Genomic DNA, 115343 nt, shown 5'->3' with positions numbered 1-115343 from the left:
AAATCGCAGCGGGTCTGAACTACACCTATGGCGGCTGGGCGGATGGCAATAGTCCATCCGACATTGAAAACAGTAAGCTGGTGGTGTTGTTTGGTAATAACCCTGGCGAAACCCGCATGAGCGGGGGCGGTGTAACGTATTATCTTGAACAGGCGCGGCAGAAATCAAACGCGCGGATGATCATTATCGATCCTCGTTACACCGACACCGGCGCCGGTCGCGAAGATGAGTGGATTCCGATTCGTCCAGGTACCGATGCGGCGCTGGTCAATGGTCTGGCATATGTCTTAATCACCGAGAACATGGTCGATCAGCCGTTCCTGGATAAATATTGCGTCGGTTATGACGAAAAAACCTTGCCTGCCAGCGCGCCGAAAAACGGTCACTACAAAGCCTATATTCTGGGCCAGGGTAAAGACGGTATCGCGAAGACGCCGGAGTGGGCGGCGCAAATTACCGGTATCCCGGCGGATCGCATTATTAAGCTGGCGCGAGAAATCGGCAGCGCTAAACCCGCCTATATTTGCCAGGGGTGGGGACCGCAACGTCATGCTAATGGAGAAATCGCCACGCGCGCCATCTCGATGCTGGCGATCCTGACGGGTAATGTTGGGATTAACGGCGGTAACAGCGGCGCGCGCGAAGGGTCTTATGCCCTGCCATTTGAACGTATGCCCACGTTGGAAAATCCGGTTGAAACCAGCATCTCCATGTTTATGTGGACCGATGCCATTGAACGCGGCCCGGAAATGACGGCGCTGCGTGATGGCGTGCGGGGTAAAGATAAGCTGGACGTGCCGATCAAAATGATCTGGAACTATGCTGGCAACTGTTTGATTAACCAGCACTCTGAGATTAACCGCACCCACGAAATCCTGCAGGATGACAAGAAATGCGAAATGATCGTCGTTATCGACTGTCATATGACCTCGTCGGCAAAATACGCCGATATTCTGTTGCCTGATTGCACTGCTTCTGAGCAGATGGACTTTGCGCTGGATGCCTCCTGCGGAAACATGTCTTACGTTATCTTCACTGACCAGGCGATTAAACCGCGCTTCGAGTGTAAGACGATTTATGAGATGACCAGCGAACTGGCGAAACGTCTTGGCGTGGAACAACAGTTTACCGAAGGACGGACGCAAGAAGAGTGGATGCGTCATCTGTACGAACAGTCGCGTAAATCCATTCCGAATCTGCCCACCTTTGAGGAGTTCCGTAAGCAAGGCATCTTCAAACAGCGCGACCCCGAAGGCCACCATGTCGCCTATAAAGACTTCCGCGAAGATCCGCAAGCGAATCCACTTACAACGCCATCGGGCAAGATTGAAATCTATTCACAGGCGTTGGCGGATATCGCCGCCACCTGGGAGCTGCCGGAAGGCGACGTTATCGATCCATTACCGATCTACACGCCAGGTTTTGAAAACTATAACGATCCGCTAACGGATAAATTCCCGCTGCAGTTGACGGGTTTCCACTATAAAGCGCGTGTGCATTCCACTTATGGCAACGTAGACGTACTGAAAGCCGCCTGTCGCCAGGAAATGTGGATTAACCCAATGGATGCGCAGAAACGCGGTATCAACAATGGCGATAAAGTCCGCATCTTCAACGATCGCGGCGAAGTACATATTGAGGCTAAAGTGACGCCGCGCATGATGCCGGGCGTGGTCGCCCTGGGAGAAGGCGCATGGTATGACCCGGATGCAAAACGCGTGGATCAGGGCGGATGTATTAACGTACTGACGACCCAACGTCCTTCTCCGCTGGCGAAGGGGAACCCGTCACATACGAACCTCGTTCAGGTTGAAAAGGCGTAAGGAGTAACCGATGACAACCCAGTATGGATTTTTTATTGATTCCAGCCGTTGCACCGGTTGCAAAACCTGCGAACTGGCCTGCAAGGACTACAAAGATTTGACCCCGGATGTCAGCTTCCGCCGCATTTATGAGTATGCAGGCGGCGACTGGCAGGAAGATAACGGCGTCTGGCACCAGAACGTCTTTGCCTATTATCTCTCCATTTCATGCAACCACTGCGAAGACCCGGCCTGTACCAAAGTCTGCCCGAGCGGCGCGATGCACAAGCGCGATGACGGTTTTGTGGTAGTGAATGAAGAGGTCTGTATCGGCTGCCGCTATTGCCACATGGCCTGCCCGTACGGCGCGCCGCAGTACAACGCGGCCAAAGGTCATATGACCAAGTGCGACGGCTGTTATGACCGGGTGGCGGAAGGTAAGAAACCGATCTGCGTCGAATCCTGCCCGCTGCGGGCGCTGGATTTTGGCCCGATAGACGAACTGCGTAAAAAACACGGTGAGCTGGCTGCCGTCGCGCCGTTGCCGCGCGCGCATTTCACGAAGCCGAATATTGTGATTAAACCCAACGCCAACAGCCGCCCGACCGGGGACACTACCGGTTATCTGGCCAATCCGAAGGAGGTATAAGATGGGAAGTGGATGGCATGAATGGCCGTTGATGATCTTCACGGTCTTTGGTCAGTGCGTGGCCGGTGGTTTTATTGTTCTGGCTCTGGCGCTGATGAAGGGCGACCTGCGCGCGGAAACGCAGCAGCGGGTGATCGCCTGTATGTTTGGTCTGTGGGTGCTGATGGGGATTGGCTTTATCGCCTCGATGCTGCATCTGGGCTCGCCGATGCGCGCGTTTAACTCGCTTAACCGCGTGGGTGCTTCCGCACTGAGCAATGAAATTGCCAGCGGCTCGGTGTTTTTTGCGGTCGGCGGGATTGGCTGGCTGCTGGCGGTACTGAAAAAGCTGCCGCCGGCACTGCGCACACTCTGGCTGATTATCACGATGGTACTGGGCGTCGTCTTCGTCTGGATGATGGTACGCGTCTATAACAGCATCGATACAGTACCGACCTGGTATAGCGTCTGGACGCCGCTGGGCTTCTTCCTGACGCTCTTTATGGGTGGCCCGCTACTGGGTTATCTGCTGCTGCGCATCGCAGGCGTGAACGGTTGGGCGATGCGTTTGTTGCCTGCGGTGTCGGTGCTGGCGCTGGTGGTTATTGCCATTATGGTGGCCATGCAGGGCGCGGAACTGGCGACGATTCACAGTTCCATTCAGCAGGCGTCTGCTCTGGTGCCGGATTATGGCTCGCTGATGGCCTGGCGTATGGTGCTGCTTGCGGCGGCGTTGTGCTGCTGGATTGTGCCACAGTTAAAAGGGTATCAACCTGCGGTACCGTTGCTCTCTGTCGCCTTCATTCTGATGCTGGCGGGGGAATTGATTGGCCGCGGCGTATTCTATGGGCTGCATATGACCGTGGGCATGGCGGTAGCCAGCTAACGCGTTGACGCGCATTCGGCCTGCAGAACGTGCAGGCCGAATGCGCCTTTAGCCGCCATCAATTTAAGGAATATAACCGGGGCGGAGAAGGCGCATATAAATCCATAGAGAAGAAAACGAAGCTAAAGGAACCATGAAATTTTTCGACTGAACAAAACGCCGATTTTGCGGGTTAGATCAATAAAAACAAGGGGATGAATTTTTAGCCTTTCAATATATTCACGAACAGAATAAGTAAATCAAATCGATAGTCTCAAAACTTGCGGATCGCCCATGCGGAGCCGATTGACAATGTTTTTGGCGATGGCATGATGCGCATGAAATTTGAACTTCCTCACGGTTTTTATTCATGTCCACCTATACCCGTCCCGTCATGCTTTTGCTGTGCGGGCTACTTTTGTTGACCCTGGCCATTGCGGTACTGAATACGCTTGTGCCGCTGTGGCTTGCTCAGGCAAACCTTCCGACCTGGCAGGTGGGAATGGTCAGCTCGTCTTATTTTACCGGCAATCTGGTCGGGACGTTATTTACCGGGTATTTAATTAAACGCATTGGGTTTAACCGTAGCTATTATCTTGCCTCGCTGATCTTCGCCGCGGGTTGTGTCGGATTGGGGGTGATGGTGGGGTTCTGGAGCTGGATGAGCTGGCGTTTTATTGCTGGTATCGGCTGCGCTATGATTTGGGTGGTTGTCGAAAGCGCGTTGATGTGCAGCGGAACCTCGCATAATCGCGGGCGCCTGCTGGCTGCCTATATGATGGTCTATTACATGGGGACCTTCCTTGGACAATTATTGGTCAGTAAAGTATCTGGTGAATTGCTGCACGTCCTTCCCTGGGTGACCGGAATGATTCTGGCGGGAATTCTGCCGCTACTCTTTACCCGAATTGTAAATCAGCAAACGCAGACACGTCATTCCTCTTCTATTAGCGCCATGCTGAAGCTACGCCAGGCGCGTCTTGGCGTGAATGGTTGTATTATTTCCGGCATTGTTCTTGGTTCATTATATGGTCTGATGCCGTTATATCTGAAGCATCAGGGGATGGCTAACGCCAGCATCGGTTTCTGGATGGCGGTGCTGGTGAGCGCCGGTATTTTGGGGCAATGGCCAATGGGACGTCTGGCGGACAAATTTGGTCGCTTGCTGGTATTACGCGTACAGGTATTCGTTGTCATACTCGGTAGTATTGCCATGTTAACTCAGGCGGCGATGGCGCCAGCTCTGTTTATTCTGGGGGCGGCGGGTTTTACGCTTTATCCCGTTGCAATGGCCTGGGCCTGTGAAAAAGTCGAACACCACCAGCTTGTGGCAATGAACCAGGCGCTGTTGTTAAGTTATACGGTAGGGAGCCTGTTGGGGCCGTCTTTTGCTGCGATGTTAATGCAGAATTATTCAGATAATCTGCTGTTTATTATGATCGCCAGCGTATCGTTTATTTATCTGCTGATGCTGTTACGTAACGCCGGTCAGACGCCCAATCCTGTCGCCCACATCTGACTATTCTCTGAATCGTATGCAGGACGTGAGTCTTGCATACTCTTTGTTTATGTTTTACGTAAAATAATTGACCTGCATAATTTCTTGCTTTGCTGAAAAATAAAATGTGCCGAAGGTTATAATTTTGCGCTCCTCTATTTTCTCTCTTCGTCTTTACCGCGCATAATCCCCCGCTTCATTTATAGTAATAGCATTGTGTTCACGAAGGATCGCGTTATGCCGAATGTGCAGGAAAAACAGTTGCGATGGTACAACATCGCCCTGATGTCGTTTATTACCGTTTGGGGATTCGGCAATGTTGTCAATAACTATGCTAACCAGGGGTTAGTGGTTGTCTTCTCCTGGGTGTTTATTTTTGCGCTCTATTTTATTCCTTATGCTTTAATCGTGGGGCAACTGGGCTCAACCTTCAAAGAGGGAAAAGGGGGCGTCAGTACCTGGATTAAGCATACGATGGGGCCGGGGTTGGCTTACCTTGCGGCATGGACCTATTGGGTCGTGCATATTCCCTACCTGGCGCAAAAGCCGCAGGCGATACTCATTGCATTGGGATGGGCTTTAAAAGGCGACGGCTCGTTGATAAAAGAATATACCGTCGTTGCCTTGCAGGGGCTGACGCTGGCATTGTTTGTTTTCTTTATGTGGGTTGCTTCCAGGGGGATGAAATCGCTAAAGGTTGTTGGGTCTGTGGCCGGGATTGCCATGTTTATCATGTCAATTTTATATGTTGTGATGGCAGTGACCGCGCCAGCAATTACAAACGTTGAAATTGCGACCACTAACATCACCTGGCAGTCATTTATTCCTCATATCGATTTTACCTATATCACCACCATCTCTATGTTGGTCTTTGCGGTTGGTGGGGCAGAGAAGATCTCGCCTTATGTCAACCAGACGCGGAATCCAGGAAAAGAATTTCCGAAGGGGATGCTCTTTTTAGCCGTCATGGTTGCGGTCTGCGCTATCCTCGGTTCGTTGGCGATGGGAATGATGTTTGATTCCCGGCATATACCTGACGATTTAATGACCAATGGGCAATATTATGCATTCCAGAAATTGGGTGAGTATTACCATATGGGTAATTCATTAATGGTGATTTATGCCATTGCCAATACTCTTGGGCAAATCGCCGCGCTGGTGTTTTCTATTGATGCGCCACTGAAAGTCTTACTGGGTGATGCAGACAGTAAATATATCCCGCAGCGCTTATGTCGTACTAACGCTTCAGGTACACCAGTTAACGGTTATTTGCTGACATTAGTGTTGGTCGCTATCTTGATTATGTTGCCAACGCTTGGCATCGGCGATATGAACAACCTGTACAAATGGCTGCTTAATCTCAACTCAGTTGTTATGCCGCTGCGCTATCTGTGGGTATTTGTCGCCTTTATTGCCGTCATTCGACTGGCGCAAAAGTACAAACCCGAATATGTGTTTATTCGCAACCGGGCGTTGGCGTTAACTGTGGGGATATGGTGTTTTGCCTTCACCGCGTTTGCCTGCCTTACCGGTATTTTCCCCAAAATGGAGGCGTTCACACCGGAGTGGACATTCCAGCTGACGTTGAACATCGTGACGCCTTTTGTCCTGGTCGGGTTGGGATTAATTTTCCCACTGCTGGCGCGTAGAAACACATAACGACGCTCTTTTCCACGGCGCTCCTGTCAGGCGAGCGCCTTTTAAAGTTACAGGTGCCTGGGTTCCAGGCGGAGACCACGGTGTTAACAGGCGCCGGGGGCAGCAATAGTTGTCAGACCTTCAACCCAGCAGCAGATAAGCGACTCTGTATTTAATACCTGGTAAGCGCAATATTGTTAACCAGGCCTGTCTGATGGCGGGGTGGGGTATTTTAGCGGTAAGAGCGTTATCCAGACAGCAAAACGGCTACCGTCATGGGTAGCCGTTTAAAAGCGGGTAAGATAGCAGGCGATTAATACATTACTTTATGACCATACTGCTCAAGAATACCCTTTACACGCTCCATGGTCTCTTTTTTAGGCGGCTTCACGCCATCCAGTTTATATTCTTCGCCCATTGCCACCCATTTATGTTTGCCCAGCTCATGATAGGGCAGCAGTTCGATTTTTTCGACATTACCCATATCGCGGGTAAACTCACCCAGGCGATGCGCGGAATCATCGTCGTCAGACCAGCCGGGAACGACAACGTAACGGATCCAGACCTTCACATTTTTCTTTGATAAATACTGCGCAAATTCCAGCGTTCGGTGATTAGATACACCGACCAGATTCTGGTGGATCTCATCATTCATCTGCTTGAGATCGAGCATCACCAGATCGGTAACGTCCAGCAGTTCATCAATCACCGGGTCATAACGGCGCACAAAGCCGTTGGTGTCGAGACAGGTGTGGATACCTTCTTTTTTACAGGCGCGAAACCAGTCGCGTACAAATTCTGCCTGCAAAATGGCCTCGCCGCCGGATGCCGTCACGCCGCCGCCAGAAGCATTCATAAAATGCCGATAGGTCACCACCTCTTTCATTAAGTCTTCAACGGTGATTTCTTTACCGCCATGCGTATCCCATGTGTCGCGGTTATGGCAATACAGGCAGCGCATCAGGCAGCCCTGGAAAAAGGTAATAAAGCGGATGCCTGGGCCATCAACGGTGCCACAGGATTCAAAGGAGTGAATGCGACCAATAACCGGCTTTTTATCAGCAGTTACTGCAACACTTTCATTTGTAATACAATCGGTTAAGTTACTCATATCGCTTCGGCTAGCTCTAAATAACATGGGGTTTATGGACACATTCCGGGCATGTTGAGCACCCTGGTAAGGGGGTTGCATCCTGTAAAAAAGCGGTACTGCGAGCGTAAATTTTGGACTACAGAATGTGTGGCTGTTCCAGAATGTGCTGCAATGGAGCTATTTTACCTCTATTCAGTATAAAATATACGGCAAATCTATGCTGCATAACTTGCACCGCCAGAAATTCTGGCTCATTCATCAGCTCGTAACGCCTCAACCGCAATACATACTGTAAGTGTATCATCCATAGCGTCCTGGTTTTGCTGTTTATGATCCGCCTCTTTTTTCGAATGGTTGGCGCCGTTTTTGTGTGGTCAGAACGAAAATAATTCTCAACATAATTCAGATGCGTCCAAAGAACGTTATGCCTGCCCAGCGCCTGGCGTCGCATTCAACGTGCAATCAGGTCTAAATCTGATGTTATTTCTAAAGCCGGAATGATTCAATCTCTTAAAATAGAGTGTGGCTTTAATCAAAAAATGAGAGCAACGGATTGAATTTTGCTTTTGCGGTAAATAATCAAGGGGGTTATTATGCCAGTTACGTTAAGTTTTGGTAATCGTCATAACTATGAAGTTAATGCTTCACGGCTAGCCCGTTTGATGAGTCCTGATAAAGAAGAAGCGCTATACATGGGGTTATGGGATAGATTTAAGGACTACTTCAGGACACACAAAAAAAGAGAGGTGCTGGAGGTATTATATACACTCATCCATGGATGTGAACGTGAAAATCAAGCTGAACTTAATGTTGATATAACCGGCATGGAGAAGATACATGCCTTTACACAATTAAAACAATATGCTAATCCATCTCAACAAGAGCGCTTTATTATGCGTTTTGATATGAATCAGACACAAGTTTTATTTGAGATTGATGGCCAGGTTATTGATAAATGTAATTTGCATCGTCTCCTCAACGTTTCAGAAAACTGTATTTTTAAAGTGATGGAAGACGATGAAGTAGAGTTGTTTTTTAAAGTATGTATTAAGTATGGAGAAAAAATTGCTCGCTATCCAGAATTATTAGAAGGCTTTGCTAATCAACTTAAAGATGCAGTTAATGAGGATGATGACATTAAGGATGAAGTTTATAAGTTTATGCGATCTGGAGAAGATCGAAAAAGGGCATGTGTTGAATGGAATGGTACGCTTACTGAAGAGGAGATGAATAAACTACGTTGTCTTCAAATGGGGTCTTTTGATATTCATACCCAATTTTGTAACATAGGTTACTGGGAATTAGAGGGAGAAGTCCTGTTTGATATGGTTCATCCAACACTTATCTATCTGCTACACGCATATAAACCGTCATTGTTATCTGATTTAATAGAAGCTAACACCATGCTGTTTTCTGAAGTATTAAATAAGGATTTTGATGAGTATCAAAATAATAAAAGAGAAATTGATTCTATTCTGAGAAGAATATATAGATCACATGATAACACTTTATTTATAAGTAAAAATTCTACTTGTCGCAATATGCTTATATAAAAAATTAAAAAGGCCCCACTGACATGGAGCCTTTTTTGTACGCTTTTTATGGCGTAATTTCAGTCAAACCCATTACATGGTCTGCGTGAAGGTACGAGTAATAACGTCCTGCTGCTGTTCTTTCGTCAGGGAGTTAAAACGTACTGCGTAACCAGATACACGGATGGTCAGCTGCGGATATTTTTCCGGATGTTCCATCGCGTCCAGCAGCATTTCACGGTTCATGACGTTGACGTTCAGGTGCTGACCGCCTTCGATGGACGCTTCGTGGTGGAAGTAACCATCCATCAGACCTGCCAGGTTAGTCTTACGAACTTCGTCGTCTTTACCCAGTGCGTTCGGAACGATAGAGAAGGTATAAGAAATACCATCTTTCGCGTAAGCAAACGGCAGTTTAGCAACGGAGGTCAGAGAAGCGACAGCGCCTTTCTGGTCACGACCGTGCATCGGGTTAGCACCTGGTCCGAACGGCGCGCCAGCGCGACGACCATCCGGGGTGTTACCGGTTTTCTTACCATACACAACGTTAGAAGTGATGGTCAGAACAGACTGCGTCGGGATAGCGCCACGGTAGGTGGTCAGTTTCTGAATTTTCTTCATGAAACGTTCTACCAGGTCAACCGCCATGTCATCTACACGAGCGTCGTTGTTACCAAACTGCGGGTATTCGCCTTCGATTTCGAAGTCGATAGCCAGACCATCTTCGTCACGAATCGGTTTAACTTTCGCATATTTGATGGCAGACAGGGAGTCAGCAGCAACGGACAGACCTGCGATACCACACGCCATGGTGCGGATAACGTCACGGTCGTGCAACGCCATCAGAGAGGCTTCGTAGCTGTACTTGTCGTGCATGTAGTGGATAACGTTCAGCGCGGTGACATACTGTTTAGCCAGCCAGTCCATGAAGTGATCCATGCGATCCATCACTTCGTCGAAGTTCAGAACATCGCCTTTGATCGGTTCGGATTTCGGACCAACCTGCATTTTCAGTTTTTCATCAACGCCGCCGTTGATTGCGTACAGCATGGTTTTCGCCAGGTTTGCACGCGCGCCGAAGAACTGCATTTGTTTACCAACGATCATCGGGCTTACGCAGCATGCGATAGCGTAGTCATCGTTGTTGAAGTCCGGACGCATCAGGTCATCGTTCTCGTACTGCAGAGAAGAAGTGTCGATGGAGACTTTAGCGGCGAATTTCTTGAAGTTCAGCGGCAGTTTTTCAGACCACAGAACGGTGATGTTCGGCTCCGGAGACGGCCCCATGGTGTATAGGGTGTTCAGGAAACGGAAGCTGTTTTTGGTGACCAGAGTACGGCCATCAACGCCCATACCGCCGATAGATTCGGTTGCCCAAATCGGGTCGCCGGAGAACAGTTCATCATATTCCGGAGTACGCAGGAAGCGAACCATACGCAGTTTCATGACCAGGTGGTCAATCATTTCCTGTGCGTCTTGCTCGGTGATTTTGCCTGCTTTCAGGTCACGTTCGATGTACGCATCCAGGAAGGTGGATACACGACCGAAGGACATTGCTGCGCCGTTCTGAGATTTAACCGCAGCCAGGTAACCGAAGTAAGTCCACTGGATTGCTTCCTGAGCGTTAGTCGCCGGACCAGAGATATCGCAGCCGTATTTAGCTGCCATTTCTTTGATCTGACCCAGAGCGCGGTGCTGTTCAGCGATTTCTTCACGCAGACGGATAGTCGCTTCCAGATTTACGCCGTTTTCCAGATCGGATTGCAGAGACGTAAACTGTGCGAATTTGTCTTTCATCAGGTAGTCGATACCGTACAGCGCTACGCGACGGTAGTCACCGATGATACGGCCACGGCCATACGCATCCGGCAGACCGGTCAGAACGCCGGATTTACGGCAACGCAGGATGTCCGGAGTATAAACGTCGAACACGCCCTGGTTGTGAGTCTTACGGTATTCGGTGAAGATTTTTTTGATCATTGGGTCCAGCTCGCGATTGTACGCTTTGCAGGAACCTTCAACCATTTTGATGCCGCCGAACGGGATAATCGCACGCTTCAGCGGAGCTTCAGTCTGCAGACCAACAATTTTCTCAAGCGCTTTGTTGATGTAGCCAGCGTCGTGAGAAGTGATGGTGGAAGCAACGGAGGTGTCAAAGTCAACAGGCGCGTGAGTGCGGTTTTCCTGTTTAACGCCTTCCATTACGCTGTCCCACAGCTTGGTGGTCGCGTCAGTAGCGCCAGCCAGGAAGGACTCGTCACCCTCATACGGAGTGTAGTTTTTCTGAATGAAGTCACGGACGTTTACTTCATTCTGCCAGTCACCTTTGGTAAAACCTTCCCAGGCTGTGGCTAACTTTTCATTAAGCTCGGACATGTAACACCTACCTTCTTAAGTGGATTTTTTATTTACTGCGTGTAATGGGCATCAACAGATTAATGATGCTCGTTACCACGCAGGTAAATGACCCAGTATGTCAACCCGACCAACAAACCGCCGCCGATAATATTACCGATCGTGACCGGAATCAGGTTATCAGTGATGAAGCTCATCACGGTCAGGTGAGAAAAACTTTCCGGAGACGAACCAACCGCGGTCCAAAACTCCGGTGTAGCGAAATCGCGTATTACAATACCCATAGGAATCATAAACATGTTTGCGATACTGTGCTCAAAACCGCTGGCGACAAACATGGCGACGGGCAGTACCATGATGAACGCTTTGTCCATCAGGCTACGACCTGAGTAGCTCATCCACACGGCCAGACAAACCATCAGGTTCGCCAGAATACCGAGGCAGACAGCTTCAATAAAAGTGTGGTGCATTTTGTGGTCGGCGGTTTGCAGGACGTTAAGTCCCCATTGACCGTTGGCAGTCATATACTCGCCGGAAAGCCACATCAGTAACACGAAAAGCAGAGCGCCAATCAGGTTACCAAAATAGACGTTTAACCAGTTTTTAGCCAGTTGCCCCCAGGTGATGCGACCGCTAGCTTTAGCTACAACGATCAGAACAGTAGAGGTGAAGAGATCAGCGCCGCAAATAACACAGAGAATCAGTCCCAAAGAGAAACAGATACCCCCGATAAGTTTCGCCATGCCATAAGGCATCGCGCCAGTACCGGTTGTCGCAGTAATATAAAAAACAAAGGCAATTGAAATGAATACGCCGGCGGTAATCGCCAGATAGAAAGTCTTAAGCGGATGTTTCGTTGCTTTATAGACGCCTGCTTCTTCAGCCACTTTGGCCATTGCTGCAGGGAGTAAAAGGTCAAAAGGGTTGTCAGCTTTCACACTAACTCTCTCTTTATTAAGTCGGCGACGAGATACTAACAAAGCATTATAGATGAGAATTTGATATAGATCATATCTCGCCTGGCTTATAGGCCCGTAAGTCGCATGGCTTTTATGCAATTACGGTGTAACTTTTTGATTATCCTAATAAAAATAAATTTTAAAAATTATAAATAGAGTTGAATTTTTTCCTGACTCCTCCTGCTGCACGGTTAATTAATATGGAGTAATCAACAAATAAAGTAACATCACTATGTCAATTAATTTAATATCAACAACCAATATTTAACCTTGTTATTACATTTTTCGCCGTTTAGCGAAAATAAATAAAACGGGGCCGCAAAGGCGCCCCGTAATATAACGCAGCCGAGAGGGTAAACCTACCCTAAGTCACTCATATGGCCTTATTTTGACCAGTATGCCGCTTTCGCGCGCTGTAATTTATCATACGCTTTTAACAAGGACTGATGCGCCGGGAACGCTTGTAGATCGTGGTCGACAGCCGGTAGTCCATAAAAAGCCGCTTCACCGCTAAGCGCGGCGCTGGCGGCCTCTACAGCCTCTGCGCCATACATTTTTATAAAAGCATTGAGATATTGCAGTGGCTGACGCGCATCTTCTTGCGACAGGAGCAGCAGAGTTTGCAGGCAACGGTAATAGTTTGCGCGTGCCGGACTAAAGACCGACGAATTGAACTCCATCGTCCATTCTGTCCAGATTAGCGCCTGCTCCAAATCGCCGCCCGCTAACGCTAACATTGCTTTTAATTCGCCGACGCGCAGTGTATACCAACCATTGTCCGCTCCGGTCGCCAGACCCAACAGTTCACGCACGCGGGTGAAATCGTCAAAACCTTCTTCATCCAATTGTTCAATCAGATTGAGATAATCTTCTTTATTCCAGGCGCTACCGGGCAGCGAAAGCAGAGTCTCACGAAGATGGCTACCCATATTGTTGTTGGCCAGCCACAGATCTTCGGCAGGATAAATATCAGACATTCCCGGTACGATAATACGACAGGCGTATACGCCGAGATGCTCGTAATCGGCAATGTAAACTTCTTTATCTTCAGCAGCAAAGATGGCCATCAGCGTGGCGAATTCTTCTTCGGTAGTGCCGGAAAAACTCCAGTCCGTGAACGGATAATCGGCGTCCTGTTTGAACAGATCCCAGGAAATCAGGCCGCTGGAGTCGATGAAGTGGGTCTCCAGATTAGTGTGCTCCGCGACTTCTTCATCATCGAACGTTGGTGGCGTGAAGACATCAAGATCTTTCAGACCGCGTCCCTGGAGTAGCTCGGTCACTGTACGCTCCAGCGCAACGCCAAAGTCAGGATGGGCGCCAAAAGAAGCAAAGCAGGTACCGTTAGCCGGGTTGAACAGCACGACGCAGATAACCGGATACTTACCGCCCAGCGAGCCGTCATAGGCGAAAATCGGGAAACCCTCGGCTTCCAGCGTGGCGATTGACTCCATTACCGCCGGATAACGCGCCATCACCTCTGCGGGAATCTCCGGCAGACTGATACTTTCCGCAATGATGCGATTTTTCACATAACGCTCGAAGACTTCCGACAGTCCCTGAACGCGGGCTTCATTACGCGTATTGCCGGCGGACATTCCGTTAGAGACGTACAGGTTGCCGATGATATTCATCGGAATATACACGGTCTGGTTATCGGACTGACGGGTAAATGGCAGACCACAGATGCCGCGAGCTTCATTGCCGGACTGAAGATCAATTAACTGGCTTCCGGTGAGTTCATTTTCCGGATCGTAAAACGCGCGCAGACGGGCATCAAGCAAGCCTTCCGGTACGTCGTCATTTTCAGTCAGCGGAAACCACTTTTCGTTCGGATAATGCACGAATGGCCCGTTGGCGACCGTTTCGCCAAGCCAGAAATCAGCAAAGAAGTAGTTGGTTGACAGACGCTCGAAGTATTCGCCCAGCGCCGAGGCCAGCGCCGCTTTTTTGGTCGCGCCTTTTCCGTTGGTAAAGCATAACGCGCACTCTTTATCGCGAATATGCACTGACCAGACGTTTGGCACCGGGTTCAGCCAGGAGGCCTCTTCGATGTGAAAGCCGAGGTCGAGTAACTTTTGCTGGAAGCGGGCGATGGAGTCTTCCAGCGCGGCGTCTTTGCCGGGAATAAATGTTTGCGTCATGAAAATCACTTTTGTCGTACGGAAAGCGCGCAATGATACGGGTTTTATGTGACGGGCGCTATCTCGCCGGGACATCGGCGGAAATAAAAGTATTGGCTATGCTTTTACACTGGCATTCACAGGAAGAGCATAAAAAATGAAAGCATTTGATTTGCAACGAATGGCGCTGGATAACGTGCCGGTAGCGTTTTTGGGGGAAGTGGCGCTGCGTAGCTTTTACACCTTTGTTCTGGTGTTTCTTTTCTTAAAGGTGACAGGACGACGCGGCGTACGGCAAATGTCGCTTTTTGAAGTGCTGATCATTTTGACATTGGGGTCGGCGGCAGGCGACGTCGCGTTTTATGATGACGTTCCGATGCTCCCTGTTCTGGTGGTATTCATCACCCTGGCGCTGCTCTATCGCCTGGTTATGTGGCTGATGGCGCATAGTGAAAAGTTGGAAGATCTGCTGGAAGGCAAGTCGGTGGTCATTGTTGAAGACGGCGAACTGGCGTGGGAAAAACTGCAGCGCTCGAACATGACGGAGTTTGAGTTTTTTATGGAGCTTCGCTTGAATGGCGTTGAGCAACTGGGGCAGGTCAGACTGGCCATCCTGGAGACAAACGGACAAATCAGCGTCTATTTCTTTGAAAATAAAGACGTTAAGCCGGGGTTAAGCATTCTTCCTGAGCACTGTACGCCACGCTTTATCGTGGCGCCGGAGGCTGGCGACTATGCCTGCGTACGTTGCAGTGAAGTGATACGCATGAACGCCGGGGAAAAGCAATTATGTCCGCGCTGCGCAAATCCAGAATGGACGAAGGCAAGCCGGGCTAAACGCGTTGTTTAACAGCGAAAATATCGGATTTATACGGTTAATCCGGAAGATTCTGTTGTGTGACGCATGCCGCATTTTCTCCTCGCATTGTTTTACCCATTGCGGCGCGTGTCACTGAATGATAAAACCGATATTCACATGAATAACGTTTGCCTGATGTCTGTCAGGCAGGAAACAATGCAGCGTGGTGAGGGGAAATGGCTCAGGTCTTTAATTTTAGTTCAGGTCCGGCGATGCTACCGGCGGAAGTACTTAAACTGGCGCAACAGGAACTGTGTGACTGGCACGGTCTTGGTACGTCGGTAATGGAAATTAGCCATCGAGGCAAAGAGTTTATCCAGGTCGCTGAAGAGGCGGAGCAGGATTTTCGCGATCTCCTTAATATCCCCTCCAACTATAAAGTCTTATTTTGTCACGGCGGCGGTCGCGGGCAGTTTGCTGGCGTGCCGCTCAATCTGCTGGGCGATAAAACCACGGCGGATTATGTCGATGCTGGTTACTGGGCGGCGAGCGCCATCAAAGAAGCCAAAAAATACTGTGCGCCGCAGATTATCGACGCCAAAATCACCGTGGACGGCAAACGTGCCGTAAAACCGATGCGCGAGTGGCAGCTTTCCGATAATGCCGCTTATTTGCACTATTGCCCGAATGAGACCATTGACGGCATCGCCATCGATGAAACGCCGGATTTTGGCCCGGAGGTGGTCGTCACGGCGGACTTTTCTTCTACCATCCTGTCTGCGCCGCTGGACGTCTCTCGCTATGGCGTAATTTATGCTGGCGCGCAGAAGAATATCGGTCCGGCAGGACTGACGCTGGTTATCGTCCGGGAGGATCTGTTAGGCAAGGCGCATGAGAGCTGCCCGTCCATCCTCGACTACACCGTCCTGAATGATAACGACTCGATGTTTAATACGCCGCCGACTTTCGCCTGGTATCTTTCCGGTCTGGTGTTCAAATGGTTGAAAGCGCAGGGCGGCGTGGCGGCGATGCACAAAATCAATCAGCAAAAAGCGGAGTTGCTGTACGGTGTGATTGATAACAGCGATTTCTACCGTAACGATGTCGCACAGGCCAACCGTTCGCGGATGAATGTTCCGTTCCAGTTAGCGGACAATACGCTGGACAAGGTCTTTCTGGAAGAGTCTTTCGCCGCCGGTCTGCACGCCTTAAAAGGGCACCGTGTTGTTGGCGGTATGCGCGCCTCTATCTATAACGCCATGCCGATTGAAGGGGTAAAAGCGCTGACCGATTTCATGATCGATTTTGAGCGTCGCCACGGCTAATACGTTTCTTTTTTCATCCCCACGGCCAGTCTGTGGGGTTTTTATTTCTGTTTTTTGAGAGTTGAGTTTCATGGAATCCCTGACGTTACAACCCATCGCGCGGGTCGATGGCGCCATTAATTTACCTGGCTCCAAAAGTGTTTCAAACCGTGCTTTGCTCCTGGCGGCTTTAGCTTGTGGTAAAACCGTTCTGACGAATCTGCTGGATAGCGATGACGTCCGCCATATGCTCAATGCCCTGAGCGCGTTGGGGATCAATTACACCCTTTCTGCCGATCGCACCCGCTGTGATATCACGGGTAATGGCGGCGCATTACGTGCGCCAGGCGCTCTGGAACTGTTTCTCGGTAATGCCGGAACCGCGATGCGTCCGTTAGCGGCAGCGCTATGTCTGGGGCAAAATGAGATAGTGTTAACCGGCGAACCGCGTATGAAAGAGCGTCCGATAGGCCATCTGGTTGATTCGCTGCGTCAGGGCGGGGCGAATATTGATTACCTGGAGCAGGAAAATTATCCGCCCCTGCGTCTGCGCGGCGGTTTTATCGGCGGCGACATTGAGGTTGATGGTAGCGTTTCCAGCCAGTTCCTGACCGCTCTGCTGATGACGGCGCCGCTGGCCCCTAAAGACACAATTATTCGCGTTAAAGGCGAACTGGTATCAAAACCTTACATCGATATCACGCTAAATTTAATGAAAACCTTTGGCGTGGAGATAGCGAACCACCACTACCAACAATTTGTCGTGAAGGGAGGTCAACAGTATCACTCTCCAGGTCGCTATCTGGTCGAGGGCGATGCCTCGTCAGCGTCCTATTTTCTCGCCGCCGGGGCGATAAAAGGCGGCACGGTAAAAGTGACCGGAATTGGCCGTAAAAGTATGCAGGGCGATATTCGTTTTGCCGATGTGCTGGAGAAAATGGGCGCGACCATTACCTGGGGCGATGATTTTATTGCCTGCACGCGCGGTGAATTGCACGCCATAGATATGGATATGAACCATATTCCGGATGCGGCGATGACGATTGCCACCACGGCGCTGTTTGCGAAAGGAACCACGACGTTGCGCAATATTTATAACTGGCGAGTGAAAGAAACCGATCGCCTGTTCGCGATGGCGACCGAGCTACGTAAAGTGGGCGCTGAAGTCGAAGAAGGGCACGACTATATTCGTATCACGCCGCCGGCGAAGCTCCAACACGCGGATATTGGCACGTACAACGACCACCGTATGGCGATGTGCTTCTCACTGGTCGCACTGTCCGATACGCCAGTTACGATCCTGGACCCTAAATGTACCGCAAAAACGTTCCCTGATTATTTCGAACAACTGGCGCGAATGAGTACGCCTGCCTAAGTCTTCTGTTGCGCCAGTCGACGGGCTGGCGCGCCGAGTCCGTATTCGCACTATTTTTATAATTATGACTAATGCTAATTTGTTGATGATTTAACACATTGATTTATGTGTTTTTTATAATAGTTATCAACGGAAGATTAGTATGAAAAATAAATCATTACTACTGGCGGTGGCGATTTCCGCCACGCTACTGGCAGGATGTAAAAATGGCGTGAATGGCAATTTAATCGCCAGTTCAGGCATGTCAGCCTACAAAGCCGCCACACTGTCCGATGCGGATGTTAAGGCATTATCTAATAATGCCTGTAAACAAATGGACAGCGAGAATCAACTGGCAGGTTCGAAAAGCAAATACACCAAACGTCTGAGCAAAATCGCCAAAGCGCTGGGTAACAACATTGACGGTACGCCGGTTAGCTATAAAGTCTATATGACCAGCGATATCAACGCATGGGCGATGGCGAACGGTTGCGTTCGCGTATACTCCGGCCTGATGGATCTGATGACCGATAATGAAATTGAAGGCGTACTGGGCCATGAACTGGGCCATGTCTCTTTAGGGCACTCTCGCAAGGCAATGCAGACCGCTTATGCCACGCTGGCGGCTCGCGATGCGATTTCCGCCACCAGCGGCGTCGCAGCGCAGCTTTCCCAGTCTCAATTGGGCGATCTGGCGGAAGGCGTCATCAATTCGGCGTTTTCTCGCAGTCAGGAGTCGGATGCGGATGACTTCTCTTACGATCTGCTGAAAAAACGCGGGATTAACACCCAGGGCTTAGTCACGGCATTCGATAAATTCGCCACAATGGACGCAGGTCATGCAAAATCATTGATGGACTCCCACCCGGCTTCAGCCGATCGCGCGCAGCATATGCGCGACAGAATTGCCGAAGATAAAAAGTAAATCATTGTCATCTTTCGGGCTGGTTTCTCGCCGGCCCGCTATAATTGCGCAATTATTCCGCATCTGATTACAGACAAAACTGGTTTTTGCACGCAACGTTAACGGTCGCGAGCGTTGGCGCGTATAATGCGCGGCGTTTACGTTAACGGTACGCCTGTTTAAGGAGATAAAGATGACGGCAATTGCCCCGGTAATAACCATTGATGGCCCAAGCGGTGCAGGTAAAGGCACCTTGTGCAAAGCAATGGCGGAAGCATTGCAATGGCATCTGCTGGATTCCGGCGCGATATACCGCGTACTGGCGCTGGCGGCATTGCATCACCATGTCGATCTCGCCTCTGAAGATGCGCTGGTGCCGCTGGCGTCCCATCTGGACGTGCGTTTCGTCTCAACGGACGGCAACCTGGAAGTTATCCTGGAAGGCGAGGACGTTAGCGGCGAAATTCGTACGCAGGAAGTCGCGAACGCGGCATCCCAGGTGGCGGCATTCCCACGCGTGCGTGAAGCGCTTCTTCGCCGCCAACGTGCATTCCGCGAAGCGCCTGGTTTAATCGCCGATGGACGCGATATGGGGACCGTGGTCTTCCCGGATGCGCCGGTAAAAATTTTCCTTGACGCCTCCTCGGAGGAACGTGCGCATCGACGTATGCTACAGTTGCAGGAGAATGGCTTTAGTGTTAACTTTGAACGCCTTTTGGCCGAGATCAAGGAACGCGACGATCGCGATCGTAATCGCGCTGTAGCGCCGTTAGTTCCTGCTGCTGATGCATTAGTTTTGGATTCTACCCGATTAAGCATTGAGCAAGTGATTGAAAAAGCGTTACAATATGCGCGCCAAAAATTGGCTCTCGCTTAAATGCGACCGAATTTGTAGTACCCCCGTTGCAAAGGATTGACAGCGGGTATGTTAAACAACCCCATCCGGCACGGAGCCAGGTGGACGTTAAATATGAAACCTGAAGATTAAACATGACTGAATCTTTTGCTCAACTCTTTGAAGAATCCTTAAAAGAAATCGAAACCCGCCCGGGTTCCATCGTTCGTGGTGTTGTTGTTGCTATCGACAAAGACGTAGTACTGGTTGACGCCGGTCTGAAATCTGAGTCTGCCATTCCGGCTGAGCAGTTCAAAAACGCCCAGGGCGAACTGGAAATCCAGGTTGGTGACGAAGTTGACGTTGCTCTGGATGCAGTAGAAGACGGCTTCGGTGAAACTCTGCTCTCTCGTGAGAAAGCTAAACGTCACGAAGCATGGATCACGCTGGAAAAAGCTTACGAAGATGCTGAAACTGTTACCGGTGTTATCAACGGCAAAGTTAAGGGTGGCTTCACTGTTGAGCTGAACGGTATTCGCGCGTTCCTGCCAGGTTCTCTGGTAGACGTTCGTCCGGTGCGTGACACTCTGCACCTGGAAGGCAAAGAGCTTGAATTCAAAGTAATCAAGCTGGACCAGAAACGTAACAACGTTGTGGTTTCTCGTCGTGCCGTTATCGAATCCGAAAACAGCGCAGAACGCGATCAGCTGCTGGAAAACCTGCAGGAAGGCATGGAAGTTAAAGGTATCGTTAAGAACCTCACTGACTACGGTGCATTCGTTGATCTGGGCGGCGTTGACGGCCTGCTGCACATCACTGATATGGCATGGAAACGCGTTAAGCATCCGAGCGAAATCGTGAACGTTGGCGACGAAATCAACGTGAAAGTGCTGAAATTCGACCGCGAGCGTACCCGTGTATCCCTGGGCCTGAAACAGCTGGGCGAAGATCCGTGGGTTGCTATCGCTAAACGTTATCCGGAAGGTACCAAACTGACCGGTCGCGTGACCAACCTGACCGACTACGGCTGCTTCGTTGAAATCGAAGAAGGCGTTGAAGGCCTGGTTCACGTTTCCGAAATGGACTGGACCAACAAAAACATCCACCCGTCCAAAGTGGTTAACGTTGGCGACGTAGTGGAAGTGATGGTTCTGGATATCGACGAAGAACGTCGTCGTATCTCCCTGGGTCTGAAGCAGTGCAAATCTAACCCGTGGCAGCAGTTCGCAGAAACCCACAACAAGGGCGACCGCGTTGAAGGTAAAATCAAGTCTATCACTGACTTCGGTATCTTCATCGGCCTGGACGGCGGCATCGACGGCCTGGTTCACCTGTCTGACATCTCCTGGAACGTTGCAGGCGAAGAAGCAGTTCGTGAATACAAAAAAGGCGACGAAATCGCTGCAGTTGTTCTGCAGGTTGACGCAGAACGTGAACGTATCTCCCTGGGCGTTAAACAGCTCGCAGAAGATCCGTTCAACAACTGGGTTGCTCTGAACAAGAAAGGCGCTATCGTAACCGGTAAAGTCACTGCAGTTGACGCGAAAGGCGCAACCGTAGAACTGGCTGACGGCGTTGAAGGTTACCTGCGTGCTTCTGAAGCATCCCGTGACCGCGTTGAAGATGCGACTCTGGTTCTGAGCGTTGGCGACGACGTTGAAGCTAAATTCACAGGCGTTGATCGTAAAAACCGCGCAATCAGCCTGTCTGTTCGTGCGAAAGACGAAGCTGACGAGAAAGATGCCATCGCAACTGTTAACAAACAGGAAGATGCAAACTTCTCTAACAACGCAATGGCTGAAGCATTCAAAGCAGCTAAAGGCGAGTAATCCTCTGAAACTTCGGGTCTTTTAGTCCGAAGTATAACGAGATTACTTGACAGATTGCAGGTTTCGGCCTGTAATCAAGCACTAAGGGCGGCTACGGCCGCCCTTAATCAATCTCACGGCTGCAGCCAATTTGCCTTTAAGGAACCGGAGGAATTATGACCAAGTCAGAATTGATTGAAAGACTTGCAACCCAGCAATCTCACATTCCCGCTAAGGCGGTTGAAGACGCGGTAAAAGAGATGCTGGAGCATATGGCCTCGACTCTTGCGCAGGGCGAGCGTATTGAAATCCGCGGTTTCGGCAGTTTTTCTTTGCATTACCGCGCGCCTCGTACCGGACGTAACCCCAAGACCGGCGATAAAGTGGAACTGGAAGGAAAATACGTTCCTCACTTTAAACCGGGTAAAGAACTGCGCGATCGCGCCAATATTTACGGTTAAGTTTTAACGCAAAACTTGAACCCGAAAAAAGCACCGTCAGGGTGCTTTTTTCATTTATACGCCGTCAGGCGCAAACGCTATTCGACCGAAAACTGGAAAACGTTTCGCATTTTTTGCTGCGTCTTACATTTATCAGGTAAAAAACCTGGAATCCGCGCCGTATAGCACAAAATCCCCTCCAGACAATGGCGTCCTGAACCTGCACACTTTCCCGCACAGGGAGGTGTCTATGAAGATAACGACGGTCAGCGTATGCGTAGTATGCGGCATACTTCCACTCATGATATTGCCAGTATTACCTGATACGTGGATTCTCGCGGTGCTGTTTTGTCTGGCATGTTTGCTTTGCCTCATACCCCATCACTATGCGCGCTACGCGGCATTAACCTTGCTCTTTTTCATGTGGGGGATATTTGCCGCCAGGCAGGCCATCTGGGCGGGAAACGTCCTGCCCGCCGCGACGCAGGAGGCGACAGTCGTCATTACTGCCACCGATCATATGACCACTCATTATGGGCGAATCACCCATTTGCGCGGAAAGCCGCTCTTTCCTGCTGTAGGGATTGTCCTGCATGGCCAGTACTTACCCACGGAAGTGTGTGCCGGGCAACAGTGGGCGATGACGCTGAAGGTCAGAGCGGTACACGGACAGCTTAACGAAGGCGGTTTTGATAGCCAGCGTTACGCGCTAGAGCAGCACCAACCGTTGACCGGGCGTTTTCTACAGGCTAAAGCGATTAACCCTGAGTGTAGCTTGCGTGGGCGCTATCTTGCTTCGCTTCGCGCTACGCTTGCGCCTTATCCGTGGCAGCAGGTTATTCTGGCGTTGGGAATGGGGGAGCGGGGAGCGGTGTCGCAGGAGGTGAAGGCCGTTATGCGCGATACGGGGACTGCCCATTTGATGGCGATTTCCGGCCTGCATATCGCTTTTGCCGCGTTATTGGCTGCCGGATTAATCCGTGGCGGACAATTCTTTTTGCCGGTCAGATGGATTCGTTGGCAGACGCCATTGCTGGGCGGCATTCTTTGCGCGATATGTTATGCCTGGCTTACCGGCTTACAACCGCCTGCGCTGCGCACGGTGGCGGCGCTGAGCGTCTGGGGAGGATTAAAATTAAGCGGACGACAGTGGAGCGGCTGGCAAGTCTGGTGCTGCTGTCTGGCCGCGATTATTTTCGCCGATCCTGTGGCGGTTATATCACAAAGTCTTTGGCTGTCAGCATTTGCGGTTGCCGGCCTGTTATTCTGGTATCAGTGGTTTCCTGCGCCAAACGGAAATTTTCCACGGGGCTTACGTTGGTTGCTTAACCTGCTTCACCTACAGGCAGGCATTACACTTCTGCTTTTGCCTCTCCAGGTGGCGCTTTTTCATGGCATAAGCGTTACCGCAATGCTGGCGAATCTTTTTGCCGTACCCTGGGTCACATTTGTGACGGTTCCACTCATCCTGGCGGGAATGATTCTGCATTTAACCGGGCCGTTTTTTCTTGAAGAGTGGGTATGGTACCTGACCGATCGCGCGTTAGCCGCGCTATTTTACCTGTTGAATGCTTTACCGCAGGGCTGGGTGAATATTGATAACCGTTGGCAGTGGCTGACGTTTTTGCCCTGGCTAATGCTTATCGCGTGGCGATTAAACGTCTGGCGTACCTGGCCGGCGGTCTGTTTATGCGGGTTATTGTTGATGAGCTGGCCACTCTGGCGGCCGATAAACGCCAGCGGATGGCAGGTGCATATGCTGGATGTCGGTCAGGGGCTGGCGATAGCGATCGTCAGGGGCGATAAAGTAATACTCTACGATACCGGTCGGGCATGGCCGGAGGGCGACAGCGGGCAACAGGTTATTATTCCCTGGTTGCGCTGGCATAATCTGACGCCGGAGGGCGTTATTTTGAGTCATGAGCATCTGGATCATCGGGGCGGGCTGCGTTCGCTACAGCAGGTCTGGCCGTCAATGTGGATTCGCAGCCCGTTAGGCTGGCAGGGACATTTGCCCTGTTTTCGTGGCGAGCAGTGGCAATGGCAGGGGCTAACGTTTCAGGCGCACTGGCCGTTACGCGAAAGTGCCGATCGAGGAAATAACCGTTCTTGTGTGGTCAAAGTGGATGACGGTGTACATAGCATCCTGCTCACGGGCGATATCGAAGCGGGCGCTGAACAAAAAATGCTAAGTCGTTACTGGCGACATCTTGCGGCGACGTTTATCCAGGTGCCGCATCATGGTAGTAATACGTCGTCGTCGCTACCATTTATTCAGCGCGTACATGGTGAAGCGGCGCTGGCGTCCGCATCGCGCTATAACGCATGGCGGCTGCCGTCCCGCAAGGTAAAACAGCGCTACCGACAGCAGGCGTATCAGTGGTTTGATACACCCCACCAGGGGCAAATTTCGCTGCTGTTTTCTCCGCAGGGCTGGCGCATACAAGGCTTACGGGATCAAATTTTACCTCGCTGGTATCATCAGTGGTTTGGCGTGTCCGAGGATAACGGGTAGAATATGCGGCTATTTCAACAAATGCTGGTTTTTTGAATGCATAACGATAAAGATCTCTCTACGTGGCAGACCTTCCGCCGACTGTGGCCAACCATAGCGCCTTTTAAAGCAGGTCTGATCGTGGCGGGCATAGCGTTAATTCTCAACGCAGCCAGCGATACCTTCATGCTATCGCTCCTCAAGCCATTACTGGATGATGGTTTCGGTAAAACGGATCGCTCAGTGTTGCTGTGGATGCCGCTGGTGGTTATTGGGCTGATGATATTACGAGGCATCACTAGCTATATCTCCAGCTACTGTATTTCATGGGTGTCAGGCAAGGTGGTAATGACCATGCGCCGTCGCCTGTTTGGCCATATGATGGGAATGCCCGTCGCCTTCTTTGATAAACAATCTACCGGTACGCTGCTGTCGCGTATTACTTACGATTCAGAACAGGTTGCCTCTTCTTCATCTGGCGCACTGATTACCGTGGTGCGTGAAGGGGCATCGATCATCGGATTGTTCATCATGATGTTCTATTACAGCTGGCAGTTGTCGATCATCCTGGTTGTTTTAGCGCCGATTGTGTCGATTGCGATTCGCGTTGTCTCAAAGCGGTTCCGCAGCATCAGTAAAAATATGCAGAACACGATGGGACAAGTGACTACCAGCGCTGAACAAATGCTGAAAGGACACAAAGAGGTACTGATTTTCGGCGGTCAGGAAGTCGAAACTAAACGCTTTGATAAAGTCAGCAATAAGATGCGACTGCAAGGCATGAAAATGGTCTCTGCCTCGTCAATTTCCGATCCTATCATTCAGCTCATTGCCTCGCTGGCGCTGGCGTTTGTCCTCTATGCTGCGAGCTTCCCAAGCGTAATGGATAGCCTGACGGCAGGGACCATCACCGTGGTGTTCTCCTCCATGATCGCGCTGATGCGTCCATTAAAATCGCTGACAAACGTTAACGCGCAGTTCCAGCGTGGGATGGCGGCTTGTCAAACGTTGTTTGCGATTCTGGACAGCGAACAGGAGAAAGATGAAGGTAAACGTGTCATTGACCGCGCGACCGGCGATCTCGAATTCCGCAATGTGACGTTTACTTACCCGGGCCGTGAAGTGCCGGCATTGCGTAACATCAATTTGAAAATTCCTGCCGGGAAAACCGTGGCGCTGGTGGGGCGTTCCGGATCGGGTAAATCAACTATCGCCAGTCTGATCACCCGTTTCTACGATATTGATGAAGGGCACATCCTGATGGATGGTCACGATCTACGCGAATACACTCTGGCCTCTCTACGTAATCAGGTGGCGCTGGTTTCGCAAAACGTGCATCTGTTTAACGACACGGTCGCCAATAACATTGCTTATGCCCGGACGGAAGAATACAGCCGCGAGCAGATTGAAGAGGCGGCGCGCATGGCCTATGCCATGGACTTTATCAATAAGATGGATAATGGCCTGGATACCATCATCGGCGAAAACGGCGTACTGCTTTCCGGCGGTCAGCGCCAGCGTATCGCGATCGCCCGCGCCTTACTGCGCGACAGCCCGATTCTGATCCTTGATGAAGCTACGTCCGCGCTGGATACCGAATCTGAACGTGCGATTCAGGCAGCGTTGGATGAGCTGCAGAAAAACCGTACCTCTCTGGTGATTGCGCACCGTCTCTCCACCATCGAACAGGCGGATGAGATCGTTGTAGTCGAAGACGGTATTATCGTTGAGCGCGGCACTCATAGCGAACTGCTGGCGCAACACGGCGTTTACGCCCAGCTACATAAGATGCAATTTGGCCAATGATTGCGCGTATCTGGTCGGGTGAATCCCCGCTATGGCGGTTACTGCTGCCGCTCTCCTGGCTGTATGGCCTGGTGAGCGGGGCGATTCGTCTGAGCTATAAGCTTGGTTTTAAACGCGCCTGGCGAGCGCCGGTACCGGTGGTTGTGGTAGGGAATCTTACGGCTGGCGGTAACGGTAAAACCCCCGTAGTCATTTGGCTGGTGGAAAAGCTGCAACAGCGTGGCGTGCGCGTGGGGGTCGTTTCCCGCGGCTACGGCGGGAAAGCTGCCGCTTATCCGCTGCTCCTGACGCCTGAGACGACAACCGCAGAAGCGGGAGATGAACCGGTATTGATTTATCAGCGGACCGGCGCGCCTGTCGCGGTGGCGCCTGAACGCGCCGCGGCGGTGAAAGCGATTCTGGCGGCGCATAATGTGCAGATTATTATCACCGACGATGGGTTGCAGCATTATCGGCTAGCGAGAGATATTGAAATTGTGGTGATTGACGGCGTGCGCCGTTTTGGCAACGGCTGGTGGCTTCCTGCCGGTCCTATGCGCGAACGCGCCAGTCGCCTGAAAACCGTGGACGCCGCTATCGTCAATGGCGGCGTCGCCCGGGCGGGCGAAATCCCCATGCAGCTAGCGCCTGGACTGGCGGTGAACTTACGTACGGGAGCGCGTTGCGATGTGGCGCAACTGAGCAATATTGTGGCGATGGCGGGCATCGGTCATCCGCCGCGCTTTTTCGCCACGCTGGAAGCCTGTGGCGCGCATCCGCAAAAGTGCGTCCCGCTGGCCGATCATCAAACGCTCGCCCCTGCTGACGTTCAGGCGTTGGTCGGTGAAGGGCAGACCCTGGTAATGACGGAAAAAGACGCGGTGAAATGCCGTGCTTTTGCCGAAGATAACTGGTGGTTCTTACCGGTTGATGCGCGTTTGTCCGGTGAGCAGCCTGATAAGTTGCTTGAACATATCACCTCGCTGGTTCGCTAGCGTCCCCCAATGCAGCGGCAGTGATGAATTTATGGAGTCATGAATGTCATTGCCGTACCTTTCTCTTTCCCAGGCCCGTTGTCTTCACCTTGCTGCGCAGGGGCTATTGAAAAAGCCGCGCCGTAACGCGCTGCCTGGCGATGTTCTTGCCGCCATCTCACGCATGGCGTTGCTGCAAATTGATACCATCAATGTTGTCGCACGTAGCCCCTATCTGGTGCTGTTTAGCCGTCTCGGTTCGTACCCGCAGGCCTGGCTGGATGAGGCGCTGCGACGCGGCGAGTTAATGGAATACTGGGCGCATGAGGCCTGTTTCTTACCACGCCGCGACTTTAAACTTATCCGCCATCGTATGCTGTCGCCGGAAAAGATGGGCTGGAAATATCGCGCGGCATGGATGCATGAGCACGCGGAAGAAATAGAACAGCTAGTGCGGCATATTCAGGAGCACGGTCCAGTGCGTTCTGCCGATTTTGAACATGCGCAGAAAGGCGTCAGCGGCTGGTGGGAATGGAAACCACATAAACGCCACCTTGAGGGTTTATTTACCGCCGGAAAAGTCATGGTTGTTGAGCGGCGTAATTTTCAACGTGTATATGATTTAACGCCCCGTGTGATGCCGCACTGGGATGATGGACGCGATGGACTGTCACAGTCGCAGGCGGAAAGCCTGATGCTGGATAATAGCGCGCGCAGTCTGGGGATTTTCCGTGAACAGTGGCTGGCGGATTACTACCGCCTGAAACGTCCTGACCTGAAGGGATGGCGGGAGAGCCGGGCGGAACAGCAGCAGATTATTCCGGTCGAGGTGGAAACGTTGGGGCGGATGTGGCTTCATGCCGATCTTCTTTCGCAGCTGGAACCGGCGCTGAATAACGCCTTAAAGGCGACCCATAGCGCAGTACTGTCGCCTTTCGATCCTGTGGTATGGGATCGCAAGCGGGCAACGCAGCTTTTCGGATTTAACTATCGGCTGGAATGTTATACGCCTGCGGCGAAGCGCCAGTACGGTTATTTTGTGCTGCCGCTATTATACCAGGGCCGTTTAGTCGGGCGAATGGATGCCAAAATGCACCGTAAAACGGGGGTGCTTGAGGTTATCTCGCTGTATCTGGAGGACGATATTCGCCCTGGCGTTAGTCTGCAAAAAGGAATCTGGCAGGCGATTAGCGCGTTTGCTGCCTGGCAACGGGCATCGCGCGTGACGCTGGGACAATGTCCGCCAGGCCTGTTTAGCACCATGCGTCATGGCTGGGAAATAGACCCTGCACCCTAACCGATTATGTTAATATTGAAGGATTCACAATCCGGTCCATCTGGAGGAACTATGGATCATCGTCTGCTTGAAATCATCGCCTGCCCGGTATGTAACGGCAAACTCTGGTATAACCAGGAACAGCAAGAATTAATTTGCAAACTGGACAATCTCGCTTTCCCGTTACGCGACGGCATTCCTGTATTGCTGGAAAATGAAGCTCGCGCCCTGACATCTGATGAGAGTAAATCATGAGTTTCGTCGTCATCATTCCGGCCCGTTTTTCATCTACCCGACTGCCAGGCAAACCATTAGTGGATATTAATGGTAAGCCCATGATTGTTCATGTCCTGGAGCGGGCGCGCGAATCTGGCGCGGAACGCATTATTGTCGCGACCGATCATGAAGACGTGGCTCGTGCGGTAGAAGCGGCTGGCGGCGAAGTGTGCATGACGCGCGCCGATCACCAGTCCGGCACCGAACGGTTGGCGGAAGTGGTAGAGAAGTGCGGATTCAGCGACGATACCGTTATTGTGAACGTTCAGGGCGATGAGCCGATGATCCCGGCGGTTATTATTCGCCAGGTCGCGGAAAATCTGGCACAGCGCCAGGTTGGCATGGCGACGCTGGCGGTGCCGATTCACAGCGCCGAAGAAGCGTTTAACCCGAATGCGGTAAAAGTCGTGCTGGATGCTGAAGGCTATGCGCTTTACTTTTCCCGGGCGACGATTCCCTGGGATCGCGATCGCTTTGCAAAAAGTCTGGAAACGGTAGGGGATACTTGCCTTCGTCACCTGGGCATTTATGGCTATCGCGCGGGATTTATCCGCCGTTACGTGAGCTGGCAACCCAGCCCGCTGGAACATATTGAAATGCTGGAGCAACTCCGTGTGCTGTGGTACGGCGAAAAAATTCATGTCGCTGTCGCCAAAGCGGTGCCCGGCACGGGCGTAGACACCGCCGACGACCTGGAGCGCGTGCGCGCTGAAATGCGTTAACATGATCCTGTTCATGATCGTCTTAGACGGTCATGAACAGCGCGGTATGATAGCGCAAAGATGAATACTCACGTCTGCTCATCAGTGACGGCTTTCTCGTACCGTTACGATTTTCCTCATTTTTCTTTTCTTCCCTTGATCTGATACGGGTGACATCTGTCCATACGACGCTCATTATTAAAGCAGTAGCACTAATGGGGGTAATCTGGAATGGAACAGTTGCGGGCCGAACTCAGTCATTTGTTGGGTGAAAAACTTAGCCGTATAGAGTGCGTGAATGAGAAAGCGGATTCCGCATTGTGGTCATTATATGACAGCCAGGGCATTCCGATGCCGCTGATGGCGCGAAGTTTTACCACTCCCGGCGTTGCGCAGCAACTGGCATGGAAAACCTCAATGCTGGCGCGTAGCGGTACGGTGAGGATGCCGGTAATCTATGGCGTATTGACGCATGAAGAGCATCCTGGTCCGGATGTGCTGCTACTGGAACGACTGCGCGGTGTGCCGGTCGAGGCGCCGGCGCGCACTCCGGAACGCTGGGAACAGCTAAAAGATCAGATTGTCGAAGGATTGTTAGCCTGGCATCGGCAGGATAGCCGCGGTTGCGTGGGCGCTGTAGACCATACTCAGGAGAATATCTGGCCTTCCTGGTATCGTCAGCGGGTGGAGGTGCTGTGGACGACGCTAAATCAGTTCAGCAATACCGGCCTGACGATGCAGGACAGACGCATTCTGTTTCGTACCAGAGAATGTCTTCCTTCGTTATTTGAAGGGTTTAACGATAACTGCGTACTGGTGCATGGCAACTTCTGCCTGCGCAGTATGCTTAAAGACGCCCGTAGCGATCAGCTTCTGGCAATGGTCGGCCCCGGGCTGATGCTGTGGGCGCCGAGAGAGTTCGAACTGTTTCGCCTGATGGATAATCCATTGGCGGAGGGATTGCTTTGGCATTATCTGCAACGCGCGCCAGTGGCGGAGTCCTTCATCTGGCGGCGTTGGCTCTATGTGCTGTGGGACGAGGTTGCGCAATTGGTCAATACCGGACGTTTTAACCGTACCAATTTTGATCTGGCGGCGAAATCATTACTCCCCTGGCTTGCCTGATATGCCTTTCAGCCATTGCCAAAGTCGCCCTAATGTTTCATACCCAGCGCGATCGCTGTGCATCAGCCAGACCGGGGACGGAATTGCCCGCTCCCAGGGATTGAGCGGCGAATCGATCGCCAACTGATTCGCCGGTGCGGGAAGCGGATTCAGCCCTGCATGCTGAAAGAAAATCATCGCACGCGGCAAATGCGAGGCGGAGGTTACCAACAGGAAAGGGGCGTCGCCGATGGCCTGCTTAACGGCGGCGGCTTCTTCTTCCGTATCTTTTGGCTTATCCAGCGTAATAATATCGCTACGCGGTACGCCCAGCGACTGCGCCACCCGCGCACCGACTTCCGCTGTGCTTACCGTATTGGTTTTTGCTATGCCGCCGGTAAAAATCAGCCTGGCTCCCGGATTCGCGCGCCACAGCCGAATGCCTTCCGCCAGCCGCGGCAAGCTGTTGTTAATTAAATTAGAGCTCGGCGCCCACTGCGGGTTCCAGGTATAGCCGCCGCCGAGAACCACAATATATTCCACCTTTTGCGGACCCTGCCAGGTAGGGTAGCGGTTTTCTATCGGACGCAGCAGATGGTCAGAAACGGGTTGCAGGCTTAATAGCAATAGCGCCAGCCAACCTACGCTGATAAATACTTTTCCGGTTTTCTGAAAGCGGCTAAACCAGAGCAGCGCCAGGCCGACGCCAATGATCAGCAACATCAGCGGAAGCGGCAATAACATACCGCCAATCACTTTCTTTAGTGTAAAAAGCATCCTTTTTGGTTCCTTTTTTAACCATATAGCGGAGGATTAACGGTGATATTACACCAGACAGGTTCATTCTCGCCGCGGCTGTGACAAAATAGCGGTTTTATCAGATAACGCCTGAGCCAGCCTGTGGAGAGTCCGATGCAGGATCGCAATTTTGATGACATCGCTGAAAAGTTTTCCCGTAACATTTACGGCACGACCAAAGGACAACTGCGGCAAGCCATTCTGTGGCAAGACCTGGACCGCGTGCTGGAGGAGATTGGCGGGCGAAAACTGCGGGTACTGGATGCCGGCGGCGGCGAAGGGCAAACGGCGATTAAGATGGCGGAACGCGGCCATCAGGTGACGTTATGCGATCTGTCTGGCGAAATGATCGCCCGCGCGCGGCAGGCGGCCGAGGCAAAAGGTGTGAGCAAAGACATGCATTTTATACAATGCCCGGCTCAGGACGTCGCTTCGCATTTGGAAAGCCCGGTTGATCTGATATTGTTTCATGCTGTGCTGGAGTGGGTAGCCGATCCTGTCGGCGTATTAGAAACGCTCTGGTCAGTATTGCGCCCTGGCGGCGCGCTGTCGTTGATGTTCTATAACGCTAACGGTTTGCTGATGCACAATATGGTGGCGGGTAATTTTGACTACGTGCAGGCGGGGATGCCTAAACGCAAGAAGCGCACGCTGTCGCCTGACTACCCGCGCGACCCCGCGCAGGTGTACCAGTGGCTGGAGGCGATTGGCTGGCAGATTACCGGTAAAACCGGCGTGCGTGTGTTTCATGATTATCTGCGTGAAAAACACCAGCAGCGTGACTGTTATGAGACCCTGGTCGAACTGGAAACGCGTTATTGCCGCCAGGAGCCGTATATTAGCCTTGGGCGCTACATTCATGTCACCGCGATTAAAAGCCCGGCGCTAGCCGCAGATGCAAGGATAACCTATGAGTGAATTTTCCCAGACAGTCCCCGAACTGGTTGCCTGGGCCAGAAAAAACGACTTTTCCATCTCGCTGCCGGTAGACAGACTTTCCTTTCTGCTGGCGGTCGCCACGTTGAACGGCGAACGCCTTGACGGCGAGATGAGTGAAGGCGAGCTGGTGGATGCATTCCGCCATGTGAGTGATGCGTTTGAGCAAACCAGCGAAACCATCGGCGTGCGCGCTAATAACGCGATTAACGATATGGTGCGTCAACGTCTGCTGAACCGCTTTACCAGCGAGCAGGCGGAAGGCAATGCGATTTACCGATTAACCCCGCTCGGGATTGGCATCACCGATTACTACATTCGTCAACGCGAATTCTCTACGCTGCGTCTTTCTATGCAGTTGTCGATTGTGGCCGGCGAATTGAAGCGCGCGGCGGATGCGGCAGCGGAGGGTGGCGATGAGTTCCACTGGCATCGCAACGTTTACGCGCCATTGAAATATTCGGTGGCGGAGATTTTCGACAGTATCGATCTCACCCAGCGCATCATGGATGAACAGCAGCAGCAGGTGAAAGACGATATCGCACAACTGCTGAACAAAGACTGGCGGGCGGCGATTTCCAGCTGTGAACTGCTGCTTTCCGAAACGTCCGGTACGCTGCGCGAATTGCAGGATACGCTGGAGGCGGCGGGCGATAAGCTGCAGGCTAACCTGCTGCGCATTCAGGATGCCACGATGACGCACGACGATCTGCATTTTGTCGACAGGCTGGTGTTTGACTTACAAAGTAAACTTGACCGCATTATCAGTTGGGGTCAACAGTCTATTGATTTATGGATCGGCTACGATCGTCACGTGCATAAATTTATCCGTACCGCGATCGATATGGATAAAAACCGTGTCTTCGCCCAGCGGTTGCGCCAGTCCGTACAGACTTATTTTGACGATCCGTGGGCGCTAACCTACGCGAATGCCGATCGTCTGCTGGATATGCGCGATGAAGAGATGGCGTTGCGTGACGATGAAGTCACCGGGGAGTTGCCGCCGGATCTGGAATATGAAGAGTTTAACGAGATCCGCGAGCAGTTAGCGGCGATCATTGAAGAACAGCTGGCTATCTACAAAACCAGACAAACGCCACTGGATCTTGGGCTGGTGGTGCGCGAGTATCTGGCGCAATACCCGCGCGCGCGTCATTTCGACGTGGCGCGTATTGTTATCGATCAAGCGGTACGTCTTGGCGTAGCGCAAGCAGATTTCACCGGACTGCCAGTCAAATGGCAGCCGATTAATGATTACGGAGCCAAGGTACAGGCGCATGTCATTGACAAATATTGAACAAGTGATGCCGGTTAAGCTGGCGCAGGCGCTGGCGAATCCGTTATTTCCGGCGCTGGATAGCGCATTACGTTCGGGCCGCCACATTGGGCTGGACGAACTGGATAATCATGCCTTTCTGATGGATTTTCAGGAATACCTGGAAGAGTTTTACGCGCGTTATAACGTGGAGTTGATTCGCGCGCCGGAGGGGTTCTTCTACCTGCGTCCGCGTTCTACCACGCTTATCCCGCGCTCGGTGTTATCCGAACTGGATATGATGGTCGGTAAAATTCTCTGCTACCTCTATCTTAGCCCGGAGCGTCTGGCCAACGAAGGGATCTTTACTCAGCAAGAGTTGTACGACGAGCTGCTTACCCTTGCGGACGAAGCCAAACTGCTAAAGCTGGTGAATAACCGCTCGACGGGATCTGACGTTGATCGTCAGAAACTGCAGGAAAAGGTGCGTTCTTCTTTAAACCGCCTGCGTCGTTTGGGCATGGTATGGTTTATGGGCCACGACAGCAGCAAATTCCGCATTACCGAATCGGTCTTCCGCTTTGGCGCGGATGTCCGCGCCGGCGACGATCCTCGCGAGGCGCAGCGTCGTCTCATCCGCGACGGGGAAGCGATGCCCATTGAAAACCATCTGCAACTTAATGATGAGACCGAAGAGAGTCAGCCGGACAGTGGAGAGGAAGAATAATGATTGAACGCGGTAAATTTCGCTCGCTAACGCTGATTAACTGGAACGGTTTTTTTGCCCGCACTTTTGACCTGGATGAACTGGTCACGACGTTATCCGGGGGCAACGGCGCCGGGAAATCCACGACGATGGCGGCGTTCGTCACGGCGCTGATCCCGGATCTCACATTACTGCACTTTCGTAACACCACGGAAGCCGGCGCCACCAGCGGTTCGCGCGATAAAGGTCTGCACGGTAAGCTGAAGGCGGGCGTCTGTTACTCCATGCTCGACACCATTAATTCCCGCCATCAGCGGGTGGTGGTCGGCGTGCGTCTGCAGCAGGTCGCTGGGCGCGATCGCAAAGTGGACATCAAACCGTTCGCTATCCAGGGGCTGCCGATGTCGGTACAGCCGACACAACTGGTGACGGAGACATTAAACGAACGTCAGGCGCGCGTACTGTCGCTTGCTGAGCTGAAAGACAAGCTTGACGAGATGGAAGGCGTGCAGTTTAAGCAGTTTAACTCCATCACCGATTATCACTCGCTGATGTTTGACTTAGGGATTATCGCCCGTCGTCTGCGCTCCGCTTCCGATCGTAGTAAATTCTATCGTTTGATAGAGGCCTCGCTGTACGGCGGGATCTCCAGCGCCATTACCCGATCGCTACGCGATTATTTATTGCCGGAAAACAGCGGCGTGCGCAAGGCATTCCAGGATATGGAAGCGGCGCTGCGCGAGAACCGACTCACGCTGGAAGCGATTCGTGTTACCCAATCCGATCGCGATCTGTTTAAGCATTTGATCAGCGAAGCCACCGATTATGTGGCGGCGGATTATATGCGTCACGCTAATGAGCGTCGGGTTCACCTTGATCAGGCGTTGGCGTTTCGACGCGAACTGTACACATCGCGCAAGCAGCTGGCTGCGGAGCAGTACAAGCACGTCGATATGGCCCGTGAGTTGGGCGAACATAACGGCGCCGAAGGTTCTCTTGAAGCGGATTACCAGGCGGCGAGCGATCACCTGAATCTGGTGCAAACCGCGCTGCGTCAGCAGGAAAAAATTGAACGCTACGAAGCGGATCTTGAAGAGCTGCAGATTCGACTCGAAGAGCAAAACGAAGTGGTGGCGGAAGCCGCCGAAATGCAGGACGAAAATGAAGCGCGTGCCGAAGCCGCCGAGCTGGAAGTCGATGAACTCAAAAGCCAGCTTGCGGATTACCAGCAGGCGCTGGATGTACAGCAAACGCGCGCGATTCAGTATAACCAGGCGATATCAGCGCTCGCCCGCGCTAAAGAACTTTGCCATCTGCCGGATCTAACGCCGGAAAGCGCCGCCGAATGGCTGGATACTTTCCAGGCAAAAGAGCAGGAAGCTACGGAAAAACTGCTGTCGTTGGAACAAAAAATGAGCGTGGCGCAAACCGCGCACAGCCAGTTTGAGCAGGCTTACCAGCTAGTAGCGGCGATCAACGGCCCGCTGGCGCGTAGCGAAGCCTGGGACGTGGCGCGCCAGCTGTTACGGGACGGCGTGAACCAGCGTCATCTGGCGGAACAGGTACAGCCGCTGCGGATGCGCCTGAGCGAACTGGAACAGCGGCTGCGCGAGCAGCAAGAGGCGGAACGTCTGCTGGCGGAGTTCTGTAAGCGACAGGGCAAAAATTTTGATATTGACGAACTGGAAGCGCTGCATCAGGAGCTGGAAGCCCGCATCGCGTCCTTGTCTGATAGCGTGTCGTCAGCCAGCGAACAGCGTATGGCCTTGCGTCAGGAACAGGAACAGCTTCAGTCGCGTATTCAACATCTGATGCGGCGTGCGCCCGTCTGGCTGGCGGCGCAAAACAGCCTGAACCAGCTTAGCGAACAGTGCGGCGAGGAGTTTACGTCCAGCCAGGAAGTGACCGAATACCTGCAACAGCTGCTGGAGCGTGAGCGCGAAGCCATTGTCGAACGCGACGAAGTGGGCGCGCGTAAAAATGCGGTTGATGAAGAGATCGAACGTTTAAGCCAGCCGGGCGGCGCGGAAGATCAGCGTTTGAATGCGCTGGCGGAGCGTTTTGGCGGGGTACTGCTGTCGGAAATCTACGATGATGTCAGTCTTGAAGATGCGCCGTACTTTTCCGCACTGTATGGCCCGTCGCGCCATGCGATCGTCGTACCGGATTTATCGCAAATAGCCGAACAGCTTGAAGGTCTGACCGACTGCCCGGAAGATCTGTACCTGATCGAAGGCGATCCGCAGTCTTTTGATGACAGCGTATTCAGCGTTGACGAGCTGGAAAAGGCGGTGGTCGTGAAAATTGCCGACCGTCAGTGGCGTTATTCGCGTTTCCCGTCGCTGCCTATTTTTGGCCGCGCGGCGCGTGAGAACCGTATTGAGAGTCTCCATGCGGAACGGGAAGTGCTTTCCGAGCGCTTTGCCACGCTCTCGTTTGACGTGCAGAAAACCCAGCGTTTGCACCAGGCGTTCAGCCGTTTTATCGGCAGCCACCTTTCCGTTGCCTTTGAGGACGATCCGGAAGCGGAAATTCGCCGACTGAACGGGCGTCGCGTCGAACTGGAGCGCGCGCTGGCGACGCATGAAAACGACAACCAGCAGCAGCGCCTTCAGTTTGAGCAGGCGAAAGAGGGCGTTTCCGCGCTTAACCGTTTGCTGCCGCGGCTGAATTTATTGGCCGATGAAACGCTGGCCGATCGGGTCGATGAAATTCAGGAACGGTTGGATGAGGCGCAGGAAGCGGCGCGATTTGTGCAGCAATATGGCAACCAGTTAGCCAAACTGGAGCCGGTAGTTTCCGTTCTGCAAAGCGATCCGGAACAGTTTGAGCAGTTAAAAGAAGACTATGCATGGTCGCAGCAAATGCAGCGCGACGCGCGCCAGCAGGCTTTTGCTCTGGCTGAAGTTGTCGAACGTCGGGCGCATTTCAGCTATTCCGACTCGGCGGAAATGCTGAGCGGCAACAGCGATCTCAACGAAAAGCTGCGCCAGCGGCTGGAGCAGGCGGAAGCCGAGCGTACCCGCGCCCGCGAAGCGTTGCGCAGCCATGCCGCGCAGTTAAGTCAGTACAGCCAGGTTCTGGCCTCGCTAAAAAGCTCTTATGACACGAAAAAAGAGCTGCTTAACGATTTGCAGCGCGAATTACAGGATATTGGCGTTCGCGCCGACAGCGGGGCGGAAGAGCGCGCCCGCCAGCGTCGCGATGAACTGCACGCCCAGTTGAGCAATAACCGTTCGCGTCGCAATCAGCTTGAGAAAGCGCTCACCTTCTGCGAAGCGGAGATGGATAACCTGACCCGTAAGCTGCGCAAGCTGGAGCGCGATTATCATGAAATGCGCGAGCAGGTCGTGACCGCGAAAGCCGGCTGGTGCGCAGTCATGCGGATGGTTAAAGACAATGGCGTGGAGCGCCGTCTGCACCGTCGTGAGCTGGCTTATCTGTCGGCGGATGAACTGCGCTCCATGTCGGATAAGGCGTTGGGCGCGCTGCGCCTGGCCGTCGCGGATAACGAACATTTACGCGACGTATTGCGCCTGTCGGAAGATCCGAAACGCCCGGAACGTAAAATCCAGTTCTTTGTGGCCGTTTACCAGCATCTGCGCGAACGTATTCGTCAGGATATTATTCGTACCGACGATCCGGTTGAAGCCATTGAACAAATGGAGATTGAGCTGAGCCGTCTGACGGAAGAGCTGACATCGCGTGAGCAAAAGCTAGCGATCAGTTCCCGCAGCGTGGCAAACATTATCCGCAAGACTATCCAGCGTGAGCAGAACCGTATCCGTATGCTGAACCAGGGTTTGCAAAGCGTCTCGTTTGGACAGGTGAATAGCGTGCGGTTAAACGTCAACGTGCGTGAAACGCATGCCACCTTGCTGGATGTGCTTTCAGAACAGCAGGAGCAGCACCAGGATCTGTTTAACAGCAATCGTCTGACCTTCTCCGAAGCGCTGGCGAAACTGTACCAGCGTCTGAATCCGCAGATCGATATGGGGCAACGCACGCCGCAGACCATCGGCGAGGAGTTGCTGGACTACCGTAACTATCTGGAAATGGAAGTTGAAGTTAACCGTGGGTCCGACGGCTGGCTGCGTGCGGAATCCGGCGCGCTATCAACGGGGGAAGCTATCGGGACCGGGATGTCAATTCTGGTGATGGTGGTGCAAAGCTGGGAAGACGAAGCGCGCAGACTGCGCGGGAAAGATATTTCGCCATGTCGCCTGCTGTTCCTCGATGAAGCGGCGCGTCTGGATGCGCGCTCTATTGCCACGCTGTTTGAACTATGTGAACGTTTGCAGATGCAGCTCATCATCGCTGCGCCGGAAAACATCAGTCCGGAGAAGGGCACGACGTATAAACTGGTGCGTAAAGTGTTTCAGAATACTGAGCATGTTCATGTTGTCGGGCTGCGTGGCTTTGCGCCGCAGCTTCCGGAAACGCTTCCCGGTACGCAGACGGAAGATACGCCTTCAGAAGCGAGTTAAACACGGCAGAAACGATGACGTGCCGGATGGCGCCTCGCTTATCAGGCAAGGCCGGATAAGTCGGTTACGCCGCCATCCGGCACAACAAGTTCTGTTTTATCATTAGCCTGGGGCGGCGAAAGCCGCCTTTTTCTTTATCTGAAAAATCTCTCCGGGTAGTGCATTTTCTTTAAACTTCTTTACATTAGGTTAGGCAAAAACGTAACGAACTTTATATACTGGAGTTAAGCCTGACGAGTGAGCAGGCTGACTCGTCATACTAAACAAAAGCATTGGTTGCGGTTGACCCGCGCTGCGGGCAGCGCAGTCATGCGGAGTATGATAACGAAAACAGGGGGCAAGGGATGTTGCTTAATAAGATGTGTGGTCGTTGTCTGTCGGCAATCAGTTTATGCCTGGCCGTAACATTCGCTCCACTGTTCAATGCGCAGGCCGATGAGCCTGAAATGATACCTGGCGATAGCGCCGTTGCCGCGACGGATCAGGCTGGGCCGCAGAAGCAATCCGCCGCGACGGCGATTATGGCCGGGATTCAGCCGCTGCCGGAGGGCGTTTCAGCCGAGAAAGTCCGGGCTGATTTACAGTCGCAGCTTCCTTCCGGCTATACGCCGGTCTATATGAGCCAACTGACATTGCTGTATGCCGCGCGCGACATGAAGCCCATGTGGGATAATCGCGATGCGGTGAAAGCCTTCCAGCAACAGTTGGCGGAGGTGGCGATTGCCGGATTCCAGCCGCAGTTTACCGCCTGGGTGGCATTGTTGACCAATCCCGCCGTAAACGGTATGGCGCGCGATGTTGTGTTGTCAGACGCCATGATGGGCTATCTCCATTTCATTGCGAATATCCCCGTCAAAGGCCAGCGCTGGTTATATAGCAACAAACCTTACGCATTGGCGACGCCGCCAGTCTCGGTGATTAACCAGTGGCAAATCGCGCTGGAAGAGGGCCAGTTGCCGATGTTTGTCGCCAGCCTGGCGCCGCAGCATCCACAGTATGCGCCCATGCATGACGCGTTGCTGAAGCTGGTGGCGGACTCTCGCCCGTGGCCGCAGTTGGCCAATACCGCGACGCTGCGCCCGGGGCAATGGAGTAACGATGTGCCTGCGCTGCGCGAAATATTACAGCGTACGGGGATGCTGGATGGCGGTCCAAAGATAGCCTTACCCGGCGATAACACTGCTGATAGCGCCGTCGTCAGCCCCTCCGCCGTGGTCGACGAAACATCGGTGGCGCAGCCGGTCGACGAACCAACGGCCCGCCGTAGTAAGTCGGCTCCGGCGGCACGCGCCTACGATCGTGAACTGGTCGAGGCGGTAAAGCGTTTTCAGGCATGGCAAGGGCTGGGGGCGGATGGCGTTATTGGCCCGGCGACGCGTAACTGGCTTAATATGACCCCCGCGCAACGCGCAGGCGTACTGGCACTGAATATCCAACGTTTACGCCTGCTGCCGGCGGAACTCTCTACCGGTATTATGGTAAACATTCCCGCTTATTCGCTGGTCTACTATCAGAATGGCAACCAGGTGCTGGCTTCAAGGGTGATCGTCGGGCGTCCCGATCGTAAAACGCCGATGATGAGCAGCGCGCTGAATAATGTGGTGGTGAACCCGCCGTGGAACGTTCCGCCCACGCTTGCGCGTAAAGACATTTTACCGAAGGTGTGGAATGACCCAGGCTATCTGGAGCGCCATGGCTACACCGTGATGCGCGGCTGGAACAGCAAAGAAGCGATCGATCCGTGGCAGGTTGACTGGGCCACCATTACGCCATCGAATCTTCCGTTCCGTTTCCAGCAGGCGCCAGGCGCGCACAATTCGCTGGGGCGTTATAAATTTAATATGCCGAGTTCAGATGCGATCTATCTGCACGATACGCCTAACCATACTCTCTTTCAGCGTGACGCCAGGGCGTTAAGTTCCGGCTGCGTGCGGGTCAATAAGGCCTCTGAACTGGCGAATATGCTCTTGCAGGATGCTGGCTGGAACGATGCGCGGATCTCTGGCGCCCTGAAGCAAGGCGACACGCGGTATGTCAATATCCGGCAGAACATTCCAGTAAATCTTTACTATCTGACCGCGTTTGTCGGCGCAGATGGACGTATGCAATATCGTACAGATATTTACAATTACGATCTCACAGCGCGATCCAGCGCACAAATTGTGCCAAAGGTTGAACAATTAATCAGGTAAATGAAGAAGTTCTGGTAAATATGTTGTCCTAATGTTTGGCTTCAACGGGGCGTTTCGCTGTAGACCCCCGTTGTGGCTGGGGGAGGGCCATCTTGACGCGGGCTTTATCGGAAGTTAAGGTGCCTTTCGTGCGCCAGAAGTGCATATACAACAACCTTTAAGTCGACCGGGCCGTTCAGAAGTCTGTGCCAGCCGGTATCATGTCTGCTTAAAGGTAGAAGTGTATTAACGATAACATTGACCTGTAGACCTGATTATCATGGACAAATTTGACGCTAATCGCCGCAAGCTGCTGGCGCTTGGTGGTGTCGCTCTCGGCGCCGCCATCCTGCCCGCGCCAGCGTTTGCCACACTCTCGACCCCACGCCCGCGCATTTTGACGTTAAACAATCTCCATACCGGAGAGTCAATCAAGGCGGAGTTTTTCGATGGAAGAGCCTACATTCAGGATGAATTAGCAAAGTTAAACCATTTTTTCCGTGATTATCGCGCGAATAAAGTCCGATCAATCGATCCCCGCCTGTTTGACCAACTTTACCGACTTCAGGGGCTGTTAGGGACGCGTAAACCTGTGCAGCTCATCTCAGGCTACCGTTCTCTTGATACCAATAATGAATTACGCGCCCGTAGCAGCGGCGTAGCGAAAAAAAGCTACCATACAAAAGGGCAGGCGATGGATTTTCATATTGAGGGCGTGGCACTGAGCAATATTCGCAAAGCGGCGTTATCTATGCGCGCAGGTGGTGTAGGATATTACCCACGTAGTAACTTTGTGCATATTGATACCGGGCCGGCGCGGCACTGGTAATCAGCGAGGCTTAATCAAAGGAGCAGTATGAACTATCGTATTATTCCGGTCACCGCGTTCTCCCAGAACTGTTCATTAATCTGGTGCGAACAAACCCGGCTGGCGGCGCTGGTCGATCCGGGCGGCGACGCGGAAAAAATTAAACAGGAAGTGGACGCCAGCGGCGTGACGTTGATGCAAATTTTACTCACGCATGGGCATCTCGATCATGTCGGCGCGGCGAGTGAACTGGCGCAGCATTACGGCGTTCCTGTTATCGGTCCGGAAAAAGAAGATGAGTTCTGGCTGCAAGGACTGCCGGCGCAAAGCCGCATGTTTGGTCTGGATGAGTGTCAGCCGCTGACGCCTGATCGCTGGCTGAACGACGGCGATCGCGTCAGCGTGGGGAATGTGACGTTACAGGTGTTACATTGTCCGGGACACACGCCGGGACACGTGGTTTTCTTTGATGAACAGTCGCAACTGCTGATCTCCGGCGATGTGATTTTCAAAGGTGGCGTCGGGCGCAGCGATTTTCCTCGCGGCGATCACACCCAGTTGATTGACGCCATTAAGCGTAAATTATTGCCGCTTGGCGATGATGTGACCTTTATTCCTGGCCACGGCCCGCTCTCTACGCTCGGGTACGAGCGTCTGCATAATCCCTTCTTGCAAGATGAGATGCCGGTCTGGTAAGCAGAATGAAAAAGCCTGCACATTGCAGGCTTTTTTATCGGTCACGCCAGTCGGCAGCTTTTTACAGTACCGCGACAATGGCTTCGCACAGTGGCGCCATATTATCCGGGGTCATGCCCGCCACGTTCACGCGACCAGAAGCCACGGCATAAACGCCGAACTCTTCACGCAGACGCAGCACCTGAGCTTTGGTCAGACCGCTGAATGAGAACATCCCGTTCTGCTTGATAATAAAGCTGAAGTCACGGTTCGCGCCTTTTTCCTGCAAGGTATTCACGAACAGTTGACGCATACGCTGGATACGCTGGCGCATGTCCGTCAGTTCCTGTTCCCAGATAGCGCGCAGGGCGTCATTACTCAGGATAGTCGCGACGATGGACGCGCCGTGCGCTGGCGGGTTGGAGTAGTTAGCGCGAATGGCGGATTTCATCTGGCTAAAAGCGCGATCCACGGTTTCCGCATCGGCGGCAACGAGGGTGCAGGCGCCGACGCGCTCATTATATAAGCCGAAGTTTTTGGAGTAGGAGCTGGCGACAATGAGCTCTTTATGCAGCGCGGCAAAGGCGCGCAGACCTTCCGCATCTTCTTCCAGGCCGCGGGCAAAGCCCTGGTAAGCGAAATCGAATAGCGGCAGCCACCCTTTTTCAACGGAAAGCTCAGCCAGAACCTGCCACTGTTCCAGAGTAGGGTCAATGCCGGTTGGGTTATGACAGCAACCGTGGAACAGAACCACATCGCCGGCCTGTGCTTCGCTCAGGCTGGCTTGTAGCGCTTCAAAATCCAGCGTGTGATTTTCCGCATCGTAGTAAGCGTACTCCCGAACTTCCAGGCCGGCAGCGTTAAACACGCTTTTGTGGTTCGGCCAGCTGGGGTTGCTCACCCACACCCGTTTTACCGGAGTATTTTTTGCTAAAAAGTCGGCGGCAATGCGTAACGCGCCGGTACCGCCCGGCGTTTGCGCCGTGCGTGCGCGCTTATCGTTAATCAGCGCGCTGCCTTTGCCGAACAGCAGTTCCTGAGTGCAGCGAGCAAATTCCGGAATCCCGTCAATGCCGAGATAGTTTTTCGTCGTTTCATTTTCCAGTAAATACTGCTCGGCTTTTTTAACGCTGGTGAGCACCGGTGTTTTGCCGGTTTCATCTTTATATACGCCAATGCCAAGGTTAATTTTCCCTGGACGGTCATCGGCGCGAAACAGATCGGCCAGGCCCAAAATCGGGTCGGCAGGAGCGGCGGTTATGTTCTCAAACATGACGAGGTTCCATTATAGTTACAGAAGGGAAATCCGCTATCAGGTTAACGGCAGATTTACAAAATGCCAACCGTTAGCGCTAAAAAGCCCGCCTGTTTTTGAAAGACGCACATTTTCTCTAAGAGAGATAAAAAAACAGGACCGAAGTCCTGTTTTTGAGGCATAAAACAAAGGGGTCTGCTGATCAGAACTGGTAAGTAATACCGACAGCCGCCTGATCGTCGGTGCCAACGTAGCTGGAGCTGTAGTCGTTTTCGTCCAGCAGGTTGAAACGGTAGTCAACCCATACGTTCATGTTTTTGTTGAAGTAGTAAGTCGCGCCCGCCTGAATATATTTCGCCAGATCGGCCGAGCCGTCGGCGCCGTTCAACTGCTTACCTTTACTCTGCACATACGAGATTGCCGGACGCAGGCCGAAGTCAAACTGGTACTGAGCGACCACTTCCAGGTTCTGCGTTTTGTTTGCCATTTCCACGGTATCGGTAACCGTATTTTCAACAATGCTCATATTGCGGGTTTCAGCATATACGGCAGCCAGGTAGACGTTGTTTGCATCATATTTCGCGCCAACGGCCCATGACTCTGCGCGATCGCCATTACCATCGCGATCCTGCTGATCGTTAGTACGCTTGCTGTTGCTGTACGCTGCGGTGACGCCAAAGCCGTCGAACTCATATGCCATGGTGTAACCTACGCCATCGCCATTCTGAGAGTTAATGCTGTGGTTGTCCTGATTTTTACCCTGATACTGGATACCGAAAGAGAGACCGTCCACCAGACCAAAGAAGTCAGAGTTACGGTAGGTCAACAAACCGCCAGCACGGCTGGTCATGTAGTTATCGGTATAGGCGCCGCCCCAGGTTTCGCCGGAGAAGTAGGGGGCCATATCGGTATAGGATTCAACATCGTAAACGATACCGTAGTTACGACCATAATCGATAGAACCCACTTCCGCGTATTTCAAACCCGCGAAAGCCAGACGGACCAGATTCGAGTTCTGCTGTTCGCCTTCAGCGCGGTCTGCTTTAGTACGGTATTCCCACTGACCGAAACCGGTCAGATCGGTGTTAATTTGCGTTTCCCCTTTAAAACCAATCTGGGCATAAGTCTGGTCGGCATTTTTACTATCGCCAGTCGTTGTCCATACGTGACGACCCACGGCTTTACCGTACAGATCCAGCTTATTACCATCTTTATTATAAATTTCTGCTGCGTTTGCGGTTGCAGCAGCCAGCAGGGCAGGGATCACCGCTGCCAGGATTTTGCGCTTCATCATTATTTATTACCCTCATTGGTTTTTTTATATGACACCTGCCACTGCCGTCAATAAATTCCGTCAATAAAACTTTACAGAAATATTGATGAGAGTTTGGTGTCTTTATGTGTCTGACAGGCATCTTTCCATTCAAACTAACGTTTCGCTACCGTGAAAGTGCTACAAATATAAAGATTTAGTTTCAGAAGGAAAAAATATGTAAATAAATGTTATTTTCGCGGAACTTTGTGAACAACGTCAAACTTCCCCTGAGTTCTCGCTTTGATTTGATCGTTTTTCTTTTATCACTATGATTTTATTGTGATTATTCGCTTGTAGAACCGTTGTGCCTGAAAAAGCAGCAGACGAGCTATTTCATAAGAATAGCCATTTAGAAGTCTTGATGTCCGAAATTATGGTGAAAAATTGTGCTATTAGAGCAGAAAAATCTAATCCGCAATAAAATTAAGGATTAATTTTTATGTGTAAATATTTTCGTGAAATATACAGTAACAAGATGTTGTAATTCAGAGGGTTGTAATTAAATTTATTTACTTATTGATAATAAAACTGACATTCAGGCGAAAAAAAAGGCCAGCATAGCTGGCCTTGAGTGTGACGTAAAAATCAGAAGCTGGCGTTGCGTGGGGTCCGTGGGAACGGAATAACATCGCGCACGTTTTGCACACCAGTGACGTAAGCGATAAGGCGTTCAAAGCCCAGGCCAAAGCCGGAATGCGGTACAGTACCGTAGCGACGCAAGTCGCGATACCACCAGTAATCCTCTTTATTCAGCCCCATTTCGGCCATACGGGCATCCAGCACATCCAGACGCTCTTCACGCTGGGAACCACCGATGATTTCGCCGATTCCCGGCGCCAGCACATCCATGGCCGCCACGGTTTTGCCATCTTCGTTAAGGCGCATGTAAAACGCTTTAATTTCTTTCGGATAGTTTTTCACCACTACCGGCGCTTTGAAATGCTCTTCCGCCAGATAACGTTCGTGTTCGGAAGAGAGGTCGACGCCCCAGAACACCGGGTTTTCAAATGTCTTACCACAGCGTTCCAGAATGGCGACCGCATCGGTGTAATCCACCTGAGCGAAGTCGGTAGAGACAAAACGCTCCAGACGAGCGATAGCGTCTTTATCCACGCGTTCGGCAAAGAACTTCATGTCATCCGCACGCTCTTCCAGAACCGCGTTGAAGACATATTTCAGCATGGCTTCCGCCAGACGGGCGTTGTCTTCCAGATCGGCGAATGCCACTTCCGGCTCCAGCATCCAGAACTCCGCCAGGTGGCGGCTGGTGTTGGAATTTTCCGCGCGGAAGGTCGGCCCAAAAGTATAGATTTTGGACAGCGCACAGGCATACGTTTCACCGTTGAGCTGGCCGGAGACGGTCAGGAATGATTCTTTGCCAAAAAAGTCTTTGTCAAAATCTACTCTGCCCTGGTCGTTACGCGGCAGGTTTTCCAGATCCAACGTTGAGACGCGGAACATTTCGCCAGCGCCTTCGGTATCGGAAGCGGTAATCAGCGGGGTAGAGACCCAAAAGAAACCCTGCTCATCGAAGAAGCGATGCAGCGCCTGCGCCAGAGTATGGCGGACGCGCGCTACCGCGCCAATCAGGTTGGTGCGCGGGCGCAGATGCGCGACTTCACGCAGATACTCAATGCTATGGCGTTTTGCCGCCATCGGGTAGGTATCCGGATCTTCCACCCAGCCTGCGACCTCTACTTTCGTGGCCTGGATTTCGAAACTTTGCCCCTGTCCCGGCGACGCGACAACCTTACCTGTTACTACCACGGAGCAGCCTGTCGTCAGGTGTAATACTTCTTCATTATAATTGGGCAGAGAATTATTGATGACAGCCTGTACAGGATCAAAGCAGGAGCCGTCATAAACGGCGAGGAAGGAGATGCCAGCTTTTGAATCTCGGCGGGTACGCACCCATCCGCGCACGGTGACTTCTTGGTCAACGGCTACGCGGCCCTGGAGTACGTCGGCTACAGGCACAACGCTCATAATATTCTCTCTAGTTAATAGTCGGAAAAAATAAACACTTGTCCACCCGAAATGGGGGTATTCCTATGTTACCTGGCATCTGCAATCAGACAAGCAGAAATCGCATCTGGAAGCAGGTTTTCAGAAAGAAACCTGTAAAAAGTTCGCACCTGCTCGCGAACCATTGAGAATTTAGGCTGGTTTTGCAAGCTTTGCGCACGTTACTCGATCAGGACGCGCATCTCTTGCTTGGCGTTTTGCATCACGACAATCGTTTTAAAAGACTTTATATTGCCTGAGGAAAAGAAAAGCTCACGGGTAAGCGTTTCATATTCCGCCATGTCACGAACATTGAGCACCAGTAAAAAGTCGAAATCGCCCGTTACGTAGTAGACCTGCTGCACCTGCGGGCAACTGACAAACCGTTGACGAGCCTCTTCCAGTAAATTGAATCGCTCGTTTTCGATCACCACCTGCACCACAATCGTGACCGGGCGTCCTACTTTGCCAGCATCAATAAGGCTGACATTGCCTTTAATTATGCCCGCCTCCTCCAGTGCCGCGATACGACGATTCACTGCCGAAGGTGAAAGATTGACCTGTTCGGCGATTTCCCGCTGAGAAAGACGATTATCGCGCTGCAATAATGTCAGAATGTTTTTATCCCAGGCGTCAAGCTTCATATCGCAAATAACCTCTTTAATGTGATGACTATCACTGTGCGCAATTTTGCCGCGTCCAGGCCGTTAAAAAAAGGTGAAAATTGCACGACGATGGGCATTTTCGCGCCATTTAACAGCAATAAGCATAGTACTATCATAATCAGCGGAATAAAGAAAAGGACGTAATAGATATTGTGCGACTCTTTTATCAGTACGTTTATTAAAGTGAGGATAACCACTACTACAGCCACAAAACGCGAGTTCTTTGCTTGTTTCTACTCAATAATTGACAAAAATATATTATTTCAATAAATAAACTTTAACAAAAGGTATCATTATGCATGAGCTTATTAAATATCAGTTTAATACACGTCGGAAAAAATATGGTACAGGAGCGGCCTTAAGTTTGCTTAACGGAAATGTTGGGCATGAGGTGTTAGCATTTCATAAAAAATTACCCAATTATGCCGTCACGCCGTTACATAATCTGGCGCATCTAAGCCAGCGGCTTGGACTAGGGTCCATCCATATTAAAGATGAATCCTGGCGTTTTGGTCTGAATGCTTTTAAAGGTCTGGGCGGCTCTTATGCTGTAGGAAAATATCTCGCTGATAAATTGCAATGTGATATTAACTCGTTAAGTTTTGCTGCCCTTAACACTCCTGAGATTAAAGAAAAAATTAAAGATTGTGTTTTTGTTACCGCGACGGATGGCAATCATGGCCGTGGTGTGGCGTGGGCGGCGGAGCAATTAGGTCTAAAAGCCGTCGTTTATATGCCTAAGGGATCATCGTTAATCCGGGCAGAGAATATTCGTCATCATGGAGCTGAATGCACCATCACCGATCTGAACTACGATGATGCAGTGCGACTGGCCCATAGAATGGCGCAAACAAAAGGCTGGGTGCTTTTGCAGGATACAGCCTGGACAGGGTATGAAGAGATCCCAACGTGGATTATGCAAGGCTATATGACACTAGCGGTTGAAGCTTATGAGCAGCTCGCAGAAACAAACAGTCCGTTGCCAACCCATCTTATTTTACAAGCGGGGGTGGGATCGTTTGCTGGCAGTGTTATGGGTTATTTTGTTGAAAAAATGCAGGAAAATATCCCTAATATTATTGTGGTTGAGCCGCATCAGGCCAACTGTCTTTATCAATCCGCAGTTATGGATGATGGTCAACCTCACTGCGTCACTGGCGATATGGCGACGATAATGGCCGGGCTTGCGTGTGGGGAGCCGAATATTATCAGTTGGCCTATTATTCGGGACAACACCAGTTGTTTTATTTCCGCTGATGACTGTCTGGCGGCTAAGGGTATGCGTATTTCTGCCGCGCCGCGTCCAGGTACGGATACGCCTTTTATTTCCGGCGAGTCCGGAGCTATTGGCGTAGGGTTACTTTATGAGTTGATGAACAATATGCATTATCAGGATCTTGCTAATCGCTTACAGCTTGATGCCAATGCTCATGTTTTGCTTATTAGCACCGAAGGCGATACGTCCCCAGATATTTATGAAGATATAGTCTGGAACGGACGCAGTGCTTAAACATTACGACTAAAAAATTAGATAATAAAGGCAGCATGTAAAAAACGCGTTTTTTATACGCATAATAAACCTAATGCAGGAAGCAAAACTTCATAACAATATACCATTAAAACGGCATTTAGTGAGTAAGGGATGCTCCTACCCGCTGACTTTCCAGTTTAGTGTTGTTGGCAAAATTCAGGATTACGCTGAACTGGAAAGATTATTTCTGAGACTGAACGAATTAATTTAAATCCGAGGTCATTATGTTAGAGCAACTTTCACAACTCTTTGAATTTCTATGGGGTGGCCCATTATTTTTGTGTGTTATCGGCATTGGCTTTTATTTCACAGTACGCCTCAAATTTTTCCAGATTATCAATTTAAAAGAAATTTACCGTAATACAATTGGTACACTTGCCGGAAAAAATAAACAAAACACTACTGGCGAGGCAGCGTCTAAAAAATCCTTAAAATCAATAGAGGTGGCTGCCACTGTGCTATCCGGCTCATTAGGCGCGGGAACGATCGCAGGTGTTGCTGCGGCTATTGCGGTTGGCGGACCTGGGGCAATTTTCTGGATGTGGATCATTGCGGTCGTGGGTATGATGACCAAAATGGTTGAAGTGACGCTGGCGGTGAAATACCGAAGTAAAGGTGAGAATGGCGAATATTATGGCGGCCCAATGCATTATATTAAGAAAGGGCTCAATAAAAAATGGCATCCCCTGGCAGGATTATATGCGTTTGCATTAATGATTCTGGTTATTACGGATGCCTGTTTTGTGCAAACTAATACGATGGCGGCGGTCATTCACTATACGTTTGACATCCCAACAAGCGTCATCGGGGGATTTATTGTCATCGTAGGCGCGTTGGTTATTTTAAAAGGACTCTCCAGTCTTGGTAAATTCTGTACGATTGCACTTCCACCGATCACCATTGCCTATTTCATTGGTGCCGCTGGTGTAGTGGTATTGAATATCGAGGCTATCCCACAGGTTATAAAAAGTATTTTCTATTATGCCTTTGCCCCTGCGCCAGCAGCCGGTGGCTTTGTCGGGTCAACCATCATGATGGCCATCAGTAAAGGAGCCAGTCGCGGAATATTCACTAACGAAGCCGGCATGGGTACCTCGGCCACAGTACATGCTACTGCCAACGTGGATTACGCTTTCCGTCAGGGAATGTGGGGGGCAGTGGAAGTTTTTTTTGTCTCAATGATTACCTGTAACTTTACTGCATTTGCTGTACTTGCTTCTGGTATGTGGACAGACGCCAGTTATCAAGGTATTCAGATTATCTTTGCCGCCTTAAAAGAAACATGGCATCCGATTATTGTTCAGGTTCTCTGTCTCGGTGTGGCGTTGATTCTGTTTACTTCTTATCTTGGCTCATATATTAAATTTCGCACTTCGATAAACTATATTTTTGGCGATAAGCTAGAACGCATCATTAAATGGCTATATTTTTTGCCGCCACTGATTGCCGTTAATATGGAAATCCCGGTAATCTGGTTAATGGCTGATATTGCTGTCGGTTTTCTGGTTATCCCCAACGTAATTGCTCTGTTCTTGCTGCGTAAAGAATTTATTAGCGAATTCAATATATTCAGAACGCGTACACAGCGGGACACTAATTCTGTAAAAACAACGCAAATTACGCACGTAAATATGTCGAAGAGTGAAGGGGAAGAATAGTCACCATCGCGGCCAGAACAGGTAAGATGGTCAGAAGAGTAACAAAGCGCCCACTTTCCGGGCGCTTCGCACAGGCATGGTTAACTTGCTTTACGCACCTGCGGGAGATCGAACGCTTTACGCAGCGCGCGCACAAACGCTTTATCATGACAGATCGTTTTACCGGGGCTGTCGGAAAGTTTAGCCACCGGCTTTCCGTTACATTCCACGAGTTTAATCACGATATTGAGCGGTTTTACCTGAGGGATATCGCAGGTCAGGCGGGTACCGATGCCGAAGCTTAACTGCACGCGAGAGGCGAAATGGCGATAGAGCTCGACCGCCTTTTGCAGATCAAGGTTATCTGAAAAGACCAGCGTTTTTGTCAGCGGATCAATCCCCAGCTTTTCATAATGGGCAATCGCCTTTTCGCCCCATGCGACAGGGTCTCCTGAGTCGTGGCGTAACCCCTGATAACGGCTGGCGAATTCAATGCCGAAATCGCGTAAAAACGCATCCATTGTAATGCAATCTGTCAAGGCGATACCAAGCTGGTCCGGATATTCGTTAAGCCAGGCGGCCAACGCGGCACGCTGGCTAGTCGCCAGGTCCGGACTGATTTGTTGATGCGCCTGGAACCATTCGTGCGCCTGAGTGCCCATCGGCGTCAGCGCCAGGCGACGCGCGAGATCATAGTTGCTGGTGCCGACGAACCATGACTCCTGCTGGAGACGTTTAACTATCGCCTGCTGCACTTCACGAGAGAAACGGCGGCGGGTGCCGAAGTCCATCAGGTGGAAGCGGGACATATCGAGATTGGCGGTTAACGCAGTGAAATCAACCAGCTTACTTTCCAGCGCGTCGAGCGCCTGATCAACACCCGCGTTTGGCGAGCGGTAGTGATGAACCAGCTCACTGATCACGGCCAGCAGCGGCACTTCCCACATAATGACTTCACGCCACGGGCCGGTTAAGCGAATATTCAGCTTGCCGTTATCGTTGGTGACACAGACTTGAGCCGGGTTATAGCGAAACTCGCGTAACCAGTTCAGATAATCCGGTTTAAAAAAGGGCAGGCCGGAGAGCCACTGGAACTCGTCCTCCTGGAGGCGCAGGTGCTGCATCGCGTCCACCTGCTCGCGAATAGCATCGGCATAAATACCCAGCAGGTCGTCGCCACGGCAACGAAACTCAGCCGCTACCTGCACATCATAGTAGTGGTGAAAAACGGCTTGCTGCATATGCAACTTATAAGCATCTGTATCCAGCAACGAGTGCAGAACAGGAGAAGCGAATTGTGTCATAGGTGCGCTGTTGCGTCCTCTCACGGGAGCGTTTAGTACAATAAACAACTAAGAAAACCGCTGGAGTATACCTTGTTTAGCGATTTATTGAACCCCGATCACACCATAAGCTGTCTTTAGGGTCGAGCGCATTTCGTGCCCCATGTTATAAAAATGTAGCGATGCGACTGCTAACCCCTTGAATTTAAGGATTTCTACTGCGCTGCTACCATGCTTTGGGGCAGTGATGGGGCATAGCGGGAAAGTGCCTGGTTGAGCAGAGAAACCTGTTCTGCGCTCTTCTCTGACATCCACTTTCCATACACCTTGTAAACCATCTGTGCATCGGTATGCCCCATCTGCGTTGCTATAAAGTTTGGGTTAGCACCAGCTGATAATGACCAGCATGCATAGGTATGTCGTGACTGATACGCGTTACGGTAACGAATGCCGGCACGCTTGATTATCGGGGCCCAAATTTTATTAATGGAATTAACCGCGTAGTGATATCCTGTGCGAGGTCCACGTTTGACGCATTGAGGGCTGAATACGAACGTGCAGGGCTGAATGACAGATTGTCCATATTCCCGCAACTTCACTTCAACCTCAAACTGCCGGCCAAGGCGTGTCAACTGGGCCTGATTCCTCAGGGCATCAATAGCTGGTTGAATGAGATATATCACCCTGTCAGTACCTGCGTCGGTTTTTGGCAGGGTGAACTCATCCGTCTGGGTAAGGTTGCGCTTCACAATGATCGTCCCGGCATGCAGATCGATATCTTCCCAGGCCAGACCGCACAACTCCCCATGCCTCATTCCGGTATAGACTGCCAGTGACCAGAGATTTCTCATCTGCTGGTGTCCGCATGCCTGGATAAACCTGATGAACTCGTCTGTCGTGAGTGGATCTGGTTCCCCTTTCGCTTTCTTGAGACGGTTAATTCCGCTAAACGGGTTTTCCTTTGCATAGCCGTTATCTGTTCCAAACTGGAAGATCTCGGCCATCAGCATCATGTAATTATTCACTGTGGACGATTTCCGGCCTTTAACCTGAGTCCGGTGATCCTTCTTCATTACCTGAAAGCCCGTCAGCAACTCCTTCCTGACATACAGCAAATCCTCAGTAGTCACCGCAGAAACCATTTTGTTTTCGCCGATGAGTGGAAGCATGTTTTTTATGATAGATTCGTACCTACTCATGGTATTAGAGCTGATCTCCATTCTCTTCAGCTCGGACCATCTTTCGGTAAGCTCCAGCACAGTAATTTCCTTTCTATCCTGACCGAACCGGGCAAGGTTCGGTGAGTTTGGGAATTTTTCCACATAGTTAAAATTCCCCATCCTTATCGCAAAACAAACCGAAGAACGCAGTTCGCCAGCTATCTTGCGATTTTTTGCAGTGTCAGGGATACCAAGGTTTTCCCTGACACGTTTACCTTTATACAGAAACCAGATGCGGAGCGAACCGCCGTGGTTTTCGACGCCTGTCGGGTATGATGCATTAGCCATTAATCCCTCCTGACGTCCAGGAGCATTGACGAGTGTACTGCTTTTCATGTTGTCTTCGCACCTGGTTGATTTTTTTTCTGCGCCTCGATCCACTGATCAACGGCTTCTCTGTTGTATATGCATTCGCTCGAAGGCTTCGGATTTCCGTCTGGTGAAATGTGCAGGTACTCGCGGCCCAGCATCCAGGATTCTTTTCTGGCGCGGGTAATGGTTCCGGGCTTAAGCCCGGTAACCGCAATCAGAACTTTTTCGCTAACCCACTTGTTTGGCGTCAGTTGGATAATGTTGCTCATCGTTTTCTCCAGTGGCCCCGCAGCGGGCCATCGCTAATATTCAGTTTGCCTGTGCTGGCAGATTTCTAAGTTTCCGGACGCCGATCATTGCGGTGGCTACGTAGCTGGTGGCCCGGTTAACTACTTCAACAGGCACCTTTACGCCATCCACTACAACGGTGTAATTGGTAACGTGCTTTTGTCTGCCGTAATCGCCGAACTTCTCATGATGCGCAGCCAGTGCAACATCACATGCGCGACGGCCCAATGGCGATTGCTTACTGCGATTTATAAGGCGCATAAAGCCTCCTCAGGCGGGAGGGCGTAACCCCTCCCGATGCAATTAGCCGATGTATTCCGGTTTCATATCGTCCAGGGTGATGCGGTACTTATCGTGCAGTTCGTCGCCAAGATGACGTTTAGCAGCGCCAAGCGTACTTTCAGCTTTAGCAAACATCTCTGCGGCTTCCGGTTCGCCAGGGTTTGGAATTGAGTTGATCACTGCCTCGACTTTGTTCTGTGCATCGACCTGGTAATAGCGCTTCACTGCTTTGTTTTTTAATTCGGTGAACAGCGCAGTACCCAGCAACGCTTTCTGTGATTCGATATCCGCACGGATTGCTTTTGCCTGATCAACGGAACTTGCTGTATCAATGCGTTCGCGAAGATCGTCGGCAACAGCATCAACGTTAGCTGCCGACTCCTGCGCGCTGGTCCTGGTGCTAACCTCGCTGGTGATTTCCTGTACGCTCATGCGCTGGACTGGAGCAGGGTTAATCTCGCGTTCTTCTCGTTGCTCAACCTCATCAGGGCTGTACACGCCGAGGATCACTTCCGGGCAGTACAGGCGAGCCCAATATTTAACGCCCAGATAGGCAATTTGCTGTTTAGGGTTTGAAACCCATAGCGGAGAATTGCGGGTAACAACGCCGGAGAGGTAAAGAGGTTCTCCCCAGGTGATTTCAGATTCACCTCGCAGAATGGCACCAACCTGAACGAACAGGCCGATCTCGTCCTCATCTGTCCAGCCACGAACGCGCTCAGTGACGGTGTACTTCCCATTTTTACCGTTTTTATCGCGTGTGATTTCCTGTGTCCTGGTGCAGCGCTCCCAGTCACCCCCATAGCGGTAATGAAAACGGCCATGAATGGCACTGGAGCTTGCGATTACTGCGTTGACCAGTTGTGCCTCGTAACCAAGAACACCGTTAACCAGGTGTGTTTTCTGCGCCACAGCGTAAGGGTTCATGCCCCATTGCATAGCCTGCATGACGATTGCCATACAGTCGGCTGGTTTCCCTGCAAGGTGTGCCGGTACCGTCACCTGTGAGTCTGCCATCAGGTTAGCGAAAGCTGTTAACTGACCCAGTGCCTGAACGTTAAAAATTGCGTTACTGGCAGAAATGGTGTTTGGTGCCTGCTGCTCAGTGGTAACAATATTTGTGTTTTCCATGATTTTCCCCTTATGCCTGTACGCGCAACGCTTCAAGGCGGCGCACATCAAAATCGTTCAGTTCGTCGGTGTAGTCTTCTGTGATAGGCGCTGACCATTCACCAGTGTCGAAGCCGTTTGCTATCTCTCGCATTGTTTTGCGGTATTCCAGCATGCCAAGTTCCAGCAACTCGGTAGACGCCTCAATGATGGCGACCCAGTGGTAGTTCTCGTCTTTGTTGACGAAAATCCAGAAAAACTGGTCCAGCGCCGCAGTTTCGCAGTACATGGCCGCGCTCAGGTGATAGTCCCGATCGATGATTTCCCGGTGCAACTTCGCACGCAGGCCTTCCTGCTTGATGTTCCACATGCTAATAGTTTTCAGGTCGGCGCCAATGCGCAGGCCGCCCATATCGAGCTCAAGGTCAGGGCGTACCCGAACTTCCAACCCGGTTTCCTCATCAATCCCAAAATAGCTAACCTCGACAGCGCGGCTTGGGTGAGTCAGCAATTTGCCGGCGGTCGGGTGCTCCAGCAGGGCTTTCTGAATGTTCAGCGCGGTGCTGAGCTGTTGGCGGGTGACCAGCACTTTCCCTTCGGTGTTCTCCCGCCACGCATCCAGCAATTCGTCGGCGAATACCGCTGCCGGGTTGACTGATTTCACGGCCTGAATCAGATCGGCCTTCGTGCCAGAGACTTTCAACGGCGACGATTTTTGCGCTTCCTGAGCGACCAGGTCAGGGTTGATTATTGCCAGTTGCTCCAGCAGCGCGTCACGGCTGCCGCTGGTTTTAACCGGCGCGGGCAGGGTGGCGTTGTACTCTTTGATGCAGGCTTTCATCGCCGTGGCTGTATGTTTGGTGCCGTTTTCAATGCGCTGGAATTCTTCGGGAAGCTGCTCATACGATGCATAGGTTTCATCTACCGAAGCTCCAAGCGGCATCTGCGACGGCAGGGTGGCGTTGTACTCTTCCAGCAGCGCTTTGATATCGTCAGCACTCAGCAGCGCTGGCAGGCTGGCGTTGTGCGCGTCGATGAACTCGCGCAGGGTGGCGGTGGTGGTGAAAGCACCCTCAGGGATCTCCGGCTCTACGCTGAACTCTGCTTCGAGGTTTTCCGGCTGTAGAGCCAGAACATGTACCAGGTTGCCCATATCAAGCACTGGAGAGCGCTCTTTGACGATAGTCTTCTCTACGTGACGCGCGTTAAAGTACATCAGCGACACGCGAGCATCTTTCACCTGAGTTGAGCTGATCCCGTTGGCGGCGTGGTAAACCTCGTTTGGTACACCTTCATAGCGGCCCGGCTCGAAGTATTCCGGCCAGGCTGCTTCTGGCTCTTCTTGTTGCGATTCCGGTACGTTTTGTTGCGCCTCAGGTTCAGATTGGCTCACAGAATCGTTGTTCTGGTGCGTCTCAGCCTGATTCTGGTTCTCTACGGTAACTGCTTCTTTACCAGTACCCAGATCGCCTTCGCCTGCCTGCACCGCATCACCAGCCTGTTTTTCATCACTGTCAGCTTCTTGAACCTGCACATTGCTGGTGATCTCCGGATTCGTTTCTGTGCCATGAGTTGATGAGTTCTGCATTAAAGCGGACACGTCGAAAATACCGTTGCCAACATTTTTAACCAGTTCAGGTTCGGTGGTCGGCTGGCTTGTCCCGGTCTTCACCCATTTTGGGTCGTTCGGGTCGCTGATGCCCTCGACGTATTCACCGCGTGCGGCTGCCAGTTGTTTACCAACATCAACCGGGCTTTTGGGTGGAATGTTTTTACGTGCTTCGTACAGTTCTGCCCGTATTTTCTGGTAGCCTGCTTCTGTCTGGCTTACAGGTGGCTCATTCTCCAGCGGCTGCGGGTCCGGATGATGTTCAGTTGTGTCCTGTTCCACTGCTTCAGGCGTTGCTGGTTCATCTGCCAGTTCGCCTGCCGGTTGTGGTTTTTCTTCATCACACTGAAATCTCCCCGCCTCAATATCCCGCAGACATTTACCCGCCTGACGAAGCCTTGCCGCATTTTCTTCATGGGTTGTTGGGGTGTTATCAGGCGCATATTCGTACCAGTCCGGATCGCGAACACCATGAACGGCAAGAAAGCTTTCGCACCACGTCCGGCGAAGATCAGGATTACCGTTATGTACGGCCTTTGGCGCTTTGCGTACCAGGTCAATAATGGTCTGTCGGTCGTAGCCTTTGATGTCGGGGATAATGCCCACTGTCATCGACATTCGCTTCCAGTCTTCCCGGTCTTCGGCGATGATACGTTTTGCAAAATCCATTGCAGGACGCAGGTTATTCAGATCCAGCTCCTCACAGAAACCACAGGCGAGCTCATAGTTAATCGTTCTGTGTGTCGGTTTTTCGCTACGGCGTGGACGCTCTGGCTTATTTACGTCGTCGACAATTACTTTATGTGGCCCGGTTTTTTTAACGGGTGCAGGTTTATTCTTCAGGCGTTCAGCCCATTCCTTAACCAGCAGGCCGCGGTTAATGTGTTCAGCACTGAACCATTCCTTAAAAAACTTAATAGTGGTGCATAACTCAGGCACTTTTCCATCGACAGGAAATACCTGTTTATACGCATTCACTGCTTTGTGAATATCGTGCTCGATAGCTTTTTTGAACGGCTCTACATTTTCTGCGGCGAGTATCAGGTTCTGGACATATGAATTATCGGTGTCCATTTCGAGACGTAGAATTTCTTTTTTCTGGGAGGCGTCGACGTGATAAAGATACTCACCTTCACCTATGTGCTGAGCAAGAACGCGGTGACGGAGGGGCATAGTTGCGACAACAGTCAGCTCGGGGGCTGGGGCTTTTGCCGGGGAAGGGCTGTTGCTTTCGTTACCAAAATTTTCGTTGTGGTCTTCCAGCACTTCGCCTGTTTCGGTATCAACACCGTCGACGATATGCTGGCGCGCCGCGGCGGCGGCTTCAGATGATGGCAGGGTGACGCTGGGGATTTGCGTCCAGGTCATATTGTCTTTAGCGAGTTGATAGTAATCGCAGAAAGTGAGGCTCAGTTCGCCTTCCGGCGGCAGCTCGTTAACGACAGGGAAATTAGTAGCGACAGCTTTGAAATAATCTTTCAGCTTCGCACCGGATTTAATCAGAAGATAATCCAGTGTTGCATTTGCCGCTTCAAAATCATCACTGCACCAGAGTACAGCGTCTTTCTGGCCTGATGATTTCTTTGCTTTGCGGACTAAAAATACAGGATTAATTCCACTCATTGTTTTGTCCTCAATTCGTGTAGAATGGAGGTGCCTTAACAGCACCCCGATATATCTGGTTGTTAGGTCCGGTTCGCTTTGGTCGGTTGGACCGGACAGGGCACGCCCGCTTCGGTGGGCGTTTTCTTAATGGATGGTCTGATAAAATTTTTCTGAGTAATCAAGCTTGTAACTTCGGTAATTACCAAACCCTGCTTGTTCTCCATCACTTACCTTGACTGTGAGCAGCGAAATGGCTTCTACAGCACAATGAGGACAGTCGAACTTTCCGAGTACATATCCACCGTCGAGAATCACAGTAGTTTCGCCAGTTGAATTTGAGTGAATAACGCCTGAGACTCTCTTTTCGCAATTGAATAAAGCAATGCTCTTATTAACTGCTTTCAGGTTCATTTCGATTTTTACGATTTCCATAATTTCTCCAGTCTTAAATTCAGGGTGTATGAAGCCACGCCAAATTAATGGCGAATTTTTCATTTCATATTTCGGATCTACTATTTAACTTCCGTGCGCCATCTGGTCGTATGAGGCACAACGTACAGAGCAGTAATCGCGCTCTTCATGTGTCAGCTGCGCGCCGCGAATCAGCGTCAGCTCGTTTTTTACTTCTTTGCCTTGCTCAATCGTCTTTCCACACAGGTGGTAAGCGCATGTCTTTTGGTTATGCATCCGGATCTCCTTTCTGCGCCAGCAGGTAGCAGAGGCGGCGGATTAAAACCTCAATCCGGTTGAGCGGGACGGCCTGCTGTCGAGCTGGTTTACGTGCGAAATCAATCATTCTCACCCTCGTTTGCCTTATCGCCGGCCAGCGGAACGTTTATCACCTTCTGCGCGTTAACTTTTCCACCTCATTCCGGTCTTCGTATGCCCCGGACGGCTACTTCGTGGGCGTCCTGCCTCGGTGGTTCGTTGTTGCTATGGATTAATTAAACACAATGTTTATTATTGTGTCAACATAATGAGTGTTTTTATATAAACAAATTGTTTATTTGTTGAGAAGGGGTGTGTGGGTAGTATGTATTTTAAGACTTCACATGGTCATAAAATCATCAAAGAGGGTTGATTATGGATCGTGACGAGCTGGAAGAAGACCGTGCGGCATTCATTGCGGGTGAGATTGGCGGCGCTGTGGTCGAATTGATAATCGACGGCGTAGTGATTAACCGTGATGCGATCGTTGAACGTCTGGAGGAGAAGCGGAGGAGAGTCGGGAACGTTATTCACAAAGGTGTATTGCGGGATGCGGCTGTGATGGTGAGGAAAGGGCAGTAAATACCCGGCGCGGTGGCCGGGTTGGATTCATAAACTAAATTACTGAAGCATTGACGCAGCGTTTAACATCTTCTCATAATAAAAATTCATATCTTCTTTACTGTACGCGTTTATAAGGTTATCTGCATGTTTTTCAAGAAGATTTATTTGCTGTTTTGCTGTTTTTTCTTGTGCTGTAGTTTCCGCTGCATAAATAACAAATGAGTCAATATTATATTTGTAAATTTCACATGCTTTTGAAATTGTTAAAGCACTCACAGCAGCCTCACCCATTTGTTTTTTAAAATTTTCTGAACGGAAATCTAAAGTTTCAGTCAGATGGTATTTGCCGTTCTTAAGCAAGAAATCTGCAACTAAACCTTCGTCATCGCTTATAGGATAGTTAGCAACAATCTTGTGCTGATAAAGGTCTTCAGAGTATTTGCTGAAGATTCCGTGCTGCATGAAGGTTGACTTTATTTCAAAGAAAACTTTTCTTTTCAGTTGCTTGTGAGATTGTTTCTGTGGATTTACTAACCTATTCATCAAATCAGTAATTTTTGTTTCGTAATTATCATTGCTTTGAATGGTAAACATACCAAAAGAAGATAGTGATAACGATCCCTTAAAAAGGCAGGGAAGAAGTTCAACGTCATTTATTTTGTGTGACAAATCAAAAAGTGAGTTTGAAAGATCTTCCAAGTAATTTTGTGAAAGACCTTTATCAATTGCTTTAAGCTTTGAAACTGAATTAAGCATGCGTACGTCTATGTCGGAGTCGTGGTAAACGATCAAGCCAACGTTAATCGTTTCACCTTTCTCAAGATTAGGCGTAACTCTGATTAAGCTGTATTTGAAGGTTTTCAAGAGGTTATCTCCAGTCTTATAGCGTTTATTCGCTCAATTCTTTCCTCACTATCCCACCACTTCAGAAAATATTCTTTATGCATTGGTGGCATCCATGCGACAGGCATAGACTCTAGTATATCAGAGATTGTAGCAACTCCAATTTTCTCAATCTTGTCAAGTATTGACAATGCGCACATTCTTAATTCTGGTGTATCGCCGACAAATTGCTTAGCTATAGACCAGTTTGTTGATGTGCTTGAGTCCGTAGGAAGTGTGTGCGGGGTGCTACGTGGCCAACCGATAACAAAAGAACTCAAGCTAAAATCGAACGTTTTTACTATGATATGACCGCGCGTATTCTCCATGTAAAGATAATTATTGAGATGGCGATCAATGTTGTACACGAATTGGTCAAATGCATAAATTGCCCATAGCTGTTTTTTCAATGACTCAGAGGCGTTTGCCAGCAAATTGATCCATTGCGGGCCGTTAAGTCCTGACTTCCATGCAGAAAACTCAATGCGAGAGCCAAATACATACTCGCCATCAGCAATACACTTAAGAACCTTACAAACAGGAGTTGCAATACCACACCTTTCAGCCAAATTTGTGCAAAACCACTCTGCAGCAGGTACTTGAGTTGGGTTTTGTACAGGAAAAGGAGGTGCAGTTTTCATACTTTTAACCGCATACTCCATCTCATCAGTGGCAATGGCAAAACCAGAAAGATGCACAGTACCCAAGTTCGATGGGGTATATTCATTGAACTCTAATTCAAATAAACTTCCTTGTTCCGGGTCCGGTTCGCTATTGTTTGGATCTTGTTCTTCTGTCATCTGCTTTTTACCCCACAAAGAAGACATGTAAACCTCATGAAATTAAATTATCTCTATAATATTCTTAGCTTTTTTCTATTCCGGTCTCTCATGGCGAGCATAGCCAAGTTTTCTCCCCATGCTTCATGTTCGTAAGCGGGGCAGTTCTAGTTTGTTAGGCTTCGAAATGTGTGGTTGAGCAGAGCCTAACTAGGGTAGTTACTCCGTATCCCCTTTAATCCGCCGCCCCATATACTTCGCGTACAGTTCGTCGAGCTCCTTCAGGCGCAGGGATACGATTCGCAACATGTTCTGTTGTTCTTCTTCATTTGGTAGTTGGTTGTAGAGTTCCAACAGTCTCCGTTCGTCGTGCCTCAAACCATCTTTGGCATCCACGTCTTGTCCTAAAACCCATTCCAGGCTAACGCCAAGCGCATCGGCAAGTTTTATTGCAGAGCTTTTACCTATTGCTCCCCTGACAAACCAGTTGTTGACCGATTGAGCGCTCACACCGCAGATCCTCGCTATATCCGCTTTGGATATGCGCTTCTTCTCAATGATCTCATTTAACCGCCGAACCTGCGGATTGTCAGTTTGGTGTGTGTTTTTTCTCATATATCGAAATTCTAAACTAAAAGTTTATCTCCTCAACATTCATAATGTTGACTTTATATTAAACATAATGTTTAATTTGGTTTGTAACTTCTAAGGAGTGGTTTATGAACGCATTAGAAAAAGCCATACAAGTTGCCGGCAATTCTTCAAAGCTGGCAGAAAAGCTCGGTGTTTCGTCAATGACAATTAGTCACTGGAAAAAACGTTACGGTGGTGTTGTACCTAAAGGCCGAGTTTTCCCTATTTTTCATGTAACTGGCATCACCCCACACGAACTTCGCCCTGACATGTATCCAAACCCAACAGATGGATTACCAAACCAAGAGGCATCAGCCAAATAACCATAGAGGATATTTACCCATGGAGAACGCAATTGCACGAAAGTTAGACCCACCAGAAATCAACCCGATTGAGATAGAGAGTGTCCTGCTCAACCGGCTTGCATCAGTAGGGCAGAAATCATACGCCGAGCATATGGGCATCAGCGAGTCGACAGTCAGCAGACGTAAAGCTGAGGGATATTTCTGCAACATGGCGAAAGAGCTGGCTTTTCTTGGGATTCAGGCCGCGCCACCTGAGGCGGTACTGGTATCCAGAAACTATCTCACAGCCGTAGAGATTCTCGCTGATGCAGGGTTAAGGGCTGAACGAGCCAGGCCGGATGCGCTGGGGTGGGACTGAAAATGGCAGCAACTAAAAAGGCGAAAGCCGCGGTGAGGGGTCACCAACGGCTTTCTGGTGCAATTCGTTGCGTACTCATTGCGAGGTCATTATGACAAACGCTATTCAAAAACGCCAGGCACAGGAGGTTTAACTGTGTCTAACGTCGCTTACGCTAATTTTGCGGCACATGCTGCCGCAAGGAGCAACAGGATGGAGAACCAGAAGACCGGATTCATCCCGTTGTACCGGAGTGTACTGAAGAAGCCCTGGGCGAAAGATGTATTCCTGCGCACTCTGTGGGAGAACCTTCTGCTGGGCGCGGCCAGAGATCCGTATACAGCATTCTTCAAGGGCAGGCAATGGCGCCTGCAACCCGGTCAACTGGTCGTCACAGCAGCAGATCTCGGGCTTCAGTTGTGTGATCGTCATGGCAATCCGACAAGTCGCGATGCAGTGGAAAGGATGCTGTCTGTTTTTGTCCGCGAAGGAATGATCTCCATCGAGGGAGAGAAACGAAAAGGCAGGGTGATCACAATCACAAATTACAGTGAATATGCTCAAAAAATGAACCATTCGCCCGCACATAAAGCCGCACATACAAGCGCACATGATGAAGCCAGTAACGGCGCGGGTTTGTCGGTAGGTGCCGCACATGAAGGCGCACATATAAGCGCACATCATGAACAATATATATTAAATACTAACGTATTTAATGTACGTCAGAGAATTTCAAAAGTTGTTCCCGACGCGGCTGTCCAGACTCCGAGAGGTGACAAGTGGGGGACTTCTGACGATCTCCGCTGCGCTGAGTGGATGCTGGCACTGCGCAATATCACTAAACCATCCCTGAAAAAACCGAACATGGCTGGCTGGGCTAATGATATACGCCTGATGCGTGAGCTGGACGGGCGCACCCACAAAGAGATTTGTGAGCTGTTCAGGTGGGCCTGCAAAGACTCGTTCTGGTACAAGAATATTCTCTCCCCCGCAAAGCTCCGCGCCAAGTGGGACACGCTAACCCTTCATCGCGAAGACACAACTCGCAAGCCACGCGCAGATTTCAGCGCAAGAAAATCCGAAACTGGCCCGCACTGGAACAGTGCTGAAGCATGGGAGAAATTTATATGACCCCGGATCTTTATCGTGCAATTCAGAATCGCGATGGCGAAATGCTGGCGCGCATGGCTGGCGATTCTTACGAGGGCCGTAAGGTTGTTAACGCAGATGCTGAAAAGCTGGTGGATATGCTTTTTGAAAACCTCATGCAGGTATTTCCGGCATCCACTCAGACGAACCTCCGTACTGGCGATGATATTCGCGTTGCAAAGCAGCAATGGATCGCCGCCTTCGCAGAGTCAGGCATCACATCCCGTGAACAACTTTCCGCCGGTATGCAAAAAGCCCGCTCCAGCCAGTCTCCGTTCTGGCCTTCGCCAGGTCAGTTTATTTCGTGGTGCCGTGAGGAGAGTGGAGCACTCGGGGTCAGTGTTGATGACATCATGAGCGAATACTGGCGTTGGCGGAAGCTTGTTTTCCGTTATCCGACCAGTGAGCAGTTCCCATGGAGAGATAAAAATCCGCTGTATTACCACGTCTGCCTGGAGCTGCGCCGCCGTGGAACTGAGGGGCAATTAAGTGAAAAGGAACTTATCCGGGCCGCTGGTGACATCCTGCATGACTGGGAAAAGCGAGTTCTTTCAGGTAAACCCATACCGCCTGTTCGTCGCGCTTTATCCGCGCCGTCGCGGGATCGCGGTCCAACGCCAGCCGAGATGTTAATGGCGAAATACAAACAACGTAAAGACGCCGGTCTGATTTAACAGGAGCAACCAAATGAAAGAGCGCGGAATGATTTTTAACGGCGAAATGGTGCGGGCAATTATTGACGGCAGGAAGACGCAGACGCGGCGTCCTATCAAATGGAAACAGACGCGGTTTACTGAAGTGGCCGAGCGTGATGATGGCTCGCTGTGGCCATGGGCGGAGGATTGCGAACGCGGCGGTGATATCTGGTTTACGTGTCCATTTGGTGAGGTCGGCGATCGCATCTGGGGGCGCGAAACATTCTCCTGCATTGGTAACGAAGACGGACATCCAGTGGACGCTAACAGCAATCTTTGCAGCAGAGAGGATGCACAGCGCATTTACCGGGCTAGCGCAATTCAAAACCCCGGTAATTATGGTCTGTGGACTTCTCCAGACGGCTTCGATTTTGAGGGGTCGTGGACACCATCAATCCATATGCCGCGCCGCCATGCTTCAGGCTGGAAACCATACCGAGCAACACCTCGAAATGGTAGACCATTCTGGCGATGCCAACGAAAAGGGCAGTGATGGTACCTTCATTGATGAGGGTACCAAACAGGCTGGCAACTCTCCGGTAACTCCGGATAGTTGGATAAGCTGTAGTGAGCGGATGCCAGAAGACGGGCAAGAAGTAATTGTTCATAACAAGTTGGGATATCGTTATGTTTCATATTTTGATGAGCATTCTGGACTATTTTTTGACATGCGAGGCGGCAATCAGATGAACTGTATTGAGCACATCTTTGTTACGCACTGGATGCCACTGCCCGCAGCACCACAGCAGGAGGTGAAGTGATGTATAATCCCTCCAATAATATAAGGAGTAGTTTATGTACTTCAGTTTGAAAACCTTTGTAATTATTACTGCATGTTTATTATCCGGATGCGCTGCCGTTCAGTACAACGATGGCGACAAAGTAAGCATCCAGTCTGATGGGTGGTACGGCCTTGATAGTCTTCACGACACCGCCGTTAAAGCTTGTCAGCAATATGGAAAGTCAAAAGCCGTGTACATCCATAGCGCTAACATGAATCCCAACCTACCAAAAGGAAGCGGGGTTCAAAATACAATATGGAAATGCGAGCCTTAATTATATCAAACACTATATCTGAAAGTAACAAATGGTGTAATTGAAGCACCAGTTAAAGAAGGGGGCTGGATGTCGCGATTTTGGGAATCCGGCACCGTTACATATTAATCTATCTATCAACCCTCTTAAAGAAGCCGTCGCAGCGCGCTGCGGCGGGTTTTTCCGCCTAAAATCTGATATGAAACAACATTCTAGCTTTTGCAAAAAGTGCTATTCACCTCTTGAATATTCTTTCTAACAGGTATACTGTGTTTATATACAGTAGTTAAGTGTAGAGGGAATTATGAGAATTGAACTTGTTATCAGCCGGACAAAACAGCTTCCGGAAGGTGCCGTTCCTGCACTTGAAAAAGAATTAATTACCCGTCTCCAGAATCAGTATGAAAACTGCAACTTAACCATCCGTCGAGGCAGTCAGGATGGTCTGAGTATCGTCGGTGCTGCTGATGGCGATAAAAAACGTATACAGAGCATTCTGCAGGAAACGTGGGAAAGCGCTGACGACTGGTTTTATTAACATTGCGCTTAATGCTGGCGCGCATTTTTCAGAATACCGCAATTTGCGTATCCCTTTGATGCTGCTGCCGACAATTTTTAACCGCGTCTGTATATCGCCTGAAGGGAGAACAAAAATTGAGTAATTCAGCTTTGCAAAAGTCAGAAGATAGCTGGTATGACATTGTAAGAAGATCTGATGGCTGCGTGGTGTTTAGCTTTCCATCATCAGGCAGGCATCTTATTTATCGTGTAAATGGCATGGTATCTATGCGTCCTTTGCTGGATGATGAAGAAGTTTTTACTCCCAACGGTTTTATGCATTTTATTCGCCGTCTCGGCTACCGGGTAACACCACCTTCTGATAATATGAAATCAACGGCCTGAACAACCGTTAACCTTCTGCGCCACGGAGAACACCATGGCGCACGAATTACAACTCATCAAGCAGTCATCTGGAATTCTGATCCCCGCAACGCCGGAGACCAGTGATATTCTGCAATCAAAAATCAAACTCGGCGCCGTGCTGGTGGCTGAGTTCCGTCAGGTGAGGAATCCTGCATTCCATCGCCGCTTTTTCGCGTTGCTTAATCTTGGGTTTGAATACTGGGAACCCACCGGCGGCGCCATTTCTGCCAATGAGCGCAAACTGGTAAACGGTTATGCAAAGTTTCTCGCTGCATATGGCGGGAATGAAAGCGCATTACTGGATGCGGCTGAACAGTATCTGGAACAGATTGCAAACCGCCGGGTAACAAACGGGATTAGCCTGTGTAAATCATTCGATGCCTACCGCGCATGGGTGACGGTTGAGGCTGGTCACTATGACGCCATCCAGCTACCGGACGGCACCCTCCGCAAACATCCCCGCAGCATCGCTTTTTCCAGCATGGATGAGGTCGAATTTCAGCAGTTGTATAAATCCGCGCTTGATGTGCTCTGGCGGTGGATTTTATCACGTACATTCCGTACTCAGCGCGAGGCCGAGAACGCCGCCGCCCAGCTCATGAGCTTTGCGGGGTGATGGCGATGAAATACTCCTGGTTCCATCATCACGACTGCACAACCGAGCAGGCAGACACTCTGATATCGGATTATCAGAAGCGGGGCATAAGGACAGAAAAGAGCCTGAACCCTGACTTCATTACCTGGACTGTCAGCGCGAAATTACCTGAATATGCACACCGGGTGCGGACGCCAAAATCCTTACGCCAAAAGGTCTGGGGGTGAACATGGCTAAATTACCGCACCGTAAGTGCGCAAACAAAGAATGCCGCCAGTGGTTTCACCCGATACGCGAGGGGCAGATCGTTTGCTCGTACCAGTGCGCCAGCGCCGTCGGCAAAGAACAAACCAGAAAAGCTCGCGAAGCCGCGCAACGTAAGGCGCAATCCCTTCAGCGCGCCGCTGAGAAAAAAGAACGCGCCGCCTGGCGCCAGCGGAAAGCCGCGGTTAAGCCGCTGAAACACTGGATTGACTTGACGCAGCGCGCCGTAAATGACATTTGCCGCGAAACCGAACTGGCAGAAGGACTCGGTTGCATCTCCTGTGGAACGAAGACGGCATTCGCATGGCATGCAGGCCATTACAGGAGTACGGCCGCCGCCGGGCATCTGCGCTTTACTCGCTTCAACATCCATCTTCAGTGTGATGTCTGCAACGTCTACAAATCAGGGAACATCGAAGCATATCGTGCCGCGCTGGTTGAGCGTTACGGTGAGGCGGCGGTGCTGGCACTCGAGAACAATAACACCCCGCACCGCTGGACGGTCGAGGAGCTGAAGGAAATCAGGCTCGCGGCTCTGGCGGATCTGCGTGCGCTAAAAAAGCTGGAGGCCGCATGAAACCAGAACTGATCGAGATACTCCGCATGCGCTGGCAGCGCCTCCGTATTTACCGCCGTCCGGGGTCGGTGTTGGTTGACTACCGCATCCTGCGCAATTTTGTTCGTATTTATCAGTTCACAGGATTTACTCAATGAACGCTCTATACCTCCAGTATGTACGTGAACAGCTAATGGTAGCGACAGCCGATTTAAGCGGGGAGACTAAAGGGCAGCTTTTGGCCTGGCTGGAGAACGCGCAATTCGACACGAAAAACTATCCCCGAAAAAAACAGCGTATCTGGGACGAGGAAACAGAAAGCTGGATAACGTTAAATAACCCGCCAATCCCCGGCAAGCAGTCGCTGGCGAAAGGAAGCGCTATCCCGCTGGTGAAGCCTGTGGAATATTCCACTGCCTCATGGCGCCGGGCGGTTCTTTCACTCGATGAACACTACAAGGCGTGGTTGTTGTGGAATTACAGTGAGAATACCTGCTGGGAACACCAGATCGAGATAACACAGTGGGCCTGGGAGCAATTCAGCCAGCAACTGGAGGGTAAGCGGGTAGCTAAAAAGACTATTGACCGCCTGCGCCAGCTTATCTGGCTTGCAGCGCAGGATGTTAAAGCTGATCTGGCTGGTAAAGATACATACGAATTCCAAGCACTGGCAGAACTTGCAGGCGTGGCTAAATCAACCTGGACGGAGATATACCTACCACACTGGCTTGTAATGCGTAGCTGTTTTATTAAGCTCGACAGTAGTGCATTGATTGCGGTAACACGATCACGTTCACAACAAAAGGCGACTAATTATGTACAAAGTCTTGCAAAACCGAACTGAAAAGCATATATTTTATGTAAATCTGATATCGTCGCCATAGCTTCAATCGTCGACCAAATAAATTCAAGCCCCGCCATCGTGCGGGGCTTTTCTGTTTGTGCCGTCCGGAATAATCCCTCTGAGTTTTGTCGTTAATCCACCTGGCGGCCTTCCTACTTCACACTGCGCCATCCGAGCTATCGGAGGTGAGGCTTATGAAAATGCACAACGATCCCCATTCCTGGCAGGGCTGGCTGGAGCTGTTCCAGAGCTGGTGGCGAGGAGATACGCCGCTGGGCGCTGTTCTGATGTCGTTATTTATGGCCGGTCTGCGCATTGCCTATTTTGGCGGTAACGGTGGCTGGAAGAAAAAAACACTCGAAATTCTGCTATGTGGTGCCCTGACGTTGACCTTCTCATCTGCGCTGGAATATTTCGGCTGGCCCAAGTCCCTGTCTGTTGCGATTGGTGGCGGCGTCGGCCTTATCGGCGTGGATGCGATCCGCGGCTTTGCAATGAAGTTTATCAGTGGTCGTATCGGTGGGGATAATAACAAGGTTTAATCATGAACGAGTCTCAATTTCAGCAGGCGGCTGGTATCAGCGCCGAACTGGCCGCGCGCTGGTATCCACATATTACGGCGGCAATGAGCGAATTCGGTATTACTGCTCCACTGGATCAGGCCATGTTCATTGCTCAGGCGGGACATGAAAGCGCTGGTTTTACAAGGCTGGTGGAGAGCTTCAACTACAGTATCGCCGGGCTGACCGGATTCATCCGCGCCGGGAGAATCACTCCAGATCAGGCCAGTACTCTTGGGCGAAAAGCCTGTGAGAAGGCGCTTCCGCTCGAGCGACAGCGTGCAATAGCTAATCTGGTATACAGCAAGCGAATGGGTAACAACGGGCCTGGCGACGGCTGGAACTACCGCGGGCGTGGACTTATCCAGATCACAGGTCTGAACAACTACCGTGATTGCGGTAACGGGATCAAAACTGAGCTCGTTGCCCATCCGGATCTACTGGCACAGGATACGTATGCTGCCCGTAGTGCAGCGTGGTTCTTCGCGACTAAAGGGTGTCTGAAATATTCCGGCGACATGGTACGCGTTACACAGATAATCAACGGAGGGCAGAACGGCATCGGAGATCGGCGAGAGCGCTTTGAAAAAGCAAAATCGGTGCTGGTATGAATCTGTTACCTGTATTACTTAAAAAATACTGGTTGCAACTCTCAGTGACTTTGCTGATTGCTGCACTTGCATGGGCAACAGAGCATTACCGCAATAACGCTATCACTTACAAGTACCAGCGTGATACTGCTACTCACAACCTGAAGCTGGCGAACGAGACAATTACCGATATGACGAAGCGCCAGCGTGACGTTGCCGCCCTCGATGCAAAATACACAAAGGAACTAGCTGATGCACAAAACAGGAATACTGATTTGCAGCGCCGCCTTGCTGCTGGTAGCCGGGTGCGTGTCGAAGGACGCTGTACAGTGCCAACCACAACCACAACCAAAACCGCCAGTACCCGCCGCGTGGGCAATGCTGCCACCGTCGAACTCTCTCCAGTTGCTGGACAAAACGTTCTCGATATCCGCGCCGGAATCATCAGCGATCAGGAAAAACTGAAGTATTTGCAGGAGTACATCCGGACGCAGTGCAAATAAAAAATTCCCGCAGGAGGGAAAAGGAGCTTACCTGCGGGGGAGTTTCAGAAATGCATAAACATGACAATGTCTCTAGGTCTGCGTACTACCACATCGCGTTTTTATCGTACTGATATAAGCCAGTTTTCGTACACCTCAAAAACGTAACCAGACGCTAAAAACTGGTACACCTCATGAAATAACCCAGTGGCTGAAAAGTTTGGTGTTGGAACGAATCCCCTGACCAGGCTGGCATTTATTTTATCTGAATATTGACGCTGTATTTTTTCGCTTTGTTTTTACGGGCTTCATTACGTGTCTGAAGTACTCTCAGTTCGTATTTTCCGGACGCCGGTAGCGTGTACTGGCCATTGCCATCCAGTTCAGATGAATATCTGGACAGGTCAACGGAATCGCTAATTCCTGGCCCGAACAGGTAGGTATCTGCGCCTTCATTCGAAATACTTACATGTACTTTCTGCCCCTTTCTGGCCTGGAAGTTATATGTATCGTAATCGTATCCCTTTATTACGCCGGAATAGCGGGCGCTATTTTGTCCTTTATCGAATTCGACATTCACGTTTTTACCAGTTGCAAAGCCAGCTGAGGTTAGCAGTGCAAAAAGAAAAACAGTTTTAGCGATACTCTTGAATTTCATATGTAAGACCCTCAGTCAGCGTTAAAATGATTAATTGTTATATTGTAACAATAACTGTTCGGTTTTTTCCAGGGTCCTTTCCGGGAATTCTGCCTGTTACGGGGCGGCAGCGTCGCAGGATTTCACTCCTTATGAAAATTTTCAGGGAAAAGCCAGATCCGTTCTTCTTATCGTTTATTTCGTGTTTTTAAAGGTTTTTTTAGAAAAAAGAAAGGATCTGCTGGATAACGTTTTTAGTTAAAAACGAAGATCGCAGATCCTTTCCTGTTTCCGGGAGACTTTTCCATGAACGTGAACAAAAAAAAACTGGCTGAAATTTTTGGTTGTGACGTCAGAACTGTCACAGCCTGGCAAAGCCAGGGGCTGCCACTTGTTTCCGGAGGAGGAAAAGGTAACGAAGCAGTGTTCGACACCGCGGCAGCGATTTCATGGTACGCGGAGCGTGATGCGTCTATTGAAAATGAAAAGCTGCGTAAAGAGGTTGATGATTTACGTGCCGCTGCGGAATCAGATCTTAATCCCGGCACCATCGACTATGAGCGCTACCGCCTGACAAAAGCCCAGGCGGATGCGCAGGAACTTAAAAATGCTGAGCGCGAAGGGCTGGTTCTTGAGACCGAACTGTTCACCTACATCCTGCAACGGGTGGCTCAGGAAATAGCAGGGATACTGTCAAGGGTACCGCTGGTATTACAGCGCAAATATCCTGATCTGTGCCAGTCGCACATCGATGTGGTCAGAACGGAAATCGCCAGGGCGTCAGGCAGGGCCGCCACGATAGCGGATGTGGAGAAGTGGACCGATGATTTCCGGAGAGCGCAGGGCGAATAATGCCAACAGAGCCATAACTAACGGGCTGATAGCGCTTCATATTCCCGTACCGCTTACCACCGTGCAGTGGGCTGATAAGTATTACTATCTGCCAAAAGAGTCCTCCTACACCCCCGGCAAATGGGAAACGCTGCCGTTTCAGGTAGCGATAATGAACGCGATGGGGTATGAACTGATCCGCGTTGTAAACCTCATTAAGTCTGCCCGCGTGGGCTATACCAAAATGTTGCTGGGGGTGGAAGGCTATTTCATAGAGCACAAGTCGCGCAACAGCCTGCTGTTCCAGCCGACCGACTCATCCGCTGAGGATTTTATGAAATCCCACGTGGAGCCGACTATCAGGGATGTTCCTGTATTGCTGGAGCTGGCCCCCTGGTTCGGGCGTAAACATCGTGATAACACGCTCACCCTGAAACGCTTTTCTTCCGGTGTCGGGTTCTGGTGCCTCGGCGGTGCAGCAGCCAAAAACTACCGTGAAAAATCGGTGGATGTGGTCTGCTATGACGAATTGTCATCTTTTGAGCCGGATGTCGAGAAAGAAGGTTCGCCGACGCTGCTGGGGGATAAACGTATTGAAGGTTCTGTCTGGCCTAAATCCATTCGGGGCTCCACACCAAAAGTCAAAGGGTCATGCCAGATTGAAAAGGCGGCAAATGAATCGGCGCATTTTATGCGTTTTCATGTACCGTGTCCGCACTGTGGCGAAGAACAGTACCTTAAATTCGGTGATGGCAGTACGCCGTTCGGTCTGAAATGGGAGAAAAGCAAGCCGGAGACGGTGTATTACCTTTGTGAACATAATGGATGCGTGATCCGTCAATCGGAACTTGATCAGAAAGCAGGCCGCTGGATTTGCGATAACACAGGCATGTGGACACGCGATGGACTGGCTTATTTCAGCGCGTCCGGTGAGGAGGTTCCGCCGCCACGATCCATTACCTTTCATATCTGGACGGCTTACAGTCCCTTTACCACCTGGATACAGATTATTTATGACTGGCTGGATGCGCTGAAAGATCCAAATGGTGTGAAAACCTTTATAAACACCACGTTGGGCGAGCCTTATGAAGAGGCGGTGGCCGAAAAACTCAGCCATGAGCTTTTGCTGGAAAAAGTGATTCATTATGCGGCGCCGGTTCCGGAGCGGGTGGTGTATCTGACCGCTGGTATCGACTCCCAGCGTAACCGTTATGAAATGTATGTCTGGGGCTGGGCGCCGGGCGAAGAGGCTTTCCTTATTGATAAGCAAATTATCATGGGACGGCATGATGATGAAGATACCCTGCAGCGTGTGGATGCCGTCATTAATAAAAAATATCGTCATGCTGACGGGACGGATATTTCCATTTCCCGTATCTGCTGGGATATCGGCGGTATCGATGCAGAAATCGTCTATAAACGCTCAAAAAAACACGGCATTTTCCGCGTGCTGCCTGTCAAAGGGGCCTCCGTTTACGGAAAACCCGTTATTACCATGCCTAAAAAACGCAACCAGAGCGGGGTATTCCTGTGCGAAATCGGTACTGATACTGCCAAAGAAATGCTTTACGCCAGAATGGGGGCGGTTACTGCGCCTGCCGACGAAGCCACGCCTTATGCGATCCGCTTTCCGGATAATCCGGATGTTTTTACGGAGGTGGAAGCGAAGCAACTGGTAGCCGAAGAGCTGGTGGAGAAACTGGTTAACGGAAAATTCCGGCTGTTATGGGATGCCAAAGGACGTCGTAACGAAGCGCTGGATTGTCTTGTCTATGCCAGTGCAGCGTTACGGGTGTCTGTGCAGCGCTGGCAACTGGATCTGGAGGCGCTGGCGACATCAAGGAAAAGCGAAGAGCAGGATACCCCGACACTTGAACAACTGGCCGCAATGCTGGCAGGAGGAGTTAATGGCAACAATCACTGAGCTACAGGAAGCCCGCGTCGCGCTGCATGACCTGATGACGGGAAAACGGGTGGCGACGGTTCAGAAAGACGGGCGACGGGTTGAATTTACCGCGACATCGGTGGGGGATCTGAAAAAATATGTCGCGGAACTTGAGGCGTCACTGTGCAATGGTCGCCGCCGGGCACCTGTGGGGGTGAGACTGTGAAGCGCACCCCGGTTCTGGTGGATGTTCACGGCACGCCGCTGCGGGAAAGTCTGGGATACACCGGCGGGGGGATCGGTTTCGGCGGACAGATGGCTGACTGGATGCCCCCGGCGGAAAGCGTGGATGCCGCGCTGCTGCCTTCGTTGCGCCTCGGCAATGCGCGGGCTGATGATCTGGTCCGTAATAATGGTATTGCAGCAAATGCGGTGGCGCTGCACAAGGATCATATTGTCGGACACCTGTTTCTTATCAGCTATCGTCCAAACTGGCGCTATCTTGGTATGCGTGAGAGCGCAGCGAAGAGTTTTGTGGATGAGGTTGAAGCTGCATGGACAGAATATTGCGATGGTATTTTTGGCGAAATGGATGCCGAGGGGAAGCGTACTTTTACAGAGTTCATCCGTGAAGGCGTGGGCGTTCACGCCTTTAATGGTGAAATTTTTCTCCAGCCTGTCTGGGACGCTGAAACCACGCAGGTTTTCCGTACCCGATTCAAGGCTGTCAGTCCGAAACGGGTGGACACACCGGGGTATGCCCGCGGAAACCGCCAGCTTCGCGCAGGAGTGGAAACGGACCGGAATGGAAAAGCCCTCGCCTATCATGTCTGTGATGATGACTGGCCGGTGGCTGGTGGGGAACGCTGGACCCGTATTCCTCGTTTTCTGCCGTCCGGACGACCCGCGATGTTACATATTTTCGAGCCGGTTGAGGACGGACAGACGCGCGGTGCCAATCAGTTTTACAGTGTGATGGAGCGGCTGAAGATGCTTGATACCCTGCAGGCAACGCAGCTTCAGTCCGCGATTGTCAAAGCCATGTACGCCGCCACGATCGAAAGCGAACTCGATTCCGAGAAAGCCTTTGAATACATCACGGCGGCAGATAACAAAGATACGCCCCTTGTTAACATGCTCGCAAATTATGCCCGCTATTACAGTACCAACAGTATCAAACTGGGAGGTGTAAAAATTCCCCACCTGTACCCGGGTGATGAGCTGAATCTGCAGACTGCGCAGGATTCCGATAATGGCTTTTCGGCGCTGGAGCAGGCGCTGCTCCGGTATATTGCCGCCGGGCTGGGGGTCTCTTATGAGCAGCTTTCGCGTGATTATTCTCAGGTCAGCTATTCCAGCGCCCGCGCATCTGCCAATGAGTCCTGGCGCTATTTCCTGGGGCGGCGCCGGTTCATTGCCGGACGGCTGGCGACACAAATGTTTTCCTGCTGGCTGGAGGAGGCGCTGATACGGGGAGTTATCCGGGCACCCCGGGCCAGGTTTTCCTTCTGGGAGGCCCGATCCAGCTGGAGCCGATCGGAGTGGATTGGTGCCGGACGTATGGCGATTGACGGACTCAAGGAGGTTCAGGAAGCCGTGATGCGTATTGAGGCCGGGCTGAGTACCTATGAAAAAGAACTCGCCATTATGGGCGAGGATTACCAGGAGATATTCCGCCAGCAGGTCAGGGAATCCGAAGAACGGCGGACAGCCGGACTTTCGCGTCCGGTATGGATCACCGATACCTATCAACAACAGATCGCGGCGAGCCGTCAGACGGAGGAGGAAAAGCGTGCAACGTAATCTCCCGCACATCATCAGCCAGGCAACCAGTGCTCCGTTGCTGCTTGAACCCGCCTATGCGCGGGTTTTCTTTTGCGCGCTGGGCAGGGAGTCAGGCATTAACAGCCTGCACATTCCCGGTAATAACGAAAGTCTGGATCAGTCGGATATGGCACTGGTCACAGGCGATTTTATGGCGACCGGAAAGCCGCAGGCACGTTTTTATCAGGTAGTGAACGGTATTGCGGTATTACCCGTGACCGGAACACTGGTTCATAAACTCGGCGGAATGCGTCCCTTTTCAGGGATGACCGGCTATGACGGTATCACTGCCCGGCTACAACAGGCGGTTTCAGATCCGGAGGTAAAAGGCATTCTGCTGGATATTGACAGCCCCGGCGGTCAGGCTGCCGGGGCGTTTGACTGTGCTGACATGATTTACCGGATGCGCGAACAGAAACCTGTCTGGGCACTGGCAAATGAAACAGCCTGTTCGGCGGCCATGTTGCTGGCGGCAGCCTGTTCGCACCGCCTTGTGACCCAGACGTCCAGAATGGGATCAATTGGTGTGGTGATGGCGCATACCAGTTACGCCGAAAAACTGAAACAGGAAGGGATCGATATCACCCTTATCTATTCTGGCGCACACAAGGCTGATCTGACGCCCAGCCAGAAATTACCGGAAAGCGTCCATGCCGACTACCAGCAGCGAATGGACGAGGCCAGAAAGATGTTTGCAGTAAAAGTGGCCCGGTACACGGGGTTGTCTGTCGATGCGGTAATGGCGACGGAGGCGGCAGTGTATGACGGGCAGGCCATTATCACTACCGGACTGGCAGATGGAATGGTGAATGCTGCTGACGCCATCGGCGTGATGGCAGAAGCTATCAACAGTAACAAGACAGGAGGCACTATGCCTGAATTAAGTGCAGCTGACGCTGTCACGCAGGAAAACCAGCGCGTAATGGGAATTCTGGTTTGCCCGGAGGCCAGGGGGCATGAGGCACTGGCACAGATGCTGGCCGGGCAGCCGGGAATGAGCGTTGCTCAGGCGAAGTCTATTCTGGCTGCCGCCGCGCCGGCGGATACGACCAGCACCGCTGACCGTATGCTTGCCCTGGAAGAAGCTGGTGGTCGGGAAACACTCGCACAGACACTGGCGGCCATGCCGGAGATGACGGTGGAACAGGCCAGAACCATTCTGGCAGCATCGCCGATCGCTGCGGCAACGTCACTTTATGATGCCGTGATGGCGCTTGATGAGGCGAAAGGCCGTGAAGAGTTGGCGGAAAAACTGGCTGTCATGCCTGGTATGACCACAGATCAGGCCCGTGACCTGCTGGCTGCCGCGCCGGACAAATCCGGTAATGCGGGGCTGAGCATGAACAACGCATTTGATGCTTTCATGCAGTCTCATTCCCCGGACCCCGTATCCGGCGGCAAAGGCCACAGTAATGATACCGAAACGACGTTGTTGATGAGTATTCCCGGTACTTCAGCCACCTGATAAGGAGACAGTATGTCATTTACCACCACTATTGAGAAACGTGCGGATAACCGCATTTTCGCCGGTAACGATCCGGCACATACCGCAACGGGAGTCAGCGGGATAACGGCGGCCACACCGATGCTGACGCCCCTGATGCTGGATGATACCACCGGGAAACTGGTGGCCTGGGACGGGCAGAAGGCCGGAACGGCGGTCGGGGTTCTGGCCCTTGAGCTGGACGGGTCGGAAAACCTGCTGACGTACTGGAAGAGCGGCACCTTTGCCACAGAATCACTGGCATGGCCGAAGAGTGTGGACGCCATTAAGCAGGCAAATGCATTCGCCGGAAGCGCCGTCAGTCACGCCGCTTTACCGTAATAAGAAGGCCGCGAAGCGGCCTTTATCGTATTTAACGTCCGGAGGACACCATTTATGGGATTGTTTACCACCCGCCAGTTGCTGGGTTATACCGAGCAGAAAGTTAAATTTAACCCACTCTTCCTGAGCCTGTTTTTTCGCCGTACTGTGACATTTCCTACCCAGGAAGTCATGCTGGACAAAATTACCGGAAAAACACCGATTGCCGCTTATGTATCTCCGGTGGTTGGAGGGAAGGTTCTGCGTAACCGCGGCGGGGAAACGCGCGTACTGCGTCCGGGGTATGTCAAACCGAAGCATGAAGTTAACTATGCGCAGGTTGTTGAGCGTCTGCCGGGTGAAGACCCGGCCAGGCTTAACGATCCGGCCTACCGTCGTCTGCGCATTCTGACCGATAACCTGAAGCAGGAAGAGAAGGCCATCGTCCAGGTGGAGGAGATGCAGGCCGTCAGTGCGGTGCTGAACGGGAAATACACCATGCAGGGCGAGCAGTTTGACACCGTGGAGGTGGATTTTGGTCGCTCCGCCGGGAATAACATTATTCAGGCCACAGGTAAAAAATGGTCAGAGCAGGACAGGGAAACCTTTGACCCGACTTATGATCTGGATATGTACTGCGACCAGGCATCCGGTCTGATCAATATTGCCGTGATGGACGGGAAAGTCTGGCGTCTGCTGAACGGTTTTAAGCTGTTCCGTGAAAAACTGGATACACGCCGCGGTTCAAATTCTCAGCTGGAAACGGCGGTGAAGGACCTTGGGGCTGTGGTGTCGTTCAAGGGGTATTACGGAGATTTGGCCATTGTGGTGGCTAAAACATCCTATGTTGCTGATAACGGGACCGAAAAGCGTTACCTGCCTGAAGGGACTCTGGTTCTGGGAAATACGGCGGCAGAAGGTATCCGCTGCTATGGTGCCATTCAGGATTCACAGGCGCTCGCGGAGGGTATTGTTGCCGCCACCCGTTATCCCAAACACTGGCTGACGGTGGGGGATCCGGCGAATGAATATACCATGACGCAGTCTGCGCCGCTGATGGTCCTGCCGGACCCGGATGAGTTTGTCATTGTCACTGTCGGTTAAGCATCCCAAAAGGCCTGATTCAGGCCTTTATTGTTACAAATTGCGGGAGGATCTTTTATGGCAACAAAAGAAGAGAATATACAGCGTCTGCGGGAGCTTGCGACGCGGCTTGGTCGTGATCCGGATGTGTCCGGGAGCGCCGCTGAACTCAGCCAGCGTGTCATGGAATGGGAAGAGGAAGCGGAGGCGGAGCATTTGCCTGCTGTGGAAAATGACAGTGATGAATCCATAGTGCCGCCCGGGATCGGGCAAAGATCCGAACGGGTACTTATCAGGGCGCTTCGTACACTACACATCTGCGCCATCGATCCGGACAGTAACCGGGAACTGGATATGGTTATGGCGGGAAACCCGGCGCGTATTTCGCAACACGATGTGGACGAGCTGATTGCTGCAGGACTTATTATTGAACTGTAAGGGTGGCGATATGTCGCAGTCCGAAAACCTGTTTGATACCGCGATTTCTCAGGCTGATGATGCCATCCTCCGGGTGATGGGAACGGTAGCAACAATAACCTCCGGCGTTCTGGCAGGGGCCACGCTTACGGGCGTATTTGACGATCCTGAAAGTGTGTCGTATGCCGCCGGAGGTGTCCGGATTGAGGGAGACAAGCCTACATTTTTTGTCAAAACATCCCTGACAGTCCATCTGAAGCGCCCGGACACACTAACCATTCTCGGTGACACCTTCTGGGTGGATCGCATCACTCCGGCTGGTGGAGACAGCAGTATTATTCTGCTGGGCAGGGGGACGCCGCCGACGGATAACCGGCGCAGGACGGGAGGAATGTTTGACTGCTCCCCGGCCTAAAGGCCGGGGTTTCCCGGAGGCATTCTGATGAAAGGGCTTGAAAATGCGATCCGGAATCTGAACAGCCTTGACCGACAGATGGTTCCCCGGGCCAGTATCTGGGCTGTGAATCGCGTGGCGCAGAAAGCTGTTTCAGTGGCAACCCGTAAGGTGGCGCGGGAGACTGTCGCCGGAGATAACCAGGTAAGAGGACTTCCGCTGAAGCTGGTTCGCCAGAGGGTGAGGTTATTTAAAGCCGGTACAGACGGTAAACGCTCTGCCCGGATACGGATTAACCGGGGAAACCTTCCCGCCATAAAGTTGGGCGCTGCACAGGTCAGGATGAGCAAACGGAGGGGCAAACTGCTGTATCGCGGAAGTGTGCTTAAAATCGGGCCATATCTGTTCCGGGATGCCTTTATTCAGCAACTGGCTAACGGACGCTGGCATGTTATGCGACGCGTTAACGGGAAAAACCGTTATCCAATCGATGTAGTGAAAATTCCTCTTTCCGGACCATTGACTCAGGCATTCGAAAGCGCCACACAAAGCTTGATTGACGAGGAAATACCGAAGCAACTGGGGTATGCCCTGAAACAACAACTGAGGCTTTATCTTTCACGTTGACTGCTCCCCGCCCTGAAGGACGGGGATTCCCACTTCAACGAGCCGAATCTAAGCCGCTTTGAGCGATTCAGGATTTACAGGCTCTCCGTGGGCTAACACTGCCAGCCCGGCAGCTTTGATATTACGTGCCGCGTTAACGTCCCGGTCGTGGTCAGTTCCGCACTCAGGGCACTGCCATTTACGAACATCAAGAGGCATTTTTTTCATGATGAAACCGCAACAGCTACAGCGTTTTGAGGACGGGAAAAACTGGTCAATGGCTACCACTGACCGCCCCGCCCATTCGCCTTTGTACCGGAGCTGGCGCACAAGTTCGCCCCAGCTCGCGTCTGCTATTGCTTTGGATAGCGACGGGTTGCGGATCATGTTCCTCACTTTCAGGGATTCGACGCATACAACTTGGTTATCGTTAATCAGTTTGCGGGTGGCCTTGTGCAGGGCATCCAGTCGGCAATCAGCAATTTTCGCGTGGAGTCGGGCTACCTTTAAGTGGGCTTTGGCGCGGTTCTTTGAGCCTTTGGCCTTTTTGCTTAACCGGCGCTGGAGTAGTGCCAGGCGAGCCGCGTATTTAGCGGTATGGCGGGGATTGCCGGACCTGAATCCGGTATCGGTGACGAACAAATCTTTTAAACCAACATCAATGCCGACCATTGAAGAGGTGATCGGCAGTGATGCGGGTTCAAATTCGCAAAGGCACGAAACAAAGTACCGCCCTGCGGCATCTTTGGAAATGGTGACGGTAGACGGCACGGACGGCAGCGGACGACTCCAGCGCACGTCTAAGGGGATTTTGTTCTTTGCCATGTACAGCTTGCCGTCGCGGTATTTAAACGCGCTCGCAGTGAACTCAGCCGCCTGCTTGTGCCGTTTGCTTTTGAAAGCCGGATATGCAGCCCGTCCGGCGAAGAAGTTAGCAAAGGCGGTTTGTTGGTGGCGCAAAGACTGCTGGAGGGGAACGCAGGAAACGTCGTTAAGCCAGGCAAATTCTGGCTCCTTTTTCAGCGCCGTAAGGCGAGCGTTGGCCTGTAGGTAACCGATCTTTTCCTTTCGCTCGTAGTACGCATCGGTACGCCAGCGGAGGATGGAGTTGTAGACGAAACGCACACAACCGAACGTCTGAGCTAAAAGCTCAGCCTGCTCAGTCGTGGGGTAAAACCGGTATTTATATGCGCGTTTCATGGCTTCACATATTAAAGAGGAAAATGTGATTATGCAAAAGACAGTTAGCCGGAAAACCGCCTCCTTTCCTCCCCGGCCTTCAGGCCGGGGAGGAAAGGAGGCATTCTGATGAGCAAACACACATTAATCCGCCGGGCCGTTCTGGAAAAGCTGGAATCCGTGACTGGCGCACCTGTCACTATTTTTGATGGACTTCCTGCTTTCGTAGAACAGGAAGATTTACCCGCAATAGCTGTCTGGCTGACAGACGCACAGTATACAGGCCTTATGACCGATGAGGATGACTGGCAGGCTACTCTCCATACGGCAGTTTTTCTGAGGGCTCAGGCTCCTGATACAGAGCTTGATATCTGGATGGAAGAAAAAATCTTTCCTGCGCTGGAAGAGGTTAGTGGTCTGGAGCGCCTTATCGATACCATGACCCCGCTGGGTTATGACTACCAGCGTGACAGCGAAATGGCAACGTGGGGGATGGCAGAAATTACTTACCGGATCACCTATACCAACTGAGGAGGATATGATGGGAACACCAAACCCACTGGTAAAAACGAAAGGCGCCGGAACCACATTCTGGCTGTATACCGGCAGCGGCGATGCGTTTAAAAATCCACTGGCTGATGATGACTGGCTGCGACTGGCAGGTATTAAGGATCTGCAGCCCGGAGAAATGAGTGCAGATGCGGAAGACGATGACTATCTTGATGATGAAAATGCCGACTGGAAAAGCACTACGCAGGGGCAGAAAAGCGTCGGTGACACCACGGCCACGCTGGCCTGGAAACCCGGTGAGACCGGACAGAAAAAACTGGTTGAGCTGTTTGACACCGGCGAAGTTCGCGCCTTCCGTATCAGGTATCCTAACGGGACGGTTGATGTGTTCCGCGGCTGGCTGAGTTCACTGGGTAAAACCGTGACGTCCAAAGAGGTGATGACACGCAGCGTAAAAATCACCGGCGTCGGGCGTCCTTCTCTTGCGGAGGAGGATACACCTGACGTAGTCAGCGTATCCGGCGTGACCGTTGCGCCGGCCAGTGCCACGGTGGCTGCCGGAGCCACCACCACGCTGACATTTACGGTAAAACCTGATAACGCGTCAGATAAAACGCTGCAGGTTGCGACCGCCGATCCGCTGATCGCCACCGTCACGCTGAAGGATAATGTGGCCACGGTTAAAGGCGTGAAGGCGGGCAGCGTGAATATTGTTGGTATCAGCAGTGACGGCAGTCTTGTCGCGGTGGCAGCAGTGACAGTGACGGCGTCATAACCCTCTCTTATCAGTCCGCCCCGGTTCCGGGGCTTCTATGGAAAATCATCATGTTTCTCAATACAGACACCTTTAACTACGGTGGGCATTCCATCGTGCTCAGTGAGCTTTCTGCCCTGCAACGTGTGGATTATCTGAAGTTTATTCAGCAGCGGACGGCAGACTATGACGCACAGCCTGAAACCCTGACGGAAGCAGAGCGTCAGACAGAATTTATGCAGATGGGGGTGGATATTAATGCATGGCTGGTATCCCGCTCCCTGTGTGAAAGCAAAAAAGAGGAGGAGGCCCGCGCCCTGTATGAGTCCGTCAGACTGGAATGGTCTTATGAGGCGCTGGGACGTGGCGCTGATATGGTTCTGTCCCTGAGTGGTATGCGTCTTCCGGCATCGCAGGAAGACGACAGCGGGAGTGAAAAGGACACGACCACGCCGGAAAAGTCCTGAACCGGGAGCTGGCGTTTGTGATGCGGCTCGCGCGTGAGTTCCGGCGACCAGACTGGCGGCAGATGCTGGCGGAAATGAGTGCGACAGAGCTGGGTGAGTGGGCGGAGCATTTCGGGAAGAACAGCTTCAGTGACATGTTGCTGGATGCGGAGTTTGCAACGCTGAAATCGCTGATTTCCGGACTGGTTACAGGCACGCATCACGATGCAGAAATGTTCAGCTTGATCACTGATCCTGAGTCGTTGCACGAAAAAACGGATGATGAACTGATGATCCTGGGCGAAGGTATTACCGGAGGTGTCCGCTATGGACCAGATAGCGAACCTGGTCATTGATTTAAGTATCGACAGCGCAGAGTTCCGAAACGAAGTTCCGCGCATTAAAAAATTGCTGAACGATGCGGCTGGTGACTCAGAACGTTCAGCGGCCCGGATGCAGCGTTTTCTGGATAAGCAGACGGAGGCGACGCGCCGGACGTCCGCCAGTCTGGAGCAAGTGACTGCCAGCAGTACCGCGTACAGTTCCGCTGTGGAGAAAAGCGCAGCGGCCAGTACGCGTCTGGCGGCGGATGTGGATCAGACGCGACAGCGGGTGGAGGCACTGGGAAGGAAACTGCGTGAGGAACAGGCGCAGTCAGCGGCTGTGGCGGCAGCACAGGACAGGACAAGTGCTGCTTTTTACCGCCAGATTGACAGTGTAAAACAGTTAAGCGGTGGTCTGCAGGAGCTGCAGCGTATCCAGGCGCAGGTACGACAGGCGAAAGGACGCGGAGATATCTCACAGGGCGATTATCTGGCGCTGGTGTCTGAAACCGCCAGGAAGACCCGTGAGCTTACCGATGCCGAAGCGCTGGCCACGCAGAAAAAAGCACAGTTTATACGCCGCCTGAAAGAGCAGACGACGGTACAGGGCCTCTCCCGTACCGAGCTGCTGCGGGTGAAGGCGGCTGAACTGGGTGTCAGCAGCGCCGCAGATATTTATATCCGTAAACTGGAGCGTACCGGAACTGCCACCCATACGCTAGGACTGAAAAGCGCTGCTGCCCGTCGTGAACTGGGCGTGCTGGCTGGTGAGCTGGCCCGCGGGAATTTCGGGGCACTGCGGGGAAGTGGTATTACGCTCGCTAACCGCGCCGGGTGGATCGAGCAACTGATGTCTCCGAAGGGCATGATGCTCGGCGGGCTGGCTGGCGGCGTGGCTGCTGCTGTTTACGGGCTGGGCAAGGCCTACTATGAAGGAGCTAAAGAAAGCGAGACGTTCAATAAACAGCTTATTCTGACCGGGAGTTATGCCGGAAAAACCACAGGCCAGCTTAATGCGATGGCGAAGTCGCTCGCCGGACATGGCGTCACGCAGCACGATGCTGCAGGCGTGCTGGCACAGGTGGTCGGTAGCGGAGCGTTTACCGGACAGGCAGTGGCAATGGTATCCCGTACCGCGACCAGAATGCAGGAAAACGTTGGACAATCAGTGGATGAAACCATCCGCCAGTTTAAACGCCTGCGGGATGATCCGGTGAATGCGGCGAAAGAACTGGACAGGACACTGCATTTTCTGACCGCCACCCAGCTTGAACAAATCAGGGTACTGGGCGAGCAGGGAAGAGTGGCTGATGCCGCGAAAATTGCCATGTCCGCGTATTCGGAAGAAATGAATAAGCGGATGGGGGACGTACACGACAATCTGGGCTGGATTGAAAGAGCATGGAATGCTGTCGGTGATGCGGCGAAGTGGGCATGGGATCGGATGCTGGATATCGGGCGGGAAGACACGCTCGATGAAAAGATCGCGACACTGCAGGAAAAAATCGCGCGCGACAGAAAAACGCCCTGGACGGTGTCTTCCTCCCAGACTGAATACGATCAGCAGCAGCTGAACGAACTTCAGGAACAGAAACGCCAGAAGGACCTGCTGGATGCGAAGGCGCAGGCAGAGCGTAATTATCAGGAAACGCAGAAACGTCGGAACGAGCAGAACGCCGCGCTGAACCGGGATAATGAAACTGAATCCCTGCGGCACCAACGGGAGGTGGCGCGCATTACCGCCATGCAGTATGCCGATGCTGCTGTACGCAATGCCGCACTGGAACGCGAAAATGAACGTCATAAAAAGGCGTTGTCACAACAGGCGAAAAAGCCAAAGACTTACCACAACGACGAGGCCAGGCGACTGCTTTTGCAGTACAGCCAGCAACAGGCGCAGACTGAAGGGCAGATTGCCGCCGCGAAGCTTTCCACGGCCGAAAAAATGACGGAAGCGCATAAGCAGCTTTTGTCATTTCAGCAGCGCATCGCTGATTTGTCCGGTAAAAAACTGACGGCGGATGAACAAAGCGTACTGGCACATAAGGATGAAATTGCGCTTGCGCTACAGAAGCTGGATATCTCACAACAGGATTTGCAACACCAGAATGCCCTTAATGAACTGAAGAAAAAGACGCTCACATTAACCAGCCAGCTCGCTGACGAAGGATCCCGCGTCAGGCAGCAGCACGCAATGGCGCTGGCCACAATGGGTATGGGCGATCAGCAACGAGGTCGGTACGAAGAGCATCTGAAAATTCAACAGCACTACCAGGAACAACTGGAGCAGCTTAAGCGCGACAGCAAGGCAAAAGGGACATACGGTTCTGACGAATACCGTCAGGCGGAGCAGGAACTTCAGGCCAGTCTCGATCGCCGACTGGCTGAGTGGGCGGATTATAACGCGAAAGTGGATACTGCGCAGGGAGACTGGACTCTGGGGGCGTCGCGTGCGCTGGATAACTTTATGGCGCAGGGCAGCAACGTGGCGGGCGCAACGGAGCAAATGTTCACATCGGCATTCAACAGTATGGGCGACGGGCTGGCGACGTTCGTTACCACTGGAAAACTAAACTTTAAATCTTTCACCGCATCCATCGTGTCAGATCTGGCAAAAATTTCAGCACGTATGGCAATGATACAGGCTGTAAAGGGAATCGGATCTGCTCTGGGATTTGGTGTGACAGCCAATGCGACTGGTGGAGTTTATCAGTCTTCTGAACTGAGCCGATACAGCGGCAGCATTGTTAATCGCCCGACATTTTTTGCTTTTGCCAAAGGTGCCGGGGTGATGGGCGAGGCAGGACCGGAGGCAATATTACCACTTCGTCGTGGTGCTGACGGTAAGCTGGGTGTCGTGGCAGCCGGTTCAGGAGGGATGGCGATGTTTGCGCCTGAGTACAACATTGAAATCCACAACGACGCCGGCAACGGACAGATTGGTCCGCAGGCATTACAGGCCGTATATAACATTGGAAAAAAAGCCGCCATTGATTTCTGGCAACAGCAGTCACGTGACGGGGGTATTGCTGGAGGAGGGCGATAACAATGGAAACATTTAACTGGAAGATCCGCCCTGATATGACAGTGGAATCAGAACCAAAAGTCACCTCCATAAAACTGGGTGACGGGTATGAACAACGGCGTCCAGCCGGGCTGAACAACCATCTGGCGAAGTATAACGTAACGGTCCGGATTCGTAAGGGAGAACATCAGAACCTTGAGGCATTTTTATCCCGCCACGGTGGAGTGAAATCCTTTCTCTGGACGCCGCCTTATACCTGGACACAAATTCGGGTGATTTGCCGCAAATGGTCGATTAACGTTGGCTCTCTTTGGGTGACTGTGACCACGACTTTTGAACAGGTTGTTATCTGAGGAGGAGTGATGCAGGACATTTCGCAGGATACGCTGAACGAATCCGCTAAACTGGCGCAGTCCGCCAGGATCACTTTGTGGGAAATCGATCTGACACAGTCTGGCGGTGATCGTTATTTTTTTTGTAACGAGGCAAATGAAAAGGGGGAGGCGGTTACCTGGCAGGGACGGAAATATGACGTTTATCCTGTAGACGGTTGCGGATTTGAAATGAACGGCAAAGGCGCAGCTGCGCGCCCGTCACTGAAGGTATCCAATCTTTACGGTATGGTGACCGGAATGGTGGAGGATTTGTATAGCCTGGTTGGGGCGACGGTCATCCGCAGGATAGTATATGCCCGGTTTCTCGATGCCGTGAATTTTCAAAACGGCAACCAGGAGGCTGACCCGGAGCAGGAATCCGTAAGCCGATGGGTGATCGAGCAGTGCAGTGATCTGACGGCGGTAAGTGCGACATTTGTCCTGGCAACACCGACTGAAACGGACGGATGTGTCTTCCCCGGGCGAATTATGCTGGCCAATACCTGTACATGGATATACCGCTCTGACGAATGCGGTTATACGGGACCAGCTGTCGCAGATGAATTTGATAACCCTACCGCCGATCCGGCAAAAGATGCCTGCAGCCGCTGCGCCCGGGGATGCGCCCTGCGTAACAATACCGGAAACTTTGGCGGTTTCCTCTCCATTAATAAACTTTCACAGTAAATCATCATGAAAGAACAGGATATTCTGGCGCACGCCCGACGGTGTGCGCCTGCGGAGTCGTGCGGCTTCGTGGTGAGAACACAGGCGGGAGAACGGTATCTCCCCTGTGTGAATATTTCTGCCGCGCCGGAGGATTATTTCCGTATGGCGCCGGAGGACTGGCTGAGGGCTGAAACGCAGGGGGATATTGTGGCGCTGGTTCACAGCCATCCTGGCGGCCAGCCGTATCTGAGCGATGTGGACCGCAGGCTGCAGGTTCAAAGCGACCTGCCGTGGTGGCTGGTATGCGCCGGCCAGGTACATAAATTCCGCTGTGTGCCACACCTGACCGGACGACAGTTTAAACATGGGGTTTTTGACTGTTACACGCTGTTCCGTGATGCCTATCATCTGGCGGGGATTGATATGCCGGATTTTCACCGGGACGACGACTGGTGGCGGCATGGTGACAATCTCTATCTGGATAATCTGGAGACGACGGGATTTTACCGTGTCAGCGCAGCCAGTGCGCAGCCCGGCGACGTGCTGATTTGCTGCTTTGGCTCCTCCGTTCCGAACCACGCAGCGATTTACTGCGGCGACGGAGAGCTGCTGCACCATATTCCTGAACAACTGAGTAAACGTGAGAGGTATACCGACAAATGGCAACGACGCACGCACTCCATCTGGCGACACCGGGCATGGCGCGAATTTGCCTTTACGGGGATCTGCAACGATTTTGCCGCCGCGTCAGCCTGCAGGTAGCCAGTGGTGCTGAAGCTGTCCGGGCACTGGCGGTACAGTTGCCCGGTCTCCGGCAGAAACTGAACGACGGCTGGTATCAGGTACGCATAGCCGGAGATGATGTTACGGCTGATACCCTGACAACCAGCCTGCATGACCCGCTGCCGCCTGGCGCGGTGATTCATATTGTGCCGCGTCTGGCCGGGGCCAAATCTGGCGGGGTGTTTCAGGCGGTGCTTGGTGCGGTGCTGATTGCCGTTGCCTGGTGGAACCCGGCAGGCTGGCTGGGAGCGGCGGCGGTATCCGGTATGTATATGACCGGGGCGTCGATGATTCTGGGCGGTGTGGCGCAGATGCTGGCACCAAAACCCAAAATGTCCGAAATGAGGCAGACCGATAACGGCAGGCAGAACACGTATTTTTCGTCACTGGATAACATGGTTGCCAACGGTAACACGTTGCCGGTGCTGTACGGCGAGATGCAGGTGGGGTCACGCGTGATTTCCCAGGAAGTCAGTACCGCTGATGAAGGAGATGGTGGTCAGGTTGTGGTGATTGGCCGCTGACAACAGAACAGATTCAGACAGAACCGCCTCTGGGCGGTTTTGTCGTTTTACGGGGTTAATAAATGGGAAAGGGCGGCGGAAAAGGGCATACGCCCCGCGAGGCACCGGATAACCTGAAATCCACGCAGCTGCTGAGCGTCATCGATGCCATCAGCGAGGGACCGATAGAAGGCCCGGTGAACGGTCTGCACAGTGTTCTGGTAAACCAGACGCCGGTGGTGGACCGCGACGGCAACACGAATATCCACGGCGTGAAGGTGGTATACCGCGTCGGTGAGCAGGAACAGACCCCGCTGGAGGGATTTGAATCGTCCGGCGCCGAGACGGTGCTTGGTGTACAGGTCAAATACGACAATCCGGTGACCAGAACCATCACGGCTGCAAATATTGACCGCCTGCGTTTTACGTTCGGCGTGCAGTCACTGGTGGAGGCCAACAGCAAGGGCGACCGCAATCCGACATCCGTCAGGCTGCAAATCCATCTTGAGCGCTATGGTCAGTGGGTGGTGGAAAAAGAAATTACGATTACCGGGAAAACAACCACACAGTATCTGGCCTCGGTGATAGTGGATAATCTCCCTCCCCGGCCATTCGGTATCCGGATGGTACGTGTGACGGCAGACAGTACCACTGACCAGTTACAGAACAACACGGTCTGGTCGTCGTATACCGAGATTATTGATGTCCGGCAGCGCTATCCCAACACCGCCGTAATTGGCCTGCAGGTGGCATCTGAGCAGTTCGGCAGCCAGCAGGTGACGCGAAATTACCATTTTTTCGGGCGGATTATTCAGGTGCCGTCGAATTACGATCCGGTAGCGCGAACCTACAGCGGCATCTGGGACGGCACGTTCAAGCCTGCATACAGCAATAATCCGGCGTGGTGTCTCTGGGATATGCTGACTCATCCCCGTTATGGCATGGGACAGCGAATCGGCGCGGCGGACGTGGACAGGTGGGCGCTGTATGCAATAGGCCAGTACTGCGACCAGATGGTCCCTGACGGATTCGGCGGGACAGAGCCGCGTATGACCTTTAATGCGTATCTGGCACAGCAGCGTAAGGCGTGGGATGTGCTGACCGACTTCTGCTCCGCCATGCGTTGTATGCCGGTGTGGAACGGGAAGATGCTGACCTTCGTGCAGGACAGGCCCTCGGATACAGTCTGGACCTATACCCGCAGCAATGTGGTAATGCCGGATGAGGGTACACCGTTCCGTTACAGCTTCAGTACGCGGAAGGACCGCCATAATGCGGTAGAGGTGAACTGGATCGACCCTGATAATGGCTGGCAGACATCCACGGAACTGGTGGAAGACACGGTCGCCATCAGTCACTACGGACGCAATCTGGTAAAAATGGATGCGTTTGGCTGTACCAGTCGCGGGCAGGCGCACCGCGCCGGGCTGTGGCTGATAAAAACGGAGCTGTTGGAAACCCAGACGGTAGATTTTAGTGTGGGGGCGGAGGGGTTGCGCCACGTTCCCGGTGATGTGATTGAGGTTTGCGACGAGGATTATGCCGGCATCAGCCTGGGCGGACGGATTCTGTCCGTTGACCGCGAGCGTCGCATTCTGACCCTTGACAGGGAGATTACCCTGCCGTCGTCCGGCACCACGCTGATAAGCCTGGTGGATGGCGAAGGTTCGCCGGTCAGCGTGGACGTGCAGTCTGTTACCGACGGTGTGCAGGTTCAGGTCAGCCGGATACCGGACGGCGTGGCGGAATACAGCGTCTGGGGGCTGAAACTGCCGTCGCTGCGCCAGCGTCTCTTCCGGTGTGTGGCTGTCCGGGAAAACGACGACGGAACGTATGCCATCACCGCCGTACAGCATGTTCCGGAAAAAGAGTCCATCGTGGACAACGGGGCATCGTTCGACCCGCAGCCCGGAACGATTCACGGCACCGTTCCCCCGGCGATACAGCATCTGACCACAGAAATTCTGGCGGAGGAGGGACAGTATCAGGTACTGGCGCGCTGGGACACACCGCGAGTCGTTAAGGGCGTCTCTTTTTCGTTGCGCCTGAACGTGGCGGCGGAAGATGGCAGTGACCGGCTGGTAAGCAGCGCAGGAACGCCGGATACGCAGTACCGGTTCCGGGGGCTGACGCCGGGGCGCTACACCCTGTCCGTCAGGGCGGTGAACAGCCAGGGACAACAGGGAGACCCGGCCAGCACACAGTTCAGCATCTCCGCGCCGGCGGCACCATCATTTATCGAACTCACCCCTGGCTATTTCCAGATTACAGCCACACCGCGTCAGGCGGTATACGACCCGACGGTGCAGTATGAGTTCTGGTTTTCAGACGCGCAGATTACGGATATCCATCAGGTGGAAAACGCCGCACGATATCTGGGAACAGCGCTGTACTGGATAGCGGCCAGCGTGAATATCAGGCCCGGCAGGGATTACTATTTTTATATCCGGGCGGTAAATCAGGTCGGTAAATCCGCATTCGTGGAGGCGACCGGGCAGGCCAGCAACGATGCCGCAGGCTATCTGGATTTTTTCAAAGGGCAGATAACTGAAAGTCACCTGGGTAAGGAGCTGCTGGAAAAAGTAGATCTGACGGAGGATAACGCCAGCAAACTGCAGCAGTTTTCGAAGGAGTGGAAGGACGCTAACGATAAATGGAACGCCATGTGGGGCGTCAAAATAGAGCAGACCAAAGACGGCAAATATTATGTGGCCGGACTTGGACTGAGCATGGAAGACACGCCTGACGGGAAGATAAGCCAGTTCCTGGTGGCGGCGGATCGCATTGCTTATATTAACCCGGCAAACGGAAACGAGACGCCCGGATTCGTCATGCAGGGCGACCAGATAATCATGAACGAGGCGTTCCTGAAATACCTGAGCGCGCCGACCATTACCAGTGGCGGGAATCCTCCGGCATTTTCCCTGACGCCGGATGGAAAGCTGACTGCGAAAAATGCGGATATCAGTGGCCATATCAACGCTGTATCTGGCTCGTTTACGGGAGAAATCAATGCCACCTCCGGTAAGTTTTCTGGCGTGATAGAAGCAAGAGAGTTTGTCGGTGATATCTGCGGCTCAAAAGTCATGCAGGGCGTGAGCATCAGGGCGACGAACGACGAACGCAGCACCTCAACACGGTATACCGACAGCGCCACCTATCAGATTGGGAAAACCATCACGGTGATGGCTAACTGTGAGCGTAATGGTGGCTCCGGTGCCATCACCGTCACGATAAATATTAACGGCCAGGTGAAAACGGCGGAGGTTATGCCGTATACCGCAGGTATTCCGGCCATGTATCAGACCGTCGTCTTTTCGGTCTACACCACTTCACCTGTCGTGGATATCAGCGTCTCTCTGAGGGTTCGTGGGCAGTACACCACGTCTGCTTCCGTCTGGCCGCTGGTGATGGTTTCCCGGTCGGGGAACAACTTCACAAACTGACCGGATTTCCGGTCCCTTTCGTTTAACAAGGAACAAATATGACTATGTCGCGCGTAATTTCGCTGGCGGCAGGGGTTTCCCTGTCCGTTTTATTCTCCACTGCTGCCGTTGCCGATAACGGAAGAGGAAGCGGCAACAGCAATATTGAAAACCAGACCCGGATTTATACCGGCACCGACCGTGGGCAGAAACAGCACCGCGAGGCAAAGGGAAAAACAATCACGCGGAGCGTCCAGTGTTCTCTGCCGGCATATTTACGTGACCCGGATAATCAGTGCTGAGATGTGAATGAATCTGAAGCCTGCCTGCGGGCGGGCTTTTTTATGGAGGTAATATGCCAGTACTTATTTCCGGCGTACTGAAAGATGCTACGGGAACGCCGGTACAGAACTGCACCATTCAGCTGAAGGCCTGCCGGACCAGTACGACGGTGGTCGTGAATACGGTGGCATCGGAAAATCCGGATGACGCCGGGCGCTACAGCATGGATGTGGAGCAGGGGCAGTACACTGTCACGCTCCTGGTGGAAGGGTATCCCCCGTCACATGCCGGAGTTATTACGGTTTACGATGATTCAAAGCCGGGCACCCTGAATGATTTTCTGGGGGCCATGACGGAAGACGACGTCCGCCCGGAGGCGCTGCGGCGTTTTGAGGCGATGGTGGAAGAAGTTGCCCGCCAGGCATCGGAGGCATCGCGGAATGCCACCGCCGCAGGGCAGGCATCTGAACAGGCGCAGACATCAGCAGGTCAGGCATCGGAAAGCGCCACGGCAGCAGTGAATGCAGCCGGAGCGGCAGAAGCATCAGCCACACAGGCAGCCTCATCCGCAGCATCTGCGGAGAGCAGCGCAGGTACGGCGACCACAAAAGCCGGGGAGGCATCAGCCAGCGCGGCGTCGGCTGACACAGCCAGAACGGCAGCAGCCGCATCGGCAGCCGCAGCGAAAACATCTGAAGCGAATGCAGATGCCTCCCGTACTGCCGCCGGCGATTCAGCTGCTGCCGCAGCCGCCAGCGCGACGGCGGCGCAGACATCAGCAGCGCGCGCCGGAGCATCCGAAACCGCCGCGAAGACGTCAGAAACGCAGGCGGCTTCCAGTGCCGGTGATGCAGGTGCGTCAGCCACTGCGGCGGCAGCGTCGGAAAAGGCGGCAGCCGCATCGGCAGCCGAAGCAAAAACATCTGAGACAAACGCAGCAACGTCAGCAAGTACAGCAGCGGCCAGCGCAACAGCCGCCTCGTCATCAGCATCGGAGGCATCCACTCACGCCGCCGCATCTGATACCAGCGCATCACTGGCGGCGCAAAGCAGTACTGCTGCCGGAGCAGCAGCCACCAGAGCAGAAGATGCCGCAAAACGGGCAGAAGACATCGCGGACGTGATTTCCCTGGAAGATGCCAGCCTGACGAAAAAAGGTATCGTTAAGTTAAGCAGTGCCACGGACAGTGACAGCGAAGCGCTGGCAGCCACACCAAAGGCGGTAAAAACCGTTATAGGTGAGGTGCAGGCTAAAGCCCCGCTGGACAGTCCGGCACTGACTGGTACGCCAACAGCACCAACTCCGGAAACCACAGCTGCAGGTATTGAAATTGCCACGGCAGCGTTTGTGGCTGCGAAAGTAGCACAGTTGGTTGGTTCTGCGCCGGAAACGCTGGACACGCTGAAAGAACTGGCTGACGCGCTGGGTAACGATCCGAACTTTGCCACCACTGTACTGAATAAACTAGCGGGCAAGCAGCCGCTGGACGATACACTGACGGCGCTGTCAGGAAAAAGCGTTGACGGTCTTATCGAATACGTTGGTTTACGGGAAACCATAAATCACGCCGCCGATGCATTACTAAAATCACAGAACGGTGGCGATATTCCGGAAAAGCCGCTGTTTGTACAAAATATCGGAGCGCTCCCTGCATCAGGTACGGCTGTTGCAGCGAACAGACTGGCATCACGCGGCGCGCTTCCGGCACTGACTGGTACGACAAGAGGCAGCGATAGTGGCCTGATAATGGGCGAGGTTTACAACAATGGCTATCCGACGCAATACGGAAATATTTTACGTCTGACCGGAGCCGGTGATGGGGAAATCCTCATTGGCTGGAGCGGGACAAACGGTGCGCCAGCGCCCGCATATATTCGCAGTCATCGAGATACCGCCGATGCTGAGTGGTCCGAATGGGCAATGCTCTACACCACACTAAACCCACCTCCGGATTCGCATCCAGTAGGGGCGGCGATTGCATGGCCGTCTGATGCTACTCCGGCAGGTTACGCTCTGATGCAGGGGCAGTCCTTCGATAAATCTGCTTACCCGTTACTGGCTATAGCGTATCCGTCCGGCATTATCCCTGACATGCGCGGCTGGACAATCAAAGGCAAGCCCGCCAGCGGTCGAGCCGTGCTCTCACAGGAAATGGACGGCAACAAGGCGCACGGACACACCGCGCGGGCGCAGGATACTGATTTAGGGACAAAATCTACCTCATCCTTTGATTACGGCACGAAATCGACCAATACCACGGGCAACCATACTCACCAGTTCGGCGGTTATATCAATTCATACTGGGGAGATTCCAATCACACCTCATTTCAGCCTGGAGGTGGTGCATGGACACAGGCCGCTGGCGACCATGCGCATACAGTTTATATCGGAGGACACGAGCACACCATGTATATCGGTCCACACGGACACGTCGTTATTGTGGACGCAGACGGTAATGCAGAAACCACGGTTAAAAACATTGCATTTAACTATATTGTGAGGCTGGCGTGATTAAATTAATTCTTTCAGCACCCGTGCCGGCAATGGCCGTGGCTTTTGAACATTCTTTTCAGAATACCGAAAATGTGGAAATTATCCCAGGACCGTTTGAAACCATACCGGAATTTGACTGCATGGTCAGTGCGGCGAACTCTTTCGGTTTGATGGATGGCGGCGTGGATGCTGCGATAACAGCATATTTTGGGCCGCAGTTACAGGAACGTGTACAGCAAAATATCATCCGTGAATATCTGGGGGAACAGCCCGTCGGCACCGCCTTTGTTATTGAAACGGGTAACAGTAAACATCCGTGGCTGGTTCACGCCCCGATGATGCGCGTTCCGCTGATTATTGACGGCACCGACGCGGTTTATAATGCAACACGGGCTGCGTTACTGGCAATTTTTCAGCACAATAAAAGCGCCGGAGAAGACCGGAAAATTACATCTGTTGCATTACCTGCAATGGGGGCCGGATGTGGTCAGGTCCCCCCGGACAGCGTCGCCCGGCAAATGAAGCTGGCGTGGGAAAGTTTCAGTAATCCACCCAAAGCAATCAACTGGCAATACGCCAGCGCCCGCCAGAATGCTGTATTCAGCACAACGGCATACTGTCCGTCAGAGACGCTTTGTCCGAACGCCAGAACGGAATATATCGGTTTTGGTGATTACAGAACGTATTGCAAAAAATCAGGTAACACCTGCATCAGTCCCCGTCATCAGGTTGATGATATTTATATTGGTGCTCATAGGCATCATGTTTTTCTCGGCCTCGATTATCATGACAATCACCTGAATCCAGAATATTTATCCGGAGTAAAAAATGACGTTTAAAATGAGCGATACCCCGCAGACAATTAAAATTTTTAATCTTCGTTCAGATACAAACGAATTTATTGGCGCAGGTGATGCATATATCCCGCCGCACACGGGATTACCGGCAAACTGTACTGATCTCGCCCCTCCTGATATTCCCTCCAGTCATATAGCTGTTTTTGACGCTGAAACCCAAACGTGGAGTCTGCAGGAGGATCACCGCGGCGAGACGGTTTACGACACAACAACCGGCAATCAGGTTTATATCTCCGAGCCTGGTCCGTTGCCCGAAAATGTCACATCAGTTTCACCAGTTGGTGAATACCAGAAATGGGATGGTAAGGCTAAGGTCTGGGTGAATGATGAAGCTGCGGAGGCCGCAGCCAGACTTCGTGAAGCTGAAGAAACCAAAAACAGGCTCCTGCAAATAGCATCTGAAAAAATCACGCCGTTACAGGATGCTGTTGATCTTGATATCGCAACAGATGATGAGAAAGCGCAGCTCGACGAATGGAAAAAATACAGGGTGCTGGTAAACCGGGTGGATACCTTAAATCCTGACTGGCCGGAGAAACCATCTCAGTTATAAAAATATAGCTATGTAGTAGAGATTGCTGCTATATGTTATATAGCAGCAATGGCTATTATTTTGATGGTTGAGTGTATAATTTTAGCACTGGTAAATGACGGTTTAGCTCCGGAGTTAGTTCCTGGGGAAAATTATGGATACTATTGGTTCATATTAATCAGGAAGAGGCTCCGCATATTTTTTGGTTTTTCTGTGTTCAGGGAGTGTATTGTATATATTTATTAGCAATGTTTTCTAGTATCAGTTGGAATTGCTGTGGAGTCGGCATAGCACACTCATTAAACAGTGGTGCAACTTCTGTCATAATGATCTTCTCCGCATAGATTTTAAAGGATGCCTGCTGATGTTGATTGATAAACATACGTGGATACTTACTGTTTGCTGATGAAATCAACGGAGTTATAAAAGGATTGGCCCCTGCGCCGCTTGGCGTAAAAACGTCATTTTTGGTTGTTCCGGGCAGACCTGCATTTTCCGCTGCTTCGCCAATTTCCTGAAGAAAAGGCGCTATGTTGATCCCTTTGCTGATGAGCAAATTACAACACTGATCTTTATTCTTGCTGTAAACTGCCGATAGTATAGCTTCACGGGTCTGGCTGGCGTATGCGGGGTCTTTACTCGCACTACCTCTAATATCTATATCATTGAGCGTTTGAAGCATAAAATCTTTAACGACTTTATTTGTCAACACTGCCCGGCCCTCAGATGCGCTTCCTCGGTGAAAGTGTGTTGCAGAAGACTCAGTGTTCTTATGCGAAATAAAACGTTCAGATAATTTTGACCTTAATTCAATGAAGTGATTTTTTACTGCGAGAATACTTTTTGCTAAAGAATTTTTCTCGGTTGATTTTTCTTTTAGTAGTGTGGTTTCCTGTTTTTGGATTCTAAAATCCTGGGGAAATAAAGTTATTTTTGTCACGGTAATGCTCCTTTTATATGTACATAACTCATTTATATATAGATAGCAGGAATACTTTTATTTTTTATAGCAAATGCTATGTCCATCTGATTGATGAATTAGAAAAAATCGGCTGATTCAATTAATTCTCAAATAGTACTATTTTTATTTTCCAGAAACTTTCAAAAAATGTCCATTTCGCTCAGGAGGAGCCTTGCCGTTCTGGCATTGAAATGGAGTGTGAGCTCATTGTCGAGCGGACACGCGCCGGGCTGGCAGCGGCAAGGGAGCAGGGGCGAATTGGTGACCGACGACCGAAACTAACAACGGGACAATGGGCGCAGGCTGGGCTCCTGATTAGGGCAGGAGTACCGCGGCAGCAGGTAGCGATTATTTATGATGTGGTGCTGTCGACGCTGTACAGAAAGTTCCCGGCCTCTAAACTGGCTTAGATATGCGCATATGGCAATACCACCAGAAAATTTACAAAACCATAATTTGAATTAAGAGAGAAACTTACAAACGAAGAGATGAATAATTAAACAGCCGTAGCGACTCCTGTATCTTGCGCGCATGTTCAAATTAAACAACTGTATATAAAAGGGTCTTCCCCTGTTGTGGTGGTTGAGTGCATGATAATGCAATAATTTTCATCACCAGAGGCAACCATCATGGATGAGAAATCCCTCTATGCCCACATTCTCAACCTGTCCGCCCCGTGGCAGGTTGAATCTCTTTCCCTTGATGAAAACGCTGGCTATGTCACCGTTGTTGTCGGGATCGCCAAAAATACACTGCTAATCTGCCCGACATGCGGGCAGCAATGCCCTGTTCACGATCACCGACACCGCAAATGGCGTCATCTCGATACCTGCCAGTTCATGACTGTCGTTGAGGCGAGTGTCCCCCGGGTCATGTGTCCAGACCATGGATGCCAGACGTTACCTGTTCCATGGGCCGGAGCTGGTAGCCGGTATACGTTATTGTTCGAATCATTCGTCCTTACCTGGCTGAAAATTAGCACGGTTGATGCGGTAAGAAAGCAACTTAAGCTTAGCTGGAATGCCGTTGACGGCATTATGACCCGGGCAGTCAAACGTGGTCTTGGGCGAATAAAAAAGCCGCTATCAGCCCGGCATATGAATGTGGACGAAGTTGCATTCAAAAAGGGGCACCAGTATATCACTGTGATATCAGATCGTGAGGGCAGAGCGCTGGCATTAACGGATGATCGGGGAACAGAAAGTCTTGCCAGCTATCTTCGCACTCTCACCGACGGTCAGCTGGAGGCAATCAAAACGTTCTCAATGGATATGAATGCCGGATATATCAGAGCGGCACGCATCCATCTTCCGCGCGCTGTAGAGAAAATAGCCTTTGACCGCTTCCATGTGGCAAAACAACTGGGTGAAATCGTTGATAAGACGCGGCAGAACGAGCATCCCCGGCTTCCGTTGGACAGCCGCCGCCAGGCAAAAGGAACCCGCTTCCTGTGGCAATACAGTGAAAAATGGATGACAGAATCCCGACAGGAAAAACTGGCATGGCTGAGAGAGCAGATGCAGCTGACCAGTCAATGCTGGGTACTGAAAGAGCTGGCGAAAGATATCTGGAATCGCCCATGGAGTGACAAACGCCGTGCAGACTGGCAGCAATGGATAGCGCTTGCGAGAAGCTGTGATGTGCCGGTAATGAGAAACATGGCAGGAACCATCATGAAAAGGCTGTACGGAATACTTAACGCAATGCGGCACTGCGTATCTAACGGTAATGCCGAAGCGCTTAACAGTAAAATAATGCTACTGAGGATAAAGGCTCGGGGATACCGGAACAGGGAACGCTTCAAAGTAGCTGTCATGTTTCATTACGGTAGATTAAACATGGCCTTTTAAAGGCAAACATATCCGTTTGATTTTACTGAAAATTCGTGGTTTTTATTGTTGCTAATGCTCAAAAGTTTTTGAGTTAGAATATGTGGAGAAACTGGTAACGATAGTGACTCGTTAGTATCTAAGACTTCAGGTGTACCGAGTAAAAACACTGTATTTTCCTGGGGCGTGTACTCAAGGTTAATACGGGCCTGTAATCCTCTGTTGTAACTAGCAATATCAGTAGCTAATGCATCCTGTGGAACATGAAGGTTATTTAAAATAACGCATTGCGAAGAATTTTTTGATTTCAACATGTTTGCCGGGATGTTTTTAACTGAAGTTAACGAGGTAACGACAGTAGACTTATCCTCTAAATTAGCATGGTTTACATGTGTATCAGATGCTGCCGTCGTCCGGTTAGGGTTGTTATGAATTGTAAACATGTTGTCCTCCCAGACAGAACTAAAGGTACGCCTTTGGCAAGGGATACTTATAATCCCTAAAATCTCAATTATACACGAACTTCACCACAACAGGGGAAGACCCTTGTAATACAGTATTTTTGCTTTGGCGGTTTTGTCTGTCAAGGCATGAACCACTTGTTTTTAAATTTTGGGGAACATACTGCGGGCGTGTTTGTTATCGATTTTCCCTGCAGGGCTGATGGGGTCTGGCGTTGACTAAAATTATGTGTGGGGCATGGATGGGGCAAAAGTGGTCTGTGAAGTTCGTTAAAGTTCGTTAATCAAGCTTCATCTCGATCTCGCTCATCCCTTGTTTAAAGCGCTCCTGGACGATCTTTATCGATTTTAAAAACTATGAGTACATGTTATAAAAATGTAGCAAATAGGCCGTTTGTGCCTGAAAAGATGAACATTCTGCGTAGCGCGATTTGCGCAACAGGAATAGACTGGAGTCGACACTCTACACAAAGATGCGAAAGGTTTTTTATGACACAACAGCCACAAGCCAAATACCGCCATGACTATCGCGCGCCGGATTACCAGATTACTGATATTGACTTGACCTTTGACCTCGATGCCGAAAAAACCGTGGTCACCGCAATAAGCCAGGCTGTTCGTCATGGCGCGCCTGATGCGCCTCTTCGCCTTGATGGGGAAGATTTAACGCTGGTATCTATCCACGTCAACGATGCGCCGTGGACAGCATATAAGGAAGAAGAGGGCGCGCTTATCATCAGCGACCTGCCAGAGCGTTTTACGTTACGCATTGTCAACGAGATAAGTCCGGCGGCGAATACGGCGCTGGAAGGATTGTACCAGTCCGGCGATGCGCTCTGTACCCAGTGTGAAGCGGAGGGCTTCCGCCATATTACCTGGTATCTTGACCGCCCGGACGTACTGGCGCGATTTACCACCAAAATTATTGCCGATAAAAGCAAATATCCGTTCCTGCTTTCCAATGGCAACCGTGTTGCGCAGGGGGAACTGGAGAATGGCCGTCACTGGGTTCAGTGGCAAGATCCGTTCCCGAAACCGTGTTATCTGTTTGCGCTGGTGGCCGGTGATTTTGACGTGCTGCGCGATACCTTTACCACCCGCTCCGGGCGTGAAGTCGCATTAGAACTGTACGTTGACCGTGGCAATCTGGATCGCGCGCCGTGGGCAATGACTTCGCTGAAAAATTCCATGAAATGGGATGAAACGCGTTTTGGGCTCGAATATGACCTCGACATCTATATGATTGTCGCGGTGGATTTCTTTAATATGGGCGCGATGGAAAATAAAGGTCTCAATATCTTTAACTCCAAATACGTGCTGGCGCGAACCGATACCGCGACGGATAAAGATTATCTCGATATTGAGCGCGTGATAGGCCATGAGTATTTCCACAACTGGACCGGCAACCGCGTCACCTGCCGCGACTGGTTCCAGTTGAGCCTGAAAGAGGGGCTAACCGTGTTCCGCGATCAGGAGTTTAGCTCTGATTTGGGGTCACGCGCGGTGAACCGCATCAGTAACGTGCGTACCATGCGCGGTTTACAATTCGCGGAAGACGCCAGCCCGATGGCGCATCCTATCCGCCCGGATAAAGTAATCGAAATGAATAACTTCTACACCCTCACCGTTTATGAAAAGGGTGCGGAAGTCATTCGCATGATCCACACGTTGCTGGGTGAGGAAAATTTCCAGAAGGGGATGCAGCTTTATTTTGAGCGCCATGACGGCAGCGCCGCGACGTGTGATGACTTCGTACAGGCGATGGAAGATGCTTCTAATGTCGATTTGTCCCATTTCCGCCGCTGGTACAGTCAGTCCGGCACGCCGATTGTAACGGTAAAAGATGATTATAATCCGGAAACCGAGCAGTACACGTTGACCATCAGCCAGCGCACTCCGGCGACGGCGGATCAGGCGGAGAAGCAGCCGCTGCATATTCCATTCACCATCGAACTGTACGATAACGAAGGCAACGTCATTCCGTTGCAAAAAGGCGGTCACCCGGTCAATGCCGTGCTGAACGTTACGCAGGCGGAGCAGACAGTTACCTTCGATAATGTTTACTTCCAACCTGTTCCGGCCTTGCTGTGCGAGTTTTCAGCGCCGGTGAAACTGGAATATAAATGGAGCGATCAGCAGTTGACGTTCCTGATGCGCCATGCGCGCAATGATTTCTCCCGTTGGGATGCGGCGCAAAGTCTGCTGGCCACATACATTAAACTGAATGTGGCGCGTCATCAGCAGGGGCAACCGCTATCGCTTCCGGTGCATGTCGCTGATGCGTTCCGCGCAGTACTGTTGGATGAGAAAATCGATCCGGCGTTGGCCGCAGAAATTTTAACGCTGCCTTCGGCCAATGAAATTGCGGAGCTGTTTGAGGTCATTGACCCGATCGCCATTGCGCAAGTTCGTGAAGCGCTAACGCGTACGCTGGCGGCAGAACTGGCGGATGAGTTCTTAGCTATCTATAACGCCAATCATCTGGATGAGTATCGTGTTGATCACGGCGATATCGGTAAGCGCACGCTGCGCAATGCTTGCCTGCGCTTCCTGGCGTTCGGCGAGACGGAGCTGGCTAATACGCTGGTCAGCAAACAGTATCGCGACGCCAATAATATGACCGATGCGCTGGCGGCCCTGTCTGCTGCGGTGGCGGCGCAGTTGCCGTGCCGCGATACGCTGATGCAGGAGTATGACGATAAGTGGCATCAGGACGGCCTGGTGATGGATAAATGGTTTATCCTGCAATCCACAAGCCCGGCGGAAAATGTACTGGAAACCGTACGCGGCCTGCTCAAACACCGTTCTTTCAGTATGAGCAACCCGAACCGCATCCGTTCATTAATTGGCGCGTTTGCTGGCAGCAACCCGGCGGCGTTCCATGCGCAAGACGGTAGCGGATACCAGTTCCTGGTCGAGATGCTGACCGATCTGAATAGCCGTAACCCGCAGGTAGCATCTCGCCTCATTGAACCGCTGATTCGTCTGAAACGTTATGATGATAAGCGTCAGGAGAAAATGCGCGCGGCGCTGGAGCAGTTAAAAGGACTGGAGAATCTTTCCGGCGATCTGTACGAGAAGATAACTAAAGCGTTAGCCTGACAGTATCCGTTATAAAGAGGTAAGACATGCCCGGTAAGCGTTAGCGCTGCCGGGTATTTTTTTGCCGGACGATGACGCTCGCTGGCGAAACGTGAAGTGAGAATGAAGGAAAACGATTGCTATTTATTGCCGTAGGTCAATTCCCTTTTGCCTTGTTATCGCCCATAATACGCCCCCGGTTTGCACACCGGGAATCCAGGAGAGTTCATGTACTATCCCTTCGTTCGTAAAGCCCTTTTCCAGCTCGATCCAGAGCGCGCTCATGAATTTACATTTCAACAATTACGCCGCATTACAGGTACGCCGCTGGAAGCGCTGGTGCGCCAGAAAGTACCGACAAAGCCGGTTACCTGCATGGGACTTACCTTTAAAAATCCACTGGGGCTGGCTGCCGGTCTGGATAAAGACGGGGAGTGCATCGACGCGTTAGGCGCGATGGGGTTTGGCTCCCTGGAAATCGGCACCGTGACGCCGCGCCCACAGCCGGGTAACGATAAGCCGCGTCTTTTTCGTCTGGTGGATGCTGAAGGTCTGATCAATCGGATGGGCTTTAATAATCTGGGCGTCGATAACCTGGTCGAGAATGTTAAAAAAGCCCATTTTGATGGTATTCTGGGAATTAACATCGGTAAAAATAAAGATACACCTGTCGAAAATGGCAAAGATGACTACCTGATTTGTATGGAAAAAGTCTATGCTTATGCGGGTTATATCGCCATTAATATTTCTTCGCCGAATACGCCAGGGCTACGTACGCTCCAGTATGGCGATGCGCTGGACGATCTGTTAACTGCCATTAAAAATAAGCAAAACGATCTTCAGGCGATCCACCATAAATATGTGCCGGTGGCAGTAAAGATCGCGCCGGATCTTTGTGAAGAGGAATTGATCCAGGTTGCCGATAGCCTGCTTCGTCATAATATTGATGGGGTGATTGCGACAAATACCACCCTCGATCGTTCTCTGGTACAAGGAATGAAAAATTGCCAGCAAACGGGGGGATTAAGTGGCCGGCCATTACAATTAAAAAGCACAGAAATTATTCGCCGTTTATCCCAGGAGTTAAAAGGACAATTGCCTATTATCGGCGTCGGCGGCATTGACTCAGTTATCGCCGCGCGCGAGAAGATAGCGGCAGGAGCTACGCTGGTACAAATTTATTCCGGCTTTATTTTTAAAGGCCCGCCATTGATTAAAGAAATCGTAACGCACATCTAAACTTTACCCTTTATCAGACAACCAGGGCTTTATTTCCGGCGCTGGTTGTTTTATATTTCTCCACTGTTGCTTATTTAGACATTTTAGGCTTTTATTATTGGGGTAATAAACGAAGCGGCAAAAGGACAATGCTGTTACGAGTTGCTTAAAAGCGGGAGAGAGGTAATGCGAATTAAACCTGACGATAACTGGCGCTGGTATTATGATGAAGAGCACGATCGTATGATGCTCGATCTCGCCAATGGTATGCTTTTTCGCTCGCGCTTCTCTCGTAAAATGCTTACGCCGGACGCGTTTTGCCCGACCGGTTTTTGTGTGGATGACGCTGCGCTCTATTTTTCCTTTGAAGAAAAATGCCGGGATTTCGAATTAACCAAAGAGCAACGCGCGGAGCTGGTGTTGAATGCGCTGGTGGCGATTCGCTATCTCAAACCGCAGATGCCAAAAAGCTGGCATTTTGTGGCGCATGGCGAAATGTGGACCCCAGGAACGGGCGATGCCGCAAGCGTCTGGTTAAGCGATACGGCGGAACAGGTTAATTTGCTGGTCGTTGAGCCGGGAGAAAATGCCGCGTTGTGTCTGCTGGCCCAGCCGGGCGTGGTGATAGCAGGCCGAACCATGCAGCTTGGCGATGCGATTAAAATTATGAACGACAGGCTGAAACCGCAGGTTCACTGTCACAGTTTCAGCCTTGAACAAGCGGTTTAATTCTCCAGTCGTAACGCGGTCTTAGGCACGCAGCTACAGCTCAGAATCGTACCATCGTCACCCATAGCCGATTTTTTCAGCGGACTTACTTCGCCTTCCAGCAAACGTATCCGGCAGCAACCACAGATACCAGCCCGGCAAGAATACGGAATACGAATCCCCTGATTCTCCAACTGTTCCAGTAGTACCTGTTGATTATTCCCGCAGAAGGTTTGCCCCTGCCAGTCGATGGTTACACTCGCGTCCGGGTGTTTATCTGGCGTAACGCTGTCGTCGACCGTTGTGGCGCCATAAGCTTTTGCCGGAGCTGTCGCCAGAATCTCCACTTCATCGCCGACGCGAAGGACGCCGCTATTGCGGGCAATCAGATTCTGACCGAAATCCACATCGCCATTGTCCTGGGCGGTACGAAAAGCTTGCAGTGTCGCCAGCGGTTCTCCGGAAGGATGTTTTTGCCCCTTTTCAGGGCTGACGGTTGTAAAAATACAGCGGCTACAGGGCTTCACGACGTCAAAAATCACATCGCCAATGCGAAGCACTTTCCAGCTATCTTCCTCCCAGGCCGCTACGCCGGAAACCACTAAGTTTGGGCGAAATTGTTCCATTTGTACGCCTGCCGGACAACGCTGTTGCAGATCGCGCAGCGAGGCTTCGTTAGTCAATAAATACGGGTAGCCATCGGCAAATCCCAGTGGCACCGCGTTATGCCGTTTAACCCGGCGCGTCAACTGCGGCCCAACCCAGCGCAACTGGACATCGCGGGAGAAAAAGCCGCTCAACCATTGATTAATCGCCGTCGGGGCGACGCGAGCGGTAAAATGGTTTCCCCAGACCTCGGTCGGCGCATCCTGCGGGGTGAAATCCGTAAAGCGAACCAGCGCGCTACTGCCGTCTGGCGCGGTCAAATGGAGGCCGTCATGTAAGGGAGAGGGGGTAAAACGTACCATTTGTGGAAACTGGCGGGCGGTAATAAATGTGCCGTCAGGCTCGGTCACCATGAAGATGCGATCAAAAGCCAGGCCGCTGATATCTGCCAGCGCATGAGTGAGGCCAATGCCGCGCATGGATTTGACCGGATGAATAAAGAGCCGTGATAACGTCGCCACCGTACAGTCCCTCAAATGAAAATAAGCCTTCAACTTTATGACATGGGCGTGAGATTAGCTATAATGCGCAACAATTTTCTTAGCGTAAAAGTGACAATATGAATTCTCTGTTTGCCAGTACGGCCCGCGGGCTGGAAGAGCTGTTAAAAACTGAACTGGAAAAACTGGGCGCCGTAGGGTGTCAGGTTGTTCAGGGTGGGGTCCATTTTCAGGGCGACACGCGGCTTATTTACCAGAGCCTGATGTGGAGCCGCCTGGCCTCGCGTATTATCCTGCCGATGGGTGAGTGCAAGGTCTACAGCGATCTCGATCTTTACCTCGGCGTTCAGGCGATAAACTGGACAGAGATTTTTAATCCTGGCGCGACGTTTGCGGTGCATTTCAGCGGCCTGAACGACACCATCCGTAATAGTCAGTATGGCGCGATGAAAGTTAAAGACGCGATTGTCGATGCGTTTACGCGGAAAAATCTTCCGCGTCCAAATGTGGACCGCGAATCGCCGGACCTCCGTATTAACGTCTGGCTGAATAAAGAAACTGCCAGCATTGCGCTGGATCTCAGTGGTGATGGCCTGCACCTGCGCGGTTATCGCGATCGCACCGGGCTGGCGCCAATTAAAGAGACGCTGGCGGCAGCGATTGTTATGCGTTCCGGCTGGCAACCAGGTACGCCGCTGCTTGACCCTATGTGTGGTTCGGGGACACTGTTGATTGAGGCCGCGATGTGGGCGACCGATCGCGCGCCGGGCCTGCACCGTGGTCACTGGGGATTTAGCGGCTGGGCACAGCATGACGAAACTATCTGGCAGGAAGTGAAAGCCGAAGCGCAGACCCGGGCGCGTAAGGGACTGGCGGAGTATTCCTCTCATTTCTATGGTTCCGACAGCGATGCGCGCGTCATTGAGCGGGCGCGCAGCAACGCCCGTCGCGCCGGTATCGGGGAGCTTATCACCTTTGAAGTGAAAGATGTGGCGCAACTGAGTAATCCATTGCCGAAAGGCCCGTATGGTACGGTGATCAGTAACCCGCCTTACGGCGAACGTCTGGACAGCGAACCGGCGCTGATTGCGTTGCACAGCCTGCTGGGCCGTACCATGAAAAATCAGTTTGGCGGCTGGAACCTGTCGCTGTTCAGCGCTTCGCCCGATTTGCTGGGCAGCCTGCAATTACGTGCCGACAAACAGTGTAAAGCCAAGAATGGCCCGCTGGACTGCGTGCAGAAAAACTATCATATTGCGGAAACCACGGCGGACAGTAAGCCGGCGACGGTGGCGGAAGATTACGCTAATCGCCTGCGTAAAAATCTTAAAAAGCTGGAGAAATGGGCGCGCCAGGAAGGGATTGAATGCTATCGCTTGTATGATGCCGACCTGCCGGAATATAACGTGGCGGTAGACCGTTACGGCGACTGGGCGGTGATTCAGGAATATGCGCCGCCGAAAACGGTGGATGCGCAAAAAGCGCGGCAACGTCTGTTCGATATTATTGCGGCAACCTTGTCAGTGCTCGGTATTCCGCCGAATAAACTGGTGTTAAAAACCCGTGAACGGCAAAAAGGAAAAAACCAGTATCAGAAAATGAGCGAGAAGGGCGAGTTCCTTGAGGTCAGCGAATATAATGCGCGCTTATGGGTAAATCTGACGGATTATCTCGACACCGGTCTGTTCCTCGATCACCGTATTGCCCGCAGAATGCTGGGAGAAATGAGCAAAGGCAAAGATTTCCTGAATCTCTTTTCTTATACCGGCAGCGCCAGCGTACATGCGGGTCTGGGCGGCGCGCGCAGCACCACAACGGTGGATATGTCCCGCACCTATCTGGAGTGGGCCGAACGTAATTTGCGTCTGAACGGACTGAGTGGCCGCGCGCATCGCCTGATTCAGGCCGACTGCCTGGGCTGGCTGCGCGAGGCGAATGAACAGTTCGATTTGATCTTTATCGATCCGCCGACGTTCTCTAACTCAAAACGTATGGAAGAGTCGTTTGATGTTCAGCGCGATCATGTCGCGTTAATGAAAGATTTAAAACGCCTGCTGCGTAAAGGCGGCACCATCATGTTCTCAAATAATAAGCGCGGATTCCGTATGGATCTGGAAGGGCTGGCGGAACTGGGGCTTACCGCACAAGAAATTACGCAAAAAACGCTCTCCCCGGATTTTGCCCGTAACCGTCAGATTCATAACTGCTGGCTGATCCGCGCCGCCTGAAAGGAAAAGTAAATGTCATTAATCAGTATGCATGGCGCATGGCTGTCGTTCAGCGACGCGCCGCTTCTCGATAACGCAGAGTTGCATATCGAAGATAACGAACGCGTCTGTCTGGTGGGGCGTAACGGCGCCGGGAAATCCACCTTGATGAAGATCCTCAACCGCGAACAGGGTCTGGACGATGGGCGTATTATTTATGAGCAGGATCTGATCGTCGCGCGTCTGCAACAGGACCCGCCCCGTAATATTGCGGGCAGCGTCTATGACTTTGTCGCCGAAGGTATCGAAGAACAAGCGGAATACCTCAAGCGCTATCATGAGATTTCCCGTCTGGTAATGACCGATCCCAGCGAGAAAAACCTCAATGAAATGGCGCGCGTACAGGAACAGCTCGATCATCATAATCTGTGGCAGCTGGAAAACCGTATTAATGAAGTGCTGGAGCAGCTTGGACTCGATCCTAACGCCGCGCTGTCGTCGCTCTCCGGCGGCTGGCTGCGTAAAGCCGCGCTGGGTCGGGCGCTGGTCAGCAATCCGCGCGTATTGTTACTGGATGAACCGACTAACCATCTGGATATCGAAACTATCGACTGGCTGGAAGGGTTTCTGAAAACCTTTAACGGAACGATTATTTTTATCTCTCACGATCGTTCGTTTATTCGCAATATGGCAACCCGCATTGTCGATCTCGATCGTGGCAAACTGGTCACCTATCCGGGAAATTACGATCAATACCTGCTGGAGAAAGAAGAAGCGCTGCGCGTAGAAGAATTACAAAACGCGGAATTTGATCGCAAACTGGCGCAGGAAGAAGTCTGGATTCGCCAGGGTATCAAGGCGCGCCGCACCCGTAATGAAGGGCGCGTGCGGGCGTTAAAAGCGATGCGTCGTGAACGCAGCGAGCGCCGGGAAGTGATGGGCACGGCGAAGATGCAGGTCGAAGAGGCGACGCGCTCCGGTAAAATCGTTTTTGAGATGGAAAACGTCGATTACCAGGTAGAAGGAAAACAACTGGTAAAAGATTTCTCCGCTCAGGTACAGCGCGGCGACAAAATTGCGTTAATTGGCCCGAACGGCTGCGGTAAAACCACGCTACTGAAACTGATGCTGGGACAGCTTCAGGCTGACAGCGGGCGCATTCACGTGGGAACGAAGCTGGAAGTCGCCTACTTCGATCAGCATCGCGCCGAACTGGATCCGGAAAAAACCGTGATGGATAACCTTGCGGAAGGCAAGCAAGAGGTGATGGTAAACGGTAAGCCGCGCCATGTACTGGGCTATTTGCAGGACTTCCTGTTTCACCCCAAACGGGCGATGACACCCGTCCGTGCGCTTTCCGGCGGCGAACGTAACCGTCTGCTGCTGGCACGACTGTTCCTCAAGCCGAGCAATCTTTTAATTCTCGATGAACCAACGAACGATCTTGACGTCGAAACGCTGGAACTATTAGAAGAATTAATTGATGGCTATCAGGGCACGGTACTACTGGTCAGCCACGATCGGCAATTTGTCGATAATACCGTGACGGAATGCTGGATTTTCGAGGGCGGCGGCAAAATCGGACGTTATATCGGCGGCTACCATGATGCGCGTGCGCAGCAAGAGCAGCATCTGGCGACGAAACAGCCGATGGCGAAAAAAAATGAGGAAGTTATTGCCCCTAAAGCAGAAATTGTAAAACGTGGCAGTAGCAAACTAAGCTATAAACTGCAGCGCGAGCTGGAGCAGTTACCCGGTCAGCTTGAAGACCTGGAAGCGAAGCTGGAAGCGCTACAGGCGCAGGTTGCGGATGCGGCCTTTTTTAGCCAACCCCATGAGCAAACGCAAAAAGTTCTGGCCGATTTAAGTCAGGCGGAGCAAGAACTTGAGCAAGCCTTCGAACGTTGGGAGTATCTTGAAGGCCTGAAAAACGGGGCATAACGAAAGGAGCGCCTATGTGTGAACATCACCATGCTGCGAAGCACATATTGTGCCCGCAATGTGACATGCTGGTGGCTTTACCCCGCCTCTCGCATGGGCAAAAAGCAGCATGTCCACGATGCGGCGCAACGTTAACGACCGAGTGGGACGCGCCCCGGCAGCGTCCTACCGCCTATGCGTTAGCGGCACTATTTATGTTGCTGCTTTCTAACCTTTTTCCCTTCGTGAATATGAATGTCGCGGGCGTCACCAGCGAAGTCACGCTTCTGGAAATCCCCGGCGTCATGTTTTCTGAAGATTACGCCAGCCTCGGCACGTTCTTTTTATTATTTGTCCAACTGGTGCCGGCATTTTGCCTGGTGACCATTCTATTACTTGTCAACCGCGCCAGTCTGCCGTTGTCGGTAAAAAAAACGCTGGCAAGGATCTTTTTCCTCCTCAAATCGTGGGGAATGGCGGAAATATTTCTCGCCGGGGTGTTGGTCAGTTTTGTTAAGCTGATGGCCTACGGCGATATAGGCATCGGCAGCAGCTTTATTCCCTGGTGCTTATTTTGTCTCGTTCAACTGCGGGCGTTCCAGTGTGTCGATCGCCGCTGGCTGTGGGATGATATCGCCCCGCAGCCTGCACTGGCGCAGCCGTTAACGCCGGGGATTACCGGTATCCGGCAGTCTTTGCGTTCTTGCGCCTGCTGTACGGCGATCCTGCCTGCGGAGAGTCTCGTCTGTCCGCGTTGCCATACGAAAGGCTATGTCCGGCGTAAAAACAGTTTGCAGTGGACGCTGGCGTTATTATTTACCTCGATCATGCTTTATCTGCCCGCCAATATTTTGCCGATTATGATTACCGACTTACTGGGCTCGAAAATGCCGTCGACCATTCTGGCTGGCGTGATTTTGCTGTGGAGCGAGGGGTCTTATCCGGTGGCGGCGGTTATCTTTCTCGCCAGTATTATGGTGCCGACGCTAAAAATGATCGCCATTGCCTGGCTTTGTTGGGATGCGAAAGGCCACGGTAAGCGCGACAGTGAACGGATGCATTTTATTTATGAAGTAGTGGAGTTTGTGGGGCGCTGGTCAATGATTGATGTCTTTGTCATTGCCGTACTCTCTGCGCTGGTGCGCATGGGAGGGTTAATGAATATTTATCCTGCGATGGGTGCGTTGATGTTTGCTTTAGTCGTCATAATGACAATGTTTTCTGCGATGACCTTTGATCCGCGTCTGTCGTGGGATCGTGAATACGAACCAGGCCATGAGGAGTCCTGATAGCATGGAACCTAAAAAAGGGGAAGCCAAAGTACAAAAGGTGAAAAATTGGTCGCCTGTCTGGATATTCCCGATTGTTACTGCGCTTATCGGAGCCTGGATTCTGTTTTATCACTACAGCCACCAAGGACCGGAAGTTACCTTAATTACCACCAATGCGGAAGGCATTGAAGGCGGAAAAACGACGATCAAAAGTCGCAGCGTGGATGTCGGCGTGGTTGAAAGCGCGACGCTGACTGACGATCTGACGCATGTACAAATCAAAGCGCGGCTTCATTCCGGTATGGAAAAGTTGCTGCATAAAGACTCGGTATTTTGGGTGGTAAAACCGCAGGTGGGGCGTGAAGGCATCAGCGGGCTTGGGACGCTGCTATCAGGCGCGTATATTGAACTACAACCAGGAAGTAAGGGCAGTCAGCCGGAAAGCTATCAGCTTCTTGACTCACCGCCGTTGGCGCCGCCCGATGCCAAAGGTATTCGTGTGATTCTGGACAGCAAAAAGGCCGGTCAGCTCAGTCCTGGCGATCCCGTTCTGTTCCGGGGCTATCGGGTAGGGTCCGTTGAAACCAGCTCTTTCGATCCGCAAAAACGGACAATGAGTTATCAGTTGTTCATTAAGGCGCCAAACGATCGATTGGTCACCAGTAATGTCCGATTCTGGAAAGATAGCGGTATCGCTGTGGATCTGACATCGGCGGGAATGCGCGTGGAAATGGGATCGTTGACGACGTTGTTTGGCGGCGGCGTGAGTTTTGATGTGCCGGAAGGACTTGAGCAGGGGCAACCCGTCGCCGAAAAAACGGCGTTTAATCTCTACGACGATCAAAAAAGTATTCAGGATTCGCTGTACACCGATCATATCGATTACCTGATGTTCTTTAAAGATTCGGTGCGCGGATTACAACCCGGCGCGCCGCTGGAGTTCCGCGGTATTCGTCTGGGGACGGTAAGCAAAGTGCCTTTCTTTGCGTCTAATATGCGTCAGGTGTTTAACGACGATTACCGTATTCCTGTGCTGGTGCGCATTGAACCGGAGCGTCTGAAAGCGCAATTGGGAGAAAATGCGGATGTTGGCGCGCATTTGACGGAACTGCTTAAGCGCGGTTTACGCGCTTCGCTTAAAACCGGTAACCTGGTGACCGGGGCGCTGTATGTCGATCTGGACTTTTATCCTAAGGAGCCGCCGATTACCGGACTACGCGAATTTGATGGTTATGAAATTATTCCCACCGTCAGCAGCGGCCTGGCGCAAATTCAACAGCGACTGGTGGAAACGTTGGATAAGATCAACAACCTGCCGCTGAATCCGATGATCGAACAAGCGACCAATACGCTGTCTGAAAGCCAGCGTACTATGCGTCGGCTGCAAACCACGCTGGATAATATGAACAAGATTACCTCCAGTCAGTCGATGCAGCAGCTTCCGGCGGATATGCAAACGACGTTACGCGAACTTAACCGCAGTATGCAGGGCTTCCAGCCTGGATCGGCGGCGTATAACAAAATGGTGGCGGATATGCAGCGTCTCGATCAGGTGCTTCGTGAGTTACAACCGGTGTTGAAAACTCTGAACGAGAAGAGCAACGCGCTGGTATTTGAAGCGAAGGATAAAAAAGATCCTGAGCCTAAGAGGGCGAAACAATGAAAAAATGGCTAGTCGTGATAATGGCGTTCTGGCTGGCGTCATGTAGCTCCGGCGGAGAGAATAAAAGCTATTATCAGCTCCCGATAGCGCAAAGCGGTGTGCAAAGCACCGCAAGCCAGGGCAACCGTCTCTTATGGGTAGAGCAGGTTTCCGTACCTGACTATCTGGCAGGTAACGGCGTGGTGTATCAAACCAGTGATGTTCAGTATGTGATTGCCAATAACAATCTGTGGGCCAGCCCGCTGGACCAGCAATTACGTAACACGCTGGTGGCGAATCTTAGCGCCCGGCTTCCTGGCTGGGTCGTCGCTTCCCAGCCGTTGGGAACCACCCAGGATACGTTGAACGTTACCGTAACCGGATTCCATGGACGTTACGATGGTAAGGTTATCGTCAGCGGGGAGTGGTTATTAAACCACAACGGACAACTGATTAAGCGGCCTTTCCATATCGAAGCCAGCCAGCAGAAAGATGGCTATGATGAGATGGTCAAAGTACTGGCAAGCGCATGGAGTCAGGAAGCAGCCGCTATCGCAGATGAGATAAAGCGCCTTCCCTGAGATAAAAGTAATGTAAATTTAACCGCTTCAGGTCGTGCGCCTGAGGCGGTTTTTTTATTTTTGACGCCGGAAAAATAGTTGTTATGGCTCACATTTTTTGTACAAATGATTTACCGTATAGCTCACAAATATGACATTGGTGTGAATTTTGCGCATTGACGGGCGATCCATTTAGAGGTATTCGTGTAGTGTGATTGCACATTTTGTAATCACTGTTTTCTTTTCCACCAGATACAAATATGAGGGAAACGAGGCATGAAGAGACAAAAACGAGATCGCCTGGAACGGGCACATCAACGTGGATATCAGGCCGGCATCGCCGGACGATCAAAAGAAATGTGTCCCTATCAGACGCTGAATCAACGGTCATACTGGTTGGGAGGTTGGCGACAAGCCATGGAGGACAGGGCGGTAATGGCCTGATTCTGTCTCTTTAGAAAAAGAAACCTCCGCAGTGCGGAGGTTTCGCCTTTATTGGCTTTGCAAGCATGATACCGATAGCGCGGAATATCAATTCAACACTTAGAACGCGGAAGTATCCTGGAACAAACCGACTTTCAAATCGTGTGCGGTATAGATCAGACGACCATCCACCAGAACCTCACCGTCCGCCAGACCCATGATCAGGCGACGGTTTACGATACGTTTGAAATGAATGCGATAGGTGACTTTCCTGGCTGTCGGCAGAACCTGGCCGGTAAATTTCACTTCGCCCACGCCCAGAGCGCGGCCTTTGCCTTCGCCGCCCAACCAGCCCAGGTAGAATCCCACCAATTGCCACATAGCATCCAGACCCAGACAACCGGGCATCACCGGATCGCCGATAAAGTGGCATCCGAAGAACCATAGATCCGGATTGATATCCAGCTCGGCTTCGACATAGCCTTTGTCGAAATTGCCGCCCGTTTCGGTCATCTTAACGACGCGGTCCATCATCAGCATGTTCGGCGCAGGGAGTTGCGGCCCTTTAGCGCCAAACAGTTCACCACGACCAGAGGCAAGAAGGTCTTCTTTTGTATAGGATTCGCGTTTATCTACCATGTTTTATGTAAACCTTATTTTATTGAAGCACGCAGGATAGCTAACACGTGTACGCTGAACAAGTCCGATCAGTTCGGAATAAAAGCGTTCAGCCAACGTAATGGCCACGGGAAACGATGACGGCCTTCCTGTTGCGTCGCCTGCGCGATACGCTCCTGGATAGTCTGCATCAACGTCGTTTGACCTTCGCCATCCCACACCAGATTTAACAGTAGCGGTAAGGCGTCGGTCACGTCGTCTACCGCCCAGATAGTGAACTTCTCTTCTTTAACCGCTTGCAGCAGTTCAGATTTAAGACTGAGATGGCGGACGTTGGCGGCAGGGATAATTACGCCCTGTTTACCGTTTAATTCCCGCTGCTCGCAGATGGCGAAGAAACCTTCAATTTTTTCGTTTAGCCCGCCCACCGGTTGCGCGCGACCAAACTGATCGACCGAGCCGGTAATCGCAATGTTTTGATTCACTGGCACATTGGCCAGCGCGCTGATGAGCGCACATAATTCCGCCATTGAGGCGCTATCGCCATCCACTTCGCTGTAGGACTGCTCAAAGGTTAACGAGGCAGAGAAGGGAATTTGTTGCTCCAGCTGCAACTCCGACATCAGGAAGGCCTGCATAATCATCATTCCCTTAGCGTGGATATTCCCGCCAAGTTCGGCCTTGCGCTCAATATCGTTAAATTCGCCATCGCCGATATGCACAACACAGCTAATTCGCGACGGTTCGCCAAAGGCGCGAGGATGCCCGGGAAACTCAATGACGGAAAGCGCATTGATTTGTCCAACGCGTTCGCCTTCGGTTTCAATCAGGATCTGCTCTTGCAGAATCTCATCCTGCATCCGTTCCGCCAGAAAGCCTTCTCGCCATTCGCGTCGGGCAAGCATCAGACTGAGCGCTTCTTCGCCGCAGGTATCGCCTTCGCATAAAGGCGCCGCTTCCTTAAACTGGCGGGCTATCCACAGTGGGCAAAGAGGCAGCGTATCCTGTTCGCCGGTATAGCGCACAGCCTCGCGTATCAGGACGGGCCAGGCGTCCGGTGCCGGAGGGGGCAAATTATCGCGTAAAGCGATACGCGTCACCCATTGACACCACAGGGTCATAGCTTCTGCGTCCGCTATCTGTAAATTGTCTTCAAATTCACTGTAGATAGCCTGTTCCGCGAGCTCCGGTTCCATCTCCTGAAAATCAGCCAGTGATTCACGTTCGCCAACCAGAATCACCTTCAGTTTGAGCGGCATGGATGGCACGGAGACCGGTAATGGACGCGACTCGTCAAAGG

106 protein-coding genes and 4 pseudogenes (2 of these 110 only partly in view) are annotated in these 115343 nt (G+C 51.8%); 81 read left to right on the top strand and 29 right to left on the bottom strand.

What is annotated here, in order from left to right:
• From dmsA to ACH0VJ_RS04915, 5 genes are all read left to right on the top strand, one after another.
• Nucleotides 1-1823 carry the 3' portion of a dimethylsulfoxide reductase subunit A gene (dmsA, locus tag ACH0VJ_RS04935; RefSeq protein WP_000850250.1) on the top strand. Its footprint begins 622 nt before the window's first position, so 1823 of the gene's 2445 nt are visible here — the last part of the coding sequence; its start codon lies off the left edge, out of view; it ends in the stop codon at nt 1821-1823.
• A gap of 10 nt (nt 1824-1833) precedes the next feature.
• Nucleotides 1834-2451: a dimethylsulfoxide reductase iron-sulfur subunit DmsB gene (gene dmsB, locus ACH0VJ_RS04930; RefSeq protein ID WP_000213069.1), complete on the top strand. Its 618-nt coding sequence runs from the start codon at nt 1834-1836 to the stop codon at nt 2449-2451.
• Between the two features lies 1 nt (nt 2452).
• Nucleotides 2453-3316 carry a dimethyl sulfoxide reductase anchor subunit family protein gene (locus ACH0VJ_RS04925; RefSeq protein WP_000534681.1) on the top strand — a complete coding sequence of 288 codons (864 nt, stop codon included), beginning with the start codon at nt 2453-2455 and terminating at the stop codon, nt 3314-3316.
• A gap of 349 nt (nt 3317-3665) precedes the next feature.
• Nucleotides 3666-4814 (top strand): MFS transporter, encoded by a 1149-nt coding sequence (locus ACH0VJ_RS04920; protein WP_000109274.1) that lies wholly within the window; start codon nt 3666-3668, stop codon nt 4812-4814.
• Nucleotides 4815-5030: 216 nt separating this feature from the next.
• A complete protein-coding gene (locus ACH0VJ_RS04915; RefSeq protein ID WP_001134264.1) occupies nt 5031-6452 on the top strand; it encodes an APC family permease in 1422 nt (473 codons plus the stop codon).
• Between the two features lie 292 nt (nt 6453-6744).
• Here the strand turns inward: ACH0VJ_RS04915 and pflA are convergent, their stop codons facing one another.
• Together pflA and ACH0VJ_RS04905 are read right to left on the bottom strand one after the other, a co-directional pair.
• A complete protein-coding gene (gene pflA / locus ACH0VJ_RS04910; RefSeq protein ID WP_000067928.1) occupies nt 6745-7542 on the bottom strand; it encodes a pyruvate formate lyase 1-activating protein in 798 nt (265 codons plus the stop codon).
• A 118-nt stretch (nt 7543-7660) separates the two neighbouring features.
• Nucleotides 7661-7986 (bottom strand): annotated as a pseudogene (locus ACH0VJ_RS04905) (cytoplasmic protein).
• A 131-nt stretch (nt 7987-8117) separates the two neighbouring features.
• Between ACH0VJ_RS04905 and sopD2 the strand changes: the two are divergent.
• A complete protein-coding gene (sopD2, locus tag ACH0VJ_RS04900) occupies nt 8118-9077 on the top strand; it encodes a type III secretion system effector SopD2 (RefSeq protein WP_001145569.1) in 960 nt (319 codons plus the stop codon).
• A gap of 72 nt (nt 9078-9149) precedes the next feature.
• On the opposite strand, the gene pflB is transcribed toward sopD2, so the two are convergent.
• The 3 genes from pflB to ycaO all read right to left on the bottom strand — a co-directional run bounded on the left by pflB (nt 9150) and on the right by ycaO (nt 14514).
• Complete coding sequence (pflB, locus tag ACH0VJ_RS04895; RefSeq protein WP_001292799.1) at nt 9150-11432, bottom strand: formate C-acetyltransferase; 2283 nt, start codon at nt 11430-11432, stop codon at nt 9150-9152.
• Nucleotides 11433-11491: 59 nt separating this feature from the next.
• Nucleotides 11492-12349 (bottom strand): formate transporter FocA, encoded by an 858-nt coding sequence (gene focA, locus ACH0VJ_RS04890; RefSeq protein ID WP_000642539.1) that lies wholly within the window; start codon nt 12347-12349, stop codon nt 11492-11494.
• A 404-nt stretch (nt 12350-12753) separates the two neighbouring features.
• Nucleotides 12754-14514 carry a 30S ribosomal protein S12 methylthiotransferase accessory factor YcaO gene (gene ycaO / locus ACH0VJ_RS04885; RefSeq protein ID WP_001538156.1) on the bottom strand — a complete coding sequence of 587 codons (1761 nt, stop codon included), beginning with the start codon at nt 14512-14514 and terminating at the stop codon, nt 12754-12756.
• Nucleotides 14515-14650: 136 nt separating this feature from the next.
• On the opposite strand from ycaO, the gene ACH0VJ_RS04880 reads away from it, so the two are divergent.
• From ACH0VJ_RS04880 to ACH0VJ_RS04815, 14 genes are all read left to right on the top strand, one after another.
• Complete coding sequence (locus ACH0VJ_RS04880; protein WP_000642866.1) at nt 14651-15343, top strand: DUF421 domain-containing protein; 693 nt, start codon at nt 14651-14653, stop codon at nt 15341-15343.
• Between the two features lie 185 nt (nt 15344-15528).
• Nucleotides 15529-16617, top strand: coding sequence for a 3-phosphoserine/phosphohydroxythreonine transaminase (gene serC / locus ACH0VJ_RS04875; protein ID WP_000079584.1), 1089 nt, complete (start codon nt 15529-15531; stop codon nt 16615-16617).
• Nucleotides 16618-16687: 70 nt separating this feature from the next.
• Nucleotides 16688-17971, top strand: a complete 1284-nt coding sequence (aroA, locus tag ACH0VJ_RS04870; RefSeq protein ID WP_000445184.1) for a 3-phosphoshikimate 1-carboxyvinyltransferase — start codon at nt 16688-16690, stop codon at nt 17969-17971.
• Nucleotides 17972-18113: 142 nt separating this feature from the next.
• Nucleotides 18114-18875 (top strand): M48 family metallopeptidase, encoded by a 762-nt coding sequence (locus tag ACH0VJ_RS04865; protein ID WP_000792301.1) that lies wholly within the window; start codon nt 18114-18116, stop codon nt 18873-18875.
• 172 nt (nt 18876-19047) lie between these two features.
• Nucleotides 19048-19731 (top strand): (d)CMP kinase, encoded by a 684-nt coding sequence (cmk, locus tag ACH0VJ_RS04860; protein WP_000125007.1) that lies wholly within the window; start codon nt 19048-19050, stop codon nt 19729-19731.
• Nucleotides 19732-19844: 113 nt separating this feature from the next.
• On the top strand, nt 19845-21518 hold the full coding sequence (gene rpsA, locus ACH0VJ_RS04855) for a 30S ribosomal protein S1 (RefSeq protein ID WP_000140324.1): 1674 nt from the start codon (nt 19845-19847) through the stop codon (nt 21516-21518).
• Nucleotides 21519-21673: 155 nt separating this feature from the next.
• On the top strand, nt 21674-21958 hold the full coding sequence (gene ihfB, locus ACH0VJ_RS04850; RefSeq protein ID WP_000167332.1) for an integration host factor subunit beta: 285 nt from the start codon (nt 21674-21676) through the stop codon (nt 21956-21958).
• 229 nt (nt 21959-22187) lie between these two features.
• Complete coding sequence (locus ACH0VJ_RS04845) at nt 22188-24452, top strand: ComEC family protein (RefSeq protein ID WP_000705791.1); 2265 nt, start codon at nt 22188-22190, stop codon at nt 24450-24452.
• A 36-nt stretch (nt 24453-24488) separates the two neighbouring features.
• On the top strand, nt 24489-26237 hold the full coding sequence (gene msbA / locus ACH0VJ_RS04840; protein WP_000551246.1) for a lipid A ABC transporter ATP-binding protein/permease MsbA: 1749 nt from the start codon (nt 24489-24491) through the stop codon (nt 26235-26237).
• Nucleotides 26234-27211 carry a tetraacyldisaccharide 4'-kinase gene (lpxK, locus tag ACH0VJ_RS04835; RefSeq protein WP_000561679.1) on the top strand — a complete coding sequence of 326 codons (978 nt, stop codon included), beginning with the start codon at nt 26234-26236 and terminating at the stop codon, nt 27209-27211. The genes msbA and lpxK overlap by 4 nt, the downstream gene beginning before the upstream one ends.
• A 43-nt stretch (nt 27212-27254) precedes the next feature.
• Entirely contained in the window at nt 27255-28487 is a 1233-nt protein-coding gene (locus ACH0VJ_RS04830) for a winged helix-turn-helix domain-containing protein (RefSeq protein ID WP_000056915.1), read from the top strand.
• A gap of 51 nt (nt 28488-28538) precedes the next feature.
• Nucleotides 28539-28721 (top strand): protein YcaR, encoded by a 183-nt coding sequence (gene ycaR / locus ACH0VJ_RS04825; protein ID WP_000350061.1) that lies wholly within the window; start codon nt 28539-28541, stop codon nt 28719-28721.
• Nucleotides 28718-29464: a 3-deoxy-manno-octulosonate cytidylyltransferase gene (gene kdsB / locus ACH0VJ_RS04820; RefSeq protein ID WP_000011576.1), complete on the top strand. Its 747-nt coding sequence runs from the start codon at nt 28718-28720 to the stop codon at nt 29462-29464. Before ycaR ends, kdsB begins: the two co-directional genes overlap by 4 nt.
• 210 nt (nt 29465-29674) lie before the next feature.
• Nucleotides 29675-30568 carry a YcbJ family phosphotransferase gene (locus tag ACH0VJ_RS04815; RefSeq protein WP_000436889.1) on the top strand — a complete coding sequence of 298 codons (894 nt, stop codon included), beginning with the start codon at nt 29675-29677 and terminating at the stop codon, nt 30566-30568.
• Here the strand turns inward: ACH0VJ_RS04815 and elyC are convergent.
• Nucleotides 30548-31324: an envelope biogenesis factor ElyC gene (elyC, locus tag ACH0VJ_RS04810; RefSeq protein WP_000899553.1), complete on the bottom strand. Its 777-nt coding sequence runs from the start codon at nt 31322-31324 to the stop codon at nt 30548-30550. The two genes, ACH0VJ_RS04815 and elyC, sit on opposite strands and share 21 nt — an antisense overlap.
• Before the next feature lie 135 nt (nt 31325-31459).
• Here elyC and cmoM point away from each other — a divergent pair, with 135 nt between their 5' ends.
• The 7 genes from cmoM to ACH0VJ_RS04775 all read left to right on the top strand — a co-directional run bounded on the left by cmoM (nt 31460) and on the right by ACH0VJ_RS04775 (nt 42404).
• The gene (gene cmoM / locus ACH0VJ_RS04805) at nt 31460-32263 is read left to right on the top strand and encodes a tRNA uridine 5-oxyacetic acid(34) methyltransferase CmoM (protein ID WP_001154025.1); all 804 of its coding nucleotides are present in this window, start codon (nt 31460-31462) and stop codon (nt 32261-32263) included.
• A complete protein-coding gene (mukF, locus tag ACH0VJ_RS04800; protein WP_001288829.1) occupies nt 32256-33578 on the top strand; it encodes a chromosome partition protein MukF in 1323 nt (440 codons plus the stop codon). The genes cmoM and mukF overlap by 8 nt, the downstream gene beginning before the upstream one ends.
• Nucleotides 33559-34263 carry a chromosome partition protein MukE gene (mukE, locus tag ACH0VJ_RS04795; protein WP_000060025.1) on the top strand — a complete coding sequence of 235 codons (705 nt, stop codon included), beginning with the start codon at nt 33559-33561 and terminating at the stop codon, nt 34261-34263. Before mukF ends, mukE begins: the two co-directional genes overlap by 20 nt.
• Entirely contained in the window at nt 34263-38729 is a 4467-nt protein-coding gene (gene mukB / locus ACH0VJ_RS04790; protein WP_000572749.1) for a chromosome partition protein MukB, read from the top strand. Before mukE ends, mukB begins: the two co-directional genes overlap by 1 nt.
• Nucleotides 38730-39073: 344 nt before the next feature.
• Nucleotides 39074-40921 (top strand): L,D-transpeptidase, encoded by a 1848-nt coding sequence (gene ldtD / locus ACH0VJ_RS04785; RefSeq protein ID WP_000925896.1) that lies wholly within the window; start codon nt 39074-39076, stop codon nt 40919-40921.
• Between the two features lie 259 nt (nt 40922-41180).
• Nucleotides 41181-41729, top strand: coding sequence for a YcbK family protein (locus ACH0VJ_RS04780; RefSeq protein ID WP_000357052.1), 549 nt, complete (start codon nt 41181-41183; stop codon nt 41727-41729).
• 27 nt (nt 41730-41756) lie between these two features.
• Nucleotides 41757-42404: an MBL fold metallo-hydrolase gene (locus ACH0VJ_RS04775; protein ID WP_001109471.1), complete on the top strand. Its 648-nt coding sequence runs from the start codon at nt 41757-41759 to the stop codon at nt 42402-42404.
• A 61-nt stretch (nt 42405-42465) separates the two neighbouring features.
• Here the strand turns inward: ACH0VJ_RS04775 and aspC are convergent, their stop codons facing one another.
• From aspC to ACH0VJ_RS04755, 4 genes are all read right to left on the bottom strand, one after another.
• Nucleotides 42466-43656, bottom strand: coding sequence for an aspartate transaminase (aspC, locus tag ACH0VJ_RS04770; protein WP_000462652.1), 1191 nt, complete (start codon nt 43654-43656; stop codon nt 42466-42468).
• Between the two features lie 184 nt (nt 43657-43840).
• Nucleotides 43841-44932, bottom strand: a complete 1092-nt coding sequence (ompF, locus tag ACH0VJ_RS04765) for a porin OmpF (RefSeq protein WP_000977709.1) — start codon at nt 44930-44932, stop codon at nt 43841-43843.
• A gap of 606 nt (nt 44933-45538) precedes the next feature.
• On the bottom strand, nt 45539-46939 hold the full coding sequence (gene asnS / locus ACH0VJ_RS04760) for an asparagine--tRNA ligase (RefSeq protein ID WP_000117870.1): 1401 nt from the start codon (nt 46937-46939) through the stop codon (nt 45539-45541).
• A 200-nt stretch (nt 46940-47139) separates the two neighbouring features.
• Complete coding sequence (locus ACH0VJ_RS04755; protein ID WP_000762343.1) at nt 47140-47601, bottom strand: Lrp/AsnC family transcriptional regulator; 462 nt, start codon at nt 47599-47601, stop codon at nt 47140-47142.
• Between the two features lie 316 nt (nt 47602-47917).
• Here ACH0VJ_RS04755 and dpaL point away from each other — a divergent pair, with 316 nt between their 5' ends.
• Both dpaL and ACH0VJ_RS04745 read left to right on the top strand, forming a co-directional pair.
• Nucleotides 47918-49132, top strand: a complete 1215-nt coding sequence (gene dpaL / locus ACH0VJ_RS04750) for a diaminopropionate ammonia-lyase (protein ID WP_000544848.1) — start codon at nt 47918-47920, stop codon at nt 49130-49132.
• 245 nt (nt 49133-49377) lie between these two features.
• Nucleotides 49378-50811, top strand: coding sequence for a sodium:alanine symporter family protein (locus ACH0VJ_RS04745; protein WP_020839440.1), 1434 nt, complete (start codon nt 49378-49380; stop codon nt 50809-50811).
• Nucleotides 50812-50891: 80 nt separating this feature from the next.
• Here ACH0VJ_RS04745 and pncB read toward each other — a convergent pair whose 3' ends face one another.
• From pncB to ACH0VJ_RS04700, 9 genes and pseudogenes are all read right to left on the bottom strand, one after another.
• Nucleotides 50892-52094 carry a nicotinate phosphoribosyltransferase gene (gene pncB / locus ACH0VJ_RS04740; RefSeq protein ID WP_000191406.1) on the bottom strand — a complete coding sequence of 401 codons (1203 nt, stop codon included), beginning with the start codon at nt 52092-52094 and terminating at the stop codon, nt 50892-50894.
• A gap of 194 nt (nt 52095-52288) precedes the next feature.
• Nucleotides 52289-53581, bottom strand: a complete 1293-nt coding sequence (locus ACH0VJ_RS04735) for a site-specific integrase (protein ID WP_001262307.1) — start codon at nt 53579-53581, stop codon at nt 52289-52291.
• Between the two features lie 44 nt (nt 53582-53625).
• The gene (locus ACH0VJ_RS04730) at nt 53626-53874 is read right to left on the bottom strand and encodes an excisionase family protein (protein ID WP_000065276.1); all 249 of its coding nucleotides are present in this window, start codon (nt 53872-53874) and stop codon (nt 53626-53628) included.
• A gap of 40 nt (nt 53875-53914) precedes the next feature.
• Nucleotides 53915-54154 (bottom strand): DUF4060 family protein, encoded by a 240-nt coding sequence (locus tag ACH0VJ_RS04725; RefSeq protein WP_001237031.1) that lies wholly within the window; start codon nt 54152-54154, stop codon nt 53915-53917.
• Between the two features lie 42 nt (nt 54155-54196).
• On the bottom strand, nt 54197-55354 hold the full coding sequence (locus ACH0VJ_RS04720) for a RecT family recombinase (RefSeq protein ID WP_077907589.1): 1158 nt from the start codon (nt 55352-55354) through the stop codon (nt 54197-54199).
• Nucleotides 55317-58517, bottom strand: a complete 3201-nt coding sequence (locus tag ACH0VJ_RS04715; RefSeq protein WP_000014350.1) for a RecE family exodeoxyribonuclease — start codon at nt 58515-58517, stop codon at nt 55317-55319. The genes ACH0VJ_RS04720 and ACH0VJ_RS04715 overlap by 38 nt, the downstream gene beginning before the upstream one ends.
• A 126-nt stretch (nt 58518-58643) precedes the next feature.
• Nucleotides 58644-58994: a hypothetical protein gene (locus ACH0VJ_RS04710; protein WP_022742800.1), complete on the bottom strand. Its 351-nt coding sequence runs from the start codon at nt 58992-58994 to the stop codon at nt 58644-58646.
• A gap of 21 nt (nt 58995-59015) precedes the next feature.
• Nucleotides 59016-59186, bottom strand: coding sequence for a YdaE family protein (locus tag ACH0VJ_RS04705; protein ID WP_000551858.1), 171 nt, complete (start codon nt 59184-59186; stop codon nt 59016-59018).
• Nucleotides 59179-59334, bottom strand: a pseudogene (locus ACH0VJ_RS04700) (hypothetical protein); the annotation flags it as partial. The gene ACH0VJ_RS04705 and the pseudogene ACH0VJ_RS04700, both read right to left, overlap by 8 nt.
• A 248-nt stretch (nt 59335-59582) precedes the next feature.
• Here ACH0VJ_RS04700 and ACH0VJ_RS04695 point away from each other — a divergent pair.
• Nucleotides 59583-59789 carry a hypothetical protein gene (locus ACH0VJ_RS04695; protein ID WP_000373339.1) on the top strand — a complete coding sequence of 69 codons (207 nt, stop codon included), beginning with the start codon at nt 59583-59585 and terminating at the stop codon, nt 59787-59789.
• Nucleotides 59790-59828: 39 nt separating this feature from the next.
• Here ACH0VJ_RS04695 and ACH0VJ_RS04690 read toward each other — a convergent pair whose 3' ends face one another.
• The 3 genes from ACH0VJ_RS04690 to ACH0VJ_RS04680 form a co-directional block, all read right to left on the bottom strand.
• The gene (locus ACH0VJ_RS04690) at nt 59829-60635 is read right to left on the bottom strand and encodes a DUF3037 domain-containing protein (protein ID WP_000846936.1); all 807 of its coding nucleotides are present in this window, start codon (nt 60633-60635) and stop codon (nt 59829-59831) included.
• Nucleotides 60632-61480 (bottom strand): hypothetical protein, encoded by an 849-nt coding sequence (locus tag ACH0VJ_RS04685; RefSeq protein WP_000097141.1) that lies wholly within the window; start codon nt 61478-61480, stop codon nt 60632-60634. The genes ACH0VJ_RS04690 and ACH0VJ_RS04685 overlap by 4 nt, the downstream gene beginning before the upstream one ends.
• Before the next feature lie 171 nt (nt 61481-61651).
• Nucleotides 61652-62047: a helix-turn-helix domain-containing protein gene (locus tag ACH0VJ_RS04680; RefSeq protein WP_001230958.1), complete on the bottom strand. Its 396-nt coding sequence runs from the start codon at nt 62045-62047 to the stop codon at nt 61652-61654.
• Between the two features lie 104 nt (nt 62048-62151).
• On the opposite strand from ACH0VJ_RS04680, the gene ACH0VJ_RS04675 reads away from it, so the two are divergent.
• The 16 genes and pseudogenes from ACH0VJ_RS04675 to ACH0VJ_RS04600 all read left to right on the top strand — a co-directional run bounded on the left by ACH0VJ_RS04675 (nt 62152) and on the right by ACH0VJ_RS04600 (nt 70422).
• Entirely contained in the window at nt 62152-62388 is a 237-nt protein-coding gene (locus ACH0VJ_RS04675) for a YdaS family helix-turn-helix protein (RefSeq protein ID WP_000992433.1), read from the top strand.
• Nucleotides 62354-62728, top strand: a complete 375-nt coding sequence (locus tag ACH0VJ_RS04670) for a CII family transcriptional regulator (RefSeq protein ID WP_072208512.1) — start codon at nt 62354-62356, stop codon at nt 62726-62728. Before ACH0VJ_RS04675 ends, ACH0VJ_RS04670 begins: the two co-directional genes overlap by 35 nt.
• Nucleotides 62729-62920: 192 nt before the next feature.
• The gene (locus ACH0VJ_RS04665) at nt 62921-63838 is read left to right on the top strand and encodes a replication protein (protein WP_000431315.1); all 918 of its coding nucleotides are present in this window, start codon (nt 62921-62923) and stop codon (nt 63836-63838) included.
• Nucleotides 63835-64530 carry a replication protein P gene (locus tag ACH0VJ_RS04660; protein WP_001537422.1) on the top strand — a complete coding sequence of 232 codons (696 nt, stop codon included), beginning with the start codon at nt 63835-63837 and terminating at the stop codon, nt 64528-64530. Before ACH0VJ_RS04665 ends, ACH0VJ_RS04660 begins: the two co-directional genes overlap by 4 nt.
• Nucleotides 64531-64543: 13 nt before the next feature.
• A pseudogene (locus ACH0VJ_RS04655) lies at nt 64544-64778 on the top strand (hypothetical protein); the annotation flags it as partial.
• Nucleotides 64779-65003: 225 nt separating this feature from the next.
• A complete protein-coding gene (locus ACH0VJ_RS04650) occupies nt 65004-65312 on the top strand; it encodes a DUF551 domain-containing protein (protein ID WP_000227529.1) in 309 nt (102 codons plus the stop codon).
• Between the two features lie 578 nt (nt 65313-65890).
• Nucleotides 65891-66124 carry a DinI family protein gene (locus ACH0VJ_RS04645; RefSeq protein ID WP_001217669.1) on the top strand — a complete coding sequence of 78 codons (234 nt, stop codon included), beginning with the start codon at nt 65891-65893 and terminating at the stop codon, nt 66122-66124.
• A 116-nt stretch (nt 66125-66240) separates the two neighbouring features.
• Nucleotides 66241-66489, top strand: coding sequence for a hypothetical protein (locus tag ACH0VJ_RS04640; protein WP_014343878.1), 249 nt, complete (start codon nt 66241-66243; stop codon nt 66487-66489).
• A gap of 34 nt (nt 66490-66523) precedes the next feature.
• On the top strand, nt 66524-67126 hold the full coding sequence (locus ACH0VJ_RS04635; protein WP_000929790.1) for a DUF1367 family protein: 603 nt from the start codon (nt 66524-66526) through the stop codon (nt 67124-67126).
• The gene (locus tag ACH0VJ_RS04630) at nt 67126-67332 is read left to right on the top strand and encodes a hypothetical protein (RefSeq protein ID WP_001241016.1); all 207 of its coding nucleotides are present in this window, start codon (nt 67126-67128) and stop codon (nt 67330-67332) included. The genes ACH0VJ_RS04635 and ACH0VJ_RS04630 overlap by 1 nt, the downstream gene beginning before the upstream one ends.
• Nucleotides 67333-67334: 2 nt before the next feature.
• Nucleotides 67335-67946, top strand: a complete 612-nt coding sequence (locus tag ACH0VJ_RS04625; RefSeq protein ID WP_001096499.1) for a recombination protein NinG — start codon at nt 67335-67337, stop codon at nt 67944-67946.
• On the top strand, nt 67943-68083 hold the full coding sequence (locus ACH0VJ_RS04620) for a YlcG family protein (protein WP_000801757.1): 141 nt from the start codon (nt 67943-67945) through the stop codon (nt 68081-68083). The genes ACH0VJ_RS04625 and ACH0VJ_RS04620 overlap by 4 nt, the downstream gene beginning before the upstream one ends.
• On the top strand, nt 68080-68769 hold the full coding sequence (locus ACH0VJ_RS04615) for a bacteriophage antitermination protein Q (RefSeq protein WP_000993184.1): 690 nt from the start codon (nt 68080-68082) through the stop codon (nt 68767-68769). Before ACH0VJ_RS04620 ends, ACH0VJ_RS04615 begins: the two co-directional genes overlap by 4 nt.
• 200 nt (nt 68770-68969) lie before the next feature.
• A complete protein-coding gene (locus ACH0VJ_RS04610; RefSeq protein WP_162264800.1) occupies nt 68970-69311 on the top strand; it encodes a phage holin, lambda family in 342 nt (113 codons plus the stop codon).
• Nucleotides 69312-69313: 2 nt separating this feature from the next.
• Complete coding sequence (locus tag ACH0VJ_RS04605) at nt 69314-69940, top strand: glycoside hydrolase family 19 protein (protein WP_001005894.1); 627 nt, start codon at nt 69314-69316, stop codon at nt 69938-69940.
• Nucleotides 69937-70422 (top strand): lysis protein, encoded by a 486-nt coding sequence (locus ACH0VJ_RS04600; RefSeq protein WP_001537406.1) that lies wholly within the window; start codon nt 69937-69939, stop codon nt 70420-70422. Before ACH0VJ_RS04605 ends, ACH0VJ_RS04600 begins: the two co-directional genes overlap by 4 nt.
• 235 nt (nt 70423-70657) lie before the next feature.
• Here ACH0VJ_RS04600 and pliG read toward each other — a convergent pair whose 3' ends face one another.
• Nucleotides 70658-71059 carry a g-type lysoyme inhibitor PliG gene (pliG, locus tag ACH0VJ_RS04595; protein WP_000669693.1) on the bottom strand — a complete coding sequence of 134 codons (402 nt, stop codon included), beginning with the start codon at nt 71057-71059 and terminating at the stop codon, nt 70658-70660.
• A 285-nt stretch (nt 71060-71344) separates the two neighbouring features.
• Between pliG and ACH0VJ_RS04590 the strand changes: the two genes are divergently transcribed.
• The 10 genes from ACH0VJ_RS04590 to ACH0VJ_RS04545 are packed head-to-tail and all read left to right on the top strand — an operon-like array spanning nt 71345 to nt 79903.
• Nucleotides 71345-71890, top strand: a complete 546-nt coding sequence (locus ACH0VJ_RS04590) for a terminase small subunit (RefSeq protein WP_001102153.1) — start codon at nt 71345-71347, stop codon at nt 71888-71890.
• Entirely contained in the window at nt 71862-73793 is a 1932-nt protein-coding gene (locus ACH0VJ_RS04585; RefSeq protein ID WP_000623092.1) for a phage terminase large subunit family protein, read from the top strand. Before ACH0VJ_RS04590 ends, ACH0VJ_RS04585 begins: the two co-directional genes overlap by 29 nt.
• On the top strand, nt 73777-73980 hold the full coding sequence (locus ACH0VJ_RS04580; protein WP_000201415.1) for a phage head-tail joining protein: 204 nt from the start codon (nt 73777-73779) through the stop codon (nt 73978-73980). The genes ACH0VJ_RS04585 and ACH0VJ_RS04580 overlap by 17 nt, the downstream gene beginning before the upstream one ends.
• A complete protein-coding gene (locus ACH0VJ_RS04575; RefSeq protein ID WP_000831820.1) occupies nt 73977-75557 on the top strand; it encodes a phage portal protein in 1581 nt (526 codons plus the stop codon). The genes ACH0VJ_RS04580 and ACH0VJ_RS04575 overlap by 4 nt, the downstream gene beginning before the upstream one ends.
• Entirely contained in the window at nt 75547-77043 is a 1497-nt protein-coding gene (locus tag ACH0VJ_RS04570; RefSeq protein WP_001189496.1) for a S49 family peptidase, read from the top strand. Before ACH0VJ_RS04575 ends, ACH0VJ_RS04570 begins: the two co-directional genes overlap by 11 nt.
• Nucleotides 77044-77055: 12 nt before the next feature.
• Nucleotides 77056-77403 carry a head decoration protein gene (locus ACH0VJ_RS04565; RefSeq protein ID WP_000011260.1) on the top strand — a complete coding sequence of 116 codons (348 nt, stop codon included), beginning with the start codon at nt 77056-77058 and terminating at the stop codon, nt 77401-77403.
• A gap of 54 nt (nt 77404-77457) precedes the next feature.
• Nucleotides 77458-78486 (top strand): major capsid protein, encoded by a 1029-nt coding sequence (locus ACH0VJ_RS04560; RefSeq protein WP_000522566.1) that lies wholly within the window; start codon nt 77458-77460, stop codon nt 78484-78486.
• A 57-nt stretch (nt 78487-78543) separates the two neighbouring features.
• Nucleotides 78544-78903 (top strand): DNA-packaging protein FI, encoded by a 360-nt coding sequence (locus ACH0VJ_RS04555; RefSeq protein ID WP_000201486.1) that lies wholly within the window; start codon nt 78544-78546, stop codon nt 78901-78903.
• A gap of 10 nt (nt 78904-78913) precedes the next feature.
• Entirely contained in the window at nt 78914-79297 is a 384-nt protein-coding gene (locus tag ACH0VJ_RS04550; RefSeq protein WP_000083294.1) for a head-tail joining protein, read from the top strand.
• A gap of 27 nt (nt 79298-79324) precedes the next feature.
• The gene (locus ACH0VJ_RS04545; protein WP_000677089.1) at nt 79325-79903 is read left to right on the top strand and encodes a phage tail protein; all 579 of its coding nucleotides are present in this window, start codon (nt 79325-79327) and stop codon (nt 79901-79903) included.
• A gap of 48 nt (nt 79904-79951) precedes the next feature.
• Here the strand turns inward: ACH0VJ_RS04545 and ACH0VJ_RS04540 are convergent, their stop codons facing one another.
• On the bottom strand, nt 79952-81082 hold the full coding sequence (locus tag ACH0VJ_RS04540) for an RNA-guided endonuclease TnpB family protein (RefSeq protein ID WP_000817263.1): 1131 nt from the start codon (nt 81080-81082) through the stop codon (nt 79952-79954).
• A 108-nt stretch (nt 81083-81190) separates the two neighbouring features.
• On the opposite strand from ACH0VJ_RS04540, the gene ACH0VJ_RS04535 reads away from it, so the two are divergent.
• The 14 genes from ACH0VJ_RS04535 to ACH0VJ_RS04470 all read left to right on the top strand — a co-directional run bounded on the left by ACH0VJ_RS04535 (nt 81191) and on the right by ACH0VJ_RS04470 (nt 96059).
• Entirely contained in the window at nt 81191-81592 is a 402-nt protein-coding gene (locus ACH0VJ_RS04535) for a phage minor tail U family protein (protein WP_000033882.1), read from the top strand.
• Between the two features lie 7 nt (nt 81593-81599).
• Nucleotides 81600-82346: a phage tail tube protein gene (locus ACH0VJ_RS04530; RefSeq protein ID WP_000971954.1), complete on the top strand. Its 747-nt coding sequence runs from the start codon at nt 81600-81602 to the stop codon at nt 82344-82346.
• A 50-nt stretch (nt 82347-82396) separates the two neighbouring features.
• Nucleotides 82397-82792, top strand: coding sequence for a phage tail assembly chaperone G (gene gpG / locus ACH0VJ_RS04525; protein WP_000479607.1), 396 nt, complete (start codon nt 82397-82399; stop codon nt 82790-82792).
• Nucleotides 82789-83127, top strand: a complete 339-nt coding sequence (locus ACH0VJ_RS04520; protein WP_010989052.1) for a phage tail assembly protein T — start codon at nt 82789-82791, stop codon at nt 83125-83127. The genes gpG and ACH0VJ_RS04520 overlap by 4 nt, the downstream gene beginning before the upstream one ends.
• A complete protein-coding gene (locus ACH0VJ_RS04515; protein ID WP_000372071.1) occupies nt 83099-86140 on the top strand; it encodes a phage tail tape measure protein in 3042 nt (1013 codons plus the stop codon). Before ACH0VJ_RS04520 ends, ACH0VJ_RS04515 begins: the two co-directional genes overlap by 29 nt.
• Before the next feature lie 2 nt (nt 86141-86142).
• A complete protein-coding gene (locus ACH0VJ_RS04510; RefSeq protein ID WP_000447369.1) occupies nt 86143-86472 on the top strand; it encodes a phage tail protein in 330 nt (109 codons plus the stop codon).
• A gap of 9 nt (nt 86473-86481) precedes the next feature.
• Nucleotides 86482-87180: a phage minor tail protein L gene (locus tag ACH0VJ_RS04505; RefSeq protein ID WP_001152690.1), complete on the top strand. Its 699-nt coding sequence runs from the start codon at nt 86482-86484 to the stop codon at nt 87178-87180.
• A 6-nt stretch (nt 87181-87186) separates the two neighbouring features.
• On the top strand, nt 87187-87924 hold the full coding sequence (locus ACH0VJ_RS04500) for a C40 family peptidase (RefSeq protein WP_000662740.1): 738 nt from the start codon (nt 87187-87189) through the stop codon (nt 87922-87924).
• Complete coding sequence (locus ACH0VJ_RS04495) at nt 87822-88469, top strand: tail assembly protein (RefSeq protein ID WP_023196420.1); 648 nt, start codon at nt 87822-87824, stop codon at nt 88467-88469. Before ACH0VJ_RS04500 ends, ACH0VJ_RS04495 begins: the two co-directional genes overlap by 103 nt.
• A gap of 62 nt (nt 88470-88531) precedes the next feature.
• Complete coding sequence (locus ACH0VJ_RS04490) at nt 88532-91894, top strand: host specificity protein J (RefSeq protein ID WP_001537444.1); 3363 nt, start codon at nt 88532-88534, stop codon at nt 91892-91894.
• A gap of 38 nt (nt 91895-91932) precedes the next feature.
• Nucleotides 91933-92175 (top strand): hypothetical protein, encoded by a 243-nt coding sequence (locus tag ACH0VJ_RS04485; RefSeq protein ID WP_000178851.1) that lies wholly within the window; start codon nt 91933-91935, stop codon nt 92173-92175.
• A 53-nt stretch (nt 92176-92228) separates the two neighbouring features.
• Nucleotides 92229-94667, top strand: a complete 2439-nt coding sequence (locus tag ACH0VJ_RS04480; protein ID WP_001537328.1) for a prophage tail fiber N-terminal domain-containing protein — start codon at nt 92229-92231, stop codon at nt 94665-94667.
• The gene (locus ACH0VJ_RS04475) at nt 94664-95488 is read left to right on the top strand and encodes a macro domain-containing protein (protein ID WP_000593434.1); all 825 of its coding nucleotides are present in this window, start codon (nt 94664-94666) and stop codon (nt 95486-95488) included. Before ACH0VJ_RS04480 ends, ACH0VJ_RS04475 begins: the two co-directional genes overlap by 4 nt.
• The gene (locus ACH0VJ_RS04470; protein WP_000143158.1) at nt 95478-96059 is read left to right on the top strand and encodes a tail fiber assembly protein; all 582 of its coding nucleotides are present in this window, start codon (nt 95478-95480) and stop codon (nt 96057-96059) included. The genes ACH0VJ_RS04475 and ACH0VJ_RS04470 overlap by 11 nt, the downstream gene beginning before the upstream one ends.
• A 196-nt stretch (nt 96060-96255) precedes the next feature.
• On the opposite strand, the gene sopE is transcribed toward ACH0VJ_RS04470, so the two are convergent.
• Complete coding sequence (sopE, locus tag ACH0VJ_RS04465) at nt 96256-96978, bottom strand: SPI-1 type III secretion system guanine nucleotide exchange factor SopE (RefSeq protein ID WP_000161705.1); 723 nt, start codon at nt 96976-96978, stop codon at nt 96256-96258.
• Between the two features lie 209 nt (nt 96979-97187).
• Here sopE and ACH0VJ_RS04460 point away from each other — a divergent pair.
• Nucleotides 97188-97409: pseudogene (locus ACH0VJ_RS04460) on the top strand (helix-turn-helix domain-containing protein); the annotation flags it as partial.
• Between the two features lie 219 nt (nt 97410-97628).
• The gene (locus ACH0VJ_RS04455) at nt 97629-98849 is read left to right on the top strand and encodes an ISL3 family transposase (RefSeq protein ID WP_000343758.1); all 1221 of its coding nucleotides are present in this window, start codon (nt 97629-97631) and stop codon (nt 98847-98849) included.
• On the opposite strand, the gene ACH0VJ_RS04450 is transcribed toward ACH0VJ_RS04455, so the two are convergent.
• Nucleotides 98846-99271: a hypothetical protein gene (locus ACH0VJ_RS04450; RefSeq protein ID WP_024133401.1), complete on the bottom strand. Its 426-nt coding sequence runs from the start codon at nt 99269-99271 to the stop codon at nt 98846-98848. The two genes, ACH0VJ_RS04455 and ACH0VJ_RS04450, sit on opposite strands and share 4 nt — an antisense overlap.
• Before the next feature lie 507 nt (nt 99272-99778).
• Here ACH0VJ_RS04450 and pepN point away from each other — a divergent pair.
• The 3 genes from pepN to zapC all read left to right on the top strand — a co-directional run bounded on the left by pepN (nt 99779) and on the right by zapC (nt 104317).
• Nucleotides 99779-102391: an aminopeptidase N gene (pepN, locus tag ACH0VJ_RS04445; RefSeq protein WP_000193779.1), complete on the top strand. Its 2613-nt coding sequence runs from the start codon at nt 99779-99781 to the stop codon at nt 102389-102391.
• A 207-nt stretch (nt 102392-102598) separates the two neighbouring features.
• On the top strand, nt 102599-103609 hold the full coding sequence (gene pyrD / locus ACH0VJ_RS04440; protein WP_000291723.1) for a quinone-dependent dihydroorotate dehydrogenase: 1011 nt from the start codon (nt 102599-102601) through the stop codon (nt 103607-103609).
• 165 nt (nt 103610-103774) lie between these two features.
• On the top strand, nt 103775-104317 hold the full coding sequence (zapC, locus tag ACH0VJ_RS04435; RefSeq protein WP_001220671.1) for a cell division protein ZapC: 543 nt from the start codon (nt 103775-103777) through the stop codon (nt 104315-104317).
• Here zapC and ACH0VJ_RS04430 read toward each other — a convergent pair.
• Entirely contained in the window at nt 104314-105423 is a 1110-nt protein-coding gene (locus ACH0VJ_RS04430; protein WP_000224077.1) for a YcbX family protein, read from the bottom strand. The two genes, zapC and ACH0VJ_RS04430, sit on opposite strands and share 4 nt — an antisense overlap.
• Nucleotides 105424-105521: 98 nt before the next feature.
• Here ACH0VJ_RS04430 and rlmKL point away from each other — a divergent pair, with 98 nt between their 5' ends.
• The 6 genes from rlmKL (at nt 105522) to rmf (ending at nt 113446) form a co-directional block, all read left to right on the top strand.
• Nucleotides 105522-107630: a bifunctional 23S rRNA (guanine(2069)-N(7))-methyltransferase RlmK/23S rRNA (guanine(2445)-N(2))-methyltransferase RlmL gene (gene rlmKL / locus ACH0VJ_RS04425; protein ID WP_001086482.1), complete on the top strand. Its 2109-nt coding sequence runs from the start codon at nt 105522-105524 to the stop codon at nt 107628-107630.
• Between the two features lie 12 nt (nt 107631-107642).
• Nucleotides 107643-109550 (top strand): ABC transporter ATP-binding protein, encoded by a 1908-nt coding sequence (locus ACH0VJ_RS04420; RefSeq protein ID WP_000053051.1) that lies wholly within the window; start codon nt 107643-107645, stop codon nt 109548-109550.
• 14 nt (nt 109551-109564) lie between these two features.
• On the top strand, nt 109565-110818 hold the full coding sequence (pqiA, locus tag ACH0VJ_RS04415) for a membrane integrity-associated transporter subunit PqiA (RefSeq protein ID WP_000333152.1): 1254 nt from the start codon (nt 109565-109567) through the stop codon (nt 110816-110818).
• A gap of 4 nt (nt 110819-110822) precedes the next feature.
• Nucleotides 110823-112463 carry an intermembrane transport protein PqiB gene (gene pqiB / locus ACH0VJ_RS04410; protein WP_000433416.1) on the top strand — a complete coding sequence of 547 codons (1641 nt, stop codon included), beginning with the start codon at nt 110823-110825 and terminating at the stop codon, nt 112461-112463.
• On the top strand, nt 112460-113023 hold the full coding sequence (pqiC, locus tag ACH0VJ_RS04405) for a membrane integrity-associated transporter subunit PqiC (protein WP_000759136.1): 564 nt from the start codon (nt 112460-112462) through the stop codon (nt 113021-113023). The genes pqiB and pqiC overlap by 4 nt, the downstream gene beginning before the upstream one ends.
• 255 nt (nt 113024-113278) lie before the next feature.
• Nucleotides 113279-113446: a ribosome modulation factor gene (gene rmf / locus ACH0VJ_RS04400; protein ID WP_001537784.1), complete on the top strand. Its 168-nt coding sequence runs from the start codon at nt 113279-113281 to the stop codon at nt 113444-113446.
• A 99-nt stretch (nt 113447-113545) separates the two neighbouring features.
• Here rmf and fabA read toward each other — a convergent pair whose 3' ends face one another.
• Entirely contained in the window at nt 113546-114064 is a 519-nt protein-coding gene (fabA, locus tag ACH0VJ_RS04395) for a bifunctional 3-hydroxydecanoyl-ACP dehydratase/trans-2-decenoyl-ACP isomerase (RefSeq protein ID WP_000227928.1), read from the bottom strand.
• Nucleotides 114065-114132: 68 nt separating this feature from the next.
• On the bottom strand, nt 114133-115343 hold the 3' portion of the coding sequence (locus ACH0VJ_RS04390; protein ID WP_000156457.1) for a Lon protease family protein. It continues 550 nt past the right edge of the window; the window shows 1211 of its 1761 coding nt (coding positions 551-1761); its start codon lies beyond the right edge, outside the window; it ends in the stop codon at nt 114133-114135.

This window comes from Salmonella sp. 2020_1459 (assembly GCF_043847915.1).
GTDB lineage: Bacteria > Pseudomonadota > Gammaproteobacteria > Enterobacterales > Enterobacteriaceae > Salmonella > Salmonella enterica.
Note: the sequence above shows the minus strand (reverse complement) of the source record. Positions and strands in the feature narration are given on the sequence as shown.

Bases quoted from the DNA above. Each gene is read 5' to 3' on its own strand.
- aspC (WP_000462652.1), bottom strand. From the start codon at position 43,656: ATGTTTGAGAACATAACCGCCGCTCCTGCCGACCCGATTTTGGGCCTG.
- ihfB (WP_000167332.1), top strand. From the start codon at position 21,674: ATGACCAAGTCAGAATTGATTGAAAGACTTGCAACCCAGCAATCTCAC.
- ycaR (WP_000350061.1), top strand. From the start codon at position 28,539: ATGGATCATCGTCTGCTTGAAATCATCGCCTGCCCGGTATGTAACGGC.
- ACH0VJ_RS04730 (WP_000065276.1), bottom strand. From the start codon at position 53,874: ATGAGCAACATTATCCAACTGACGCCAAACAAGTGGGTTAGCGAAAAA.
- ACH0VJ_RS04620 (WP_000801757.1), top strand. From the start codon at position 67,943: ATGAAACCAGAACTGATCGAGATACTCCGCATGCGCTGGCAGCGCCTC.
- ACH0VJ_RS04705 (WP_000551858.1), bottom strand. From the start codon at position 59,186: ATGCATAACCAAAAGACATGCGCTTACCACCTGTGTGGAAAGACGATT.
- ACH0VJ_RS04500 (WP_000662740.1), top strand. From the start codon at position 87,187: ATGAAAGAACAGGATATTCTGGCGCACGCCCGACGGTGTGCGCCTGCG.
- ACH0VJ_RS04735 (WP_001262307.1), bottom strand. From the start codon at position 53,581: ATGGCTAATGCATCATACCCGACAGGCGTCGAAAACCACGGCGGTTCG.
- ACH0VJ_RS04775 (WP_001109471.1), top strand. From the start codon at position 41,757: ATGAACTATCGTATTATTCCGGTCACCGCGTTCTCCCAGAACTGTTCA.
- rmf (WP_001537784.1), top strand. From the start codon at position 113,279: ATGAAGAGACAAAAACGAGATCGCCTGGAACGGGCACATCAACGTGGA.
- mukB (WP_000572749.1), top strand. From the start codon at position 34,263: ATGATTGAACGCGGTAAATTTCGCTCGCTAACGCTGATTAACTGGAAC.
- ACH0VJ_RS04725 (WP_001237031.1), bottom strand. From the start codon at position 54,154: ATGCGCCTTATAAATCGCAGTAAGCAATCGCCATTGGGCCGTCGCGCA.
- ACH0VJ_RS04880 (WP_000642866.1), top strand. From the start codon at position 14,651: ATGAAAGCATTTGATTTGCAACGAATGGCGCTGGATAACGTGCCGGTA.
- ACH0VJ_RS04685 (WP_000097141.1), bottom strand. From the start codon at position 61,480: ATGTCTTCTTTGTGGGGTAAAAAGCAGATGACAGAAGAACAAGATCCA.
- ACH0VJ_RS04490 (WP_001537444.1), top strand. From the start codon at position 88,532: ATGGGAAAGGGCGGCGGAAAAGGGCATACGCCCCGCGAGGCACCGGAT.
- fabA (WP_000227928.1), bottom strand. From the start codon at position 114,064: ATGGTAGATAAACGCGAATCCTATACAAAAGAAGACCTTCTTGCCTCT.
- ACH0VJ_RS04865 (WP_000792301.1), top strand. From the start codon at position 18,114: ATGAAAAATAAATCATTACTACTGGCGGTGGCGATTTCCGCCACGCTA.
- ACH0VJ_RS04530 (WP_000971954.1), top strand. From the start codon at position 81,600: ATGATGGGAACACCAAACCCACTGGTAAAAACGAAAGGCGCCGGAACC.
- elyC (WP_000899553.1), bottom strand. From the start codon at position 31,324: ATGCTTTTTACACTAAAGAAAGTGATTGGCGGTATGTTATTGCCGCTT.
- ACH0VJ_RS04565 (WP_000011260.1), top strand. From the start codon at position 77,056: ATGTCATTTACCACCACTATTGAGAAACGTGCGGATAACCGCATTTTC.
- ACH0VJ_RS04650 (WP_000227529.1), top strand. From the start codon at position 65,004: ATGGTAGACCATTCTGGCGATGCCAACGAAAAGGGCAGTGATGGTACC.
- zapC (WP_001220671.1), top strand. From the start codon at position 103,775: ATGCGAATTAAACCTGACGATAACTGGCGCTGGTATTATGATGAAGAG.
- cmk (WP_000125007.1), top strand. From the start codon at position 19,048: ATGACGGCAATTGCCCCGGTAATAACCATTGATGGCCCAAGCGGTGCA.
- pflA (WP_000067928.1), bottom strand. From the start codon at position 7,542: ATGAGTAACTTAACCGATTGTATTACAAATGAAAGTGTTGCAGTAACT.
- ACH0VJ_RS04600 (WP_001537406.1), top strand. From the start codon at position 69,937: ATGAATCTGTTACCTGTATTACTTAAAAAATACTGGTTGCAACTCTCA.
- ldtD (WP_000925896.1), top strand. From the start codon at position 39,074: ATGTTGCTTAATAAGATGTGTGGTCGTTGTCTGTCGGCAATCAGTTTA.
- ACH0VJ_RS04625 (WP_001096499.1), top strand. From the start codon at position 67,335: ATGGCTAAATTACCGCACCGTAAGTGCGCAAACAAAGAATGCCGCCAG.
- ACH0VJ_RS04720 (WP_077907589.1), bottom strand. From the start codon at position 55,354: ATGTGCGCCGCCTTGAAGCGTTGCGCGTACAGGCATAAGGGGAAAATC.
- ycaO (WP_001538156.1), bottom strand. From the start codon at position 14,514: ATGACGCAAACATTTATTCCCGGCAAAGACGCCGCGCTGGAAGACTCC.
- ACH0VJ_RS04920 (WP_000109274.1), top strand. From the start codon at position 3,666: ATGTCCACCTATACCCGTCCCGTCATGCTTTTGCTGTGCGGGCTACTT.
- pqiA (WP_000333152.1), top strand. From the start codon at position 109,565: ATGTGTGAACATCACCATGCTGCGAAGCACATATTGTGCCCGCAATGT.
- ACH0VJ_RS04925 (WP_000534681.1), top strand. From the start codon at position 2,453: ATGGGAAGTGGATGGCATGAATGGCCGTTGATGATCTTCACGGTCTTT.
- ACH0VJ_RS04590 (WP_001102153.1), top strand. From the start codon at position 71,345: ATGAACGTGAACAAAAAAAAACTGGCTGAAATTTTTGGTTGTGACGTC.
- ACH0VJ_RS04695 (WP_000373339.1), top strand. From the start codon at position 59,583: ATGGATCGTGACGAGCTGGAAGAAGACCGTGCGGCATTCATTGCGGGT.
- ompF (WP_000977709.1), bottom strand. From the start codon at position 44,932: ATGATGAAGCGCAAAATCCTGGCAGCGGTGATCCCTGCCCTGCTGGCT.
- ACH0VJ_RS04470 (WP_000143158.1), top strand. From the start codon at position 95,478: ATGACGTTTAAAATGAGCGATACCCCGCAGACAATTAAAATTTTTAAT.
- ACH0VJ_RS04615 (WP_000993184.1), top strand. From the start codon at position 68,080: ATGAACGCTCTATACCTCCAGTATGTACGTGAACAGCTAATGGTAGCG.
- dmsB (WP_000213069.1), top strand. From the start codon at position 1,834: ATGACAACCCAGTATGGATTTTTTATTGATTCCAGCCGTTGCACCGGT.
- ACH0VJ_RS04450 (WP_024133401.1), bottom strand. From the start codon at position 99,271: ATGTTTACAATTCATAACAACCCTAACCGGACGACGGCAGCATCTGAT.
- pqiC (WP_000759136.1), top strand. From the start codon at position 112,460: ATGAAAAAATGGCTAGTCGTGATAATGGCGTTCTGGCTGGCGTCATGT.
- cmoM (WP_001154025.1), top strand. From the start codon at position 31,460: ATGCAGGATCGCAATTTTGATGACATCGCTGAAAAGTTTTCCCGTAAC.
- ACH0VJ_RS04540 (WP_000817263.1), bottom strand. From the start codon at position 81,082: ATGAAACGCGCATATAAATACCGGTTTTACCCCACGACTGAGCAGGCT.
- ACH0VJ_RS04680 (WP_001230958.1), bottom strand. From the start codon at position 62,047: ATGAGAAAAAACACACACCAAACTGACAATCCGCAGGTTCGGCGGTTA.
- ACH0VJ_RS04635 (WP_000929790.1), top strand. From the start codon at position 66,524: ATGGCGCACGAATTACAACTCATCAAGCAGTCATCTGGAATTCTGATC.
- ACH0VJ_RS04515 (WP_000372071.1), top strand. From the start codon at position 83,099: ATGGACCAGATAGCGAACCTGGTCATTGATTTAAGTATCGACAGCGCA.
- aroA (WP_000445184.1), top strand. From the start codon at position 16,688: ATGGAATCCCTGACGTTACAACCCATCGCGCGGGTCGATGGCGCCATT.
- ACH0VJ_RS04510 (WP_000447369.1), top strand. From the start codon at position 86,143: ATGGAAACATTTAACTGGAAGATCCGCCCTGATATGACAGTGGAATCA.
- msbA (WP_000551246.1), top strand. From the start codon at position 24,489: ATGCATAACGATAAAGATCTCTCTACGTGGCAGACCTTCCGCCGACTG.
- ACH0VJ_RS04555 (WP_000201486.1), top strand. From the start codon at position 78,544: ATGGCAACAAAAGAAGAGAATATACAGCGTCTGCGGGAGCTTGCGACG.
- ACH0VJ_RS04715 (WP_000014350.1), bottom strand. From the start codon at position 58,517: ATGAGTGGAATTAATCCTGTATTTTTAGTCCGCAAAGCAAAGAAATCA.
- ACH0VJ_RS04480 (WP_001537328.1), top strand. From the start codon at position 92,229: ATGCCAGTACTTATTTCCGGCGTACTGAAAGATGCTACGGGAACGCCG.
- ACH0VJ_RS04745 (WP_020839440.1), top strand. From the start codon at position 49,378: ATGTTAGAGCAACTTTCACAACTCTTTGAATTTCTATGGGGTGGCCCA.
- serC (WP_000079584.1), top strand. From the start codon at position 15,529: ATGGCTCAGGTCTTTAATTTTAGTTCAGGTCCGGCGATGCTACCGGCG.
- kdsB (WP_000011576.1), top strand. From the start codon at position 28,718: ATGAGTTTCGTCGTCATCATTCCGGCCCGTTTTTCATCTACCCGACTG.
- pliG (WP_000669693.1), bottom strand. From the start codon at position 71,059: ATGAAATTCAAGAGTATCGCTAAAACTGTTTTTCTTTTTGCACTGCTA.
- ACH0VJ_RS04645 (WP_001217669.1), top strand. From the start codon at position 65,891: ATGAGAATTGAACTTGTTATCAGCCGGACAAAACAGCTTCCGGAAGGT.
- dpaL (WP_000544848.1), top strand. From the start codon at position 47,918: ATGCATGAGCTTATTAAATATCAGTTTAATACACGTCGGAAAAAATAT.
- pepN (WP_000193779.1), top strand. From the start codon at position 99,779: ATGACACAACAGCCACAAGCCAAATACCGCCATGACTATCGCGCGCCG.
- ACH0VJ_RS04610 (WP_162264800.1), top strand. From the start codon at position 68,970: ATGCACAACGATCCCCATTCCTGGCAGGGCTGGCTGGAGCTGTTCCAG.
- asnS (WP_000117870.1), bottom strand. From the start codon at position 46,939: ATGAGCGTTGTGCCTGTAGCCGACGTACTCCAGGGCCGCGTAGCCGTT.
- lpxK (WP_000561679.1), top strand. From the start codon at position 26,234: ATGATTGCGCGTATCTGGTCGGGTGAATCCCCGCTATGGCGGTTACTG.
- mukF (WP_001288829.1), top strand. From the start codon at position 32,256: ATGAGTGAATTTTCCCAGACAGTCCCCGAACTGGTTGCCTGGGCCAGA.
- ACH0VJ_RS04585 (WP_000623092.1), top strand. From the start codon at position 71,862: ATGATTTCCGGAGAGCGCAGGGCGAATAATGCCAACAGAGCCATAACT.
- pyrD (WP_000291723.1), top strand. From the start codon at position 102,599: ATGTACTATCCCTTCGTTCGTAAAGCCCTTTTCCAGCTCGATCCAGAG.
- sopD2 (WP_001145569.1), top strand. From the start codon at position 8,118: ATGCCAGTTACGTTAAGTTTTGGTAATCGTCATAACTATGAAGTTAAT.
- ACH0VJ_RS04560 (WP_000522566.1), top strand. From the start codon at position 77,458: ATGGGATTGTTTACCACCCGCCAGTTGCTGGGTTATACCGAGCAGAAA.
- ACH0VJ_RS04580 (WP_000201415.1), top strand. From the start codon at position 73,777: ATGGCAACAATCACTGAGCTACAGGAAGCCCGCGTCGCGCTGCATGAC.
- ACH0VJ_RS04830 (WP_000056915.1), top strand. From the start codon at position 27,255: ATGTCATTGCCGTACCTTTCTCTTTCCCAGGCCCGTTGTCTTCACCTT.
- ACH0VJ_RS04535 (WP_000033882.1), top strand. From the start codon at position 81,191: ATGAGCAAACACACATTAATCCGCCGGGCCGTTCTGGAAAAGCTGGAA.
- pncB (WP_000191406.1), bottom strand. From the start codon at position 52,094: ATGACACAATTCGCTTCTCCTGTTCTGCACTCGTTGCTGGATACAGAT.
- ACH0VJ_RS04485 (WP_000178851.1), top strand. From the start codon at position 91,933: ATGACTATGTCGCGCGTAATTTCGCTGGCGGCAGGGGTTTCCCTGTCC.
- ACH0VJ_RS04495 (WP_023196420.1), top strand. From the start codon at position 87,822: ATGGCAACGACGCACGCACTCCATCTGGCGACACCGGGCATGGCGCGA.
- ACH0VJ_RS04660 (WP_001537422.1), top strand. From the start codon at position 63,835: ATGACCCCGGATCTTTATCGTGCAATTCAGAATCGCGATGGCGAAATG.
- mukE (WP_000060025.1), top strand. From the start codon at position 33,559: ATGTCATTGACAAATATTGAACAAGTGATGCCGGTTAAGCTGGCGCAG.
- gpG (WP_000479607.1), top strand. From the start codon at position 82,397: ATGTTTCTCAATACAGACACCTTTAACTACGGTGGGCATTCCATCGTG.
- ACH0VJ_RS04455 (WP_000343758.1), top strand. From the start codon at position 97,629: ATGGATGAGAAATCCCTCTATGCCCACATTCTCAACCTGTCCGCCCCG.
- ACH0VJ_RS04915 (WP_001134264.1), top strand. From the start codon at position 5,031: ATGCCGAATGTGCAGGAAAAACAGTTGCGATGGTACAACATCGCCCTG.
- ACH0VJ_RS04780 (WP_000357052.1), top strand. From the start codon at position 41,181: ATGGACAAATTTGACGCTAATCGCCGCAAGCTGCTGGCGCTTGGTGGT.
- ACH0VJ_RS04505 (WP_001152690.1), top strand. From the start codon at position 86,482: ATGCAGGACATTTCGCAGGATACGCTGAACGAATCCGCTAAACTGGCG.
- ACH0VJ_RS04630 (WP_001241016.1), top strand. From the start codon at position 67,126: ATGGCGATGAAATACTCCTGGTTCCATCATCACGACTGCACAACCGAG.
- pqiB (WP_000433416.1), top strand. From the start codon at position 110,823: ATGGAACCTAAAAAAGGGGAAGCCAAAGTACAAAAGGTGAAAAATTGG.
- ACH0VJ_RS04545 (WP_000677089.1), top strand. From the start codon at position 79,325: ATGAAAGGGCTTGAAAATGCGATCCGGAATCTGAACAGCCTTGACCGA.
- ACH0VJ_RS04710 (WP_022742800.1), bottom strand. From the start codon at position 58,994: ATGAAAAATTCGCCATTAATTTGGCGTGGCTTCATACACCCTGAATTT.
- ACH0VJ_RS04815 (WP_000436889.1), top strand. From the start codon at position 29,675: ATGGAACAGTTGCGGGCCGAACTCAGTCATTTGTTGGGTGAAAAACTT.
- rpsA (WP_000140324.1), top strand. From the start codon at position 19,845: ATGACTGAATCTTTTGCTCAACTCTTTGAAGAATCCTTAAAAGAAATC.
- ACH0VJ_RS04550 (WP_000083294.1), top strand. From the start codon at position 78,914: ATGTCGCAGTCCGAAAACCTGTTTGATACCGCGATTTCTCAGGCTGAT.
- rlmKL (WP_001086482.1), top strand. From the start codon at position 105,522: ATGAATTCTCTGTTTGCCAGTACGGCCCGCGGGCTGGAAGAGCTGTTA.
- ACH0VJ_RS04675 (WP_000992433.1), top strand. From the start codon at position 62,152: ATGAACGCATTAGAAAAAGCCATACAAGTTGCCGGCAATTCTTCAAAG.
- ACH0VJ_RS04670 (WP_072208512.1), top strand. From the start codon at position 62,354: ATGGATTACCAAACCAAGAGGCATCAGCCAAATAACCATAGAGGATAT.
- ACH0VJ_RS04755 (WP_000762343.1), bottom strand. From the start codon at position 47,601: ATGAAGCTTGACGCCTGGGATAAAAACATTCTGACATTATTGCAGCGC.
- pflB (WP_001292799.1), bottom strand. From the start codon at position 11,432: ATGTCCGAGCTTAATGAAAAGTTAGCCACAGCCTGGGAAGGTTTTACC.
- ACH0VJ_RS04845 (WP_000705791.1), top strand. From the start codon at position 22,188: ATGAAGATAACGACGGTCAGCGTATGCGTAGTATGCGGCATACTTCCA.
- ACH0VJ_RS04605 (WP_001005894.1), top strand. From the start codon at position 69,314: ATGAACGAGTCTCAATTTCAGCAGGCGGCTGGTATCAGCGCCGAACTG.
- ACH0VJ_RS04420 (WP_000053051.1), top strand. From the start codon at position 107,643: ATGTCATTAATCAGTATGCATGGCGCATGGCTGTCGTTCAGCGACGCG.
- ACH0VJ_RS04665 (WP_000431315.1), top strand. From the start codon at position 62,921: ATGGAGAACCAGAAGACCGGATTCATCCCGTTGTACCGGAGTGTACTG.